This is a genomic window from Pseudomonas sp. M20, from assembly GCF_045037865.1.
GTDB lineage: Bacteria > Pseudomonadota > Gammaproteobacteria > Pseudomonadales > Pseudomonadaceae > Aquipseudomonas.
This window is the reverse complement of sequence record NZ_CP173611.1, coordinates 5,085,165-5,200,507: the sequence shown is the minus strand read 5'-3', so window position 1 is coordinate 5,200,507 and position 115,343 is coordinate 5,085,165. Positions and strand designations below refer to the sequence as shown.

At 60.0% G+C, this 115,343-nt stretch carries 86 protein-coding genes, 2 tRNA genes, 1 pseudogene and 1 riboswitch (2 of these 90 cut by a window edge); of the genes and pseudogenes, 60 read left to right on the top strand and 29 right to left on the bottom strand.

What is annotated here, in order from left to right:
- Positions 1-26, top strand: partial view of a 23S rRNA (adenine(2030)-N(6))-methyltransferase RlmJ gene (locus tag ACI514_RS23015; protein WP_007915674.1) — the 3' portion only. It extends 814 nt beyond the left edge of the window; 26 of the gene's 840 nt are visible here — the last part of the coding sequence; its start codon lies off the left edge, out of view; the stop codon is at positions 24-26.
- Positions 27-155: 129 nt separating this feature from the next.
- Here the strand turns inward: ACI514_RS23015 and msrA are convergent, their stop codons facing one another.
- The 5 genes from msrA to aceE form a co-directional block, all read right to left on the bottom strand.
- The gene (gene msrA / locus ACI514_RS23010; RefSeq protein ID WP_160055211.1) at positions 156-821 is read right to left on the bottom strand and encodes a peptide-methionine (S)-S-oxide reductase MsrA; all 666 of its coding nucleotides are present in this window, start codon (positions 819-821) and stop codon (positions 156-158) included.
- A 208-nt stretch (positions 822-1,029) separates the two neighbouring features.
- On the bottom strand, positions 1,030-3,726 hold the full coding sequence (locus ACI514_RS23005; RefSeq protein WP_405122442.1) for a putative bifunctional diguanylate cyclase/phosphodiesterase: 2,697 nt from the start codon (positions 3,724-3,726) through the stop codon (positions 1,030-1,032).
- 252 nt (positions 3,727-3,978) lie between these two features.
- Positions 3,979-5,376 (bottom strand): alkaline phosphatase D family protein, encoded by a 1,398-nt coding sequence (locus ACI514_RS23000; RefSeq protein WP_405122441.1) that lies wholly within the window; start codon positions 5,374-5,376, stop codon positions 3,979-3,981.
- Positions 5,377-5,654: 278 nt separating this feature from the next.
- The gene (gene aceF / locus ACI514_RS22995; protein ID WP_405122440.1) at positions 5,655-7,628 is read right to left on the bottom strand and encodes a dihydrolipoyllysine-residue acetyltransferase; all 1,974 of its coding nucleotides are present in this window, start codon (positions 7,626-7,628) and stop codon (positions 5,655-5,657) included.
- A gap of 11 nt (positions 7,629-7,639) precedes the next feature.
- Complete coding sequence (aceE, locus tag ACI514_RS22990) at positions 7,640-10,285, bottom strand: pyruvate dehydrogenase (acetyl-transferring), homodimeric type (protein WP_007915682.1); 2,646 nt, start codon at positions 10,283-10,285, stop codon at positions 7,640-7,642.
- A gap of 384 nt (positions 10,286-10,669) precedes the next feature.
- Between aceE and glnE the strand changes: the two genes are divergently transcribed.
- The 12 genes from glnE (at position 10,670) to ACI514_RS22930 (ending at position 25,546) form a co-directional block, all read left to right on the top strand.
- Entirely contained in the window at positions 10,670-13,609 is a 2,940-nt protein-coding gene (glnE, locus tag ACI514_RS22985; RefSeq protein WP_405122439.1) for a bifunctional [glutamate--ammonia ligase]-adenylyl-L-tyrosine phosphorylase/[glutamate--ammonia-ligase] adenylyltransferase, read from the top strand.
- A gap of 177 nt (positions 13,610-13,786) precedes the next feature.
- The gene (gene waaF / locus ACI514_RS22980) at positions 13,787-14,821 is read left to right on the top strand and encodes a lipopolysaccharide heptosyltransferase II (RefSeq protein ID WP_405122438.1); all 1,035 of its coding nucleotides are present in this window, start codon (positions 13,787-13,789) and stop codon (positions 14,819-14,821) included.
- 1 nt (position 14,822) lies between these two features.
- Positions 14,823-15,884, top strand: a complete 1,062-nt coding sequence (gene waaC / locus ACI514_RS22975; RefSeq protein WP_016985658.1) for a lipopolysaccharide heptosyltransferase I — start codon at positions 14,823-14,825, stop codon at positions 15,882-15,884.
- Positions 15,884-17,005 carry a glycosyltransferase family 4 protein gene (locus tag ACI514_RS22970; protein ID WP_405122437.1) on the top strand — a complete coding sequence of 374 codons (1,122 nt, stop codon included), beginning with the start codon at positions 15,884-15,886 and terminating at the stop codon, positions 17,003-17,005. The genes waaC and ACI514_RS22970 overlap by 1 nt, the downstream gene beginning before the upstream one ends.
- Positions 17,005-17,811 (top strand): lipopolysaccharide core heptose(I) kinase RfaP, encoded by an 807-nt coding sequence (rfaP, locus tag ACI514_RS22965; protein WP_160055231.1) that lies wholly within the window; start codon positions 17,005-17,007, stop codon positions 17,809-17,811. Before ACI514_RS22970 ends, rfaP begins: the two co-directional genes overlap by 1 nt.
- Positions 17,811-18,545 (top strand): lipopolysaccharide kinase InaA family protein, encoded by a 735-nt coding sequence (locus tag ACI514_RS22960; protein ID WP_405122436.1) that lies wholly within the window; start codon positions 17,811-17,813, stop codon positions 18,543-18,545. Before rfaP ends, ACI514_RS22960 begins: the two co-directional genes overlap by 1 nt.
- Positions 18,542-19,294, top strand: coding sequence for a lipopolysaccharide kinase InaA family protein (locus ACI514_RS22955; RefSeq protein ID WP_160055237.1), 753 nt, complete (start codon positions 18,542-18,544; stop codon positions 19,292-19,294). Before ACI514_RS22960 ends, ACI514_RS22955 begins: the two co-directional genes overlap by 4 nt.
- On the top strand, positions 19,294-20,745 hold the full coding sequence (locus ACI514_RS22950; protein ID WP_160055239.1) for a lipopolysaccharide kinase InaA family protein: 1,452 nt from the start codon (positions 19,294-19,296) through the stop codon (positions 20,743-20,745). Before ACI514_RS22955 ends, ACI514_RS22950 begins: the two co-directional genes overlap by 1 nt.
- A 127-nt stretch (positions 20,746-20,872) precedes the next feature.
- The gene (locus ACI514_RS22945; protein WP_160055241.1) at positions 20,873-21,205 is read left to right on the top strand and encodes a YceK/YidQ family lipoprotein; all 333 of its coding nucleotides are present in this window, start codon (positions 20,873-20,875) and stop codon (positions 21,203-21,205) included.
- A gap of 171 nt (positions 21,206-21,376) precedes the next feature.
- Complete coding sequence (locus ACI514_RS22940) at positions 21,377-23,131, top strand: carbamoyltransferase (protein ID WP_123448351.1); 1,755 nt, start codon at positions 21,377-21,379, stop codon at positions 23,129-23,131.
- Positions 23,124-24,032 carry a glycosyltransferase family A protein gene (locus ACI514_RS22935; RefSeq protein WP_160055244.1) on the top strand — a complete coding sequence of 303 codons (909 nt, stop codon included), beginning with the start codon at positions 23,124-23,126 and terminating at the stop codon, positions 24,030-24,032. Before ACI514_RS22940 ends, ACI514_RS22935 begins: the two co-directional genes overlap by 8 nt.
- A 74-nt stretch (positions 24,033-24,106) precedes the next feature.
- Positions 24,107-25,546, top strand: coding sequence for a hypothetical protein (locus tag ACI514_RS22930; RefSeq protein WP_405122435.1), 1,440 nt, complete (start codon positions 24,107-24,109; stop codon positions 25,544-25,546).
- 3 nt (positions 25,547-25,549) lie between these two features.
- Here the strand turns inward: ACI514_RS22930 and ACI514_RS22925 are convergent, their stop codons facing one another.
- Positions 25,550-26,203 carry a toluene tolerance protein gene (locus ACI514_RS22925; protein ID WP_405122434.1) on the bottom strand — a complete coding sequence of 218 codons (654 nt, stop codon included), beginning with the start codon at positions 26,201-26,203 and terminating at the stop codon, positions 25,550-25,552.
- 125 nt (positions 26,204-26,328) lie between these two features.
- On the opposite strand from ACI514_RS22925, the gene msbA reads away from it, so the two are divergent.
- From msbA to ACI514_RS22890, 7 genes are all read left to right on the top strand, one after another.
- Complete coding sequence (gene msbA / locus ACI514_RS22920) at positions 26,329-28,155, top strand: lipid A export permease/ATP-binding protein MsbA (protein ID WP_160055252.1); 1,827 nt, start codon at positions 26,329-26,331, stop codon at positions 28,153-28,155.
- Positions 28,149-29,045: a GNAT family N-acetyltransferase gene (locus tag ACI514_RS22915; protein WP_160055255.1), complete on the top strand. Its 897-nt coding sequence runs from the start codon at positions 28,149-28,151 to the stop codon at positions 29,043-29,045. The genes msbA and ACI514_RS22915 overlap by 7 nt, the downstream gene beginning before the upstream one ends.
- A gap of 4 nt (positions 29,046-29,049) precedes the next feature.
- Positions 29,050-30,450, top strand: coding sequence for a PIG-L deacetylase family protein (locus tag ACI514_RS22910; RefSeq protein WP_405122433.1), 1,401 nt, complete (start codon positions 29,050-29,052; stop codon positions 30,448-30,450).
- A gap of 64 nt (positions 30,451-30,514) precedes the next feature.
- Positions 30,515-31,936, top strand: a complete 1,422-nt coding sequence (gene hldE / locus ACI514_RS22905) for a bifunctional D-glycero-beta-D-manno-heptose-7-phosphate kinase/D-glycero-beta-D-manno-heptose 1-phosphate adenylyltransferase HldE (protein WP_160055261.1) — start codon at positions 30,515-30,517, stop codon at positions 31,934-31,936.
- A 130-nt stretch (positions 31,937-32,066) separates the two neighbouring features.
- The gene (locus ACI514_RS22900; RefSeq protein WP_160055264.1) at positions 32,067-33,041 is read left to right on the top strand and encodes a glycosyltransferase; all 975 of its coding nucleotides are present in this window, start codon (positions 32,067-32,069) and stop codon (positions 33,039-33,041) included.
- The gene (locus tag ACI514_RS22895) at positions 33,042-33,728 is read left to right on the top strand and encodes a hypothetical protein (protein WP_160055266.1); all 687 of its coding nucleotides are present in this window, start codon (positions 33,042-33,044) and stop codon (positions 33,726-33,728) included. It begins immediately after the preceding gene.
- A gap of 58 nt (positions 33,729-33,786) precedes the next feature.
- Positions 33,787-34,587, top strand: a complete 801-nt coding sequence (locus ACI514_RS22890) for a hypothetical protein (RefSeq protein ID WP_405122432.1) — start codon at positions 33,787-33,789, stop codon at positions 34,585-34,587.
- A gap of 4 nt (positions 34,588-34,591) precedes the next feature.
- Here the strand turns inward: ACI514_RS22890 and ACI514_RS22885 are convergent, their stop codons facing one another.
- From ACI514_RS22885 to ACI514_RS22870, 4 genes are all read right to left on the bottom strand, one after another.
- Complete coding sequence (locus tag ACI514_RS22885) at positions 34,592-35,554, bottom strand: metal ABC transporter ATPase (protein ID WP_160055272.1); 963 nt, start codon at positions 35,552-35,554, stop codon at positions 34,592-34,594.
- A gap of 31 nt (positions 35,555-35,585) precedes the next feature.
- Complete coding sequence (locus tag ACI514_RS22880) at positions 35,586-36,398, bottom strand: aldo/keto reductase (protein WP_405122431.1); 813 nt, start codon at positions 36,396-36,398, stop codon at positions 35,586-35,588.
- Positions 36,395-37,570, bottom strand: a complete 1,176-nt coding sequence (locus ACI514_RS22875; protein WP_160055278.1) for an FAD-binding oxidoreductase — start codon at positions 37,568-37,570, stop codon at positions 36,395-36,397. The genes ACI514_RS22880 and ACI514_RS22875 overlap by 4 nt, the downstream gene beginning before the upstream one ends.
- Before the next feature lie 197 nt (positions 37,571-37,767).
- Entirely contained in the window at positions 37,768-38,100 is a 333-nt protein-coding gene (locus ACI514_RS22870) for a multidrug efflux SMR transporter (RefSeq protein ID WP_099757821.1), read from the bottom strand.
- Positions 38,101-38,209: 109 nt separating this feature from the next.
- Here ACI514_RS22870 and ACI514_RS22865 point away from each other — a divergent pair, with 109 nt between their 5' ends.
- Entirely contained in the window at positions 38,210-39,106 is an 897-nt protein-coding gene (locus tag ACI514_RS22865; protein ID WP_160055280.1) for a LysR family transcriptional regulator, read from the top strand.
- An 11-nt stretch (positions 39,107-39,117) separates the two neighbouring features.
- The gene (waaA, locus tag ACI514_RS22860; RefSeq protein ID WP_160055283.1) at positions 39,118-40,392 is read left to right on the top strand and encodes a lipid IV(A) 3-deoxy-D-manno-octulosonic acid transferase; all 1,275 of its coding nucleotides are present in this window, start codon (positions 39,118-39,120) and stop codon (positions 40,390-40,392) included.
- A gap of 91 nt (positions 40,393-40,483) precedes the next feature.
- Here waaA and ACI514_RS22855 read toward each other — a convergent pair whose 3' ends face one another.
- Entirely contained in the window at positions 40,484-41,917 is a 1,434-nt protein-coding gene (locus ACI514_RS22855; RefSeq protein ID WP_160055286.1) for a TolC family outer membrane protein, read from the bottom strand.
- Positions 41,918-42,123: 206 nt separating this feature from the next.
- Positions 42,124-42,229, top strand: a riboswitch (TPP riboswitch).
- Positions 42,230-42,375: 146 nt separating this feature from the next.
- Here ACI514_RS22855 and thiC point away from each other — a divergent pair.
- Together thiC and cytX are read left to right on the top strand one after the other, a co-directional pair.
- Positions 42,376-44,265 carry a phosphomethylpyrimidine synthase ThiC gene (gene thiC, locus ACI514_RS22850; protein ID WP_160055289.1) on the top strand — a complete coding sequence of 630 codons (1,890 nt, stop codon included), beginning with the start codon at positions 42,376-42,378 and terminating at the stop codon, positions 44,263-44,265.
- A 190-nt stretch (positions 44,266-44,455) separates the two neighbouring features.
- Positions 44,456-45,748: a putative hydroxymethylpyrimidine transporter CytX gene (cytX, locus tag ACI514_RS22845; RefSeq protein ID WP_311885287.1), complete on the top strand. Its 1,293-nt coding sequence runs from the start codon at positions 44,456-44,458 to the stop codon at positions 45,746-45,748.
- Here the strand turns inward: cytX and ACI514_RS22840 are convergent.
- Entirely contained in the window at positions 45,717-46,463 is a 747-nt protein-coding gene (locus tag ACI514_RS22840) for an RsiV family protein (protein WP_405122430.1), read from the bottom strand. The two genes, cytX and ACI514_RS22840, sit on opposite strands and share 32 nt — an antisense overlap.
- Positions 46,464-46,690: 227 nt before the next feature.
- On the opposite strand from ACI514_RS22840, the gene ACI514_RS22835 reads away from it, so the two are divergent.
- From ACI514_RS22835 to ACI514_RS22795, 9 genes are all read left to right on the top strand, one after another.
- Positions 46,691-47,308 carry an NUDIX domain-containing protein gene (locus ACI514_RS22835; protein ID WP_034151670.1) on the top strand — a complete coding sequence of 206 codons (618 nt, stop codon included), beginning with the start codon at positions 46,691-46,693 and terminating at the stop codon, positions 47,306-47,308.
- On the top strand, positions 47,299-47,751 hold the full coding sequence (locus ACI514_RS22830) for a DUF1249 domain-containing protein (protein ID WP_034151669.1): 453 nt from the start codon (positions 47,299-47,301) through the stop codon (positions 47,749-47,751). The genes ACI514_RS22835 and ACI514_RS22830 overlap by 10 nt, the downstream gene beginning before the upstream one ends.
- Positions 47,752-47,850: 99 nt before the next feature.
- Positions 47,851-48,666 carry a 3',5'-cyclic-AMP phosphodiesterase gene (cpdA, locus tag ACI514_RS22825; protein ID WP_405122429.1) on the top strand — a complete coding sequence of 272 codons (816 nt, stop codon included), beginning with the start codon at positions 47,851-47,853 and terminating at the stop codon, positions 48,664-48,666.
- A gap of 302 nt (positions 48,667-48,968) precedes the next feature.
- Positions 48,969-49,577 (top strand): YqiA/YcfP family alpha/beta fold hydrolase, encoded by a 609-nt coding sequence (locus tag ACI514_RS22820; RefSeq protein ID WP_405122428.1) that lies wholly within the window; start codon positions 48,969-48,971, stop codon positions 49,575-49,577.
- A 41-nt stretch (positions 49,578-49,618) separates the two neighbouring features.
- Positions 49,619-51,526, top strand: coding sequence for a DNA topoisomerase IV subunit B (gene parE, locus ACI514_RS22815; protein WP_103304642.1), 1,908 nt, complete (start codon positions 49,619-49,621; stop codon positions 51,524-51,526).
- Positions 51,526-52,515 (top strand): esterase-like activity of phytase family protein, encoded by a 990-nt coding sequence (locus tag ACI514_RS22810; RefSeq protein ID WP_034151666.1) that lies wholly within the window; start codon positions 51,526-51,528, stop codon positions 52,513-52,515. The genes parE and ACI514_RS22810 overlap by 1 nt, the downstream gene beginning before the upstream one ends.
- Positions 52,512-53,036, top strand: a complete 525-nt coding sequence (locus ACI514_RS22805; protein ID WP_034151665.1) for a TIGR02281 family clan AA aspartic protease — start codon at positions 52,512-52,514, stop codon at positions 53,034-53,036. Before ACI514_RS22810 ends, ACI514_RS22805 begins: the two co-directional genes overlap by 4 nt.
- 7 nt (positions 53,037-53,043) lie before the next feature.
- Positions 53,044-55,308 carry a DNA topoisomerase IV subunit A gene (gene parC, locus ACI514_RS22800; protein WP_034151664.1) on the top strand — a complete coding sequence of 755 codons (2,265 nt, stop codon included), beginning with the start codon at positions 53,044-53,046 and terminating at the stop codon, positions 55,306-55,308.
- A 177-nt stretch (positions 55,309-55,485) separates the two neighbouring features.
- Positions 55,486-56,196 (top strand): membrane integrity-associated transporter subunit PqiC, encoded by a 711-nt coding sequence (locus tag ACI514_RS22795; RefSeq protein WP_007915780.1) that lies wholly within the window; start codon positions 55,486-55,488, stop codon positions 56,194-56,196.
- Between the two features lie 147 nt (positions 56,197-56,343).
- Here the strand turns inward: ACI514_RS22795 and ACI514_RS22790 are convergent, their stop codons facing one another.
- On the bottom strand, positions 56,344-57,849 hold the full coding sequence (locus ACI514_RS22790; RefSeq protein WP_108224384.1) for an AhpA/YtjB family protein: 1,506 nt from the start codon (positions 57,847-57,849) through the stop codon (positions 56,344-56,346).
- 134 nt (positions 57,850-57,983) lie between these two features.
- Here ACI514_RS22790 and serB point away from each other — a divergent pair, with 134 nt between their 5' ends.
- Positions 57,984-59,198, top strand: a complete 1,215-nt coding sequence (serB, locus tag ACI514_RS22785) for a phosphoserine phosphatase SerB (RefSeq protein WP_008079219.1) — start codon at positions 57,984-57,986, stop codon at positions 59,196-59,198.
- A 90-nt stretch (positions 59,199-59,288) separates the two neighbouring features.
- Here the strand turns inward: serB and ACI514_RS22780 are convergent, their stop codons facing one another.
- The 4 genes from ACI514_RS22780 to ACI514_RS22765 form a co-directional block, all read right to left on the bottom strand.
- Entirely contained in the window at positions 59,289-61,043 is a 1,755-nt protein-coding gene (locus tag ACI514_RS22780; protein WP_405122427.1) for a molecular chaperone, read from the bottom strand.
- A gap of 150 nt (positions 61,044-61,193) precedes the next feature.
- On the bottom strand, positions 61,194-62,054 hold the full coding sequence (asd, locus tag ACI514_RS22775; protein ID WP_077570589.1) for an archaetidylserine decarboxylase: 861 nt from the start codon (positions 62,052-62,054) through the stop codon (positions 61,194-61,196).
- 19 nt (positions 62,055-62,073) lie between these two features.
- Positions 62,074-62,889 (bottom strand): thiosulfate sulfurtransferase, encoded by an 816-nt coding sequence (gene rhdA / locus ACI514_RS22770; RefSeq protein ID WP_160055321.1) that lies wholly within the window; start codon positions 62,887-62,889, stop codon positions 62,074-62,076.
- 42 nt (positions 62,890-62,931) lie between these two features.
- Positions 62,932-64,470, bottom strand: coding sequence for an HDOD domain-containing protein (locus ACI514_RS22765; protein WP_160055324.1), 1,539 nt, complete (start codon positions 64,468-64,470; stop codon positions 62,932-62,934).
- A 166-nt stretch (positions 64,471-64,636) separates the two neighbouring features.
- On the opposite strand from ACI514_RS22765, the gene motA reads away from it, so the two are divergent.
- The 3 genes from motA (at position 64,637) to ACI514_RS22750 (ending at position 67,823) form a co-directional block, all read left to right on the top strand.
- A complete protein-coding gene (motA, locus tag ACI514_RS22760; protein ID WP_007952169.1) occupies positions 64,637-65,488 on the top strand; it encodes a flagellar motor stator protein MotA in 852 nt (283 codons plus the stop codon).
- A gap of 3 nt (positions 65,489-65,491) precedes the next feature.
- Positions 65,492-66,568 carry a flagellar motor protein MotB gene (motB, locus tag ACI514_RS22755; protein ID WP_160055327.1) on the top strand — a complete coding sequence of 359 codons (1,077 nt, stop codon included), beginning with the start codon at positions 65,492-65,494 and terminating at the stop codon, positions 66,566-66,568.
- A gap of 91 nt (positions 66,569-66,659) precedes the next feature.
- Entirely contained in the window at positions 66,660-67,823 is a 1,164-nt protein-coding gene (locus ACI514_RS22750) for a sterol desaturase family protein (RefSeq protein WP_160055330.1), read from the top strand.
- Between the two features lie 48 nt (positions 67,824-67,871).
- Here ACI514_RS22750 and rsgA read toward each other — a convergent pair whose 3' ends face one another.
- Entirely contained in the window at positions 67,872-68,903 is a 1,032-nt protein-coding gene (gene rsgA, locus ACI514_RS22745; protein WP_038360332.1) for a small ribosomal subunit biogenesis GTPase RsgA, read from the bottom strand.
- 107 nt (positions 68,904-69,010) lie between these two features.
- On the opposite strand from rsgA, the gene orn reads away from it, so the two are divergent.
- Positions 69,011-69,553 carry an oligoribonuclease gene (gene orn / locus ACI514_RS22740; protein ID WP_077570608.1) on the top strand — a complete coding sequence of 181 codons (543 nt, stop codon included), beginning with the start codon at positions 69,011-69,013 and terminating at the stop codon, positions 69,551-69,553.
- Between the two features lie 92 nt (positions 69,554-69,645).
- Positions 69,646-70,257: a trimeric intracellular cation channel family protein gene (locus ACI514_RS22735; protein WP_095120635.1), complete on the top strand. Its 612-nt coding sequence runs from the start codon at positions 69,646-69,648 to the stop codon at positions 70,255-70,257.
- On the opposite strand, the gene queG is transcribed toward ACI514_RS22735, so the two are convergent.
- On the bottom strand, positions 70,239-71,318 hold the full coding sequence (queG, locus tag ACI514_RS22730) for a tRNA epoxyqueuosine(34) reductase QueG (protein WP_160055333.1): 1,080 nt from the start codon (positions 71,316-71,318) through the stop codon (positions 70,239-70,241). The two genes, ACI514_RS22735 and queG, sit on opposite strands and share 19 nt — an antisense overlap.
- Before the next feature lie 63 nt (positions 71,319-71,381).
- Between queG and ACI514_RS22725 the strand changes: the two genes are divergently transcribed.
- From ACI514_RS22725 to ACI514_RS22670, 12 genes are all read left to right on the top strand, one after another.
- Positions 71,382-72,881, top strand: coding sequence for an NAD(P)H-hydrate dehydratase (locus ACI514_RS22725; protein WP_160055336.1), 1,500 nt, complete (start codon positions 71,382-71,384; stop codon positions 72,879-72,881).
- Positions 72,869-73,339 carry a tRNA (adenosine(37)-N6)-threonylcarbamoyltransferase complex ATPase subunit type 1 TsaE gene (gene tsaE / locus ACI514_RS22720; protein WP_160055339.1) on the top strand — a complete coding sequence of 157 codons (471 nt, stop codon included), beginning with the start codon at positions 72,869-72,871 and terminating at the stop codon, positions 73,337-73,339. Before ACI514_RS22725 ends, tsaE begins: the two co-directional genes overlap by 13 nt.
- Positions 73,340-73,396: 57 nt before the next feature.
- Positions 73,397-74,770 carry an N-acetylmuramoyl-L-alanine amidase gene (locus ACI514_RS22715; RefSeq protein WP_371748301.1) on the top strand — a complete coding sequence of 458 codons (1,374 nt, stop codon included), beginning with the start codon at positions 73,397-73,399 and terminating at the stop codon, positions 74,768-74,770.
- A gap of 8 nt (positions 74,771-74,778) precedes the next feature.
- On the top strand, positions 74,779-76,680 hold the full coding sequence (gene mutL, locus ACI514_RS22710) for a DNA mismatch repair endonuclease MutL (RefSeq protein ID WP_174244491.1): 1,902 nt from the start codon (positions 74,779-74,781) through the stop codon (positions 76,678-76,680).
- Positions 76,680-77,651: a tRNA (adenosine(37)-N6)-dimethylallyltransferase MiaA gene (gene miaA / locus ACI514_RS22705; RefSeq protein ID WP_160055345.1), complete on the top strand. Its 972-nt coding sequence runs from the start codon at positions 76,680-76,682 to the stop codon at positions 77,649-77,651. Before mutL ends, miaA begins: the two co-directional genes overlap by 1 nt.
- A 95-nt stretch (positions 77,652-77,746) precedes the next feature.
- Positions 77,747-78,007, top strand: coding sequence for an RNA chaperone Hfq (gene hfq / locus ACI514_RS22700; protein WP_007902656.1), 261 nt, complete (start codon positions 77,747-77,749; stop codon positions 78,005-78,007).
- Positions 78,008-78,019: 12 nt separating this feature from the next.
- Positions 78,020-79,321: a ribosome rescue GTPase HflX gene (hflX, locus tag ACI514_RS22695; RefSeq protein WP_122593812.1), complete on the top strand. Its 1,302-nt coding sequence runs from the start codon at positions 78,020-78,022 to the stop codon at positions 79,319-79,321.
- Between the two features lie 96 nt (positions 79,322-79,417).
- Complete coding sequence (gene hflK, locus ACI514_RS22690; RefSeq protein WP_160055348.1) at positions 79,418-80,590, top strand: FtsH protease activity modulator HflK; 1,173 nt, start codon at positions 79,418-79,420, stop codon at positions 80,588-80,590.
- A complete protein-coding gene (gene hflC / locus ACI514_RS22685; protein ID WP_007915830.1) occupies positions 80,590-81,459 on the top strand; it encodes a protease modulator HflC in 870 nt (289 codons plus the stop codon). Before hflK ends, hflC begins: the two co-directional genes overlap by 1 nt.
- 313 nt (positions 81,460-81,772) lie before the next feature.
- A complete protein-coding gene (locus ACI514_RS22680; RefSeq protein ID WP_007915833.1) occupies positions 81,773-82,960 on the top strand; it encodes an ATP phosphoribosyltransferase regulatory subunit in 1,188 nt (395 codons plus the stop codon).
- A 54-nt stretch (positions 82,961-83,014) separates the two neighbouring features.
- Positions 83,015-84,304 (top strand): adenylosuccinate synthase, encoded by a 1,290-nt coding sequence (locus ACI514_RS22675; RefSeq protein ID WP_007915835.1) that lies wholly within the window; start codon positions 83,015-83,017, stop codon positions 84,302-84,304.
- 140 nt (positions 84,305-84,444) lie between these two features.
- Positions 84,445-86,379 carry a methyl-accepting chemotaxis protein gene (locus tag ACI514_RS22670; protein ID WP_405122426.1) on the top strand — a complete coding sequence of 645 codons (1,935 nt, stop codon included), beginning with the start codon at positions 84,445-84,447 and terminating at the stop codon, positions 86,377-86,379.
- Positions 86,380-86,459: 80 nt separating this feature from the next.
- Here ACI514_RS22670 and ACI514_RS22665 read toward each other — a convergent pair whose 3' ends face one another.
- The 4 genes from ACI514_RS22665 to ACI514_RS22650 all read right to left on the bottom strand — a co-directional run bounded on the left by ACI514_RS22665 (position 86,460) and on the right by ACI514_RS22650 (position 89,650).
- Entirely contained in the window at positions 86,460-88,025 is a 1,566-nt protein-coding gene (locus tag ACI514_RS22665) for an iron ABC transporter permease (RefSeq protein ID WP_160055354.1), read from the bottom strand.
- Positions 88,025-89,035, bottom strand: a complete 1,011-nt coding sequence (locus tag ACI514_RS22660; RefSeq protein WP_038360376.1) for an extracellular solute-binding protein — start codon at positions 89,033-89,035, stop codon at positions 88,025-88,027. Before ACI514_RS22660 ends, ACI514_RS22665 begins: the two co-directional genes overlap by 1 nt.
- 261 nt (positions 89,036-89,296) lie before the next feature.
- Positions 89,297-89,383 (bottom strand) — tRNA-Leu (locus ACI514_RS22655).
- Positions 89,384-89,563: 180 nt separating this feature from the next.
- A tRNA-Leu gene (locus tag ACI514_RS22650) sits at positions 89,564-89,650 on the bottom strand.
- A 226-nt stretch (positions 89,651-89,876) separates the two neighbouring features.
- Between ACI514_RS22650 and rnr the strand changes: the two genes are divergently transcribed.
- The 7 genes from rnr (at position 89,877) to dnaB (ending at position 97,105) form a co-directional block, all read left to right on the top strand.
- Positions 89,877-92,507, top strand: coding sequence for a ribonuclease R (gene rnr / locus ACI514_RS22645; protein WP_160055357.1), 2,631 nt, complete (start codon positions 89,877-89,879; stop codon positions 92,505-92,507).
- Positions 92,504-93,274 carry a 23S rRNA (guanosine(2251)-2'-O)-methyltransferase RlmB gene (rlmB, locus tag ACI514_RS22640; RefSeq protein ID WP_405122425.1) on the top strand — a complete coding sequence of 257 codons (771 nt, stop codon included), beginning with the start codon at positions 92,504-92,506 and terminating at the stop codon, positions 93,272-93,274. The genes rnr and rlmB overlap by 4 nt, the downstream gene beginning before the upstream one ends.
- A gap of 239 nt (positions 93,275-93,513) precedes the next feature.
- On the top strand, positions 93,514-93,933 hold the full coding sequence (rpsF, locus tag ACI514_RS22635; protein WP_007915844.1) for a 30S ribosomal protein S6: 420 nt from the start codon (positions 93,514-93,516) through the stop codon (positions 93,931-93,933).
- 29 nt (positions 93,934-93,962) lie between these two features.
- Positions 93,963-94,193, top strand: a complete 231-nt coding sequence (gene rpsR / locus ACI514_RS22630) for a 30S ribosomal protein S18 (protein ID WP_002551829.1) — start codon at positions 93,963-93,965, stop codon at positions 94,191-94,193.
- 36 nt (positions 94,194-94,229) lie between these two features.
- Complete coding sequence (locus tag ACI514_RS22625) at positions 94,230-95,123, top strand: hypothetical protein (RefSeq protein WP_016771937.1); 894 nt, start codon at positions 94,230-94,232, stop codon at positions 95,121-95,123.
- A gap of 18 nt (positions 95,124-95,141) precedes the next feature.
- A complete protein-coding gene (rplI, locus tag ACI514_RS22620) occupies positions 95,142-95,588 on the top strand; it encodes a 50S ribosomal protein L9 (RefSeq protein ID WP_008078307.1) in 447 nt (148 codons plus the stop codon).
- A 119-nt stretch (positions 95,589-95,707) separates the two neighbouring features.
- Positions 95,708-97,105, top strand: a complete 1,398-nt coding sequence (gene dnaB, locus ACI514_RS22615; protein ID WP_008078305.1) for a replicative DNA helicase — start codon at positions 95,708-95,710, stop codon at positions 97,103-97,105.
- Positions 97,106-97,142: 37 nt separating this feature from the next.
- On the opposite strand, the gene ACI514_RS22610 is transcribed toward dnaB, so the two are convergent.
- From ACI514_RS22610 to ACI514_RS22585, 6 genes and pseudogenes are all read right to left on the bottom strand, one after another.
- Complete coding sequence (locus ACI514_RS22610; protein ID WP_405122424.1) at positions 97,143-99,932, bottom strand: NEL-type E3 ubiquitin ligase domain-containing protein; 2,790 nt, start codon at positions 99,930-99,932, stop codon at positions 97,143-97,145.
- 335 nt (positions 99,933-100,267) lie between these two features.
- A pseudogene (locus tag ACI514_RS22605) lies at positions 100,268-100,366 on the bottom strand (leucine-rich repeat domain-containing protein); the annotation flags it as partial.
- A gap of 300 nt (positions 100,367-100,666) precedes the next feature.
- Entirely contained in the window at positions 100,667-101,221 is a 555-nt protein-coding gene (locus tag ACI514_RS22600) for a hypothetical protein (protein ID WP_160055368.1), read from the bottom strand.
- A gap of 313 nt (positions 101,222-101,534) precedes the next feature.
- Complete coding sequence (locus ACI514_RS22595) at positions 101,535-104,132, bottom strand: hypothetical protein (protein ID WP_405122423.1); 2,598 nt, start codon at positions 104,130-104,132, stop codon at positions 101,535-101,537.
- Positions 104,133-104,214: 82 nt separating this feature from the next.
- A complete protein-coding gene (locus ACI514_RS22590) occupies positions 104,215-106,827 on the bottom strand; it encodes a hypothetical protein (RefSeq protein WP_405122422.1) in 2,613 nt (870 codons plus the stop codon).
- A 117-nt stretch (positions 106,828-106,944) separates the two neighbouring features.
- Positions 106,945-109,518 carry a hypothetical protein gene (locus ACI514_RS22585; protein ID WP_405122421.1) on the bottom strand — a complete coding sequence of 858 codons (2,574 nt, stop codon included), beginning with the start codon at positions 109,516-109,518 and terminating at the stop codon, positions 106,945-106,947.
- 208 nt (positions 109,519-109,726) lie between these two features.
- On the opposite strand from ACI514_RS22585, the gene ACI514_RS22580 reads away from it, so the two are divergent.
- Positions 109,727-112,039, top strand: a complete 2,313-nt coding sequence (locus tag ACI514_RS22580) for a YgiQ family radical SAM protein (protein WP_007915855.1) — start codon at positions 109,727-109,729, stop codon at positions 112,037-112,039.
- Between the two features lie 535 nt (positions 112,040-112,574).
- On the top strand, positions 112,575-115,343 hold the 5' portion of the coding sequence (locus tag ACI514_RS22575; protein WP_405122420.1) for a DUF2126 domain-containing protein. The gene runs 507 nt beyond the window's last position; only the first 2,769 of its 3,276 coding nucleotides appear in the window; it begins with the start codon at positions 112,575-112,577; the stop codon falls past the right edge of the window.

The window sequence follows — 115,343 nt, the reverse complement described above, 5'->3', positions numbered from 1 at the left end:
TGGATTGGTTGATTGCCGAGAGCTGATCAACGGCAAGATCAAAAGATCGCAGCCTGCGGCAGCTCCTACACGGTTCGGCGGCGTCCACCAATGTGCGGACGATCACTGGTCTCCTGTAGGAGCTGCCGAAGGCTGCGATCTTTTGCTTTCAGGATTTAATTGCCTGCCAGGCTCGCTGGCATGCACACGCCGGTGCCGCCAATCCCGCAGTAACCCTCTGGATTCTTCGCCAGATACTGCTGGTGATACGCCTCGGCGAAGTACACGGTCGGCGCCTGTTCGATCTCAGTGCTGATTTCCCCCAGACCTGCCTTCGACAGCTCGGCCTGATAGGTCGCCTTGCTTTTCAGCGCCGCATCCAGATGCTCAGGCGAGGTCGCGTAGATCACCGAGCGGTACTGCGTACCGATGTCGTTGCCCTGACGCATGCCCTGTGTCGGGTTGTGCAGTTCCCAGAACATCGTCAGCAGCTCTTCGTAGCTGACTTTGGCCTTGTCATACACCACCAGCACCACTTCAGCGTGGCCGGTCAGGCCCGAGCAGACTTCTTCGTAGGTCGGATTCGGCGTGAAACCGCCGGCATAACCGACGACCGTGCTGACCACGCCTTCGCGCTGCCAGAAGCGCCGCTCGGCGCCCCAGAAGCAACCCAGACCGAAAATTGCAAAATCGACGTCCTGGAAAAACGGGCCAAGCAGCGGGGTTTCTTCGAAAACGAAGTGCTTTTCAGGCAGGGTCATCGCGGTTTCGCGGCCGGGCAGAGCTTGTTCTTTAGTCGGGAGCACGTTTTTGTTCACCAGAATTTCCGAGCGCAGAACCATGATCGTTCCTCTCAGTCAGGTTGGATGTAAAAAGTCAGACCGCCAGTGTGCCCAATGATGCCCGGTTAATCACTACCCAAAATGTGCTGGTACTCGCACAACATTGTAGGAGTGAGCCTGCTCGCGATAGCGGTGGGTCAGTCAGAGGGTTTGTTGCTGACACACCGCTATCGCGAGCAGGCTCACTCCTACAAGGGATTTGCGGTGTTTATAGGCACAACGGGCCGCGCGGGTAGCGCTTCAGCGCCTGGATCAGTTCGCCGCCCGGGATCGGCCGGTCGAACAGGTAACCCTGGCCGACGTCGCAACGGTGGCGACGCAGGAACGCCAGTTGTTCGGCGGTCTCGATGCCTTCGGCCACGACCTTGAGTTTCAGGTTGTGCGCCATGGCGATCACCGCCGAGGTGATTTCCATGTCGTCCTGGTTGTCGGGGATTTCATGGATGAAGCTGCGATCGATCTTGATGATGTCGATCGGGAATTTCTTCAAATAGCTCAGCGACGAGTAACCGGTGCCGAAGTCGTCCATGGCCAGCGTCAGCCCGAGGCGTTTGAGCTGGTCGAGTTGCAAGTGCGTGTCTTCGGTGGCTTCCAGCAGCAGGCCTTCGGTCAGCTCCAGTTCGAGCAGATAGGCCGGCAGCGCTTCTTCCTTGAGGATGTTGGCGATGGAGGCAACCAGATCCGGGTCGGAAAACTGTTTCGGCGACAGGTTGATCGCCACTTGCAGATTGCCCATCCCCGCAGCGGTCAGCGCTTTGCTCATGCGGCAGGCCTGGCGGGCGATCCACTTGCCGATCGGAATGATCAGCCCCGTCTCTTCGGCGACGCTGATGAACTGGTCCGGACGGATCATGCCGCGTTCCGGGTGGTTCCAGCGCAACAGCGCTTCCATGCCCAGCAGGCGCCCGCTGCGCAGGCACAGCTTGGGCTGGTAGAACACGTCCAGCTCGTTCTGAGTCAGAGCGCGGCGCAGGTTGTTTTCAACGAACAGTTTGTAACTGGCCTCGGCGTTCAGCGCCTCGGTAAAGACTTGCACCTGATGTTTGCCGTTGGCCTTGGCTTTGTGCAGCGCCAGACCGGCGTTACGCATCAGCGTTTGCGGGTCGCGACCGTGAAGTGGCGCGCACGCAAGGCCGACCGAGCCGGTAACGCTGATCAACTGGTTGTCAACGAACATCGGTTTATCCAGCGTCGCCAGCAACTGGTTGGCGATCTGCTGGCCGGTGGCAAGGTCGGTGTCGTCGAGCAGCACGGCAAATTCGTTACTGGCGAACCGCGCGAGGCTGCCGCTCGGGCTCAGGCTGTTGCGCAGCCGCCGGGCCAGACTGATCAGCAGCTTGTCGCCGGTCTGATGGCCGAGGCTGTCGTTGATCCGCTTGAAGTTGTCGATGTCCACCAGCAGCAGGCTGATCGGGGTATCGCTATCGCGGGCGAAGCGTTCGTCCAGATTGCGGATAAACGCCGGGCGGTTACCGAGGTTGGTCAAGTTGTCGGTGTAGGCCAGGCGCTCGATGCGCTGCTGCGCGAGCTTGGTCTGGGTGATGTCTTCGTAGATACCAATGTAATGAGTCAGCTCACGGTTATCGCCATACACCTTGGAAATCGACAACTGGCCCCAGTACGGTTCGAGGTTTTTCCGGCGACTCTTGAATTCGCCCTGCCAACTGTTGCTCTTGGCCAGCGCCGAGGGCGCGTCGAACAACAGTTCACTGAGGTTTTCCAGCGCCGGCAACTCGGACAGACGCTGGCCGTGGACCTCTTCGGTGGTGTACTGGGTGATCGCGGTAAAACTTGGATTGACGTACTCGACCACGCCGTCGCAATTGACCAGCAAAAAGGCGTTGGCGCTTTGCTCGACCGCACGCTGAAACAAGTGCAGGGCGCTGGTGGCGGTGCGGCGATTGTGGTTGTTGATAACTTGTGCGAACTGGTCGGCCAGCTCGCCGGCAAAAGCGATTTCGTCGGACTGCCAGGCGCGAGTGACGCCAGTCTGTTCCAGGCACAGCACGCCGACCACTTGGCCATCGACGCGAATGCTCGCATCAAGCATGGCGTTGACATCGCGCGGGCGCAGGGCTTCGGCCATCTCCCGGGTGCGTGGGTCGCGCATCGCGTTGTGTGCATCGATGGCGCGGCTGCCGTGCAGGGCGTCCATGTAATCCGGGAAGCTGCTGATGTCGATCACGTCCGGGAGGATGTACTCCTGGGTCGCGCGGTGGTACGCGGAGATCGGCACCAGTTGCTGGCCTTCGAGGTTCCACAGGCTGGCGCAGTCGATTTCATAGATATCACAGGCGCAGCGGGTGATCAGTTCGGCGGCTTCCTGCAATGAGTTGTGCGTGCTGTAGCGCTGACGGGCGAGTAGCAGAATCAAGTCTTGCTGGGCGCGCACCCGTTCCAGGTGCTGCAACTGTTCCTGCTGGGCGCGTTGATTGAGTTCAAGGGCGATTTGCAGGCGTGAATTCTGCGTTTCGAGGTCAACGGAGGGTGGCAGCGGTACTTCATCGAAAACGTGATCGACCGCCAGCAGGTAGCCGCGCAGCAGATGTCGATTGTGTTGTTTGTAGGCTTCGCCCAGCTCAAGGATGTTCAGCGCACCAGCAGCCGTGTGCAGGGTGTATCGCACCAGATAATGCGGGCTGGCGGTCAGCTGTTGCTGGATCGCATCGTGCAGCTGATAACGCGCTTCCGGTTCCATCAGGCTGGCGTAGGGTGAGCCGACCAACGCGCAAAGTTCGACAGCCGGCTGACCGAACTGGCGTTCGCAGTTGGGATCGAGAAACAGCATGGCCCAACTGGCTTCATTCAAGCGCTCGAAACGCAGCATGCCGAGCCGCGAGGGCACAGGCAACTGCGTCACTACCTCGGCCGCCATACGGCTGGCGGCATCGGGTTGGCTCTTCATGAAGGGAACTCGCTTGGAAATATGCTGAACGCGCCGGGCTCGCGCCCTCTTTACTGTTGCCTGCGGCAAGGTTGCATCATTGCGGCACCGACTGACAAGAGAGATGAAGGCCAAGTGCTATAAGAATATGTCGGCTGCGCTGAACATTTCTCCAGCATGTCATTGAAAAGAGCAAAAGATCGCCGCCTTCGTCAATGTCTACGGGGGAATGCGCCCTCTGTAGGAGTTGTCGAAGGCTGCGATTTTTAAGGCTTAACGCAGTTTTATGGCGACCGACTGCAACTGTTTGCCATCGCGGTCGTGGTAATTGACCTGAATCTGCCCGCCCTCTACCACCATGTGAGCGAAATTGTCTTCGCTGACCACCGTGCTGGTCAGCTCATGTCGATAATCGCCGGCCGCCGTACGCACCAGTGGCTGATCGAGAATGAACGTGGACGCTTTGGCATATGGCAGCAGTTTGCTGTTGCACAGCGGCGAGGACACCACGGTGTGGACTTCGAAGTCCGGGTCTTCGCTGTGACTGAGGCGAGCAGTCAGTGAGCCATGCACGTCCCCCGAAATGAACACGACATTCTTGATTCGCCGGGTGCGGATGGTTTCCAGCAAGCGCAAGCGTTGTTCGGGGAAGGCTTTCCAGGCGTCATCGCCGTGAAGTTTTCGATCCGGATAGAACATCACGCTGGTGACCACGAACTTGACCCGCGCCGTGCTGTTGCTCAGCCATTTGAGCAGCGCCTGTTCCTGTGCCTCGTCGAGGATGCGTCGATCATCGGCGGACAAGTTGCGGCGGGTGCGACTGTCAGTGACAAACCATTCGATATCGCCGTCGCTGAATTGATACCAGTAATGCTCAAGTGATGAGTGATCTATTTCACCGTTAGTTGTCAGCGGATGTACCGGGCTGTGACTGGCCTGATACAGTTCATAAGCCGCCATTGCATTGCGGTATAAGTCGGCGTCGGACTTGCTCGCATTGGCGGGCCAGTTGTCTTCGATTTCGTGATCATCGAGAATCATGTAAGTCGAAGTGCCGGACATCAAACGTTTGATATTCGGTTGGGAAAACGCAGCGCGGTATTTACTGAGGATGTCTTTGTATTCGCGGTCCGGTGCGATCAAGTTCAAGTCATCCACATAAATTTGATCGCCAGTCATCAATACCGCACTGATCGGTGGCTGAATGCCTTCGATGATCTGATTGATGGATGCAAAGATCCGGTCGCCCAATTGTGGCAGGGAGGCGATGCCGGCGGTCATGCGCAGGTATCGGCAGGAGCCGATGATATACGCTCTGGCCTGCAGGGGCTTGCTGGACCGGGTGCGCAGGCGATAGATCTCGCGCGGCCATTGCAGCGGCAGTTCGGCGACGCTGTCCGGCGTGTGCACCGGATTCATCGGACTGAACCAGCCGGCCTGATATTCATATTCGGTATCTTCGCTCAAGTTATTGAGGGCGAAAACTTTCGACATGTCACGCAGCTCACTCAGCTGCGCGAAGTTGCCGGTAGACCATTGTTCTGTGCCGGATGGGCGGTAACGTATTCCGGCAAATACCAATGCATTGTTCTGTCGATCGCCACGCATGAATATGCGTGCATGACGAGTTGTAACGTGGCCGACAATCGGGCCGATAGTTGGTTTTAACATGTCGAATCCATTCGAATGAATTTGAATAAATAGGAAGGTTTTTTAAGTTTGCTTAGTTGTTTTTGCTGTGCCTAGGTTAGTTGTGTATCGAATAAAAAAGATCGGGGCCAAGTCGACCAGGGTTGTGGCCGAAATCAGCACGGCTTGTGGGAAAAAGACGAGAAGAGAGTTTTTTCAGGCAAAAAAAAGCCCCGCCAAACTGACGGGGTTGAGGTACGAGCGTGTGGCGCTCGAAAGGGTGCAGCAATCGGCCCTCCGTTGCCGGAGGGCCGATCGAGTTACAGCAGGATCGTGCGGATGTCCGCCAGCAGGCTGCCCAGACGCTGGGTGAAGCGTGCGGCAGCGGCGCCGTTGATCACACGGTGATCGTAGGACAGCGACAGCGGCAGCATCAGTTTCGGCTGGAAGGCTTTGCCGTCCCAGACTGGCTGGATGGTTGCCTTGGAAACACCGAGGATCGCCACTTCCGGCGCGTTGACGATCGGCGTGAAGCCGGTGCCGCCAATGTGGCCGAGGCTGGAAATGGTGAAGCAGGCGCCTTGCATGTCGTCAGCGGTAAGCTTCTTGTCGCGGGCCTTGGCGGCCAGCGCAGCGGCTTCGGCTGCCAGTTGCAGCAGGCTCTTCTGGTCGACGTTCTTGATGACCGGTACCAGCAGGCCATCCGGGGTGTCGACGGCGAAGCCGATGTTCACGTATTTCTTGCGGATGATCGCCTTGCCGCTTGGTGCCAGCGAACTGTTGAAGTCCGGCAGTTCCTTGAGCATGTGCGCGCAGGACTTGAGCAGCAGCGGCAGGATGGTCAGCTTGACGCCAGCCTTCTCTGCAACGGCTTTCTGCGCGACGCGGAACGCTTCCAGCTCGGTGATATCGGCCGAATCGAACTGAGTCACGTGCGGGATGTTCAGCCAGCTGCGGTGCAGGCTCGACGCGCCGATCTGCATCAGGCGAGTCATCGGCACTTCTTCGATTTCGCCGAAACGGCTGAAGTCGACGACCGGAATCGGCGGGATGCCCGCGCCACCGGTTGCGCCAGCAGCAGCGGCCGGTGCTTCCTTGGCCTTCTGCATCATCGCTTTGACGTAAACCTGCACGTCTTCTTTCAAGATACGACCGTGCGGGCCGCTGGCGCCGACAGCGTTGAGCTCGACGCCGAACTCGCGGGCCAGTTGACGCACGGCAGGGCCGGCGTGAACTTTCGCGCCCGGTTTCGCTGGCGTAGCAGCCGGTGCGGCGGCTGGAGCGGCAGCAGGTGCAGCGGCAGCCGGAGCAGCAGCGGCAGGTGCCGGAGCGCTCGGAGCAGCAGCTGGAGCCGGGGCAGCAGCAGGGGCTGCGCCTTTGACTTTCAGCTTCAGAATCAGGTCGCCGGTACCGACTTCGTCATCCAGCTTGATGGAAACGCTTTCCACCACGCCAGCGGCAGGCGATGGAATTTCCATGCTCGCCTTGTCGGATTCCAGGGTGATCAGCGACTGGTCGGCTTCAACGCTGTCGCCAGCCTTGACCAACACTTCGATGATCTTGGCTTTGCCAGCCGAACCGATGTCCGGAACGTGGATGTCCTGAACGCTGTCGGCAACCGGAGCTGCTGGCGCGGCTGCCGGAGCAGGCGCAGCGGCAGCGGCAGCGGCCGGAGCAGCAGCCTGAGCCGGAGCGGCAGCCGCAGGGGCCGCAGCACCCGCCACTTCCAGATCCAGAATCAGGTCGCCAGTGCCGACTTCGTCGTTGAGCTTGACGCTGATGGCCTTGACCACGCCAGCGGCAGGCGACGGGATTTCCATGCTCGCCTTGTCGGATTCCAGGGTGATCAGCGATTGATCAGCCTCGACTTTGTCGCCGACCTTGACCTGGATCTCGATGATCTGCGCCTTGCCCGACGAACCGATGTCCGGCACGTGCACTTGCTGAACCGAAGCGGCAGCAGGGGCAGCAGTTGGCGCGGCAGCAGCTGGCGCGGCAGCCGGTTTGGCCTCCGCTTTTGCAGCTGGCGCAGCAGCCGGAGCAGGGGCCGCTTCAGCGGCGCCCTCGACTTCCAGCTCAAGCAGTTCGTCGCCTTCTTTCAGACGGTCGCCCAGCTTTACTTTCAGGCTCTTGATGACGCCGGCTTTCGGGGCCGGCACTTCCATGCTGGCCTTGTCCGATTCCAGGGTCAGGATGCTCTGGTCGGCTTCGATACGGTCGCCGACCTTCACAAACAGTTCAATTACTTCACCTTCACCGCTGCCGATGTCAGGTACGCGAATGAGTTCGCTCACAAAATGTCTCCTCAGCAGTCCAGTGGGTTGCGTTTTTCCGGGTCGATGCCGAACTTGACGATGGCCTCAGCCACGACTTTAGGTTCGATATCACCGCGGTCAGCCAGTGCTTCCAGGGCTGCCAACACCACGAAATGACGGTCAACTTCGAAGAAATGACGCAGTTTCTTGCGGCTGTCGCTGCGGCCGAAACCGTCGGTGCCGAGGACTTTGAATTCCTTGGACGGTACCCACTGACGGATCTGCTCGGCGAACAGCTTCATGTAGTCGGTAGAGGCGATGACCGGACCCTTACGGCCGTTCAGGCACTCTTCGACGTAGCTCAGCTTAGGCTTTTGGCCCGGCTTCAGACGGTTGCTGCGCTCGACAGCGAGGCCGTCGCGACGCAGTTCGTTGAAGCTGGTAACGCTCCACACGTCAGCGCCGACGTTGAACTCTTCACGCAGAATCTTCGCCGCTTCACGGACTTCACGCAGGATGGTGCCGGAGCCCATCAGCTGGACGTGGTGCGCCGCATCGCGAGTGTCTTCTTCGAGCAGGTACATGCCTTTCTTGATGCCTTCTTCGGCACCGGCCGGCATGGCTGGCTGCTGGTACGACTCGTTCATCACGGTGATGTAGTAGAAGATGTCCTGTTGCTCTTCGGTCATCTTCTTCATGCCGTCCTGAATGATCACCGCCAGCTCGTAGCCGTAGGTTGGATCGTAGGTGCGGCAGTTCGGGATGGTTGCAGCCAACAGGTGGCTGTGACCGTCTTCGTGTTGCAGGCCTTCACCGTTCAGGGTGGTCCGGCCGGCGGTGCCGCCGATCAGGAAGCCACGGGTACGGCTGTCGCCGGCAGCCCAGGCCAGGTCGCCAATACGCTGGAAGCCGAACATCGAGTAGAAGATGTAGAACGGCAGCATCGGCTGGTTGTGGCTGGAGTACGAAGTACCGGCAGCGATGAACGAGCTCATGGCGCCTGCTTCGTTGATGCCTTCTTCAAGGATCTGACCTTTCTGGTCTTCCTTGTAGAACATCACCTGGTCTTTATCGACTGGCTCGTAGAGCTGGCCGACGGACGAGTAGATACCGAGCTGACGGAACATACCTTCCATACCGAAGGTACGGGCTTCGTCCGGGATGATCGGAACGATGCGCGGGCCGATTTCCTTGTCCTTGACCAGTTGCGCGAGGATCCGCACGAAAGCCATGGTGGTGGAAATTTCACGGTCGCCGGAACCGTCAAGGATGGCCTTGAGGGTGTCCAGGTCCGGCGTCGGCACGCTGAAGCTTTGTGCGCGGCGCTGAGGCACGAAACCGCCCAGTGCAGTGCGACGCTCGCTGAGGTAGCGGGCTTCGGCGCTGTTTGGCTCTGGCTTGAAGAACGGCAGGTTCTCCAGCTCTTCGTCCTTGACCGGGATGTCGAAACGATCGCGGAACAACTTCAGGCTGTCGACGTCGACTTTCTTGGTGTTGTGCGCAGTGTTTTTCGCTTCGCCGGCACCGGTGCCATAACCCTTGATGGTCTTGGCGAGGATGACGGTTGGTTGTTCTTTGTGGTTGACCGCTTCGTGGTAAGCCGCATAGACCTTGTACGGGTCGTGGCCGCCACGGTTGAGTTTCCAGATCTCGTCGTCGGACAGATCAGCAACCATCGCCTTGAGTTCTGGCGTGTTGAAGAAGTGTTCACGGACGAACGCGCCGTCTTTGGCTTTGTAGTTCTGGTACTCGCCGTCGATGACTTCGTCCATGCGACGTTGCAGGATACCGTCGACGTCTTTGGCCAGCAGTGGGTCCCAGAAACGGCCCCAGATGACTTTGGTCACGTTCCACTGAGCACCGCGGAACACGCCTTCGAGTTCCTGGATGATCTTGCCGTTGCCGCGAACCGGGCCGTCGAGGCGCTGCAGGTTGCAGTTGATGACGAAGATCAGGTTGTCCAGCTTCTCGCGGCCGGCCAGGGAGATTGCGCCCAGGGATTCCGGCTCGTCGCACTCGCCGTCGCCCAGGAAGCACCAGACTTTCTGTTTGCCCGGCTGGATGAAGCCGCGGTGTTCCAGGTACTTCATGAAACGTGCCTGGTAGATCGCTTGAATCGGACCCAGACCCATCGATACGGTCGGGAACTGCCAGAAGTCAGGCATCAGCCAAGGGTGCGGATAGGACGACAGGCCCTGACCGTCGACTTCCTGGCGGAAGTTGTTCATCTGGTCTTCGGTGATGCGGCCTTCCATGAACGCACGGGCGTAAACGCCTGGCGAGGTGTGGCCCTGGAAGTAGATCAGGTCGCCGCCGTGTTCGTCGGTCGGGGCCTGGAAGAAGTAGTTGAAGCCGATGTCATACAGGGTCGCACTGGAAGCGAAGCTGGAGATGTGACCACCCAGGTCAGAATCTTTCAGGTTCGTACGCATTACCATGGCCATCGCGTTCCAGCGCACCAGCGAGCGAATGCGGCGTTCCATGAACAGGTCGCCAGGCATGCGTGCTTCGTGGGTTACCGGGATGGTGTTGCGGTAAGGCGTGGTGATGGCGTAAGGGAGCTGCGAGCCACTGCGGGTCGCGAGTTCGCCCATACGGGTCATCAGATAGTGAGCACGGTCTTCGCCTTCTTTGTCGAGAACCGATTCCAGGGCGTCCAGCCATTCCTGGGTTTCGACGGGATCGAGGTCTTGCATGGCTTGCTCCAGGGCGGAAAGGCTTCCAGAATCGGTTGCCTGAGTTTGCGACTGGCCTTGTGGGCAGACGATTTAAAATTCTTGGATTGCCGATAGGTTGTTCCGGCGGCGTGTAGTTTTACTACAAATCTTCCGGCATTTCAGCCTTTCGAATGTATAGACGAGTAGTAAAACTACAGAAGAATGGCTTGTGGCCTCCGGCTGCGTTGTGAGAATAATCGTTAAGGTTGGTCTTTTGCCATCCGAAAAAGGTGAAACTTTGATGTTCGCTGCCAAAGAGAAAGAAATTTCAGCTATTTCTAACTTTTGTTCGACAGTCCTCCGGGTAGCGGGTTTTCACCAATCACTACAAGCGGCCATTTACACGCCGATCAAGGATAGACCATGACCCTGCCCGTGCTTGCCGAACTGCCCGCCATTCTCCTGCCGTTGGTCACTCGATCCGAGCAGTCGTTCCGTACGGCCGTCGCCACGCTGGAGGACGATCACGGCTTCGCGAGCTGGACGCCAGAGCGCTGGGCGCAGTTCGCCCGCGTCACCGCTGCCAGCGAATTCGTCATTGAACAGAGCGTTCGTGACCCTTTGATGTTGCTTGCGCTGGTGCAGTCTGGCGAACTCGACCGGGCTTTCGCGCCGGGTGAATTGTGTGCGCAGATTGCCGCCGCGGTGAACGCTGCCCAGACTGAAGATGAACTCGGTCGCGCCCTGCGTCGTCAGCGCGCTCGCCATCAAGTGCGGATCATCTGGCGCGATCTCACCCGTCAGGCAGATCTGGTGCAAACCTGCCGCGATCTCTCGGACATGGCGGACGCCAGCATCGACCAGGCTTATCAATGGTTGTACAGCCGCCATTGCGAACAGTTCGGTACGCCGACCGGCCGCCGCAGCGGTGAGCCGCAGCAAATGGTCATCCTCGGCATGGGCAAGCTCGGCGCCGTCGAGTTGAACCTGTCTTCGGATATCGATCTGATCTTCGCCTACCCCGAGGGCGGTGAAACGGTGGGCGTGAAGCGCTCGCTGGATAATCAGGAATTTTTCATTCGCCTCGGCCAGCGCCTGATCAAGGCGCTGGATCCGATGACCGTTGACGGCTTTGTATTTCGCGTCGACATGCGCCTGCGTCCGTACGGTTCGTCCGGCGCACTGGTGCTGAGCTTCAACGCGTTGGAGCAGTATTACCAGGATCAGGGCCGTGACTGGGAACGCTACGCGATGATCAAGGCGCGGGTGGTCGCTGGCGATCAGGTCGCGGGCGCGCAGTTGCTCGACATGCTGCGGCCGTTCGTTTATCGGCGTTATCTGGACTTCTCGGCAATCGAAGCGCTGCGCACCATGAAGCAGCTGATCCAGCAGGAAGTGCGGCGCAAGGGCATGGCCGACAACATCAAGCTGGGCTCCGGCGGGATTCGTGAGGTCGAGTTTATTGCTCAGGCCTTTCAGCTGATCCACGGTGGCCGCGACTTGAGCCTGCAGCAGCGTCCTCTATTAAAGGTATTGAGCACGCTGGAGGGGCAGGGCTATCTGCCGCCGGCAGTGATCAGCGAGTTGCGCGAGGGCTACGAGTTTCTGCGCTACACCGAACACGCGATTCAGGCGATTGCCGACCGCCAGACCCAGATGCTGCCGGATGGCGCACAGGATCAGGCGCGCATTGCCTTCATGCTCGGTTTCGCCGACTGGGACGCCTTCCACGAAAAACTGATGTTCTGGCGTGGCCGCGTCGCCTGGCACTTCGCCCAGGTGATTGCCGATCCCGACGAGGAAGAAGGCACCGAGAGCGAAGTGATGGTCGGCGGTGAATGGCTGCCGCTGTGGGAAGAGGCGCAGGACGAAGAGGCGGCGTGCCGGCAGTTGGAGGAGGGCGGTTTTGCCGATGCCAGCAAAGCTCTGAAGGCGCTGGCCGGATTGCGCAGCAGTCCGCAGTTGCGCGCGATGCAGCGGCTGGGGCGTGAGCGTCTTGATGCGTTTATTCCGCGCCTGTTGGCGCAGGCCGTCGAGCATGCCAATCCGGATCTGGTGCTTGAGCGGGTGTTGCCGCTGGTCGAAGCGGTCGCTCGGCGTTCGGCTTATCTGGTCTTGCTGACGGAAAACCCCGGTGCGCTGCGACGCTTGCTGACGCTGTGCGCGGCGAGCCCGTGGATCGCAGAGCAGATCACGCGCTTCCCGCTGCTGATGGATGAATTGCTTAACGAAGGGCGTTTGTTCAAACCGCCCTTGGCGCCGGAACTGGCGGCTGAATTGCGCGAGCGGCTGACGCGGATTCCCGAAGATGACCTCGAACAACAAATGGAAGCCTTGCGCCATTTCAAACTGGCGCACCGCTTGCGCGTCGCCGCCTCGGAAATTGCCGGCAGCCTGCCGCTGATGAAAGTCAGCGATTACCTGACCTGGCTGGCCGAGGCGATTCTCGAGCAAGTGCTGGCCCTGGCCTGGCGCCAGACTGTGGCCAAGTACGGCACGCCACTGCGTACCGACGGCACCTTGTGCGATCCCGGTTTCATCATTGTCGGTTATGGCAAAGTCGGCGGCCTGGAACTGGGGCATGGTTCGGATCTGGATCTGGTGTTTATCCATGACGGCGATCCGCAGGCTGAAACCGACGGACCGAAGTCGATCGATGGCGCGCAGTTCTTCACGCGGCTCGGACAACGGATCATTCACCTGCTAACGGCGCAGACCAACTCCGGTCAGCTCTATGAAGTGGACATGCGTCTGCGGCCATCCGGGGCCTCGGGGCTGTTGGTCAGCTCGCTGGGTGCGTTTGCCCGCTATCAGGAAAATGAAGCCTGGACGTGGGAACATCAGGCCTTGGTGCGTGCGCGAGTGCTGGTCGGCAGTCAGGATGTCGGTCACGCGTTCGAGAAGGTTCGCGCCCAGGTGCTGGGCAAGGCACGTGATCTGGCGAAGTTGCAACAGGAAGTCAGCGAGATGCGCGCGAAGATGCGCGATAACCTCGGCACCAAGAGCACCGCAGCTGGTACGGCAGCAAATGCCTTCGATGCCACTGCGCCGTTCGACCTCAAGCAGGACGCCGGTGGTATCGTCGATATTGAATTTATGGTGCAATACGCGGCTCTGGCGTGGTCGCAAAGCCACCCGCCACTGCTGCGCTGGACCGATAACATCCGCATTCTGGAAGAGCTGGAGCACGAAGGGCTGATGCCTGCCGAAGATGCCAGCCTGCTGCGCGAGGCCTATAAAGCCTACCGCTCCGCCGCCCACCGGCAGGCCTTGCAGAAGGACGCCGGGGTGATTGCAGGAGACCAGTTTGTTGAAGAGCGGCGACAGGTTTTGCGGATATGGAAAGAGATGGGGCTAAGCTGATAGCGCGCCGATGAAGGCAATGAGATTCAAAAGGTGGGAGCGAGCCTGCTCGCGATAGCGGAGTGACAGTCGACAGTCATGTTGAAGGTAATGACCCATCGCCAGCAATGCCGCTCCCACAGTGATTATCGAGGCGGGGAGGCGTAAATGCCTCCCCGGTTCGTTTATGGAAACCACATGAATATTCTGATCGTTGGGCCCAGTTGGGTCGGTGACATGGTGATGGCGCAGACACTGTTTCAGTGTCTCAAGCAGCGCCACCCGCAATGCGAAATCGACGTGCTGGCCCCCGAGTGGAGCCGGCCGATCCTTGAACGCATGCCTGAAGTGCGCAAGGCCTTGAGCTTTCCGCTCGGTCACGGCGCGCTGGAATTGGCAACGCGTCGGCGCATCGGTAAGTCCCTGCGCGGCCAGTACGACCAGGCGATCCTACTGCCCAACTCATTGAAGTCGGCGCTGGTGCCGTTTTTCGCCGGCATCCCGAAGCGCACCGGCTGGCGTGGTGAGTTCCGCTACGGCTTGCTCAATGATGTGCGCGCCCTCGATAAACAACGCTATCCACTGATGATCGAGCGTTTCATGGCGTTGGCCTATGAAGCGAGTGCCGAGCTGCCGAAACCCTATCCACGTCCGAGTCTGCAAATCGACCCGGTGACCCGCGACGCCGCACTGGCCAAGTTTGGCCTGACGCTCGACCGCCCAGTGTTGGCCTTGTGCCCCGGCGCCGAGTTCGGCGAATCGAAGCGCTGGCCGTCCGAGCACTACGCGAAAGTCGCCGAAGCACGTATCCGCGAAGGCTGGCAGGTGTGGTTGTTCGGTTCGAAAAACGATCACTCGGTCGGTGAAGACATTCGCGCACGGCTGATCCCGGGCCTGCGAGAAGAATCGGTCAACCTCAGCGGCGGCACGTCGCTGGCTGAAGCCATCGACCTGATGTCCTGTGCCGACTCGGTGGTCTCCAACGATTCCGGTCTGATGCACGTCGCCGCTGCGCTGAACCGCCCATTGGTGGCAGTCTACGGCTCGACCTCGCCGGGCTTCACCCCGCCGTTGGCCGAACACGTCGAAGTGGTGCGTCTGGGCCTCGATTGCAGCCCGTGCTTCGACCGTACCTGCCGCTTCGGCCATTACAACTGCCTGCGCCAGCTGATGCCGGACGCGGTCAACGATGCCTTGCAGAAGTTGCAGGGCTCTGTGGTCGAGGTTCATTAAGTTGCGGGTACTGCTGATCAAGACTTCATCGCTGGGCGACGTGATTCATGCGTTGCCGGCGCTGACCGACGCCGCCCGGGCCATCCCCGGGATCAAATTCGACTGGGTCGTCGAGGAAGGCTTCGCCGAGATTCCGACCTGGCACCCGGCCGTTGGCAAAGTGATTCCGGTGGCGATCCGCCGCTGGCGCAAGAACATCTGGAAGACCATCACCAGCGGTGAGTGGAAACGCTTCAAGCAAAGCGTGCGCGCGAATAAATACGATTTGGTGATCGACGCCCAAGGCCTGCTGAAAAGTGCCTGGCTGACCCGTTACGTCAAAGCGCCGGTGGCGGGCCTCGATAAAGGTTCGGCCCGCGAACCGATGGCGTCGCGGTTCTACGATCGCAAGTTGGCCGTGGCCCGTGGTCAGCACGCTGTCGAGCGTGTGCGGCAGTTGTTCGCCATCGCCCTCGGTTACGACTTGCCCAAAGGTTTGGGCGACTACGGCCTCAACGTCGAACGTCTGGTCGAGTTACCGCGCAAAAATGCTTTTGTGGTGTTCCTGCACGGCACCACGTGGGACACCAAACACTGGCCGGAAAGCTACTGGCGCGAACTGACCGAACGCGTCGGTTACCTCGGCGTCGGCGTCAAGTTGCCGTGGGGCAACCCGCAGGAAAAGGCTCGTGCCGAACGCATCGCTGCCGGTTTCAAGCACGCCGAAGTGCTGCCGAAGCTGAATCTGGCCGGCGTCGGCAAAGTCCTTGCCGGTGCGCAAGCGTGCGTCGCGGTGGACACCGGTCTCGGCCATTTGGCCGCTGCACTGGACGTGCCGACCATCTCGCTGTTCGGCCCGACCAACCCGGGCCTGACCGGCGCCTACGGCAAACTGCAGATTCACCTGGCCAGCGACTTCCCGTGCGCGCCGTGCCTGCAAAAGAAATGTACCTATCAACCGACCGCGCAAGATGCCCGTCAGTTTGACCTGAAGCGTGAACAGCCTCTGTGCTTCACGCGTCTGAACCCCGAGCGTGTCGCCAGCCGACTGAGCACGTTGTTAATGGCTGAGGAGCTGCGCTGATGCAATTGGCATTCGTCCTGTACAAATATTTCCCGTTCGGTGGCTTGCAGCGCGACTTCATGCGCATCGCCCTCGAATGCCAGAAGCGCGGTCATCAGATTCGCGTTTATACGCTGATCTGGGAAGGCGACGTGCCGCCCGGCTTCGAAGTACTGGTGGCGCCGGTCAAGGCGTTCTTCAACCACCGTCGCAACGAAAAACTCAGCGCGTGGATGGCAGCGGACCTGGCCAAGCGCCCGGTCGATCGCCTGATCGGGTTCAACAAGATGCCGGGGCTGGACGTCTACTACGCCGCCGATGGCTGCTTCGAAGACAAGGCGCAGAACTTGCGCAATTCGCTGTACCGCCGCTGGGGCCGTTATCGCCACTTTGCCGAGTACGAGCGCGCAGTGTTCGCCAAGGATGCGAAGACCGAAGTGCTGATGATTTCCGAAGTGCAGCAGCCGCTGTTCATCAAACATTACGACACGCCGCTTGAGCGTTTCCATCTGCTGCCGCCAGGCATCGCCCAGGATCGTCGCCGCCCGGCGGATGCCGATGAGATTCGCGCCGGTTTCCGTGCTGAATTCAATCTGAAGGACGACGAGCTGCTGCTGGTGCAGATCGGCTCCGGGTTCAAGACCAAGGGCGTTGATCGCAGCCTGAAAGCGCTGGCGGCATTGCCCGCTGAGCTGAAGACGCGTACCCGGCTGTTTGTAATCGGCCAGGATGACCCCAAATTGTTCCAGATGCAGAGCGCGACTTTGGGTCTGGGCGACAATGTGACGTTCCTCAAGGGGCGCAGCGATATCCCGCGTTTCCTGCTCGGCGCCGACCTGTTGATCCACCCGGCGTACAACGAGAACACCGGTACGGTGTTGCTGGAAGCGCTGGTCGCCGGTTTGCCGGTGCTGGTCAGCGCGGTCTGCGGTTACGCCCATTACATTGCCGAGGCAGACGCCGGGCGAGTGCTGGACGATCCATTCGATCAGGCACAGCTGACGCAATACCTGACCGACATGTTGAATGACGACGCTGCACGGGCGGCCTGGAGCCGCAATGGTCTGGCCTTCGCCGACACGGCCGACCTCTACAGCATGCCGCAGCACGCGGCCGATGTGATTCTGGCGGAGCACGCTTAATGAAGTTGATGCTGGCTGAACCGTTCAAAAGCCTTTGGGCCGGACGCGATCCGTTCGCCGAAGTCGAAGGCTTGCAGGGCGAGGTATACCGCGAGCTGGAAGCACGCCGGACACTGCGCACGGAAGTCGACGGTAACGGATTCTTCGTGAAGATCCACCGTGGCATTGGTTGGGGCGAGATCTTCAAGAACCTGCTGACCGCCAAGCTGCCGGTACTCGGCGCAGGTCAGGAGTGGACAGCCATTCAGCGTCTGCAGGAAGTCGGCGTGCCGACCATGACCGCCGTCGCTTACGGCGAGAAGGGCAGCAATCCGGCGGATCAGCACTCGTTCATCGTCACCGAAGAGCTGGCGCCGACCATCAGCCTCGAAGACTTCAGCATCGACTGGGGCAAGCAGCCGCCCGAGCCGAAACTCAAGCGCGCGCTGATTGCCGAAGTCGCGCGCATGACTGGCATGATGCATCGCGCCGGCGTCAACCATCGCGACTGCTACATCTGCCATTTCCTGTTGCACACCGATAAACCGGTGACACCGCAAGACTTCAAACTCTCGGTGATCGACCTGCACCGCGCCCAGACTCGCGCGAAGATTACTCAGCGCTGGCGCAACAAGGATCTGGCCGCACTGTACTTTTCCGCGCTGGACATCGGCCTGACCCGCCGCGACAAGCTGCGCTTTCTCAAGGGCTATTTCCAGCAGCCGCTGCGCCAGATCCTGGCGCAAGAAGCGCCGCTGCTGAACTGGCTGGAAGGCAAAGCCAATAAACTCTACGCACGCAAGCAGCGTTACGGGGATGCGCTCTGATGGCGGGTTGGACTCTCGAGCCGCAATACGGCGAGCTCGCCGAAGACTTCGGCAGCCTCGAAGCGGTATTTGCGTTGCAGGGCGAACGCCTGACCCGTGACCCGCTGTCGGAAGTGATTCGCGTGCAGCGCAACGGCGTCAACTATTACGTCAAACGCTATGTCGGCGCCGGTAAAGGTCTACGCCGCTACCTCGGCAAGCCGCGGGTAAAGATGGAATGGCAGAACCTCAAGCGCTTCGCCAAGTGGGGCATTCCTACCGCTGAAGTGATCGCTTGGGGGCTGGAACGACGTGGCGCGGCGTATGACCGTGGCGCGATGATCACCCGCGAACTGCCGCACACCGAAGACCTCTCGGCGCTCGCCGAGCGCAAGGATCCGAAGCTCAAGGATCGCGTCTGGGTCGACGCTGTCAGTCGGCAACTGGCCGGTTATACCCGGACGATGCATGATCACCGATTTACCCATAACGATCTGAAATGGCGCAACCTGTTGATCGATGACCAGGCGCGTATATTTCTGATCGATTGCCCTAACGGCGAGTTCTGGCGCGGCTTCTGGCTCAAGTATCGGATCACCAAGGATCTGGCCTGTCTCGATAAACTCGCCAAATACCACCTGTCCAATACCCAACGCCTGCGCTTCTATAAGCAATACCGCCAGTGCGATCGGCTTGATAGCGCCGACAAGAAACGGATTCGGCACGTGGTGAGATTTTTCGAGGGACGCGAATGACTGATTTTCTCGCCGCTGAAGACCGCGCGCTGCTTGAGCGCCATGGTCTCGGCAGTTTCGACGCATTGTGGGCCAAGCAGCTTGAAGCTGTGGATGAACCCAATACCGCCCGTGGTGGCTGGAGTAGCGTCTTCCGTCTGGACCTGGAAGGGCAGGGCTATTACCTCAAGCGCCAGAGCAATTACCTGACGCGCACTTTGCACGCGCCTTTCGGTGAACCCAGTTTTGCCCGTGAGTTTCGCAATATCAGTCGCTATCGCAAGCTCGGCATACCCGCGCTGCAGGCGGCGTTCTTCGGTGAACGCAAGGTCAATGGCGAAGTTCGCGCGATCCTGCTGACCCGCGCTCTGGACGGCTGGAGCGATCTGGAATCGCTGTTGCAGCGTTGGGCGCAGCTCAGTGCCGCGCAACAGTCGGCCATCCTCAAGGCTTGCGGATTGCTGGCTCGGCATCTGCACGGTGTGCGTCAGGTGCACGGCTGCTTCTATCCCAAACATATTTTTCTGCGAGCCAGCGGTGACGGGTATCAGGCGCAATTGATCGACCTGGAAAAAACCCGTCCTTTATTGTTCGGCATGCGTGACCGGATCAAGGATCTGGAGCCGCTGCAACGCCGCGCGCCGGAATGGAACGAGGCGCAACTGCGTGAATTGCTCGCGGCTTATCTCGATCAGCCCACCGATAGCTCGCTGCTCGACAGCTGGCTGGCCCGGCTGACCGCGCGCCGCAGTCACAAGGAGACGCGCTGATGCAATTGTCCGAGCTGGCCGGTGTCGGGCGAACCCCGCAACTGCCGCTGACCGTGACCCTGGCCGATGCCGCCGGAAATGCGGATCTGCAATTGCTTAGTTTGCTGCGGGTTCTGCCAGGGCAACGCTACGTCGGCGCCGGTGTCTGGCGTGGCCGTCCGGTACTGGCCAAATTGCTGGTCGGCGGCAAGGCTGCCCGGCATTTTCAGCGTGAGCTGGAAGGCGTGCGCTTGTTGGCCGCGCAAGGCATGACGACACCGTTGTTGCTAGCCGACGGTTTGAACAGTGACGAAGGTGGCTGGCTGCTGTTCGATTTCCTTGAAGGCGCCGAAAGCCTTGGCGATGCCTGGGCAAAGGTCGAGTCGCTGCCGTTGCTCGCAGATGAACAGTCGGCGGTATTGGCCGAGGCGCTCGGCGCCATTGGCCAATTGCACGGCAAAGGCCTCTGGCAGGAGGATCTGCACCTGGATAATCTGCTGCGTCACGGCGGCCAGTTGTACTTGATTGACGGCGCCGGAGTATGCGCAGAGACCGCTGGTCAGCCGTTGTCGCGACAAAAAGTCCTGGAAAATCTCGGGGTATTTTTCGCCCAGTTACCCAAGGCGCTTGAGCCGTTCACTGAAGAATTGCTGGTGTATTACCTGTTGAGCAACAGCGAGCACGCGCTCCCGCTGGAAGCCTTGCAGAAACAGATCGACAAAGTACGCCGGTGGCGTCTGAAAGACTTTCTGCTCAAGGTCGGTCGCGAGTGCACGCTGTTCAGTGTGCAGCGTGGAGCGTTCGGTCTGCGCGCAATTCGTCGTGAAGAAGAGCCGGCCATGCTGCCGGTGCTTGCGCAGGCGGATGCGCTGCTTGATCAGGGCCATATGTACAAGACCGGTGGTGCGGCGAGCGTCGGCAAGGTTCAGGCCGGTGTGCGCACTCTGGTGATCAAACGCTACAACATCAAGGGCTTTGCGCATTGGCTCAAGCGTTTCTGGCGTCCGAGTCGCGCCTGGCATTCGTGGCGTGAAGGCAATCGCCTGGCGTTCCTCGGCATCGCTACGCCCAAGCCGCTGGCGGTGCTGGAGAAGCGCTTTTTTTGGCTGCGCAGCCGTGCGTATCTGGTGACCGAGTTCCTGCCGGGGCCGGATATCATCGAGCGCTTTGCGCCCTATGTTGAAAGTGGCGAAGCACCGGAGGCAGAATTGCAGGCGCTGGACCTGTTGTTCGCGCGATTGATTGACGAGCGCATCAGCCATGGCGACTTCAAGGGGCACAACCTGTTCTGGCAGCAGGATCGCTGGGCACTGATCGATCTGGATTCGATGTGTCAGCATGGAACTATCGGCAGTTTCGCGCCGGCCTATGCCCGTGACCGTGCGCGATTCATGCGTAACTGGCCTGAAAGCAGCGCGCTGTATCAGATTATTGATCATCGTTTGCCCAAGGACATTTCCAGCGCGGCCTGAGTCAAACCACTACAGCAGTGGAGGACAAGATTCAGCGACTTGTCCTACAGCCTCTCCAGAAGCCATGAACTGTGCCCCGTTCAGCCCCGATGCTAATTTGCCCAACGACCTTGGAGGGCGAATTTTAATGATCAGACAGGCTGTAACAGTGAGTGCATTTTCATGGGTTCTGGCCGGCTGTGGCAGCGTCATGACCGTATTGCAGGACGATGCCGACGTCGCCCGGGACATGCGCAAACAAAACACCTACTGCCAATCGATTCCGCGGATTTACAGCGGGCTGGCATTCGATTTCTGCGTGCTTAACGCGCCCCCTGATCCCAGCGGATTTCTGGTGCCGTTCGTGCTGCTGGATCTGCCATTGTCCGGTGTATTCGATACGGTAGCGTTGCCTTATACGGTTTTTCGTCAGGTCACCGACGGCAACCTCGGTATTTACTGGCGCAAGGGCGGTTATTGAGGCACAGGGCAAGGTTTCTCCAATCCATTCACCCTGGGGCAATCGCGCAGGGTAATTCCCCTCTCGTTTACGCTATAATCCCGCCCTTTAGCTGTCACTCGCCCTGTGCGAGGGCACATCAATTTTCAAGGCGCATCGCGCCTGCACGCAGACTAAAGAGGCTAGACCCCTGTGGCATTGACGATTCTTGGCCTGTCCGGCGCCCTTAGCCATGATCCTTCAGCGGCCTTGTACATCGACGGCAAGCTGGTGGCGGCGGCTGAAGAAGAGCGCTTCGTACGCGATAAACATGCAAAGAACCGCATGCCCTACGAATCGGCGAAGTTCTGTCTGGAACAGGCCGGCATCAAGCCGTCCGATGTTGACGTGGTCGCGATTCCATTTGCCCCGATCAGCCTGTTCGGCAAGGCGCGCTGGCACTACGCCAAGCGTTATTGGTATGCGCCGGACCGCGCGCTTGATGCGATCCTGATGGGCAATCGCCGTTACAAGCGCTATCGCAACAAGATTGTCTGGTGCCTGGAACAACTGGGTTTCGATCCGAAAAAAATCAAGATCGAGCCGGTCGAGCACCACCTGGCTCACGCCTCCAGCGCCTACCACTGCTCGGGTTTCAAAGAAAAAACCGCGATCCTCGGTATTGACGGCAAGGGCGAGTACGCCACAACCTTTTTCGGCTATGGCGAAAACGGCAAGATCCACAAGATCAAGGAATTCTTCGATCCTGACTCCCTCGGCGGCCTGTATGGCGCGATCACCGAGTTCCTCGGTTTCGAGATGCTTGATGGTGAGTTCAAGGTCATGGGCATGGCGCCGTACGGCGACGCCAGCAAATACGACTTCTCGCGTCTGGCCTCGTTCGAGAACGGCGAGTTGGTGATCAACACCGACTACGCCAACGTGATCGGCCTGCGTCGCTACAAAGAGAAGGGCAAAGGTTTCTACTTCTCGCCGAAGCTGATCGAGTGGCTGGGTCCGAAACGCGAAGGCGACATCGCTGACGAGCCATACATCCACTACGCCGCGAGCATGCAAGCGCTGTTCGAGAAACTGGCGTTGCAGATGATCGACCACTACCTGGGCGATGTGCTCAAGGAAACCGGCAAGCTGGCATTCGCCGGTGGCTGTGCGTTGAACGTCAAACTGAACCAGAAAATCATCGCTCGCGACGACATCAAAGAGCTGTTCGTTCAGCCGGCGTCCGGCGATGCCGGCACTGCAGTCGGCGCCGCTGCCTACGTGTCGCACGCTCGTGGCGTACCGGTCGAGAAGATGGAGCACGTCTATCTCGGCCCGTCGTACAGCAACGAAGACGTGATTGCCGCCTGCGCGCGTCACGAGAACAAGCCGACCTGGCGCAAGCTCGACAACATGCCTGAGCAGATCGCCAAGATCATGGTCGATGGCAACCCGGTGGCCTGGTTCCAGGGACGTATGGAGTTCGGTCCACGCGCACTCGGCGGCCGCTCGATCATCGGTTGCCCGAGCGTGGCTGGTGTGGCTGACCGCATCAACCACCAGATCAAGTTCCGCGAGCGCTGGAGGCCTTTCTGCCCGTCGATGCTCGACACCGTTGCGCCACAGATGATCAAGATCGATCACCCGGCACCGTTCATGACCTTCACGTTCGAAGTGGCGGAAGAGTGGAAGACCCGCGTACCGGAAGTTGTCCACGAAGATGGCACCTCCCGTGCCCAGGTGCTCAAGCGTGAATACAACCCACGCTACTACGACATGATGAAGGCGCTGGAAAACCTGACCGGCAACGGCGTATCGCTGAACACCTCGCTCAACCGTCGTGGCGAACCGATGATCTGCTCGCCGACTGACGCACTGAACATGTTTTTCGGCTCTGATCTGGAATACCTGATCATGGAAGATATTCTGGTCGTAAAAGAGGGTGTAAAAGGATACGAACTTGACTGAAACACTGATCAGCGTCGTCATTCCGGTTTACAACTATGCGCGAACGCTTCCACGTGCAGTGGAATCGGTGTTGGCGCAGTTGGATGAGGCGACCGCGGATCTGCTGGTCATCGACGACGGGTCAACGGACGATACCCCCGAGGTAGTCGAAAACCTCCTGCTCAAGCATGGCGGGCGCTTCCGTGCGCTGCGCAAAGCCAATGGCGGCTTGTCGTCGGTGCGCAATCGTGGGCTTGAGGAGACGACCGGGCGGTATCTGGTATTCCTCGACTCCGATGACGAAATGGCTCCCGGCGCACTGGCTGCGCTTTCTGAGCATATCGCCAGTCATCCGCACAGCCTGATGGTGATCGGTGCACATTGGTCGGTGTTCGCCGACGGGCGACGCAGCTTGCAGGCGGCCAAGCCGTTGCCTGTGACGCCGCGGCAGCGCTTGCAGGGTTACCTGTTGAGCAAGACGGTATCGATTTCCAACGGTGCCTGCGCGATGCATCGCGATGTGTTCGTTATGGGTAATTACCCGGAACACTTGCGCAACGTCGAGGATTTGCCAGTGTTTGCCCAGGTGCTGGCGCGCTATCCCTGCACCGTTCTGGACAAGCCTTTGGCGTTGATCTACAAGCATGCCGACAGCATGCGCCATGATTTGCGGCAAAGCCTTGCCGCCGGTACGGAGCAGGTCGTCAGCGAAGTCTTTTCCAGTCGACGAATGCCCGACGAAATGAGTGATTTACGCCAGGCCTTTCTTGCGCAGCGCTGCTTGTCGTTGTTTCGTGACTGTTATTCCCATGGCGAGTACAAGCTGGCCAAGGCATTCTATTTTCAGGCCTTGCGTGCGGACTGGCGGACGTTTTCGCGCTGGTCCTACACGCGTAAGGCGTTGCGGTTGCTGTTTCGGTAAACGGGTCGCGGAGACTACGCGGGCCTTGTAACGGATGTCGGTGAGGTGGCTGGGTGAAAGGTACGGGCGGTAGCGTGGCAACTCGAGTCTCCAGAGTCATCGACGAATACCCGGTTTGGCTGGCGTTTCTGGGCAGTGCGCTGTTATCGCTGATTGCGGTTCTGGGCACCGCGACAGTGGGGCGTGATGCCGCGCTGTATATCGATATCGCGCAACAGGTCACCGAGCACGGGCCTAATGTGGCCTGGGCCACTTTCGACTGGCCATGGTTTTCCTTTCTTCTGGCCGGTACGCATACCGTCCTGCATTTGCCGCTCGAGCTGAGCGCCTATCTTTGGTGCGCGCTGTTTTTTGCCGGCACCAGCGCGCTGATGGTGGACTGCGTACGTCAACGGTCTGCGCAACTCGCCGGTTGGGCGTGTCTGGTGGTATTGGCAATGCCGGCGGTGAATGCCTTCCGAAACGACATCATCCGTGAATGCGGTTTCTGGTTCTTCTGCACCCTGACACTCTGGCTCGCGCTGCGCTGGCAAGCCCGTGGCGGTTGGCTGCGGGCTGCACTCATCCATCTCGCCATTGTTGCGGCTGCCTTGTTTCGACTGGAAGCCCTGCTCCTGGTGCCGGCCTTGGCGCTGTGGCAGTTGCCTAATCTGTGGTCGTCGAGCCGACGGATGCAATTCGCTCAGTTTTCGCTGCTACCGGTTTTGGGATTGGTGGCTGTTTCAGTTACCGGTGTGCTCATGTCGGCGCGCGTGATGCTGTATCTGGACATGATCGAGCCGCACGGTGTGTTTGCATCCTTTCAGATGCTGTGCGAGCAGTTTGCCAACTCGCTCATCAACAAGTATTCCCAGGATGAAGCCGGTCGGATCATTTTCTTTGGCATCCTGGCGACCATGGCGATCAGCTTCGTGAAGTTGATGGGGCCTTTCGCCGTCCCTTTCGTGCTGCGACGTAACTGGGGATTTCTGGGTGTTTACTGGCGCGAGTACCGTCCCTTCGCCTGGACGGCGTTGTTGTATCTGATCGTGCTGGTGCTGTTTTTCATCAAACAACAGTTCATGAACGCGCGCTACCTGAGCTTTCTGAATCTGTTGTTTGTGCCCGTGCTGGCGATGGGGCTGGCGGCGTTTGTTCGCGATTTCCCGCGCTGGGGCAAGTGGCTGGTGGTGCTGGGGTTGTTGGTTATGCTGTCGAACGTCATTTCCACCGGTGCGGGTAAAACGCATTACGTCGAGGCCGGTCGCTGGTTGTCCGCGCATGTCGAGCCGGGTGCGAAGACGTATTTCGAGGATGGGCGGATCAGCTATTACGCCGGTCGCGGCTACGTGATGCCGGTACTGACCGCTGAGGAAGCGATGTCGGCAGCTCACGCTGGCGACTATCAGTACTTCCTCATCGAGGCCAAAGGTGACGAGCCTTGGTTGAATGATTGGCTGGTGGCGCACAAGCTGCGCATCATCGAGCATTTCGCCAATCGCAAAGGTGCCACCGTGGTGATTATAGGTCGCTAAGGCTTAACCGAGCAGCGGACGCAGGCGTGAGATCAGCGGCGCTTGTCGGTGGCTCGGCAACGCCTGGCGATAGCCTTCGACAAAAGTTTCGCCGGCGTCCTGACCGAGCAACCATTGGCGGTCCTCCTTGTAGCGCAGCAAGTGAGCGAAGTTGCGCAGCCGTTTACTGTCACTGAGTGCGCGCTTCTGGCAGCGCAAGTCGGCGATATCGATCAGGCCCAAATGCTTGTCCGGGGTCTGCACGACATTGCCGAAGTGCAGCGACCGAAAGTACACACCTTTTTCGTGTAGCAGAGCGAAGTAGCCGCCCAGCTGGAATCGCAGTGAGTCAGCTTCTTCGCCAGTGCTTTGTAACTGACGCACTGTATTGCCTTGCAGCGGGCTGTAATACACAGCGTCGCGTTCGATGCTCGGAATGCGGTACACCGCGATCACTTTCGGGCAGAGGATGCCACGCTGTTCGAGTGCCCGGGTGTTGTCGGCAAAGCGTTGTGCATAGGGGTAGAACAGCGCCGAACTGAGCAACCGCTTGCGGCGGAACAGCTTGAGCATGCGTCCATCGGCCAATCTGAGCACCTTGTCGCCGGAACCGTCGGCCTCCAGTACGTGTGCACCTTTGCGCAGTGCCTCGTAAGTGCTGTGATCAATCGATTGCATATCGGGCTCCCCATCATTAGCGGGGTATCTTAACCGACTTGGTCGAAGGCTGGCTTGAAGTCATGTTTATCGGGGCAAAAACGCGTGTGATATCATCGGCACCTCACTGAATTGCGCGGATCACCATGAGCAGTCCTGAACCGAAAGCCCAGTCCACGCTGGCGATCTATTTCCGCCTTTTGGCTTACGTGCGGCCTTATGCCGGCCTTTTCCTTCTCAGCATCGTCGGGTTTCTGATCTTCGCATCGACTCAACCGATGCTCGCTTACATCCTCAAATACTTTGTCGACGGTCTGGCCAATCCTGAAGCCAGTCTGTTCCCGGGCAACCCATATCTGGGCAAGCTGCAGTTGCTCGAAACCGTGCCATTGATGATTGTCTTCATCGCGCTGTGGCAGGGCGTGGGGTCGTACCTGGGTAACTTCTTCCTGGCGCGGGTTTCGCTGGGGCTGGTGCATGACCTGCGGGTGGTGCTGTTCAACAAGTTGCTGGAGTTGCCCAATCGCTTCTTCGACAAGAACAATTCCGGCCATCTGATTTCCCGAATCACCTTCAACGTGACGATGGTCACCGGTGCAGCAACGGATGCGATCAAAGTCGTCATCCGTGAAGGTATGACCGTGATTTTCCTGTTCTGCACGCTGTTGTGGATGAACTGGAAGCTGACTCTGGTGATGGTCGCCATCCTGCCGTTGATCGGTTTGATGGTGAACAGCACCAGCAAGAAATTCCGCAAGCAAAGCAAGAAGATTCAAGTCTCTATGGGCAACGTCACGCACGTCGCCTCCGAGACCATTCATGGCTACCGCGTTGTGCGCAGCTTCGGTGGCGAGCAGTACGAAAAGGATCGCTTTCGCGATGCCAGCCAGAGCAACACTGACAAGCAGTTGACGATGACCAAGACCGGCGCGGTTTACACGCCGATGCTGCAACTGGTGACTTACAGCGCCATGGCCGTGGTCATGTTCCTCGTGCTGTATCTGCGCGGCGATGCTTCGCCGGGCGATCTGGTGGCTTACATCACCATGGCCGGCCTGCTGCCGAAACCGATCCGTCAGTTGTCGGAAGTCAGCTCGACCATCCAGAAGGGTGTGGCCGGTGCCGAGAGTATTTTCGAGCAACTGGATGAGCCGGCGGAGGTGGATCGGGGCACGGTCGAGCAGGATCGTCTCGAAGGTCGTCTGGAAGTGCGCAATCTCAGCTTCCACTACCCCGACACCGACAAAGCGGTGCTCAACGACATCAGTTTTGTTGTCGAACCGGGGCAAATGGTCGCGCTGGTTGGCCGCTCAGGCAGTGGCAAATCGACCTTGGCCAGTCTGATTCCGCGCTTTTATCAGCATGATCATGCGCAGGGCCAGATTCTGCTCGATGGCGTGCAGGTGCAGGACTTCACCCTGCGCAGCCTGCGTCGGCAGATTGCTCTGGTGACCCAGCAGGTGACCCTGTTCAACGATACGGTGACCAACAACATCGCTTACGGCGATCTGGCCGGCGCGCCGTTCGATGAAGTAAAGCGCGCGGCTACAGAGGCCTATGCCGACGAGTTCATCATCAAGATGCCGCAAGGTTATGAAACCATGGTCGGCGAAAACGGCGTGCTGCTGTCCGGCGGCCAGCGTCAGCGCATCGCCATCGCCCGGGCGCTGCTCAAGGATGCCCCGCTGCTGATTCTCGACGAGGCCACTTCTGCTCTCGATACCGAGTCGGAGCGGCATATTCAGGCTGCACTGGATCATGTGGTGAAAAACCGCACGACCCTGGTGATCGCTCACCGCTTGAGCACGATTGAAAAGGCCGACCTGATTCTGGTCATGGACGAAGGCCGTATCGTCGAGCGCGGCTCTCACGCGCAATTGCTCGAGCAGAACGGCTATTACGCCCGTCTGCATGCCAAAGAGTTTGAAGAGGGTGACGAGCCTCAGCCGGCACACGCGACCAACGTATGCTGACGATGTTTCGCAGCTTTCGCGAGCGTGGCTGGAGCGAAATCGACCGCGACAGCTACGCCCGGGCCTGGCAGCGTTTCGGTGGCAGCTTTGCCACGCACCCCGAAGTCGTCGAGCGTTTGTCGACATTCCTGGGCATCGAGTTGCGCTACCTGGGCTGGGTGATTGGCGGTGAAGTGCTTGCCGCCGTTCCCTGCTGGGGCCGGCATGTCGCCTTGTCCAAGGAAGTGCTCAAGCGCGAGGGCAAGCGTGGATTGCTGGACATGGGCAATGCGGAAATCATTCTGCCGATCGCGCCAGATGTCAGCGTACCGGTGCGCCAGCGTATGGCTTATGTCTCCCAGCTCAATGCCGATCAGATCAGCACATTGAAGCCACAGCCTGAGGGTTTGGCTCTGGCTCGGCTCCCGGAAGAGTATTCGAAGAAATTCCGCTACAACCAGCGTCGTGAGCAGCGCCTGCTGGAAGAGGCGGGCGGATCGCTGGTGCCGATGTCCGACTTTACCCCGCAGGAACAGGCTGCCGCTTACGGTGATTTGTTCCAGCGTCGCTGGGGCTTCGAGGTGCCGGGCAAGGCCGGGCTGGTTGACGTATTTACCTTGCTGCGCGAGTTCATGACCGGTTCGGTGGCGATGCTCGATTCGGCACCCGTGGCCATTCAGGTGCTGTACCGCGTCGAGGCCCCGCAATGGGTTTCGCTGGAATACATCAACGGTGGCGTTGACCCGCAGAGCCGCGAGTTCAGTCCCGGCAGTGTGCTGAGCTTCGTCAACACCCAAGAGGCCTGGGCGCACGCGCAAGCTCTGGACAAGCCTTTGCGCTATTCATTCGGTCGTGCCGACCGTGAGTACAAGGATCGCTGGTGCCACACGGTGCCGGTCTACAAGGTCTGAATTCATGAGCGCTCGCAAGCAACAGCTTCTCAAGGCCCATCGGCGCAACAAGCGTCTGTTCCTGATTGCCTTCCTGGTGGGGTTGTTGCTGATCGGATGGCTGGTTGCGTGGTGGGTGGTGCCAGTGTTGCTGGTGCTGGCCTGGGTCGCGCACGAGGCCTGGTTCGCCGATCATCTGTTCTATCGGCCTTCTGACGACTATCAATACGACTTTCCGTCACGCACGGCCCGGCAGGCCGTGAGCCTTGAGGGCGGCCTGGTGCGCCTGGGTGAGCCGCTGGCGCAAGGCGAGACATTGGTGCTCGAGCTTGAAGTGAAATCCACTTGGCTGGGGCGCTGGCTAGACCCCTATATTGAAGTGGGCGCAGATCGCCAGGACTTCGAGCGCGGGGTCAACGGCCGGCGTTTCCTCAATCTTTCCGGGCAGGCCGCTGCGCTGGCGCAAGGTTCGTTGACGTTGCGCGGCCGCTATTGTGCGCCGAGTGCCACGGGCACGCTGTGGGTCATGCTCAACGCTGACTATGCCCACCAGCGAGTGATGGTCATCGCTCCTCACGCCGATGATGCCGAGCTTGCGGCATTCGGTCTTTACAGCCGCTGCGAAGACGTCAGCATCGTCACGCTGACCCAAGGCGAGATCGAAGCTGAAAACTTCCAGCGACTGGGTCTGGACCAAGCCGCAGCCGCGCGGTTAAAGGGGCGTTTGCGCAGTTGGGACAGCCTGACGATTCCGCTGTGGGGCGGAGTGCCCGCCGAGCGTTGCGTGCAACTGGGTTATTACTGCCTGCAACTGCCCTCGATGGCCGAAAAACCGACCCAGGCGTTCGGCTCCCGGGAATCGCAGGAAAACGACATCCGCAGTGTGCGCCGGCACAACCCGTTGACCTTGCCTGCAGACGTCGATGGGCAGCCCACCTGGCAAAATCTGCTGGGCGACCTGACTGCACTGCTTGAGCACTATCGTCCAGACGTGATTGTCACACCGCATCCTGAGCTTGATCCTCACAGCGATCATGTGGCCTCTACCCGGGCGTTGCTTGAGGCTATCGAGCTGAGTCACTGGAAACCGACAACCCTGCTGATGTACGCCAATCACCTGCACGACAACGATCGCTGGCCGATGGGGCCTGCCGGTGCCGGTATTGCGCTGCCGCCGGCCATCGAGCCATTGCCGGCTGACCGGCTGTGGAGTCCGCTGTTGTCAGCGGATGTGCAACTGGACAAAGCCATGGCACTGGCCATGGAACACGATCTGCAGGGCGGGCAAGTGTTCAAACGGCAATTGCGCCGCTGGATCCAGCAGGCTCTGGCCGGCCGTCGCTGGCCTGAAACGGGCAGTAACGAGTTTTTCCGCAAGGCGGTCCGGCGTCACGAGTTGTTCTGGGTGCGCGACCTTTCAGATTGAGGCGGACGGCGCTTTACCCTGTGTTAATATCGCGCCCCTGTTCATTTTGTATGTGGGTTGCTCCATGAAGTTGTCCATGCCGCGTTTCGATCAAGCCCCGGTCTTGGTAGTCGGCGATGTCATGCTCGACCGTTACTGGCATGGCGGAACCTCACGGATTTCCCCTGAGGCGCCGGTGCCGGTCGTTAAGGTCGAGCAGATCGAAGACCGTCCAGGTGGCGCCGCGAACGTTGCCTTGAACATTGCCGCGCTGGGTGCGCCGGCGTCGCTGGTCGGTGTGACCGGCGACGACGAAGCTGCCGACAGCCTGAGCAACAGTCTCAAAGGCGCGGGCGTTCGTGCCCTGTTCCAGCGCATCGCGCACCAGCCAACCATCGTCAAGCTGCGGGTCATGAGCCGGCACCAGCAACTGCTGCGTATCGACTTTGAAGAACCGTTCGCCACCGACGCCCTGGCCCTCGGTTCGCAGGTCGACGACCTGCTCGAAGGCATCAAGGTGCTGGTACTTTCCGACTACGGCAAAGGCGCTCTGAAAAACCATCAGGCGTTGATCCAGGCCGCCCGCGCGAAGAACATCCCGGTGCTGGCCGACCCGAAGGGCAAGGATTTCTCGATCTATCGTGGCGCCAGCCTGATTACCCCGAACCTCAGCGAATTCGAAGCCATCGTCGGCGGTTGCGTCGATGAGCATGAGCTGGTGAGCAAGGGCGCCGGCCTCATGCACGACCTCGAACTCGGCGCGCTGCTGGTGACACGCGGCGAACACGGCATGACCCTGCTGCGTCCCGACCAGCCGGCACTGCACCTGCCAGCCCGTGCCCGTGAAGTGTTCGACGTCACTGGTGCCGGTGACACGGTAATTTCGACCCTGGCCGCAGCGATTGCCGCCGGTGAAGACCTGCCCCACGCTGTTGCGCTGGCCAATCTGGCCGCAGGTATCGTCGTCGGCAAGCTGGGTACGGCGGCCATCAGCGCCCCGGAACTGCGTCGCGCCATTCAGCGTGAAGAGGGTTCCGAGCGTGGTGTGCTCGGTCTTGAGCAGTTGCTGCTCGCCGTGGCCGATGCCCGCGCGCACAACGAAAGGATCGTCTTCACCAACGGCTGCTTCGACATCCTGCATGCCGGGCATGTCACCTACCTGGAGCAGGCGCGAGCACAGGGCGATCGTCTGATTGTCGCGGTCAACGATGATGCTTCGGTCAGCCGCCTCAAAGGCCCGGGCCGTCCGATCAACAGCGTTGATCGACGCATGGCGGTTCTCGCCGGCCTCGGCGCTGTGGACTGGGTGATCAGCTTCCCTGAAGGCACCCCGGAAAACCTGTTGCGCGAGGTCAAGCCGGATGTGCTGGTCAAGGGCGGCGATTACGGCATCGATCAGGTGGTCGGCGCTGATATCGTTACCGCTTATGGCGGCACCGTGAAGGTCTTGGGGCTTGTGGAAAACAGCTCGACAACTGCGATTGTCGAGAAGATTCGCAGTCGTTGATCAGATGAATTTTTACCGTTGTGTACTGCGTGTGAACGGATTTTGCCTTGGGGATTTTGCCGTTTCCGTTGATGTAGGCAGCTTTGAATCCGATGCGCTTGCCTGTCTACGTCGCGTGGTCAATTAACCTATGAAAGTCATGCTCCTGGTGATGGACGAGCAGCGGGTCATTCTCGACCGGCTCTACGACATCGTGCAGCAGAACTGTGATGAATGTTTCATCTATCGTTTGAGCAAACAGCAGCAGTTGCATCTGGGGACGTTTCTGGCCTCGGTCGATTACCAGACCTTTGATCGCGTGGTGATTTTCTCCCGGGTCAAGCGTCTGGCGACGCAACTGCAAGTGCTCAAATGCATACCCGGGCTGGTTTTCCTTGAGCACGATGCCTATCAGAACTACATGCCGGCGAGTAAGTACCGTGGCGTGTATTCCCGTCTGTACAGCCGCCTGCCGAGCTGTCGGGCGTTGGTGTCCGGTGCCGTGGTCGCGCGCAAGATGTTGGCCGAAGGCATCGACACGGTGTTCGTCTCCAAAGGTTACGACGAGCAGATGCTGCACAACACCGGTGTTGAGCGGGACATTCCCGTCGGCTTTCTTGGCAGCCTGAAAAGCACCGAGTACGCCGAGCGCAAAGCCATGCTCGAGTCGCTTTCGCAACGTACCGGGATGCTGGTGACCCGCACCAAGTCGGGTGAGGAATACCTGCAGACACTCAATCGCATCAGGATTTTCGTCAGCGCCGACATCGGCATGAACGAGTTCATGATCAAGAACTACGAAGCCATGGCTTGCGGCTGTGTGCTGCTGGCCTGGAGCCAGGGCGAAGAAGACCGCTTGCTCGGCTTTGAAGACATGCACAACACCGTGTTCTACCGCAGCGAAGAAGAGGCGGTGGAGAAGATCAAACTGCTGCAAAGCGATCCGGAACTGGCAGAGCGTATTGCCCGCAACGGCCAGGAGTTTGCGCAAAGTCGTTATTCCTTTGCCCGTGTCGGTCAGGCGCTGGCCACGGAAATCCAGCGTGAGATGCGCCCATGGCAGCCGCCTTCAGCGTTTACACGGTTCTGGGTGAAGCTGCGTTACGGAATGAAGGTGCCGGTCTGAATGAAGGACGATTACATGGCGCTGGATGCGCTGCCCGGTGGTGATCAATCCGTTCTGGAGGCTTTGCCTGCTGAGCTTCTCGACTGTCTGGGCCGTACGCCCCGGGTCGTGTTGATTGCCAACAATCCGGCTATCACGGCGGCAGATTTTCAGGCACTGAACATTGGCGTTGATGACGTCGTCGTCAGCTTCAATACCTGCATCAAGGCGGGGCTGCTCAACGAGCACAGCGTCAATGTCTTCGTACATGGCTACAACGCGCCGGACGCGTATTTTTTTGGTCTGCCTTACGCGCCCCCGGTACAGCGGATGTTTGAACAGGCGAGTGAGCGCTGTTTCAGCATGCTGGTGGGCTGCGCCGCGCCGATGTGTCCACTGCCACGTGTGGCCATGTATTGGGATCGCATTCCATTGCCGCCGCTGTGGAACTACCCGGTCGATCGCCCGGGTGGCAAGCGCTACGTTGGGCCTTCTACCGGTTTCAACACGCTGGTGTTGTTCGACTGGTTGCGCGCTCATGCCGGTTATAACTATCAGCTCATGACCCTGGGGTTTTCCAACGAAGCCGGAAAACTCTGGGGCGGCCATGCCTGGGACTATGAGCGTGACTGGCTGCAGAAGTCGGACATCATTGTGGTGCCTCTGCAACCCCTTCGCTGGTGGCAGAAGCTGTTTCGGCAGAAGTAAGCGATATCGTCTATCCGGTTGCCAGCAGGCCCGACCTACTTTCAAAAGGTGCTGTCGAGTGTTGAAAATTGCCGTGGCTTTTTTCGGGATCCCGAGAAATTCGCCGATCTGTTTCCCTTCCATCGAACAGAACGTGCTGGCGCAGCTGCCTGCGGGCAGCGACGTAAAATGCTTCTACCATCTGTACAAGATCGATGAGGTGCAGAACACGCGTTCCGGCGAAAAAGGCGAATTGAAGGCTGACAATTATCAGCCCTTCGAGTCGATGATCGGCACGCTCACCTCGACCGAAGGCGTGCTGGATCGCTGGGACTTCGAGCAGGTCAAGGCACAGGGCGACACTTGGGCCGATGACTATGCGTCATTGCGCAACCTGATCTATCAGCTCAACTCACTGCACACCGTGACCAGCATGATCGAGCCGTTCAATCCGGATTTCGTCGTGTTCGTGCGCCCGGACAATTTCTTTCACAGCGCATTGCCTGCCTATGTCTTCGCTCACCCTGAGGCTCGCAAGCACAACGCTTATATTCCGGACTGGCAGTGGTGGGGCGGTTTGAACGACCGTTTTGCCGTGTGTGGGCGCGATACCTATGTCGCGTACGGCAAGCGCATCGAGCGCATTGTCGAATTCTGCAAGGTGACAGGTCGCAAGCTGCATTCAGAACGCTTGCTCAAATATGCACTGCAGCAGGTGGATGCCAAAATCTGCACGCTGCCGACCCAGGCATCACGGGTGCGCATTACCGGTGTATTTGCCGATGAATCGTTCTCGCCCAAGCGCGGCATGGGCAAGCGCGAAAACCGCTACTTCCATTTCTTCGCCGGGTTGCGCACGTGGTGGGATCGCCGCCGCTAAACCGCTATTTGGCGGTTTTTTTGCCTAGCCCGACTAATCGCAGCGCCTTGATACTCAACTGCTTGAGCCCCTGACGCGGGGCTTTTGCCGGTTGCAGGCCCTGTTGCACCAGCCAGTCCTTCCAGCGAATCCGCTCCTCGCGCACGACCCAGCCGGTTTGTGTCGCAAAGCTTTCGGCCAAATATAGACCTCGGGTGCTGGCGGCAACGAGTTTGTCGCGCTTGAGCGTGTACAACTCGGCCAGTGGTGCGCCGTCCTTGAGTGGCATCAAGTACAGGTCGGGGCGCTTGCGGTCGAGTCGGGCCACTAGTTGATCACCCTCCAGACGCTCGTCGACGTGGAACAGGCTCAGGGACTTGGCTTCCTTGGGCACATCCAGGCGCAAGTCGTAAATCAATTGCAGCGAGGCGGTTGGAAGGTGCACATAGGCCCGGGGCCGTTCGAGCAATTGCAGATTGGCGCTGCGTATGGGGCGCGCGGAGCCGGACAATGGCGTCAGGCGAAACGGCAGGGCTTCGCGATAATGCAGGGCCGCAGAGTAGGGTGCTGGCAGCCAGGTGTCGTTGAAACGCCCGCCGAGCCAGCCTTCCGGTGTCTCGAGCAAGCACTCTTCGGCAATTTCCTGAATCGCCGTGTGCAGCGGAATATTCAGCTCATGCGCCGGCACGTAACCGGAAATCAATTTGAGCACGACGTCGCCACGGTCCTGTCGGCGCTGGCGCACCAGCACCCAATAATCGCGATTCTGCCAATGCAGGGTCAGACGTACCGAAACGCCGAGATTGGCCAACTCCAGCGAGAAACGCTCAGTGTCGGCCACGCTCACCGGTTTGCGTCGCTGCAAGGTCTGCGCAAAGTTCAGCGGCATGCCGACGCTCTGATAGGTCAGGCCTTCGGGGGTAGCTTCGACGAACAGCGGCAGGGTCTTGAAGTTGCTCGGGTTCTTTCTGATGAGCGTGCGCGGCATATCGGCTCCTGCTTAAGGCCGCGAAGCGGCGTCAGTGACCACGTAGGACCTGGGCAACGGTCGCAACGTTGTGGGCGAGGTGCAGCGGATTGATCGTGCCGACAATAGCACTGGCTACGCCAGGTTGCGCGAACAGCAATTCGAAGCTGGCGCGCACCGGATCGACGCCCGGGCTCAGGCAAACATGACCGCTGGCCAAGGCTTTTTTCACCAGAATGGCTTTGCCGTGGGCAGCAGCATAGTCAATGACAGCTTTCTCGTTTTGTTCGTTCAGATTGTAGGTGACCATCGCGCAGTCGCCTTGCTCCAGTGCTTTCAAGCCACCTTCGACGGTTTTGCCGGAGAAGCCGAAGCCGCGAATCTTGCCTTCGGCCTTGAGCGCTGCGAGTGTCGCGTAAACATCTTCATGCTCGAGGATGGCCATGTCGTTGCCGTCGGAGTGCACCAGCACCAGGTCGATAAAATCGGTTTCAAGACGTTGCAGACTGCGTTCCACCGACATCCGTGTGTGTGCTGCACTGAAATCGTGGCGCGACAGGCCATCGGCAAACTCCTCGCCGACCTTGCTGACGATTACCCAGTCTTGCCGCTGGCCGCGTAGCAATGGGCCAAGGCGTTCTTCGCTGCGTCCATAAGCCGGAGCGGTGTCGATCAGATTGATGCCCAGATCGCGAGCCTGACGCAGCAGCATGCGCGCTTCGTCGTCGCCGGGAATCTGAAAGCCGTTGGGGTATTTCACCCCTTGGTCACGGCCGAGTTTGACCGTGCCCAGGCCCAGTGGCGAAACCGTCAGGCCGGTGCTGCCCAAAGGGCGATGAAGGTTGTGCAGGGTGGCGATAGTCATGGCAGCAATTGCTCCCAGGCGGGAACGCCCATGGGTGGTTTTGGCAGCGCCGGCAAAGGTTCGGCGGCTTGCGGCTGGATGCCGTCGCGCTCAAGAGAGGCGATCACGCGATCGGCGAAGTCCGGCGCCAGCGCCAGTTTGGTCGGCCAGCCGACCAGCAAACGGCCCTGTTCGGCGAGGAAGGCGTTGTCCGGACGCGTGAGGCCGGTTTGCAGCGGTTCGGCACGGTCGACACGCAAGGTCGCCCATTGCGTGGTGCTGAGGTCGATCCACGGTAACAACTGCGCAATCTCTTTCTGCGCGGTGGCGATCTGCTCGGCTGGCTCGCGGTGCACGCCTTCGCTTTCGGCGATGTCGCCGCCCATGTACCAGACCCACTGGCCGTCAGCGGCCGGGTGCGTGGTCACGGTGATGCGCGGTTTGGTGCCGCCACCCAGGCAGTGGGCGTATAGCGGTTTCAGCCCCGGCCCTTTGGCGATGATCATGTGCAGCGGGCGGCGTTGCATGGCCGGCTGAGTCAGGCCAAGGTCTTCGAGCAGTTGGGCCGTACCAGCGCCGGCGCTGAGGACAATACGCTGTGCGTGAATCTCGCGACCGTCGACTCTCAAGCCGACCAGTACACCCGCTTCCAGCAGTGGCTCGATGGTTTGCCCGGCGAGCAGGCCATCGCCGGCCAGATCGGCCAGACGCTGAATCAGGCTCGGCACGTCGACCACCAGTTCGGCGAGGCGATAGACTTTGCCCTTGAAGCGTTTGTCTTGCAGGGCCGGCGGCAGTTGCTCGCCCTTGACCTGATCGACGCGGCCGCGCACGGCTTTGCTGGCGAAGAAACTGGTGAGGTTGCCGGCCAGAGTGCCCGGCGACCACAAATAGTGAGCTTCGGACAGCAGGCGCACACCGGAAAGATCCAGTTCGCCATTGCCGGCCAGCGCTTCACGCCAGCGCCGCGGCATGTCGGCGATGGCTTCCGAAGCGCCGGTCAGGGCACCGTGCAGCGCGTACTTGGCGCCGCCGTGGATGATGCCCTGGGACTTCACGCTCTGCCCGCCGCCGAGACTGGCACTTTCCACCAGTACGGTCGAAAAACCCTGGCGGCGCAGACGCGCGTTCAACCAGAGGCCGGCGACACCAGCGCCGACAATCAGAACGTCGGTGGAAATAACGGATGGCATGCAGCGACCTCAGTGTTCAAGACGAGGGCGCAGTATACAGACTCGGGAAAGGGGCGGATTTGTCGATGATCAACACGTGGAATACAAAACCTGTAGGAGTGAGCCTGCTCGCGATAACGGTCTTTCATTCAACAGTTATGTTGTCTGATACATAGCTATCGCGAGCAGGCTCACTCCTACAGGGGATGTGGTTGGATTTAGTGGCCGGCGGTCTTGGAGAACAGCTGGATCACGACGACGCCGAGCACGATCAACGCCATCCCCAGCATCGCCGGGATATCCAGTTTCTGCCCGTAGATGAACAGCGCCGCTACGCTGACCATGACAATGCCCATGCCCGCCCAGACCGCGTAGGCCACGCCGACCGGTACGGTACGCACCACCAGCGTCAGCATCCAGAACGCAATCGCGTAGCCGACGATGACCAGCACCAATGGCAGCGGCGTACTCAAGCCTTTGACCGCTTTCATCGAAACGGTGGCGATCACTTCGGCGCAGATGGCAATGGCCAGGTAGGCGTAGGCGTTCATGTTCAAATCCTCAATGTGAAACGTTGCTTGCTGAGGCGGCATTCTAGTGATTCGCCAGATGGGGTAAAGTCATTACCTATCTGTTACAGAGATGGGTTGGTGAGTCAGCATGCAGTGGAATCTGGATCAACTTCGGGTGTTTGTCGACGTCGCCGAGCACCGCTCGTTTTCCGCCGTGGCGCGCCAGCAGCGCAAAGCGCAGTCGGCGATCAGCAGTGCGATTGCCATGCTCGAAGATGACTTGGGCGTCAGCCTGTTCGAGCGTAGCAGTGGCCGTCAGCCAACGCTCACCGAAGCGGGCGAAGCTTTGCTCGAAGAAGCGCGGGAAGTTCTGCGTCAATGTGAACGCCTTAATGGCCGGGCGATGGCAATGATGCGGGGACAGGAAGCACAGTTGCGCGTGGCGCAAGACGAGGCGATGCCCTATCAGGCGCTGGTGGAAAGTTTCGGTGAACTGGCCGAGCAGTTCCCCAGCCTGGAAGTGCAACTGACCAGCGCCGCTCAAGGTGAGGTTGCACGCAAACTGGTCGAGCGCCGCGCCGATCTTGGCCTGTTGTTCTATCACGATGAAATCCCCGAAGCGCTGGAGCGCCGCGTGCTCGGCAGCGTGGAGATGGTCACGGTCTGCGGGATCAATCATCCGTTGGCGGCACAGTCCTACGTGACCTGCCAGCAACTGGCGCAGCACCGGCAATTGCTGATGTCGACGCAAACCAGCGTTTATCCCGGCAACGAGCCGGCCAGCCCACAGGTGTGGCGCGCCGACAGTTTCTACGTCATGTCCGAATGGCTGGTGCGCGATCTCGGCTGGGCCTGGTTGCCGCGCCATGTGGTGCAGTACTCGGCGTATCAGGGCTTGATGGTCGAACTCGACAGCGAATGGACGCCACCGGCGCTGGTGGTGGAACTGGTCTGGCGCCGCGACGAACCCCTCGGCCCGGCCGCGCGATGGCTGGCCGAACGTTTTGCCGTGCACTTGCGCGCGATCGGCGACAAAAGTCGATAAACTCCGCCGCCATGAATAGAACTCTCTACACCGCGCTGTTTTACCTGGGGCTGCCATTGGTGGCGATTCGGCTGTGGCTGCGCGCACGCAAGGCGCCGGCGTATGCCAAGCGGATCGGCGAACGCTTCTCCTACGGCATGCCGAAACTGCAACCCGGCGGCATCTGGGTGCACGCGGTGTCGGTGGGCGAAAGCATTGCTGCGGCACCGATGATCCGCGCCTTGCTGCAACGTTATCCGACGCTTCCGATCACCGTGACCTGCATGACCCCGACCGGATCGGAGCGGATTCAGGCGCTGTTCGCCAACGAGCCGCGCATCCAGCATTGCTATCTGCCCTACGATTTGCCGTGTGCGGCGGCGCGCTTTCTTGATCGCGCTCAGCCCAAGCTTGCGGTGATCATGGAAACCGAACTGTGGCCCAATCACATTCACCAGTGCGCCAAGCGCGGGATTCCGGTGGCGCTGGCCAATGGACGTTTGTCCGAGCGTTCGGCACGCGGCTATGGCCGCTTCAGCAAACTGACCGAGCCGATGCTCGCCGAAATGAGTCTGTTCGCTGTACAGACCGAAACCGAAGCCCAGCGCTTCCGTGATCTGGGCGCGCGTGCGGAGACAGTCGAAGTCACCGGTTCGATCAAGTTCGACCTGACCATCGACCCGCAACTGTTGCAACGCGCCGTCGAACTGCGCGGGCAGTGGCAGGCGCTGGAGCGCCCAGTGTGGATCGCCGCCAGCACCCACGAAGGCGAGGACGAAGTGGTGCTCGATGCCCACCGCCGCTTGTTGGCCAATCACCCGGATGCGCTGCTGATCCTGGTGCCGCGGCATCCGGAACGCTTCAACTCAGTGTTCGAGTTGTGCCAGCGCGAAGGCTTTGCCACGGTGCGGCGTTCGACTGCCGCCAATGTCGATGCGCAGACGTCGGTGCTGCTCGGCGACACCATGGGTGAATTGCTGTTTCTTTATGCACTGGCAGACAGCGCGTTTGTTGGCGGCAGTCTGGTGCCTAACGGCGGGCACAACCTGCTGGAGCCGGCAGCACTGGCCAAACCGGTGATCAGCGGCCCGCACCTGTTCAACTTCCTCGACATCGCGGCGCAATTGCGCGAAGCCGGAGCGTTGGCCGAAGTCGATGATGCCGAAGGGCTGGCGGTGGAAGTACAGCGCCTGTTTGAACTGCCGCGTGATGCGCAGCGCATGGCGGAGGCCGGGCTGGCGGTGATGCGCCGCAATCAGGGCGCGTTGCAGCGTTTGCTCGATGGTTTGGGCAGATTGATCAAGTAAAGCAAAAAGATCGCAGCGTGCCGCAGCTCCTACAGGGAAACGTATTCCGATGTAGGAGCTGCCGAAGGCTGCGATCTTTTGTTTTTAAGGCTTAAGGCCGGGCCTTGAGCTGCGCCTCGGCCGCCTTGGCCAGATCCGGTGGCAGGAAGTCCTTGTCCGGGTTGTAGTCAGCCTTCAAATACCGCCGCAGATCTTCCAGATCCCCCGGGTTCAACGTCCCCGCCGCCTGCTTCAAGCGCAGGTTGTCGAGGATGTAGTCGTAGCGGGTGTTGTTGTAGTTGCGCACCGAGGTGTACAGCTGACGCTGCGCATCGAGCACGTCAACGATGTTGCGCGTGCCGACCTGATAACCGATTTCCGTGGCTTCCACAGCGCTCTGGTTGGAGATGATCGACTGGCGGCGCGCCTGCACTTGCTCGACATCGGTGTTCACTGCGCGGTGCAGGTTGCGGGTGTTCTCGACGATTTGCCGACGCAGCGATTCGCGCTGTTGTTCGCTCTGATTCAGTTGCTCATACGACTGGCGCACTTGCGAGCTGGTCAGTCCGCCGCTGTAGATCGGGATATTCAGTTGCAGGCCGACCGTGCTCTGTTCGACGTTGCCACCGTAGGGCGCACCGAACGAGTTCGGGTTGGCGAAACCGAGGGCGTCGTTGTCGCCTTTCTCGTATTTCGCTACCGCGTCGAGGGTCGGCAAGTGGCCGGCCTTGCGTTGCTTGAGCGTTTGCTCGGCAGAGCTGACCGCGTAGTTGCTGGCGAGCAGATTGAGGTTCTGCCGCGCCGCCGTGTCGACCCAGGATTTCGCATCGTTCGGCGCCGGCGGCAGGATCGGCAACGTGTGGACGATGCCCTGAATCGAATTGTACTGACGGTTGGTCAGGGTGATCAGCGCTTCGAACGCATCATCGACCTGACGCTGCGCAACGATACGGTTAGCCCGGGCGGTGTCGTAACTGGCTTGCGATTGCAGCACGTCGGTCTTGTCCGAAAGGCCGACATCGAAACGTTCGTTGGACTGGTCGAGCTGGCGCTTGAACGCCGCTTCTTCCGCCTTGGTCGAGGCGAGGTTGTCCTGACTGCGCAGCACGTTGAAATAGCTTTCGGCCGATTGCAGGATCAGGTTCTGTTCGGTCGCCGACAGTTGCAGCGCGGCTTGCTCGTTGACGTCTTTCGCGGCCTGGTACTGGAACCAGCGATCGGCGCGGAACAATGGTTGGGCGAGGGTTGCCTGATACGAGTGAGCGCTGCGATTGGCCGTGGCCGAAGGCTGATCGATCGATGTACGCACATTGGCCACTTCGGCACCGCCGGACAAATTCGGCAGCAGCCCGGCGCGGGCCTGCGGCACCACTTCTTTCTGTGCGCCGTACTGAGCGCGGGCGGCGGCCAGATCGGCGTTGTTGTCGACAGCTTCCTGGTAGACGCTGACCAGATCGGTTTTGGTCGACAAGGGCGCTTCTGCTGCCCAGGCCATTGCGTTGGACGCACAAGACACGGCAACAGCCAGTGAGAGTTTGCGCAGCATGAGGCGATCCCTAGCATTAATATTATGGAAGTAATCCGGGCGCCAACGTTAAGGCGCAGGCCCCGCAGCGTCAAGGCGTGGCGGGGCAAAGCGAGTGTAGTTGTGCATTTGCCTCACAACAATCGGCCAAGCCCCTGTATTTATGCCATTCATCATGGTGTTTGCTGCGGTGTTGGCGTTCTTTGCCGGTTGTGTCTAGACTGGCCGGGTTCTTGTCGGGGTGCCTTGCTATGAGGCTGAGATCGAATAATTTCGGATCCCGTTGAACCTGATCAGGTTAGCGCCTGCGTAGGGAACAAGATTTCTCGTCACCCGGCGAGTCCTCTTGTGCTTCGTCCGGGAAATTGTTCGACAATCGAACGCTCGACGACGATGCACAGCACCGGTCCTGGTGCGTCCGTGCCTTTCAGGTTCTGCTCCGACAATCCACTGCCTGGATGCTGTCTGGAGAGCCCGTGATGACTACAAAATCAAAAAACGCGATCAACCTGAGTGACTCGGCCAAGGTCGATGAGCAATCGGTCAAGCCGTTCACCCGTTCGCAAAAAGTCTACGTTCAGGGCTCGCGCCCGGACATCCTCGTGCCGATGCGCGAAATCACCCTCGACGTGACGCCGACCGATTTCGGCGGCGAAATCAACGCGCCGGTGACCGTCTACGACACCTCGGGCCCGTACACCGATCCGAACGTGGTGATCGACGTGCGCAAAGGCCTCGCCGATGTGCGTTCGGCGTGGATCGACGACCGTGGCGACACTGAGCGCCTGGCGGGCCTGAGTTCCAACTTCGGCCGCGAACGCCTTGCCGATCCGGAACTGACCAAGCTGCGCTTTGCCCACGTCAACAATCCGCGCCGCGCCAAGGCCGGTGGCAATGTCACGCAGATGCACTACGCGCGTCAGGGCATCATCACGCCCGAGATGGAATTCGTTGCCATCCGCGAAAACATGAAACTTGAAGTGGCCCGCGCCGCTGGCCTGCTGGATCAGCAACACCCGGGCCACAGCTTCGGCGCCAGCGTGCCGAAAATCATCACCCCGGAATTCGTGCGTGACGAGATCGCCCGTGGCCGCGCAATCATTCCGGCCAACATCAACCACACCGAACTGGAACCGATGATCATCGGCCGTAACTTCCTGGTGAAGATCAACGGCAACATCGGCAACAGTGCTTTGGGTTCGTCCATCGAAGAAGAAGTGGCGAAACTGACCTGGGGTATTCGCTGGGGCGCGGACAACATCATGGACTTGTCCACCGGCAAGCACATTCACGAAACGCGCGAGTGGATCATCCGCAACTCGCCGGTGCCGATCGGCACGGTGCCGATCTATCAGGCGCTGGAAAAAGTCGGCGGCGCGGCCGAAGACCTGACCTGGGAGCTGTTCCGCGACACGCTGATCGAGCAGGCCGAGCAGGGCGTCGACTATTTCACCATTCACGCCGGTGTGCTGCTGCGTTACGTGCCGCTGACCGCCAAACGCGTGACCGGTATCGTGTCCCGTGGCGGTTCGATCATGGCCAAGTGGTGCCTGGCGCATCACAAGGAAAACTTCGCATACACGCATTTCGAAGAAATCTGCGAAATCATGAAAGCCTATGACGTCAGCTTCTCGCTGGGCGATGGCTTGCGTCCGGGTTCGATTGCCGACGCCAACGACGCTGCCCAGTTCGGCGAACTGGAAACCCTCGGCGAACTGACCAAGATCGCCTGGAAGCACGACGTGCAAACCATGATCGAAGGCCCGGGCCACGTGCCGATGCAGTTGATCAAAGAGAACATGGACAAGCAGCTGGAGTGCTGCGATGAGGCGCCGTTCTACACCCTCGGCCCGCTGACCACCGACATTGCGCCGGGCTACGACCACATCACCTCGGGTATCGGTGCGGCGATGATCGGCTGGTTCGGTTGCGCGATGCTCTGCTACGTGACGCCGAAGGAACACTTGGGTCTGCCGAACAAGGATGACGTGAAGACCGGGATCATCACTTACAAGATCGCCGCGCACGCAGCGGACTTGGCCAAAGGGCATCCGGGCGCACAGATTCGCGACAACGCCTTGAGCAAGGCGCGTTTCGAATTCCGTTGGGAAGACCAGTTCAACCTCGGTCTGGATCCGGACACCGCGCGTTCGTATCACGATGAAACCCTGCCGAAGGACTCGGCCAAGGTCGCGCACTTCTGTTCGATGTGCGGGCCGAAATTCTGCTCGATGAAGATCACTCAGGAAGTCCGCGAATACGCGGCCAACCAGCGGATCGACGCGGTCGACGTGGACGTCGCCAAAGGCCTGGCGGAACAGGCCGAGCGGTTCAAAAAGGAAGGCAGTCAGCTGTACAAGAAAGTTTGACCCCGTACTGATCGTTCCCACGCTCCGCGTGGGAATGCAGCCCGTGACGCTCCGCGTCACTGGACGCGGAGCGTCCCTAGAGGCATTCCCACGCAGAGCGTGGGAACGATCACAAGCAGTCCGCGCACTGCTTCTAACTTGTAGCTCGCAGCTTGCAGCTTTTTCTCTGCTCCTTTTTGAGATAACACCCTTGAGCATTCAACCCAGCACCTATTCTCCCGACCTCGCCGTACCCGCTGACAAGCGTGTGTTCGGCGGTCGTGATCTGTTTTCCCTGTGGTTCTCCCTCGGCATCGGCCTGATGGTTTTGCAGACCGGTGCATTGCTCGCGCCTGGCCTCGGCCTGTCCGGTTCGCTGCTGGCGATTTTGCTTGGCACGCTGGTCGGCGTACTGTTGCTGGCCGCCGTCGGCGTGATCGGCAGCGATACCGGCCTGTCGTCGATGGCCGCCCTCAAACTGAGCCTCGGCAGCAAAGGCGCGAGCCTGCCGGCGCTGCTTAATCTGCTGCAACTGATCGGTTGGGGCTCGTTCGAAATCATCGTCATGCGCGACGCCGCCAGCCTGCTCGGCACCCGCGCGTTCAGCGAAGGTTCGCTGTGGTCGAACCCGATGTTGTGGACACTGTTTTTCGGTGCGTTGGCGACGTTGCTCGCCGTTAGCGGACCGCTGACTTTCGTCCGGCAGATCCTGCGCAAGTGGGGCATCTGGCTGCTGCTGGCGGCGTGCCTCTGGCTGACCTGGAACCTGTTCGCCAAAGCCGATCTGGCCGATCTCTGGTCGCGTGCCGGTGACGGTTCGATGCCATTTGCCGTGGGCTTCGACATTGCCATTGCGATGCCGCTGTCGTGGCTGCCGCTGATCGCCGACTACTCGCGTTTCGGCAAACGTGCGAAGAATGTCTTCGGTGGGACGGCTGTTGGTTTCTTCATCGGCAATTTCTGGCTGATGAGCCTCGGCGTTGCCTACACATTGGCCTTCGCGCCGAGCGGTGAAGTCAACGCGCTGCTGCTGGCACTGGCCGGTGCCGGGCTGGGCATTCCGTTGCTGCTGATTCTGCTCGATGAGTCGGAAAACGCCTTCGCCGATATTCACTCGGCGGCGGTTTCGAGCGGGATTCTGTTGCGCCTGAAAGTCGAGCATCTGGCCTTGGCCATCGGCGTGATCTGCACGCTGATCGCACTGCTGGCGCCGTTGGCGCAGTACCAGAACTTCCTGCTGTTGATCGGTTCAGTGTTTGCGCCGCTGTTCGGCGTGGTGCTGGTGGATCACTTCATCCTGCGCAAGCGCAGTGCTCAGGTCGCATCGGCTGCATTGCGCTGGCCGGCGTTGTTGGCGTGGCTGGGGGGCGTGAGCACCTACCATTTGCTGGCGAATCTGTATCCGGATGTCGGCGCAACCCTGCCGGCGCTGGTGCTGGCAGGGCTGTTGCAGCTAGTGCTCGGTCGGGCCTTCAGTTACGGCCGGGAAACAGCTCAGGCTTGAGAATGCCGTTCAGGCGCGGGTAAGGAATCTTCAGTTCGACGTGGCCCAGCGCGTAAGGCGCAATGGTGCTCACGTCGTACTTGAGGATCACGCCGCCATAGGTCAGCGCCACGTTCGGGGTTTTCACGAACGGCCAGCTCTTCACAAAGTCCGCTTCCTGATCGAGCTTGGTGCTGATCAACCAACTGTTGTGCGCGATCTGCGCTGCCTTCCAGAACGCCTCTTCCTGACCCGGCACAAGCATGTCGGACAGGTTCAGTACTTTGTGCTGCTGGCGCGAATAGTTGATGAAACCGCGACCCGGTGTGCCATGGGCGCCGCCGGTGTCGAGGTAGCTCGACACCTCGATGATCACCAAGCCGTCATGCTGCTCGCGTACTTTCGCTTGCAGGTAGCTGCTGTTGCGTGGGCCGGCACTGGCCAGAAACTGCTCGCGGTAGGCCGCCAGGGTTGGCGCTACCGGTGCGTTTTTCTCGGTGCGGGTCATTTGCAGCAGGCGTTTTTCGATGATGCCGTCCAGCGCAGGTTCGGCCGGGAAGCGCAGGGTGTCGATGTTCACCAGCGGGCAATCCGGGTTGGAACAGCCCGGTTTCAGTTGTTCCGACGCATCGCGGGTGGTCTCCAGCGGCGTGCGGTAGTTGGGCTGGAACAGGCTTGCGCACGCGCCGAGGGTCAGGGCGATGGCGGCCACGGAGGCAATTTTGAAAAGCGACATGGGCGTCCTTTCGAAAGCAGGGGAAGGCAAAAAGATATCCGCTTCGACTCTCGCAGAAGCAGTCAGTTCGCCACTAAGCTAATTAGAGTGGGTTTCGCCTCCACCGTCCATCCCGCTGACGGTAAAGGGGCTGCATCAAACGGTGCGGGCGCGTTAGGATGGCGCGAAGTCGAGGTTGCCAGTAACAAGCGGCAACTCGTAATGGATCTGCAGTAAAGAGGATGCTCATGACTGATTTTGCCAACGCCATTCCGACCACCGTCGACGTCGTGCGACGCGAACGCTGCTACGAGGGTTTTTACAAACTCGACCGTTTGCACCTGCGCCATGAATTGTTCGCCGGTGGCATGAGCCGCGAGATCAACCGTGAAGTGTTTGTGCGCCACGACGCGGTGTGCATGCTGCCCTACGATCCGCAGCGCGACGAAGTAGTGTTGATCGAGCAGTTCCGCGTCGGTGCCATGGGCAAGACCGACAATCCGTGGCTGGTCGAGCTGGTCGCTGGTCTGATCGACAAGGATGAACAACCGGAAGAAGTTGCTCACCGCGAGGCGCAGGAGGAAGCTGGGCTGGACATCAAGGCCTTGTGGCCGATGACCAAATATTTCCCGTCGCCGGGCGGCAGCAACGAGTTCGTGCATTTGTATCTGGGGCGTTGCAGCACTGACGGCGTTGGCGGCCTGCATGGCCTGGAAGAAGAGGCAGAAGATATCCGCGTCACGGTCTGGGCCTTTGAAGATGCCTTGCAGGCCGTCCGTGACGGTCGCATTGCCAACGCGGCGAGCATCATCGCTTTGCAGTGGCTGGCGCTGAACCGCGCCGAAGTGAGGGGGTTATGGTCGTAAACAAGTTGCGCGATCGTTATCGAGTCGACCTCGTGGGGCTGCAAGCCGCCTGCGAGGCCAACTATGCGCGCCTGATGCGACTGGTGCCGGACATGCGCAACGAGCCTGAGGCGCGGCGCATCGCCGTGACCCAGGGCGAGCAGATGCTCGGCGTGCTGGCCCTCGAAGTGCTGCAAACCTGCCCGTACACCACCACCTTGCAAGTGCGCCAGGAACACAGCCTGCCATGGCTACCGGTCCCGCAACTGGAAGTGCAGGTCTATCACGACGCGCGCATGGCCGAAGTGGTCAGCGCCGAACATGCACGACGCTTTCGTGGCATCTACCCTTACCCGAACGCGGCCATGCATCAACCTGATGAAAAGGCCCAGCTCAATCTGTTCCTGGGGGAATGGTTGAGTCATTGCCTGGCGCTGGGGCACGAGTACGAAGTCGTTCGTTAGTTGTGAACTGCGTCCGGTTCGGCGGTTTCCTCTTTTACTGATCCCCCAGCATAATTGCCGCACTTGATCGATTCCGTGCTTTTGCCTTGGGAGAACGCCTTGCCGAGCGTATCCACGTTGACCACCGCCGATACGGCGCTGCTGGTGCAGTTGTCCGACAGCCATCTGTTCGCTGAAACGGATGGCACGCTGCTGGGCATGAACACCCGCGACAGCCTGCAAAAGGTCATTGAGTTGGTGCTGGGGCAGCAGCCGCAGATCGATCTGATTCTGGCCACCGGCGATATCTCCCAGGACGGCACGCTGGAGTCGTATCAGCAATTTCGCCAGATGAGCGCGCAGATCGCTGCGCCGGCGCGCTGGATTCCTGGTAATCACGACGAACCACAGATCATGGCGGTCGCCGCCGTTCAAAGCGCGTTGCTGGAACCGATTGTGGATATCGGCAACTGGCGGGTGACGATGCTGGATTCAGCGGTGCCGGGCTCGGTGCCGGGGTTTCTGCAGGACGATCAACTGCAACTGCTGGCCCGCTCGTTGAGCGAAGCGCCGGAGCGCCATCATCTGGTGTGTTTTCACCATCATCCGGTGTCGATCGGTTGCGCGTGGATGGAGCCGATTGGCTTGCGCAATCCTGAAGCGTTTTTCGACGTGCTGGATCGTTTTCCACAGGCCCGGGCAGTGTTGTGGGGGCATGTGCATCAGGAGATCGATCGCCAGCGCAATGGCGTGCGCTTGATGGCTTCGCCTTCGACGTGCATTCAGTTTGAGCCGGGGAGTGAGGATTTCAAGGTGGGGGAGCAGGCGCCTGGGTATCGGTGGTTGCGGTTGTTGCCGGATGGGCGGTTGGAAACCGGCGTGGAGCGCGTCACCGGTTTTGCTTTTACCGTTGATTACGGCTCCAACGGCTATTGAGCGACAAATCAAAACCCTCATCGGAACGCCGCCCGCCCAGCCCTCTCCCGGAGGGAGAGGGGGCCGACCGAGGTGTCTGGCGTCATCCATCGACCTGAAAGAATGTGTCGATTATGGATTCGCTGAAGCTCGCTCAAGTCGGTGTAGCATTTGAATATCCCCCAATCAGTCCCCTCTCCCTTTGGGAGAGGGCTAGGGTGAGGGCAGCTCCTGCTGAATGACCAATTTCTCGAAACCACCCCCAATCCGCTCTTCTCTCCCTGTAAACTCCGCAAACCCAAACCGACACCCAGGGAGCTCAAATGTCCGGTTCGATCCTCTATATCCACGGTTTCAACAGCGCCCCAGCCTCGAAAAAGGCCTGTCAGCTGGTGACGGTGATGGAGCAACTGGGTTTGAGCGACAAGCTGCGTGTCCCGGCACTGCATCACCATCCGCGCGAAGCCATCGGTCAGTTGGAGCAGGCAATCGCCGAGCTGGGCAGCCCGCTGCTGGTGGGAAGCTCACTCGGCGGCTACTATGCGACTCACCTGGCCGAGCGCCATGGCCTGAAAGCCTTGCTGGTCAACCCGGCGGTCAGCCCGCACCGGATGTTCGACGGCTATCTGGGCACGCAGAAAAACCTGTATACCGATGAATCCTGGGAATTGACCCACGACCACGTCACGGCCCTGGCCGAACTGGAAGTGCCGGCGCCTCAGGATACCCAGCGCTATCAGGTCTGGTTGCAGACCGGCGATGAAACACTGGATTATCGCCTCGCCCAGCAGTATTACCGGGCCTGTGCCTTGCGCATTCAGGCCGGCGGCGATCACAGTTTCCAGGGTTTTGCCGGGCAATTGCCGGCGTTGCTGAGTTTTGCCGGCATTGGCGCCGATGTGTATCAGGCAATCGATTTCACCGCATTGTGAAGTCTTGCCCCTATTTCATGAATGACTGACGACGAGACCCTATGGCCACTCCCAGCGCTAGCTCTTATAACGCCGACGCCATCGAAGTCCTCTCGGGCCTCGACCCGGTGCGCAAACGCCCCGGTATGTACACCGACACCAGTCGGCCGAACCACCTCGCCCAGGAAGTCATCGACAACAGTGTCGACGAAGCCCTGGCCGGCCACGCCAAATCGGTACAGGTCATCCTGCACGCCGACCACTCGCTGGAAGTCAGCGACGACGGCCGTGGCATGCCGGTCGACATTCACCCGGAAGAGGGCGTGTCGGGCGTCGAGCTGATCCTCACCAAGCTGCATGCCGGTGGCAAGTTTTCCAACAAGAACTACCAGTTCTCCGGCGGTCTGCACGGCGTGGGTATTTCCGTGGTCAACGCCTTGTCGACCGAAGTCCGAGTGCGCGTAAAGCGTGACGGCAACGAATACCAGATGACCTTCAACGACGGCTTCAAAGCCTCGGAACTGGAAATCGTTGGCACCGTCGGCAAGCGCAACACCGGCACCAGCGTGTACTTCGCGCCGGATCCGAAATACTTCGATTCACCAAAATTCTCCATCAGCCGCCTCAAGCACGTGCTCAAGGCCAAGGCCGTTTTGTGCCCGGGGCTGCTGGTCAGCTTTGAAGACAAAGGCACCGGCGAGAAAGTCGAGTGGCATTACGAAGACGGCCTGCGCTCCTATCTGGTCGACGCCGTCAGCGAATTCGAACGCCTGCCGAACGAGCCGTTCTGCGGCGCTTTCGCCGGTAACAAAGAAGCGGTCGACTGGGCGCTGCTGTGGTTGCCGGAAGGTGGCGACGCGGTGCAGGAAAGCTACGTCAACCTGATCCCGACCGCGCAGGGCGGTACCCACGTCAACGGTTTGCGTCAGGGCCTGCTCGATGCCATGCGCGAGTTCTGCGAATTCCGCAGCCTGTTGCCGCGCGGCGTGAAGCTGGCGCCGGAAGACGTCTGGGAGCGCATCGCGTTCGTCCTGTCGATGAAAATGCAGGAGCCGCAATTCTCCGGCCAGACCAAAGAACGTTTGTCGTCCCGTGAAGCGGCGGCATTTGTCTCCGGCGTGGTCAAGGATGCGTTCAGCCTGTGGCTCAACGCCAACCCGGAAACCGGTCTGGCCCTGGCCGAACTGGCGATCAACAACGCCGGTCGTCGTCTCAAGGCCAGCAAGAAAGTCGAGCGCAAACGCGTCACTCAGGGCCCTGCGTTGCCGGGCAAACTGGCCGACTGCGCCGGGCAGGACCCGATGCGTTCCGAGCTGTTCCTGGTCGAAGGTGATTCCGCCGGTGGTTCCGCCAAGCAAGCGCGGGACAAGGAATTCCAGGCGATCCTGCCGTTGCGCGGCAAGATCCTCAACACCTGGGAAGTCGACGGCAGCGAAGTGCTGGCCAGCCAGGAAGTGCACAACATCGCTGTGGCCATCGGTGTCGATCCGGGCGCGGCGGACATGAGCCAGTTGCGCTACGGCAAGATCTGCATCCTCGCCGACGCCGACTCCGACGGTCTGCACATTGCCACGCTGCTCTGCGCTTTGTTCGTCCAGCATTTCCGCCCGCTGGTGGATGCCGGTCACGTCTATGTGGCGATGCCGCCGCTGTACCGCATCGACCTGGGCAAAGAGATCTACTACGCCCTCGACGAAGCCGAGCGCGACGGTATCCTCGACCGCTTGGTTGCCGAGAAGAAACGCGGCAAACCACAGGTCACCCGATTCAAAGGTCTGGGTGAAATGAACCCGCCGCAGTTGCGTGAAACCACCATGGACCCGAACACTCGGCGTCTGGTGCAACTGACGCTGGGTGAAGACTTCGCCGAAACCTCGGAAATGATGGACATGCTGCTGGCGAAGAAACGCGCCGGTGACCGCAAGACCTGGCTCGAATCCAAAGGCAACCTCGCCGAGGTGCTGGCCTGATGCGGTTTGGCTGGGCCTTGGCGGGTGCGTTGCTGCTGAGTGCGATGAGCGTGTCGGCCGAGCCGTTGCAGGAATTGCGCGTGCTCTCCGAGCACCCGGTCGACGGCATGCGCGGCGGCAACCTGTCGGGGCTGGCCATGTGTGGCGGCGAGTTGTGGACGGTGTCGGACCGCGATGACGATCAGATCTATCGGCTCAATACCGCCGATAAGGTCTGGCAGGCCGAAGCCTTGCACATCGACGTGCCGCTGGTGCCGGACACCGGTTTGCCGTGGGGGTTGCGCTCGCGCAATTGGGCCGCGTCGTTCGTGCGCGGTGGCGATCTGGATTTCGAGGGCATCAGCTGCGACAGCGCCGGCAATCGCTACATTGTCAGCGAAGGTCATGCGGCGGTCTTGCAGGTGCCCGTCAGCGGCCCGGTCAACTGGCTGAAGATCTCGCCGATGATGGTTCGCGAAGCGCGGGCCAGCGGCATGCTCCTGCATTTCAATGCGATCTTCGAAGGCCTGGCGATCAGCCCGGCGGGCGATCAGATGTGGCTTGCCGCCGAGCGGCAAAGCCGTGGCTTGCTGCTGATCAAGCGCCAGCAGACGGTGTGGGATTGCGACGGTCGTTGCGTGCTGCTCAGCGAGGGCGGCAAGGAAATGCAGCCGCCGCAGTTCCCGAAGGCCAGAGCGGTCGACCGAGACTTTTCCGACCTTTCGTTGTTTAACGGCAAATTGTTTACCCTTGAGCGCAACGCCTTCCAGATTTGTCGGCGCGATGCGCAGACCGCCAAGGTCGAGCGTTGCTGGTCGTACGCCGCTGAACTGTTGCAGGCCAACCGCCGTTATTCGCAGAACTTCGGGTTGGAAGAGGCGCTGATCGTTGACGCTGATGGTGCATGGGTCGGCGTCGACAATAATTTCGGCCCGCGCGCCGACGGTGAGGTTCGCCCGATCGTCTGGCGCTTCGCCGCACCTGACGGTGGCTGGAGCGCCAAGCCATGAGCCAGCAACCGCCGGGCAAGCGCGCCGGTCGGGTGCTGATGATTCTGGCGTGGTGCGCGGCTCTGTTTCTGGCCACACGGTTTTTCGGCCAGTGGGAGCAGCGTCAGCAGAATCCGAACGTGGTGGTTACGTCGGAGCAGGGCGAAGGTTTTATCGAGGTGAAACTGGCCGGCAACGCCCAAGGGCATTTTGTCGCCAGTGGTCAGATCAACGGTGAGCCGGTGGAGTTCATGCTCGACACCGGCGCAACCGACGTGGCGATCCCGGCGGATCTGGCCAAGCGTTTGAAACTGGAAGAAGGTTTCGGTGTGACCCTGAGCACGGCCAATGGCTTGAGCCAGGGCTATCGAACCAAAATCGACCGCCTGCAACTGGGCGACATCGTGCTGCGGGATGTTCGCGCACTGGTGGCGCCGGGGCTGCATGGCGATCAGGTACTGCTCGGCATGAGCGCCCTGAACAAACTTGAATTTACTCAGCGCGGTGGCACCATGCTGCTGCGCCAGACAACAAACCGATGAGGCCTGCATGAGCAACCCCCTTGATCTCAGCCTGGACGGTGTAGAACGCCGCTCGCTGGCCGACTTCACCGAAAGTGCCTACCTCAACTACTCCATGTACGTGATCATGGACCGTGCCTTGCCGCATATCGGCGACGGCCTGAAACCGGTACAGCGTCGCATCATTTATGCGATGAGCGAGTTGGGTCTGGACGCCGATTCCAAGCACAAGAAGTCGGCGCGTACCGTCGGTGACGTGCTCGGTAAATTCCACCCGCACGGCGACTCGGCGTGCTACGAAGCGATGGTGCTGATGGCCCAGCCGTTCAGCTATCGCTACACGCTGGTCGACGGCCAGGGTAACTGGGGTGCGCCGGACGATCCGAAGTCCTTCGCCGCCATGCGTTACACCGAAGCACGCTTGTCGCGGTATTCCGAAGTACTGCTCAGCGAACTGGGCCAGGGCACTGCCGACTGGGGTCCGAACTTCGACGGCACCCTGCAAGAGCCGCTGGTGCTGCCGGCGCGTCTGCCGAACATCCTGCTCAACGGCACCACTGGTATTGCCGTGGGCATGGCCACCGACGTGCCGCCGCACAACCTGCGTGAAGTCGCCACCGCTTGCGTGCGTCTGCTCGATGAGCCGAAAGCCACGGTCGAACAGCTCTGCGAACACATTCAAGGCCCGGACTATCCGACCGAAGCGGAAATCATCACGCCGCGCGCCGACCTGCTGAAGATGTACGAAACCGGCAAGGGTTCGGTGCGCATGCGCGCCGTGTACCACGTCGAAGACGGCGACATCATCGTCACCGCGTTGCCGCATCAGGTCTCCGGTGCCAAGGTGCTGGAGCAGATCGCCGCGCTGATGCAGGCGAAACCGTCGAAAGCCCCGCAGATCGCTGACCTGCGCGATGAATCCGACCACGAAAACCCGTGCCGCATCGTGATCATTCCGGTCAACAGCCGCGTCGATCACGAAGCGCTGATGCAGCACCTGTTCGCCAGCACCGAGCTGGAGTCGACCTATCGGGTCAACGTCAACATCATCGGTCTGGACGGCAAACCGCAGTTGAAAAACCTGCGCGCGCTGCTGGTCGAATGGCTGGAATTCCGCGTGCTGACCGTGCGTCGCCGGCTGCAATTCCGCCTCGACAAGGTCGAGCGACGTCTGCACCTGTTGGACGGTTTGTTGATTGCCTACCTCAACCTGGATGAAGTGATCCACATCATCCGTACCGAGGAACACCCGAAAGCCAAGCTGATCGAGCGTTTTGCCCTCAGCGAGATTCAGGCCGACTACATCCTCGATACCCGTCTGCGTCAGTTGGCGCGCCTGGAAGAGATGAAGCTGCGCGACGAGCAGGACGAACTGCTCAAGGAACAAGCCAAGCTGCAAGCCCTGCTGGGCAGCGAAGCCAAGTTGAAGAAGCTGGTGCGTACCGAGCTGATCAAAGACGCCGAAACCTATGGCGACGACCGCCGTTCGCCAATCGTCGAGCGCACCGAAGCCAAAGCGTTGACCGAACACGATCTGCTGCCGAACGAGAAAGTTACCGTCGTGCTGTCGGAAAAAGGCTGGATCCGTTCCGCCAAAGGTCACGACATCGACGCCACCGGCCTGTCGTACAAGGCTGGCGACGGCTTCAAGACCTCGGCGGCGGGGCGTTCCAACCAGTCTGCCGTGGTAATCGACTCCACCGGCCGCAGCTATTCGGTCGCCGCGCATACGCTGCCGTCGGCGCGTGGCCAAGGCGAACCGTTGACCGGTCGTCTGACGCCGCCGCCGGGTGCCTCGTTCGAATGTGTGCTGATGCCGGAAGACGACGCGCTGTACGTGATCGCTTCCGACGCCGGCTACGGTTTCGTGGTCAAAGGCGAAGACCTGCAAGCCAAGAACAAGGCCGGTAAAGCCCTGTTGAGCCTGCCAAACAACGCCAAAGTGATCGCGCCGCGTCCGGTGGCCGATCGTGAGCACAACTGGCTGGCCTCGGTCACGACCGAAGGTCGCCTGCTGATCTTCAAAATCAGCGATCTGCCACAATTAGGGAAGGGCAAAGGCAACAAGATCATCGGTATTTCCGGTGAGCGTGTGGCCAGTCGCGAAGAATATGTCACGGACATCGCCGTGCTTCCGGAAGGCGCCACCTTGGTGCTGCAGGCCGGAAAACGGACCCTGTCGCTGAAGGCCGATGACCTCGAACACTACAAAGGTGAGCGAGGACGTCGTGGTAATAAGCTTCCAAGGGGCTTCCAGAGAGTGGATGCACTGCTCGTCGAAAACCTCAATTAGGCGCCCTAGAGCGTTGGATCTACGATTTAACGCGTAGATCGACGCTTTGGCGCTGGAGTCGGAACGCATATTCACGGATGATATGGCCTTTCCAAGCGCCGGCGTGGCCGAGCGTTCTTCATATTTATTGAGTATTTTCACTGTGGTCAGCCTTGTGGCGGCCACCTGGACGGGATGATGACAGCTCTGCGCCCCCTTATTTTCCTGCTCGCCGGCGTTTTGGGCCTGGCGGGTTGCAGCGTTCACCAGCCGGTGTCGCTGTATCAACTGGACAGCGGAAGTCCGGTTCAGCCTGCGCAAAGCGCAGGCATGGCGGTTTTGTTAGGCCCGGTAGTCGTAGCCGATTACCTGCAACGTGAGACATTGCTGCAACGTCAACCCGATGGCAGCCTGCAAGCGGCGACCGACGGTCGTTGGGCGGGTAGCCTTTCGTCGGATATCGATCAGTTGTTGATGCGCCAGGTCGCGGGCCATCTGGACAGCCAGCGTGTGGTGCTGGCACCGGCCACAACCGGATTTACTCCGGATGTGCAGGTGCTGCTAACCATTACGCGTCTGGACTCCGGTCAGAAACAACCGGCGATCCTCGATGCGCAATGGCGTCTGATCGACCGCCGTGGTCAAGTGCGCGATAACCGCATCGTGCATCTGCAAGAGCTGCATGCCGGCAGTACCGCTTCGCAGGTTCAGGCCCAGGGCATTTTGCTGCAGCGTCTGGCCGAGCAATTGTCGGTAGCGCTCAAGCCATTGGCCAACCAGCCTCCGGTGGCTGAGGCGCCGCGTAAGTCGGCACCGAAACCGGCAGCACCGGCGGCGGAAGCCGAGAAGCAGCCGAAGATACCGATGGCTTCGCCAATTCGTACGGATATGGAAGTGTTCCGCTTCTAAGCCTGAACCGAGTCAGAACAGAGCCCGCCTTGTGCGGGCTTTGTTGTGTCTGGGGTTCTGCGTGAAAGATCAAAAGCCAGCCACAAAAAAGCCCGCAGACAATCACTCGTCGGCGGGCTTCTGTGTTTCTGGCCTAAGGTCTAAGGCTTACGCCCGACGCTCATGCATCCGCGCCAGCTGCCGCTCGAGCATCGACGGATAAGGCTCCATCAACCGCTCCACACAGCAAGCACCCTCAGGGCTGGCGATCGGCCGGATCCGCGCGCGCTGTCGGATCAACGCATCGTCACTGATCTTGCGTTCAACCAGCAGCAGGTTGCGGCTGTGCTGCGACAGAGCCAATGCATCCTGCGCCGAATCGGTCAGCAACAGATCAATCTGGCTCAGACCAAACAGCTCATCACCCAAAGTCAGGCCCAACTGCAATTGCAAGGTAATGCCACTGTCCGCGACTTCAATCTGCAACTGATGACCCAATGCCCGCAGCAGTTCACCGCAGCAGATCGCGTTGGTCAGGTAATCGTCGCCGCTGTCTTCGGTGTGGAACAGCATCAGCGTGCTGCCGTCGTTCAGGGTTTCGATTTCGCCCTGATACAACGAAGCGGCCTGATCGAGGCAGTCGCGATAACGCTCCTGCAACTCTTCCAGACGAGCCCGCGGCAAGCGGCGCAGTTGCTCCTGCGAGCCCAGTTGCACGGCCAGCACGGCGGTGTGCTGCGGCACGCTTGGCGACGGCTGGCGAACGACGGGTTGCGGCGCGACATTGAGCGACTCGTCGCGCAGGTCGGCGAATGCGTCATCGTCATCATCGTCTTCGACGGTGCTGACCAGATGTCGCGGTGCAGGCTTCTGCGCGGCCATCGGACGGGTTTCGTCGAAACTCGGATCACGCAAGTTGCGCACTTCGAATTCCGGCTCGTCCTCTTCGTCCTCGAACTCAGGCTCCGGTTCAGGTGCAGGCTCCGGCGCGTAGTTGGCGTGCAGCTGACGCGCCAGATCGCCGATTTCATCCTGACGATCGATGCCCGGCGTGTGCTCGTCGATACGGCGCAACCAGACGCGCAATTGCAGCAACGGCGTCGACAGGTAGCGACCCATGCGCAGGCTCAAGGCCAGCGACAGCGCCAAAAGAATCCCACTGAGAATGCCCATGCTTTGCAGGCTGATGGTCATTGGCTGCTGGAACTGATCCATGTCCAGGCTGATGCGCAGTTGCCCTGCAGTCACGTCCTGGAAGGTGATCTTGCTCTCGTACATGCCTTCGGCTTCGCCCAGCAGGCTGTGCTTGGGCCGCTGACCGGACTCGGCGAGGATGCGGTTATCCACGCTGTAGATCGCCGCGTGGGCCACCAGTTTGTTCTTGGTCAGGTTGTTGAGCAGCACGTTGAGGCTGAGGATGTCGTTGGACACCAACAGCTCGGTGGCCGAGGTCGCGGTCTGCGTGGTCAGGCTTTCGCCCAGCGCATCGGCCTGCTGGTGCATGGCCTGCTTGAATTGCAAACCCATCACGCCGGCATAGATCACCAGGGCCAGAGCGACCAGGATCACGTTATGGCTGGCAATGCGCAATGCAATCGGTACACGGCGGTGGCGCAGTGCACGGAAGATCAGCAGGAAGAAGTTATCGGTTTTAACTGGCGTGGGCCGGTTCACTGAGCTCGGCTCTTTTGTCCGTGAAGTTGACGCGCAGTATAGCGACAGGCCCTAGACCGGCAAAGCGCTCGCGGTGCCCGATGGTCACTGAAAGTGGGTAGAATGCGGTTTTTTTCCAGTTGCGGGGGTGCGCGTTGCGCGAAATCGTCCTGATTAACATCACGGGAGTCGACCGTCCGGGTCTGACGGCAGCCATTACCGGTGTTCTGGCACAAGGTGGTGTGAACATTCTCGACATCGGTCAGGCGGTGATCCACGACACCCTGTCGTTCGGCATCCTGGTTGAAATTCCCGATTCCGAGCAGGGTAAATCCGTGCTCAAGGACATCCTGTTCAAGGGCTACGAGCTCGACCAGCAGGTGCGTTTCACGCCGGTGTCCGAAGAGGATTACCAGCAATGGGTGGGCAATCAGGGCAAGAAGCGTCACATCGTCACCCTGCTGACCCGCAAAGTGACCGCCGGCCAATTGCAGGCGGTCAGTTCGATTACTGCCAAATACGGCTTGAACATCGATCACATCGACCGTCTGTCGGGTCGCATGCCGCTGGACACGCCAGCCGACAAAGGCAAGGGCTGCATCGAGTTCTCCGTACGTGGCGAAGCGGCTGATCCGCAGGCCTTGCGCGCCGAATTCCTCAGCGTTGCCCAAGAGCTGAATGTGGACATCGCCTTTCAGGAAGATTCGCTGTTCCGTCGCAACCGTCGTCTGGCGGTGTTCGACATGGATTCGACGCTGATCGAGGCCGAGGTTATCGATGAACTGGCCAAGGCTGCCGGGGTTGGCGAGCAAGTCTCCGAAATCACTGAGCGGGCCATGGCCGGCGAACTGGATTTCCGCGCCAGCTTCAAAGAACGTCTGGCCCTGCTTAAAGGTCTGGATGTCAGCGTGCTGGATTCGATCGGTGCCTCGCTGCGTCTGACCGAGGGCGCCGAAACGCTGTTCGCCGAACTCAAGCGTCTGGGCTACAAGACCGCGATCCTCTCCGGCGGCTTCACCTACTTTGCCAAGCAATTGCAGGCCAAACTCGGCATCGACTACGTGTTCGCCAACGAGCTGGAAGTGGTCGACGGCAAGTGTACTGGCGTGGCGATCGAGCCGATCGTCGATGCCCAGCGCAAGGCTGATTTGCTGAAAGAGCTGGCGCACAAGGAAGGTTTGCGTCTGGAGCAGACCATCGCGGTCGGCGACGGCGCGAATGACCTGCCGATGCTGGCAATTGCCGGGTTGGGTGTGGCGTTCCGCGCCAAACCACTGGTCAAACAGTCGGCGAAGCAGGCGATTTCGACGTTGGGGCTGGATGGCGTGCTGTATCTGCTGGGCTTCCGTGATCGCGACGGGCAGTTGTAATTAAAGATCAAAAGATCGCAGCCTTCGGCAGCTCCTACAGAGGAATATGCATTTTCCTGTAGGAGCTGCCGAAGGCTGCGATCTTTTGCTTTAAAGCGACTTCCACAACGAATCAAAATCCTCCTCACTCCCGCCATTTTTCGCAGCCTCCAGCGAGCGATAGGCAAACTGATTGAAGCTGTGCGTGCTCGCCACCCGGCGATCCAGCCCGGCGCGGTGTTCTTCGCCCTGGGTGTTGATCAGCACTTTACTGCCTTCCTGAAACGGCAAACGCGGTGCCAGCAAGGTCGCCGGCAAGTCGATCGCACTGATTTCCGGTAGCAATAATCCGCGCAAATACTGACTGTGATCGTCCCGTGAGCGCACCAGTTGCAGGCCGCAAGGCTGGGCATGTGGCGCCACCAGCTCAATGCCCATTTGCGTGCCGCCGCCGCGCACCTGGCGGATCCAGCGAATGACCGCGATGCTCCAGCCCAGACTAACACTGTCCTGAATGCCGAGCATTTCCCCGGCCTGCAGCTCGGCGGGCACTTCATTCGGCCACGCCAGGCAATATCCGCCGGGGCTGTGATTGATTACTGGCAGAGCGTGGGTCGGGTAGTGCGGCGTACTGTCGGTGCCGCTTTCATCCTCGAGCAAATGGTCGTACTGGATTTCCTCGTAAGGCAAAAATTCATCAGTTTTGCTCTGCGGTGCAGCGTCGAAGGCTTGGCTCCAACTGTCCCTTTCACCTTTGGCGACGGCACTGCTGAAATTCGCCGAGCGCGTTCCGGGGTGCTTGAGCAGCTCGCTGAAACTGCGCTCGCCACCCAGATAAAAGTGCAGGGCGCTCATGCCCACGCACACGGTCAGATGGCCCTGGCCGACGGTGCGCTGAAAGCTGCGCTCGGCGGCTTGTCCCCAGGTGGCGTGCAGGTGTTGCAGGGTGTCGAAGCTCAGCCCGGGCGGAACGGGCAGCGGCGTCGATGTGGGTTGATGCTGCAAATGCGCTTCGATGGCGTTCACCAGCGGCTGCGGATCGAAGCCGAGCAATCCGGCCTGTTCTTCGCTGCGAAACATGTTGCGATAGCGCGGGCCGGCATCGATTGCCGGGCTGATCGCAAACAGGCCTTCGCTTGAGCGACCGGGATGTAATTTGAGCAGGGCGCTCCACGGTTCGAGCACTTCGGCCAATCGGGCGATCTGGTTCTGCCGCAATTGATTGCAGCGGGCACTGCCCAGGAGCAGGGCAGCGATGTAAGTCTGTTCCAGCGTGAGTTCGGTGGTAAGGCTGGCGAGATCGTCGTGGACCCGGCGCTGTTGCAGTTGCAGTTCGCAGGTGATGCGATACAACTGATGCAGTTCGAACCACACGTGCTCCGGCGGCGAGCTATACAGCTGGGTGGCCCGCAGCACCTGGCCTTTGAGTGCATGGGCCGCCCGTTGCAGGGCGGTGCTGACCAACGCCGCACGATCCTTGCTGTACTTCGGCGCAATTCGCAGCACGATTTGCTTGTAGCCGATGGCCAGATGGCTTTGCAGTGCCTGGCACAGATTGCTGATCTTGCGCGAACGCTCGTCGAGCATGATCGCCTGATGCAGGAAGTGCCGCTCCAGATGCTGGCAGACGAAATAAACCTCGGGGCGCAGCAGCTCCAGCAGGTTGAGGCGGTTGTCGCTGGGCGTGAGCAACTGGTTGAGTTCGCCCAGGCCTTGATACAGCAGGCGGGCGGTTTCGCCGATGTTGGCTTTGGGCAGGCCGGCGATCCAGCGCTTGAGGTCGCGCGGGGTGGCTTCGCAAAACGACAGGCGCGTTTGCGTCGGGATCGGGGCGCTCAGCGGTGGGGCGGAGATGGTCTGGCTCATGCCAAAAACCATAGCAGCAAATGGACGAACCGGCCTTGAACCTGTAGGAGCTGCCGAGGCTGCGATCTTTTGATGTTGATTTTAGAAACCAGGATCAAAGGATCGCAGCCTTCGGCAGCTCCTACAAGGGGGCGACCGTCAGTTCAGGGATCAGGCGTTTGGCAGCGCCAGGCCTTGGCCCATCTGCACTGGCGAACCGGCGACCAGTTCTTCAGCCCATTTGACCTGATCCGGCCCGAACAGCACGATCGCGGTCGAACCCAGTTTGAAGCGGCCCAGTTCGGCACCTTTTTCCAGATGGATCGGGGCACGGGCGGCTTCGTCGTAGCGGAAGGTTTTCAGTTCACGCTTCGGCGGCGTGACCAGACCGGCCCATACGGTTTCGATCGAAGCGACGATCATCGCGCCGACCAGCACTACAGCCATCGGGCCGCGCTCGGTGTCGAAGATGCACGCCACGCGCTCGTTGCGAGCGAACAGTTCCGGTACGTTTTCAGCGGTGGTCTGATTCACCGAGAAGATCCGGCCCGGGATGTAGACCATTTCGCGCAGGGTGCCGGCCAGCGGCATGTGCACGCGGTGGTAGTCTTTCGGCGACAGGTAGATGGTGGCGAAGTCGCCGCCCATGAACGGCGCTGCGTTGGCCGCATCTCCGCCGAGCAGTTCCAGCACGCTGAAGCTGTGGCCCTTGGCCTGGAACACGCGACCGTGCTCGATCGGGCCGAGCTGGCTGACCGCACCGTCGGCCGGGCTGAGGATCGCACCCGGAGTTTCGTCCAGTGGACGCGCGCCGTCTTTCAGGGCGCGGGTGAAGAAGGCGTTGAAGTGCTCGTAAGCGGTCAGGTCTTCGACCAGCGCTTGCGACATGTCCACCTGATAACGCTTGGCGAACCATTGGGTAAAGGCATTCTTGAACCAGCGCACGCGGCACTCGGCAATGCAGCCAGCCAGGCGGGACAGCAGGTGATGAGGCAGCAGGTACTGGCTGAGGATAAACAGACGCTCTTTCATTGGTTGTCCTTAAAAAACCTTAAATCTCGACTGGCGTGTCAGGGTGGTTGCCCCATTCGCCCCAGGAACCGGCGTAGCCCTTGACCCGCGGATAACCGAGGGACTTGGCCACCAGATAAGTGAAGCCCGACCGGTGGTGGGTCTGGCAGTGGGTAATGATTTCTTTGTCCTTGGTGATCCCGAGGTCTTCGAGAATCTGCGGCATGTCCGTACGGATGCGCAGCTGACGCGCCTTGTCCATGCCGGCAGTCCATTCGAAATTGACCGCGCCGGGAATGTGCCCGGCCTTGGCGGCCAGCACTTTCTCGCCGGAATACTCCAGCGGCCCGCGCGCATCCCAGATCGCCAGATCGGCAGCGCCGAGACGGCTTTGCAGGTATTCGCGCGTGGCAGTCGGTGCTTCGTCCAGGGTCAATGCCAGCGGCCCACCGACAATCGGCGGAACCTGGATCGACATCGGCATACCATCCGCCAGCCACGCCGGCAGACCACCGTCTATATAGTGGTACTTGTCGTGACCGATGACGTCGAGCAGCCAGATGAAGCGCCCGGCCCAGCCGCCGCCTTCGTCGTCATAGACCACGTAGACCGCGTCTTTGCGATGGCCCAGTTCACCGAACAACGCCTCCAGATCAGCTTTCGCCGGCAGCAGGCCCGGCGCCGGCGGTTGACCGAGCTGGGTGCGTTTCGGATCGACAAAGCGTGCGCCGGGCAGATGACCTTCGGTGTAACGGGCAGCGCTGGTCAGATCCACCAGAATCAGTTCAGGGGAATCGAGGCGCGGGAGCAGGTCGCTCGGCTCGATGACGAGCGGCAAGCCAGAGAAGTCAGACATGTGAGGTCTCCAGGGCACAAAGGGGGGAATTGTAGCGCAGCCTCATCGGCCACGGCTGCTAAAGCTGTGCAGGGCTTTTTCGATGCACTGCGCGGTTTTGCCAAAAGCTTGCACGGTGATGTCGGCAAACGGCCCGCCGCCCTGATCGGCGACCACAATCATGATTACCCGGCCGTTATTCACCAGTGAGCGCAGGAACAGATGCTCGCCGCGAAACAGTGTGCGCAGGCCCGGCGGCAGCAGCGCGGAGAACTGCGCGTTGTTGTCCGGGGTAATCCGCACCTGTGCCTGTTGCGCCAGCAGCCGTTGCAGCACGCTGCTCTGGCTGACGACAAAATTCAGCGCCGCTGCTTCTTTCGGTAGCCCGGCGGTTTGATTCACGCGCAGATTCGACTGCGTGCGATCGGCCATCAGGATCATCACCCGGCGCATGCCGCTGGCGACCAGCGCATCGCGAGCGGCGACGGTCAGGCTCATCGCATTGGTGAAGCGGCTCGGTTCGGCGAGCAGTTCGGCGCATTGGCGGCGCCATTGGCCAAGGTCTTCAGCGCTCGGCGCAGCAGCCGGCAACATGCCTGCCGGCAAACGGTGCGTGCCCCATGGCCACAGTAGCGAAACCGCCGGGTGCCACAGATCGGGCATTGCATGCTGGCGTGCACTGTTGGCAGCCTGCTGGTGCAGTTGCTGCTGCACCTCGTCCATCGAGATTTGCAGATAAAGGCTGGTCAGGTACTGCCAGCGTTCGCTGTGCGGACTGTCCCAGGCTTGTTGCGCCGACAGCGCCAGACCATTGGCAAGCAGCACGGTGTTGGCTGGCTGGTTGAGCCAGCGGCGCAACGTCGGGTCATCGTCAAGGCGATTTTGCTGGCGCAGCGGATGTTCGCTGTCGCGGGCAATGCGCAGCACCTTCACCAGCTCGCGTTGTTCACTGAGCAGCAGTTTATAACCCTGCTGCACCCAGATCGGCAGGTGCCAGGCCTGCACCAACGCTTCTGCGATTTTCAGCAGGCGTACACCAAACAATTGTTTTTCGACTACGCGGGCCGATTCGCCCTTGTGAATAACCCGCAGTTCCCACTCTTCGAGCAATTGCGGATACGTCAGCGCCATCGGCCACAGCGGCGACAGAAACAGCAGGCTGCCCCAGTGAATGTCCTGCCACAGCCGCGCCAGGCGACTGGCGAAAAAACCGTTGGCCTGTTGCGTCGCGTGCTGGCTGATCATCTGCAATTGGCGCAGCGCCTTGGGGATTTGCATCAGCGGTTCGGCGGGCAGGCGCGCCAGCAATTCTTCGGTGCGGGCGAGGCCAAGGCGATTGATCGCCACCTCAAGGTTTTCCGCTGGGGTGGCCATGGTCCCGTGGGTGTGACGATTCGCCTCACGGATGATGCTCAAGGCCAGCGCCGGGCTGTCCTGCATCAGGTCGGCGATGTCGCGCAACGAACTGCGATTGTCACGGATCGCTCGGCAGACCTTGTCGTGAGCGTCTTGCGGTACGGGCAGCCGGACGCTGTCGAGCAACTTTACCCAGCCGTCAATGGTGGTCGGTTTTGCGTGTGGGACGTTCGTTTCATTAGCCATGTCTGGACGGGATCTTCACTGACTGTAGACGCGCCCGGCATGGGCTAAATTGGCTTTTCGCCTGAACTGGCTATAGTCTGGCGCAGTTTTGCCGATAAGTAGAAGAAGAGATTTTTTAACTTCCGAATATGACCTTGAACCCGACTTAAATAAGTACTTTCTACCTATGGCTAAAATTATCGGCATCATCGTCGTATTCGCGAGCGTGCTCGGCGGATACGTGCTCTCCCACGGCAAGATTGCCGCCCTGATCCAGCCTTTCGAGGTGATGATCATCGGTGGTGCTGCACTCGGTGCATTCCTGCAGGCCAACCCCGGCTACATGACGATGCACGTGCTCAAGAAATCCCTGAGCATGTTCAGTTCACGCTTCAGCCACACGTTCTATCTGGAAGTGCTCGGGCTGATCTACGAGATCCTCAACAAGAGCCGCCGCGAAGGCATGATGGCCATCGAAGGCGACATCGAAGATGCCGCCGCGAGCCCGATCTTCGCCAAGTACCCGGCAGTGCTCAAAGACGAACGCATGACCGCGTTCATCTGCGATTACCTGCGCATCATGTCGTCCGGCAACATGGCGCCGCACGAGCTGGAAGGCTTGTTCGACATGGAACTGTACAGCCTCAAAGAAGACCTTGAGCATCCATCTCATGCGGTGAACGGCATCGCCGATGCCATGCCCGGTTTCGGTATCGTCGCGGCGGTACTCGGTATCGTGGTGACCATGGCCTCGCTGGGTGAGGGCGATCAGAAGTCGATCGGTCTGCACGTCGGTGCGGCACTGGTCGGTACCTTCTTCGGTATTCTCGCGGCGTACGGTTTTTTCGGCCCGCTGGCGCACTCGCTGGCCCACGATGCCAAGGAAGAGCTGAACGTCTACGAAGCCATCAAGGCCTCGCTGGTGGCTTCTGCTTCCGGCATGCCGCCGTCGCTGGCGGTCGAGTTCGGTCGCAAGGTGCTGTACCCGGCCCACCGTCCAAGCTTTGCCGAGCTGGAACAAGCCGTTCGCGGTCGCTAAGAAATGGAAAATAATCAGCCGATTATCATCAAGCGCGTCAAGCGCATAGCCGGCGGGCATCACGGCGGGGCGTGGAAAATCGCTTTCGCCGACTTCGCCACGGCGATGATGGCGTTCTTCCTGGTGTTGTGGCTGTTGTCCACGGCAACGCCGGAGCAGAAGATCGCCATCGCCGGTTACTTCAAAGACCCGGTCGGCTTCTCCGAAAGCGGTACGCCGTACATCATCGATCTGGGCGGCACGCCGACCCTGGCGCCGGAAAACACCCTTAACCCGGAAGTGAAATCGCAGCCGCAACCCGACAAGGTCACGGTCGACACCGAACAGGTTGAAGGCATGGCCGAGCAGGTCGAGAAGGAACGTCTGGAGCTGCTCCTGCAAGAACTGCAGAACAAGGTCGACGAGAACCCGCAACTGCAGAAGTTCAAGGACCAGATCCTCTTCGAGATCACGCCGAACGGCTTGCGCATCCAGATCATGGACGCCGAGAACCGGCCGATGTTCGACTCCGGTTCTGCTCGCCTGAAGCCGTACTTCGAAGACATCCTGCTGGCCATGGCCGACACCATCAAAGCGGTGCCGAACAAGATCAGCATCAGCGGCCACACCGACGCCAAGCCGTACACCGGCACCGGTGATTTCGGTAACTGGGAATTGTCGGCCAACCGTGCCAACGCCGCTCGTCGTGCCTTGATCGCCGGCAGCTATCCGGATGCGCAAGTGGCGCGGGTCGTCGGTTATGCCTCGTCGGCGCTGTTCGACAAGGAAAACCCGTTCAACCCGGTCAACCGCCGCATCGATATTGTCGTACTGACCAAGAAAGCCCAGGCGGCCATCGAAGGTGCGCAAGGTGCCGATCCAGCGAAACCTGCAGATCAAGGTCAGAACGGCGCCGCTCCGGCAACACCGGTTGACCCGAATGCACTGCCGGCGGATCAGCAACCGGTGCCTGCACACGAGCTGCGCGAACGCTTGAACCTGTTCGACGACGCTGCGCCGAAACCGCCTGAGCCGGGGAGTGCGGCGCCCGCGCCTGCTGCCCCTCCAGCCACTGTGCCGGCCCCCACGCCGAAACAGTGACCGACAAAAAGCCACGGTTACCGTGGCTTTTTTGTATCTGCCTGCGTCGCAATGACCAGTCGCAGTTTTCGCAATCACGGAAGATCAGTAAATGGAAAGACTCAAAGCCTATTTTCAACGGCATGGCAACGCACCCTTCAAATTTGGCGAGGGGCGGGTCAGTGGCTATATATCAGCCACCCTCGGGCTGTTGAGCCTGTTGGCGGTGTTTTGTTTTCTCTTCCCGGAATGGCTGACCACGGCCGAACTGCGCAAGGTCTATGACGAGCAGTTTGCGCGCACCACGCTGTTGCTTGGTCTGGTGCTGTCATTCAGCCTCGGCACCCTGAATATCCTCCTTAACAAGCGTAAACGCCTAGGAATCACCGGTCTGGTCGCATCGGGCCTGGCGGTATTCCTCGGTGGCACCAATGTTCAGGTCAGTTCGATCGGACAGACCCCGTACTCGCTGGGCCTGGACTGGTTTGTGCTGGCGCTGCTGGTGTCGGCGATCGTGTTCATTCCTCTGGAGAAGCTTTATTCCAAGGATCCCGAGCAAAACATCCTGCGCCCGCACTGGCGCACCGACCTGACCTACTTTTTCGTCAGCCACATGCTGGTGCAATTCATCCTGATCTTCATCACCGCCTCCTCGAGTTACATCGCCGGTTGGGCGATGTCGCCAAGCTTGCAGACCAGCGTGCAAAGCCTGCCGCTAGTTGTGCAGTTTCTGCTGGCGATCCTGGTTGCCGATCTAGGTCAATATTGGCTGCACCGGCTCTACCATGTGGTGCCATGGCTGTGGCGTATCCACGCGGTGCATCACTCCAGTACGCACATGGACTGGCTCGCCGGTTCGCGTGTGCACTTCATCGAAATCCTGCTGACCCGAACCGGTGTGCTGGTGCCGTTGATGCTGCTGGGCTTCGCGCCGCAAGCATTGAATGCCTATGTGATTCTGGTCGGTGTTCAGGCAGTACTCGCCCACGCCAACGTGCGGATCAACGGCGGCTGGCTGAATTACCTGATCGTGCTGCCGCGCTATCACCATTGGCACCATGCTCGGCACAAGGATTACATCTACAAGAACTACGCCATCCACACGCCGCTGGTGGACATGCTGTTCGGCACCTTCAAGTTGCCGCCCAAAGAATGGCCGGTACGTTACGGCGTGTTCGGCAAGGAGTTGCCGGGCGGGATTGTGCGTCAGCATCTGTATGCGTTTCAGAAACCTGAGCCGAAAATGGTCGTGCCAAAACCGCCCGCCAGCGTTTGAGGCAAAAAAAAGCCGCGAGATGATCGCGGCTTTTTTGTGTCCGGCTACTTAATAGCCGTTTTCCGGCAGGCTGGCGATGATCGAGCGGTAGCTGTTCATCCGCTGCTGCTGGATGCGTCCGTCTTCGAGTGCCTTGAGCAGCGCACAACCCGGTTCGCGGTCATGTTTGCAATCGCGGAAGCGGCAGGTGCCGAGCAGATCATCGAACTCGATGAAGCCTGCTTCGACATCGGCGCGGCTGACGTGGCCGAGGCCGAACTCACGGATACCCGGGGAATCGATCAGTTCACCGCCGCCAGGGAAGTGAAACAGCCGTGCGGTGGTTGTCGTGTGCGTGCCCTGGCCGGACAGTTCGGACAGCGGCCCGACACGGGTTTCAACCTCAGGCAGCAAGCTGTTGACCAATGACGACTTGCCGACACCGGACTGGCCGACGAACACGCTGATGCGCCCGTCGAGTTGCTGTTGCAGTTGTTCCATGCCGTTGCCGTGGTGCGCCGAGACTTCCAGCACCGGATAACCCAGCGTGCGATACACCGCCAGCAGCGCATTGAGCGCCGGGGCGTTCTGCTCGTCGATCAGGTCGAACTTGTTCAGCAGCAGCAATGGACGGATGCCGGCGTGTTCGGCAGCAACCAGATAACGGTCGATCAGGTTGGCGTGAGGCTCGGGCAGCGGCGCGAAGACGATGACGATCATGTCGACGTTGGCGGCTACCGGTTTGAGCTGACCACGGCTGTCCGGGCGGCACAGTTCGGTGGTGCGCGGCAGTTGCGCGACGATCACACCAATGCCCTGATTGCCGGCACGCCAGACGACGGTATCACCGGTCACCAGTGCGGGCAGGTTGGCGCGCAAGTGGCAGCGGAAGACCTGGCCGGCCTGATCGCCGTCAACAGCTTCGACCTCGACCTGCACACCGAAGTGGGCGATCACCAGACCTGTTTGCTCCGGGCCCAGATCGCCGCCCTCAAGGGCTTCGACCGCCGAGGACTCGCGTTTGGCGGCGCGTGCGGCGCGTTCGCCCTGAATCTTTTCGATGCGCCAGTTTTGACGACGATTGAGTTGGCGTTTGGCCATGGGTGTTCCGTCTGAAGAATGCAGCGATTAGGTAAAACGGCCGCGAGTTTAGCACGCCCGGCCACCGGCCTAGGCTAAACTGCGCAGCATTGCCTAGGAGCCGAAATATGCCAAACCCGCAGAACCTGATCTGGATCGACCTGGAAATGACCGGTCTGGATCCGGAAAACGACGTCATCATCGAGATGGCCACTATCGTCACCGATAGCGATCTGAACACGTTGGCCGAAGGGCCGGTGATCGCCATCCACCACAGTGACGAAGTGCTGGCCCGCATGGACGAGTGGAACACTCGTACCCACGGCAACTCCGGCCTGACCCAGCGCGTGCGCGACAGCCGCATCAGCATGGCCGAGGCAGAAGCCGAAACCATCGCCTTCCTGGAAAAATGGGTGCCGAAGGGCAAATCGCCGATCTGTGGCAACAGCATCTGCCAGGATCGCCGCTTCCTTTATACGCATATGAAGTCGCTGGAAAGCTACTTCCACTACCGCAACCTCGACGTTTCCACGCTCAAGGAACTGGCCGCGCGCTGGGCGCCGGACGTGCGCGACAGCTTCAAGAAAGGCAGCACGCACCTGGCGCTGGACGACATCCGCGAATCGATCGCCGAGTTGCAGCACTACCGCAAGCATTTCATCAAGTTCTAATGCCTGGCGATGGGGGCGGGCATTGCGATTGCCCCCTTTTGGTGCCGCACTGAAATGGCTAGACTGCGCGCCTTCCTGCCTGGATCGCCACCATGTTGCTGATGCTCTATCTGATCGCCATTACTGCTGAAGCCATGACTGGCGCCCTCTCTGCCGGGCGGCGCGGCATGGACTGGTTTGGCGTGGTGCTGATCGCCTGCGTGACAGCCTTGGGCGGTGGCTCGGTGCGCGATGTACTGCTCGGGCATTATCCTCTGACCTGGGTAAAACACCCGGAATACCTGGTGCTGACCTCGGTCGCTGCAATGTTCACCGTGTTCACCGCGCGCTGGATGCGCCATCTGCGTTCGCTGTTCCTGGTGCTCGACGCCGTCGGCCTGGTGGCGTTCACCCTGATTGGCTGCATGACCGCGCTGGAAATGGGCCACGGCATGCTGGTCGCGTCGGTCAGCGGTGTGATCACTGGCGTCTTCGGCGGCATCCTGCGCGATATCTTCTGCAATGACATACCGCTGATTTTCCGCCGAGAGCTATACGCCAGCGTCTCGTTTGCGGCGGCGTGGTGTTACATGCTTTGCCTGTATCTGAACGTGCCGAGCGAGCAGGCGATTTTGATTACGCTGTTTGGCGGCTTTCTATTGCGTTTGTTGGCGATTCGCTTTCATTGGGAAATGCCCAAGTTCGTTTACAACGACGCGCCTTGACGTTTGGCGTGTTGCTTCAGCGCCCATTCGACGTGCTCTTGTACCAGCGCTGACGGGTATTCACGGCGCGCCTTCAATGCTTCCAGAACCGGAATGCTCGAGGGGGCGTTGCCCAGTCCCACGGCCAGATTGCGCAGCCAGCGTTCATACCCGGCCCGACGCAGCGGTGAGCCTTCGGTACTGCTGAGAAATTTGTCTTCGTCCCACATGAACAGTTCAGCCAGTTCAGCGTTGTCCAGATTGTGCCGTGGCTTGAAGTCGCTTTCCCCGGAGTGCTTGGCGAACCGGTTCCACGGGCAGACGATCTGGCAGTCATCGCAACCGAACACACGGTTGCCGATCAGCGGTCGCAAATCTTCGGGGATCGCGTTTTTCAGTTCGATGGTCAGGTAGGAAATGCAGCGGCGCGCGTCCAGCACGTAAGGGCCGACGAATGCGTTGGTCGGGCAGATATCGAGGCACGCAGTACAGCGGCCGCAGTGTTCGTTGCTGTGCGGCTCATCCACCGGCAACGGTAGATCGACGAACAGTTCGCTCAAGAAAAAATAGCTGCCGGCCTTGCGATTCAGCACCAGGGTGTTTTTGCCGATCCAGCCCAGCCCGGCCTGTTCGGCAATGGCTTTTTCCAGCACGGGCGCGCTGTCGACAAACGCGCGGAAACCGAACGGGCCAATCTCCGATTGAATCTTGTCGGCCAATTGCTGCACACGTTTACGGATCAATTTGTGGTAATCGCGGCCCAAGGCATAACGCGACACGTAAGCTTTTTCCGGTTGCGCCAGCATTTGCGCCATTTGCGTATCGCCCGGCAGGTAGTCCATGCGCAGCGAGACCACGCGCAACGTGCCCGGCACCAGCTCTTCCGGGTGCGAGCGTTTGCTGCCATGGGCGCCCATGTAGTCCATTTCGCCGTGGTAGCCGGCCTCGAGCCAGCGCGCGAGATGCTGCTCATGCTCGGCCAGATCCAGGCCGCTGATGCCGACTTGCTGAAAGCCCAGCTCGCGACCCCAATCCTTGATCGATTGGGCGAGGGCGGGCAGGTCTGTGGTGATGGCGGACATGAGGCGAGAGAAACCGGAGCTGAGGTGCGTATAATTCTGCCAGACATCGGAGCCCGAAGACGCATGCCGCACACGAAAGATCAATTACCCGACGCGCTGTATGGCGCCGCACAGGTGCGCGAACTCGATGCACGGCTGATTGCCGCCGGTACGCCGGGCTTCGAATTGATGCAGCGCGCGGCCCATTCGACGTGGCGAGCACTGGTGCGGCAATGGCCGTCGGCGACTGAACTGACGGTGCTGGCCGGGCATGGCAACAATGCCGGTGACGGTTATCTGGTCGCGGCCTTGGCGCAGCGAGCCGGCTGGCAGGTGCGGGTGTTGGCGGTCGGCGATCCGCAGCGTTTGCAGGGCGATGCCGCGCAGGCCCATGCCGAAGCGTTGGCGGAAGGTGTTGCGGTGCAGGCCTGGCAGGCTGAAAGCGAATTACGCGGCGTCATTCTCGATGCATTGCTCGGCACGGGTCTGAGCGGGGACGTGCGCGAGCCTTATCTCTCGGCGATCAAGGCAATCAACGCCAGCGGTTTGCCGGTGACCGCCGTCGATATTCCTTCTGGTCTGAGCGCCGACACCGGGCATGTTCTGGGCGCCGCTGTGCAGGCTGATCTTACGGTGACCTTTATCGGGCTGAAAATCGGTCTGTTCACCGGCGACGCAGCGGATCATGTCGGCCAATTGGTATTTAACGATTTGCAGGCCCGCGCCGACATCTATCGTGACATTCCATTTATCGCCCGAAGGCTCAACACGGCTAATCTTCCGAGGTTGGCGGCGCGTGCCCCGACTTCGCACAAGGGCCGTTTCGGCCATGTGCTGTTGATCGGCGGCGATCACGGTTTTGGCGGGGCGATTCTGCTCAGCACCGAAACGGCCCTGCGCAGTGGCGCGGGCATGGTGTCGCTGGCGACCCGTCCTGAACACATCCCCGCAGCACTGAGTCGAGTGCCGGAAGCCATGGCGCTCGGCGCGTCTTCTGCCAATCAGTTGATGGGTTTGCTGGAGAAAGTTTCTGTGCTGGTGGTCGGCCCGGGACTTGGGCAGGCCAGTTGGGGCCGCGCACTGTTGTCGGCGGCCGCCAACGCAGCACTGCCGCAAGTATGGGACGCCGACGCATTGAACCTGCTGGCGAGCGGTTTCGTTGAGTTGCCCAAGGATTGCGTGATCACCCCGCATCCGGGCGAAGCCGCGCGCTTGCTGGGAATCAGCACCGCCGAAGTGCAAGCGGATCGTCCGGCGGCGGCGCTGGCATTGAGCAAAAAATATACAGCGGTTGTGGTGTTGAAAGGCGCCGGCAGCCTGATCGCTCACCCCGATGGCCGTCTGGCGTTGTGTCACCAAGGTCATCCGGCCATGGCCACCGCCGGACTCGGCGACGTGCTGGCCGGTTTGACCGGTGCGCTGCTGGCACAAGGCATGGACGGCTTCGATGCTGCCTGCCTGGCCGTCTGGCTGCACGCCAATGCCGGTAGGCAACAAGGAAAATTCGGCCGTGGGCTGGCGGCCAGTGATCTGATTCCAGCCATTCGTCAGTTGTTGGAGGAGCAAGCACCGTGTCTGAAGTAACCCTGTACCTGGCCGATGAACAGGCCATGAGCGACTTTGGCGCACGGATTGCCCGCGTGACTCAAGGCCACGGGCTGATTTTTCTCGAAGGCAACCTGGGCATGGGCAAAACCACGCTATCGCGGGGCATCATTCGTGGCTTGGGCCACGTTGGCTCGGTAAAAAGTCCGACCTTCACCTTGGTCGAACCCTACGAAATCGGTGACATCCGCGCCTTCCACTTCGACCTGTATCGCCTGGTCGATCCGGAAGAACTGGAGTTTCTCGGCATCCGCGACTACTTCGAAGACGACGCCCTTTGCCTGATCGAGTGGCCCGATAAAGGTGCAGGCTTTTTGCCAAAGCCTGACCTGACCATTACCATTAGCCCGCAAGACAGCGGGCGTTCGCTGAAAATTTTATCCCAGGGCTCGCGTGGCGAGGCCTGGTGTGCCGCTTTGGCATTGGAATCCAATTAAATGATGGGGTTAGGTATGCGCTTTCGCGCGTTGGTGGCTGCCGCTGGACTGTTGTTGATGGCAGTAACCGTCAACGCTGTGGCCGATTCGAAGGTCAACAGCGTGCGCCTGTGGCGGGCGCCGGACAACACGCGACTGGTCTTCGACCTCAGCGGTCCGGTGCAGCACAGCGTGTTTACCCTGACCGCTCCGGATCGACTGGTCATCGACATCAACGGCGCCACCCTCGGTGCGCCACTGAATGTGCAGACTGCGAACACGCCGATCACCGCAATGCGTTCGGCCCAGCGTACGCCGACCGATTTGCGCGTGGTCATCGACCTGAAGAAAGCCGTCACCCCGAAAAGCTTCTCGCTGGCGCCGAACGCGCAGTACGGCAACCGTCTGGTGGTAGACCTGTTCGATAACCCGGCCGACGCCGCCCCGCCGCCTGCGCCAACGCCGCAGGTGGCGACAGTGCCAGCGGTCCCGGTAACCCCGACCGAGCCGGCAATCAAGTTGCCACCAGCCCCAGCCGGCAAACGCGACATTATTGTCGTGATCGATGCCGGCCACGGCGGCGAAGACCCGGGTGCGTCCGGCTCGCGCGGTCAGCGTGAGAAAGACGTGGTATTGCAGATCGCCCGCGAGTTGCAGCGTCAGGTCAACGGCATGAAAGGCTTCCGCGCCGAATTGACCCGTACCGGCGACTACTTCATCCCGCTGCGCGGCCGTACCGAAATCGCCCGCAAGAAGGGCGCCGACCTGTTCGTCTCGATTCACGCCGACGCTGCGCCGTCTGCGGCCGCCTTCGGCGCCTCGGTGTTTGCCCTGTCTGATCGCGGTGCAACTTCCGAGACAGCGCGTTGGCTGGCCGACAGCGAAAACCGTTCCGACTTGATCGGTGGTGCCGGCAACGTCAGCCTCGACGACAAGGACCGCATGCTCGCGGGCGTGTTGCTCGACCTGTCGATGACCGCCTCGCTGACCTCCAGCCTCAACGTCGGGCAGAAAGTCCTGACCAACATCGGCCGTGTCACGCCACTGCACAAACAGCGTGTGGAGCAGGCCGGGTTCATGGTGCTGAAGTCGCCGGACATCCCGTCGATCCTGGTCGAAACCGGCTTCATCTCCAACGCCAACGAAGCGAACAAACTCTCGGCGTCGAGCCACCAGCAAGCGCTGGCGCGTTCGATCAGCAGCGGCGTGCGTCAGTTCTTCCAGCAGAACCCGCCGCCGGGCACGTACATCGCCTGGCTGCGTGATTCCGGCAAGATCGCCCAAGGCCCGCGCGATCACCGCGTCGGCCCGGGTGAGACGCTGGCGATGATCGGCGTGCGTTATCAGGTGTCGCCGGCCACGCTGCGTGCCGCCAACAACCTGAAAAGCGATGAGCTGAAAGTCGGTCAGCACTTGACCATTCCAGGCACCGAACTGGCGTCCAAAGAATGAACGAAGTGCTGAACGCGGCTGCCCGCATCGAACTGCTCAGCCCACGGCTGGCGAACCAGATTGCCGCCGGTGAAGTGGTTGAACGCCCGGCTTCGGTGATCAAGGAACTGCTGGAAAACAGCCTCGACTCCGGTGCCAAACGTATTGATGTCGACGTCGAGCAGGGCGGGGTCAAGCTGCTGCGCGTACGTGATGACGGCAGCGGGATTTCCGCCGATGACTTGCCGTTGGCGCTGGCCCGTCACGCCACCAGCAAGATCCGCAACCTCGAAGACCTTGAACAGGTAATGAGCCTGGGTTTCCGTGGTGAGGCGCTGGCCTCGATCAGCTCCGTGGCGCGTCTGACCCTGACCTCGCGCACCCGTGGTGCCGATCAAGCCTGGCAAGTCGAAACCGAAGGTCGCGACATGGCGCCTCGTGTTCAGCCGGCGGCGCATCCGGTCGGCACTTCGGTGGAAGTCCGCGATCTGTTCTTCAACACCCCGGCGCGGCGCAAATTCCTCAAGACCGAAAAAACCGAATTCGATCATCTGCAAGAAGTGATCAAGCGTCTGGCGCTGGCGCGTTTCGACGTCGCGTTTCATCTGCGCCACAACGGCAAGACCATTCTCAGTCTGCATGAGGCCCACGATGACGCGGCCCGTGCCCGGCGTGTGGCGGCAATCTGCGGCTCGGGCTTCCTTGAGCAGGCGCTGCCGATCGAGATCGAACGCAATGGCTTGCATCTTTGGGGCTGGGTCGGTTTGCCGACCTTCAACCGTAGTCAGGCGGATTTGCAGTATTTCTTTGTGAATGGCCGGGCGGTGCGCGACAAACTGGTGGCCCATGCGGTGCGTCAGGCTTATCGCGATGTGTTGTTCAACGGCCGCCATCCGACCTTTGCGCTGTTCTTCGAGGTCGATCCGGCAGCCGTCGACGTCAACGTTCACCCGACCAAACACGAAGTGCGCTTCCGAGACGGTCGGATGGTGCATGACTTCCTTTATGGCACCTTGCACCGCGCGTTGGGCGATGTGCGTCCGGAAGATCAGCTTGCCGGTTCTGTCACCACTGCGATCGTCCGCCCAAGCGGCCTCGATGCCGGTGAGTTCGGCCCACAGGGCGAAATGCGTCTGGCGGCCAATGCGCTGCTGGAGCAGCCGCAGGCGCAACCGGCGTTCAATACCTCGTCCGGTGCCGGTGCTGGCGGCGCTTACCAGTATCAATACACGCCGCGCCCGCAATCGGCGGTGCCGCCGGCTGCCGAGGCGCAGGCCGCATACCGCGAGTTTTTCGCGCCGCTGCCTGAGGCCAATGCCAACGCACTGCCGGCTGGTCAGGAAGATATTCCGCCGCTCGGTTACGCACTGGCGCAGCTCAAGGGCATCTACATTCTGTCCGAGAACGCTCAAGGTCTGGTGTTGGTGGATATGCATGCCGCCCATGAACGGATCATGTATGAGCGTCTGAAAATCGCCATGGCCAGCGAAGGCCTCAGTGGCCAGCCATTGCTGGTGCCGGAATCGCTGGCGGTCAGTCAGCGCGAGGCCGATTGTGCTGAAGAGCACGCCGCATGGTTCCAGCGACTGGGCTTTGAATTGCAGCGTCTGGGCCCGGAAACCCTGGCGATCCGCCAGATCCCGGCTTTGTTGAAGCAGGCCGAAGCCAACCGTCTGGTCGGTGACGTGCTGTCGGATCTGATGGAGTACGGCACCAGCGACAGGATTCAGGCGCACCTCAACGAATTGCTCGGCACCATGGCCTGTCACGGCGCGATTCGCGCCAACCGGCGCCTGGCCCTGCCGGAAATGAACGGCCTGCTGCGTGACATGGAAAACACCGAGCGCAGCGGTCAATGCAACCATGGCCGACCGACCTGGACCCAATTGGGCCTGGACGATCTGGACAAACTGTTCCTGCGCGGTCGTTGATGAGCCAGCTACCTCCAGCGATTTTCCTGATGGGCCCGACCGCTGCGGGCAAGACCGATCTGGCCATCGAGCTGACCAAGGTGCTGCCGTGCGAGTTGATCAGTGTCGATTCGGCGCTGGTCTATCGCGGCATGGACATCGGCACCGCCAAGCCTTCGAGAGAACTGCTGGCCGAATATCCGCACCGTTTGATCGATATCCTTGATCCGGCTGAAGCCTATTCGGCTGCGGATTTTCGTCGTGACGCCCTGCAAGCCATGGCCGAGATCACCTCGCGCGGAAAAATTCCGCTGTTGGTGGGCGGTACGATGCTCTATTACAAGGCTTTGGTCGAAGGTCTGGCGGATATGCCAGCGGCCGATGCCGAGGTTCGCGCGCAGATCGAAGAAGAGGCTGCACGCCTTGGCTGGCAAGCCCTGCACGACCAATTGGCGGTCATCGATCCGGTGTCCGCGGCGCGGATTCACCCGAACGATCCGCAGCGCCTGAGTCGCGCGCTGGAAGTTTACCGAGTCAGCGGTCAGAGCATGACTGCGCTGCGCCAGCAACAATCTGCGCAAAGTACTGAAGCAGCCGCTTCGGGACTGCAACAATTGCCCTATACTGTCGCGAACTTGGCCATTGCCCCGGCAAACCGCCAGGTACTGCACGAGCGCATTAAACAAAGATTCACAATTATGTTGGAACAGGGATTCATCGACGAGGTCGTAGCCCTGCGTAAAAGAAGTGACCTGCATTCAGGGTTGCCGTCTATACGTGCGGTAGGCTACCGCCAAGTCTGGGATTACCTGGATGGCAAGCTGACGTTGGCCGACATGCAGGAGCGCGGCATCATCGCCACGCGCCAATTGGCCAAACGCCAGTTCACCTGGCTGCGCAGCTGGGAAGATCTACACTGGCTGGACAGTCTTGATTGCGACAATCTGCCACGCGCCTTGAAATACCTTGGGACCATCTCCATATTGAGCTGAGTCCTTGCAATTGCCGTCTATCCTTGGGGGTGTGGCGGCCAAAGCCATCTGAATTACCTATTTTTTATTATTGAATCCTTAAAGGAGTGCGGCACATGTCAAAAGGGCATTCGCTACAAGACCCTTACTTGAATACTTTACGTAAAGAGAAAGTTGGGGTTTCCATCTATCTGGTCAACGGTATCAAACTGCAAGGCACGATCGAGTCGTTCGACCAGTTCGTGATCCTGCTGAAAAACACCGTGAGCCAAATGGTTTACAAACACGCTATCTCGACAGTAGTGCCGGTTCGTCCAATTCGTCTGCCTAGCGCAACCGAATCCGAAGCAGGTGACGCTGAGCCAGGTAACGCCTGATAGGAGTCTCCTTTGTTCTTTGAGCGCCACGGTGGTGGTGAGCGAGTGATCCTCGTTCACTTGGATGGACAGGACCCTGAGGCGCGCGAAGATCCGCAGGAGTTTCAGGAATTGGCTAATTCGGCCGGCGCCGAGACCGTTGCGTTTTTTAACGTGCCGCGTCATCGGCCAACCGCCAAATTTCTGATCGGCAGCGGCAAGGTCGAGGAACTGCGCGACCTGGTCAAGGCTGAAGAAGCCGATCTGGTGATTTTCAATCACATCCTCACGCCCAGTCAGGAACGTAACCTCGAACGTGTTTTCGAGTGTCGCGTGATCGACCGTACCGGTCTGATTCTCGATATTTTTGCCCAGCGCGCCCGCACCCATGAAGGCAAGCTCCAGGTTGAACTGGCCCAGCTTGACCACATGAGCACGCGGTTGGTTCGCGGCTGGACTCACCTTGAACGTCAGGGTGGCGGTATCGGCATGCGCGGTCCAGGTGAAACCCAACTGGAAACCGACCGCCGTTTGCTGCGGGTTCGCCTACGCCAGATCAAGGGCCGGCTCGAGAAGGTGCGCAGCCAGCGCGAGCAATCGCGACGCGGCCGCTCCCGTGCGGATATCCCTACCGTGTCTCTGGTGGGATATACCAACGCCGGCAAATCCACGCTCTTCAACAACGTGACGAAATCCGATGTCTACGCGGCCGACCAATTGTTCGCCACGCTGGACCCGACCCTGCGCCGTCTCGACATTGACGACCTGGGGCCGATCGTTCTAGCGGACACGGTGGGCTTCATTCGTCACTTGCCGCACAAGCTGGTCGAAGCATTTCGGTCTACCCTCGAAGAGTCGAGCAATTCCGATCTGCTGTTGCACGTGATCGATGCGGCCGAACCGGATCGCATGTTGCAGATCGAGCAGGTGATGGTGGTGCTGGGCGAGATTGGTGCCCAGGACTTGCCGATCCTCGAGGTCTATAACAAACTCGATTTGCTTGAAGGTGTTGAGCCACAAATCCAGCGCGACGAAAACGGCAAGCCCCAGCGGGTCTGGCTGTCGGCGCGTGATGGCAGTGGTCTGGAATTGCTTGAACAAGCCATCGCCGAATTGCTTGGCAGTGATTTGTTTATCGGTACCTTGCGCTTGCCGCAACGATTCGCGCGACTGCGTGCGCAGTTTTTCGAACTCGGTGCGGTGCAGAAAGAAGAGCACGACGAAGAAGGCATCAGTTTGCTGGCCGTTCGTTTGCCCCGTGTCGAGTTGAATCGACTGGTAAGCCGCGAAGGATTGCAGCCGATGGAATTCATCGAGCAACACACTTTGCAATAAAAGCCTGACAAAGCGGTTGTGCCGCAACGGCAGGCATTCTGTAGCATTGGTCGGCGCGCCGTGGGTGCGTCTTTGCTTTATCAGATGGAGAGCGCTATGGCTTGGAATGAGCCGGGTGGCAACTCGAATAATCAGGATCCTTGGGGTGGCAAACGCCGCAATAACGGCGACCGCAAGGGGCCACCGGATCTCGACGAGGCCTTCCGAAAGCTGCAGGAAAGCCTGAACGGGTTGTTCGGTGGTGGTAAGAAACGTGGTGATGACGGCGGTGGTTCGGGCAAGAGCAGAGGCGGCTTCGGCGGTCTGCTCGGGATCGGCCTCGTTGTGCTGGCGGCTGTCTGGCTGTACAGCGCGGTTTACGTAGTGGACGAGCAGGAGCAAGCCGTGGTGCTGCGCTTCGGCAAGTACTACGAGACTGTCGGCCCGGGCCTGAACATCTACTTCCCGCCGATCGATAAAAAGTACATGGAAAACGTCACGCGTGAGCGTGCCTACACCAAGCAGGGCCAGATGCTGACCGAAGACGAGAACATCGTCGAAGTGCCGCTGACCGTGCAGTACAAGATCAGCAACCTGCAGGACTTCGTGCTGAACGTCGATCAGCCGGAAATCAGCCTGCAACATGCGACCGACAGCGCCCTGCGCCACGTGGTGGGTTCCACCGCCATGGACCAGGTGCTGACCGAAGGTCGTGAATTGATGGCCAGCGAAATCAAGGAGCGTCTGCAACGTTTCCTCGATACCTATCGCACCGGTATCACCGTCACTCAGGTCAACGTACAGAGCGCAGCGGCACCGCGTGAAGTGCAGGAAGCCTTTGACGATGTGATCCGCGCCCGTGAAGACGAGCAGCGTTCGCGCAACCAGGCTGAAACCTACGCCAACGGCGTCGTGCCGGAAGCCCGTGGTCAGGCCCAGCGTATCCTTGAGGATGCCAACGGTTACCGTGACGAGACGGTCTCGCGTGCCAAGGGTGAAGCTGATCGCTTTACCAAACTGGTCGCCGAGTATCGCAAGGCACCTGAAGTCACCCGCCAGCGTCTGTACCTGGACACCATGCAGGAAGTCTTCAGCAACACCAGCAAGGTACTCGTGACCGGCAACAAGAACGGCCAGAGCAACCTGCTTTACCTGCCGTTGGACAAAATGATTCAGAACAGTTCGGGCAGCAATGCACCGGTCACCGGTTCGGCTGCCGCCAGCAACAACACGGACGTCACGCCGCATGTCACTGACCTGCCGCAGTCGCGCACAAGGGAGACCCGCTGATGAGCAATAAATCGCTGATCGCCCTTATTGTTGGCGTCGTTGTCGTGCTGGTGGGCTGGAACTGCTTCTACATCGTCGCTCAGACCGAGCGTGCGGTGCTGCTGCAATTCGGTCGTGTGGTTCAGGCCGATGTTCAGCCGGGTCTGCATGTGAAAGTGCCTTACGTTAACCAGGTGCGTAAATTCGACGCACGTCTGATGACGCTGGATGCACCGACACAGCGTTTCCTGACCCTGGAAAAGAAAGCCGTGATGGTCGACGCTTATGCCAAGTGGCGCGTGAAAGATGCCGAGCGCTTCTACACCGCAACTTCCGGCCTCAAGCAAATCGCCGACGAGCGTCTGTCCCGTCGTCTGGAATCCGGTCTGCGTGACCAGTTCGGTAAGCGCACCCTGCACGAAGTGGTGTCGGGTGAGCGTGACGCACTGATGGCTGACATCACTGCTTCGCTGAACAAGATGGCGGAAAAAGAGCTGGGTATCGAAGTGGTCGATGTCCGGGTCAAGACCATCGATCTGCCTAAAGAAGTAAACCGCAGCGTGTTCGAACGTATGAGCACCGAGCGTGAGCGTGAAGCTCGCGAGCACCGCGCCAAGGGTAACGAGCTGGCTGAAGGCATCCGTGCCGACGCCGATCGTCAGCGCCGCGTGTTGCTGGCAGAAGCCTATCGTGAATCCGAAGAGGTTCGCGGTGACGGTGATGCCCAGGCCGCTGCGATTTATTCCAAGGCCTATGGTCAGGATCAGGAGTTCTACAGTTTCTACCGTAGCCTGCGCGCCTACCGTGAAAGCTTCGCGAACAAATCCGACGTATTGGTCCTCGACCCAAGCAGCGACTTTTTCCACTACCTGGAAAAGGCCAAGCCTTGATACGCCGTTGACCTGAATCATTCCGCCCGGCGGCTAAAACCTCGGGCGGGGTGATCCTTTGGGAAAACGTGTGTATGATGCGGCAGCCGGGAAATTCCCGGCTTTTTTGCGTCTGCACGTTTGATTGCTGTGTTTTGTTGCAGGCATCGGGTTGAATGGCCCGAGAGTATTTCGAGGAAAGTGATGGGCGAAGCCGCTAACAGGCCTTTCGCCGCGTCGTTCATGCGCGTGCGTTTTGAACGGTTCAGTCATTTTCTGCTTCACTCAAGGCTCGCCCGCAGGCTGGCCGCCCGGATCAAAGGGGAATGGCGTAATGGCAACGGTAGACCGCTGGCTGCTGCCAGATGGCATCGAAGAAGTACTGCCACCGGAAGCGGCGCGCATTGAAGTTGCGCGTCGTCAGGTGTTGGATCTGTTCCAGAGCTGGGGTTACGAGTTTGTCGTGACTCCCCATATCGAGTACCTGGAATCCCTGCTGACCGGCGCGGGCCAGGACCTGGATCTGCGTACCTTCAAGGTCATCGACCCGCAATCGGGCCGGCAGATGGGTTTCCGTGCCGACATCACGCCGCAAGTGGCGCGTATCGATGCGCACACCCTGCGTCGCGAAGGCCCGAGCCGTCTGTGCTACGCCGGCAGCGTGCTGCATGCGCAGCCGCGTGCACTGTCGTCCTCGCGCAGCCCGATCCAGTTGGGCGCCGAGTTGTACGGCGACGCCAGCCCGAGCAGCGACGTTGAAGTGATCAGCTTGATGCTGGCCATGCTGCAACTGGCCGACGTGCCGGATGTGCACATGGATCTCGGTCATGTCGGCATCTACCGTGGTCTGGCGCGTGCCGCCGGTCTGTCCGGTGAAGTAGAGCAACAGCTGTTCGATGCGTTGCAACGCAAGGCCATCGACGAGGTCATTACCTTGACCGAAGGCTTGCCGGCCGACCTGTCCGGCATGCTGCGGGCGCTGGTTGACCTGTGTGGCGGTCGTGAGGTGTTGAGCGCTGCCCGCGAACGACTGGCCAATGCGCCGGCGCCGGTTTTGGCGGCACTGGAAGACTTGCTGGCGATCGCCGAGCGGCTGTCGGCACGCTTCCCGGAGCTGCCGCTGTACTTCGACCTGGGTGAGCTGCGCGGCTACCACTATCACACCGGTGTGGTGTTCGCAGTGTTCGTGCCGGGCGTTGGCCAGTCCATCGCTCAGGGCGGTCGCTACGACGACATCGGCGCGGATTTTGGTCGCGCGCGTCCGGCGACTGGTTTTTCCACCGATTTGAAAACCCTGGTGACCCTGGGGCGTGCTGAGATCGAGCTACCGTCTGGCGGTATCTGGATGCCTGACAGTACGGATGCGGCACTCTGGCAGCAGGTTTGCCAGTTGCGCAGTGAGGGTCAGCGTGTCGTTCAGGCGTTGCCTGGACAACCTTTGGCCGCCGCCCGTGATGCGGACTGCGACCGGCAATTGATTCAGCAGAACGGGCTTTGGCAAGTATCGCCATTGGCTTCTTGAGTTTTCCTGCCGGCCATCGCCGGCACCAAGTTTGCGCGAATGAGGACAAGTGTTATGGGTAAGAATGTCGTAGTCCTGGGCACCCAATGGGGTGATGAGGGCAAAGGCAAGATCGTTGATCTGCTGACCGAACATGCTGCCGCCGTAGTGCGCTACCAAGGTGGCCACAACGCTGGCCACACACTGGTGATCGACGGCGAAAAAACCGTCCTGCACCTGATCCCGTCGGGCGTGCTGCGCGAAGGCGTGCAGTGCCTGATCGGCAACGGCGTGGTGGTTGCACCTGACGCCCTGCTGCGCGAGATCACCAAGCTGGAAGAGAAAGGCGTACCGGTGCGTGAGCGCCTGCGTATCAGCCCGTCCTGCCCGCTGATCCTGTCCTTCCACGTGGCGCTGGACCAGGCCCGTGAAAAGGCTCGTGGCGAGCTGAAGATCGGTACCACCGGTCGCGGCATCGGCCCGGCGTACGAAGACAAGGTTGCTCGTCGTGGCCTGCGTGTTGGCGACCTGCTGAACATGCCGCGCTTCGAAGACAAGCTGCGTGAACTGGTGGATTACCACAACTTCATGCTGGTCGGTTACTACAAAGAGCCTGCCATCGAGTTCGAGAAAACCCTGGCCGAGTGCAAGGAGTACGCTGAGCTGCTCAAGCCGCTGATGCTCGACGTCACCGCTGAGCTGCACGACCTGCGTCGCGCAGGCAAAGACATCATGTTCGAAGGCGCTCAGGGTTCGTTGCTCGACATCGACCACGGTACCTACCCGTACGTGACCAGCTCCAACACCACCGCCGGTGGCGTGGCGACCGGTTCCGGCGTTGGCCCGATGTTCCTGGATTACATCCTGGGCATCACCAAGGCTTACACCACTCGCGTTGGTTCGGGTCCATTCCCGACTGAGCTGTTCGACGATGTCGGTGCACACCTGGCCAAGCAAGGTCACGAGTTCGGCGCGACCACCGGCCGTGCCCGTCGTTGCGGCTGGTTCGATGCCGTTATCCTGCGTCGCGCTATCGATGTGAACAGCATCTCGGGAATCTGCCTGACCAAGCTGGACGTGCTCGACGGTCTGGAAACCATCAACATCTGCGTCGGCTACAAAGATGCCGAAGGCAACGCTGTTGCTCCGACCGATGCTGACAGCTACGTAGGCCTGCAGCCTGTGTACGAAGAAGTGCCGGGCTGGACCGAATCGACCGTGGGTGCCAAAACCCTGGAAGAGCTGCCGGCTAACGCTCGTGCCTACATCAAGCGCGTTGAAGAGTTGATCGGCGCGCCGATCGACATTATTTCGACGGGCCCGGACCGTAACGAAACCATCGTTCTGCGTCATCCGTTTGCTTGATAAGTCGTTGATGTAAAAAAACAAAGGCCCCTTCATCGGGGCCTTTGTCGTTTATGCCTGTTGGACGGCATGACCTTTGCTGTGAATCTGTCTACAAGAGTGCCATCAAATTAATGGCGTCAGAAGTAGAGGTATTCACAGTGTCGGCCGTTCTCTCACTGTTACAAAGCCGTTTGTTGCGCCCCGTGTTCGTTACCCTTGGTATCGCCCTTTTGGTGCAGGTGCTGGTGGCGGTTGCCCTGACGCGGAGCACCGTCACGGCGCTGGAAGCAGATTTGGCGGTGCGCCTCGGCGCCGACAGCCAGAAACTCTCCGGCGAGCTGGAGCAGGCCGGGCGTGAAGTCACGTCGAGTCTTGATGCCTTATCCGCCAGTACCCGTCAGCGGCTGACCGCTGGCCTGTCTTTGCGACTGAAAGACGAGCAGGCGCAGTTGCGTGCGACGCTGGAAAAAGATCTGAAGGATTCGGCCAATGACATGGCGCAGTTGCTCGCCTCGGTGGCGCCGCGTGCCATGTGGGACAGCGACGTGCCGACCCTGTCCGAGTTCGCCCGCCGGGCCCAGCGCAATCCCAATGTGTTGTTCGTCGTCTACGACGACGCCACCGGCCAGCACCTGACCCGCTATCTCAATCGCGAAAACCCGATCAACAAGGCCTTGCTGGAAAAAGGCCAAGGCGAACGCGCGCTGGATAAAGTGCTGGATGCGGCCAAGAACGATCCGTCGGTTTACTACCTTGAAGCCTCGATCAATCCCAACGGCGTGGAAATCGGCAAGGTGCTGATGGGGGTGTCCACGGCCTCGATGGAAACCGATCTGGCGGCGCTGGACAAGCGCTTCTCGGCGTTGATCGCCAGCAGTGATCAGTTGGTCGGCGACAGTCTCAAGGGCGCTGCCGCAGACAGTGCCAAAGCCATGCAGTCGCGCCTGCAGTCGGCGCAGTCCACTGCGACCGAGATGAAATCCAATACTGCCAATACCGTTCAGGAAGCAGCGGCAACCTTGCGCTGGCGCATTGGCCTGGGTCTGGCGCTGGTCGGTTGTGGTGTGCTGCTGTTGCTGGCGGTAGTGTTGGGCCATCGTGTGGTCAATCGCCTGAAGATGCTCAACGCAGCCATGGATGACCTGGCGGCGGGCGAGGGCGACCTGACCAAGCGAGTACAGATCAACAGCAAGGACGAAATCGGCGACATGGCTTCGGCGGTCAATCGCTTTGTGGATAAGTTACAGCCGATCGTGCGCGAGGCGGGCGATGTTGCGCAGCGCACCGGCGTCGAGATTGGCGCGATGACCCTGCGCAATGCCGGTGCGGATGCGGCGGCGGGCATGCAGCGTGATGAAGTGGCGGAGAGTCTGCGCGCACTGTCGCAAATGGCTGATGAGGCGCAGTCGGAAAGCCATGCCATGCAGGCCGCGTTGAAGCAGGTTGTGGATATTCGCCAGGCGACTGACGAAAACACTCGTACGTCCGCCAAGGTCGGCAGTCTGATCGAGGCGCTGGCGGGGCAGGTCGATACCGGGGCGAAAGTGATCGAGCGACTGGCGCAGCAGAGCGAGCAGATTGAAGTGGTGTTGACGGTGATTCACGGAATTGCCGAGCAGACCAACCTGCTGGCGCTCAACGCTGCCATTGAAGCAGCGCGCGCGGGCGAGACCGGGCGTGGTTTTGCGGTGGTGGCCGACGAAGTACGTGCGCTGGCGAGCAAGACACAAAGCTCTACCGGCGACATTCAGGCGCACATCGTCGCTCTACAGCAGGGCGCACGTGAGGCGGTCGAGGCGATCGGTCAGGCCGGGCGCCAGGCCAGCGAAGGTTTGCTGGTGTTGCGCGACAGTGCGCGATTGCAGCAGTCGGTGCAGGCGTCGGTCGAGCAGGTGCATGCGGCGATTGGCCTGGCAACGCAGGCTGCGGCCCATCAAGCGCAAGGTGCGCAGGCAGTGCGCGGGCGCGTCGAGACGATTCATGCGCAGGCCGAGAAAGCGGCGCAGGCGGTGGTGGAGACCACGGCGAGTGGCAAGGTGCTGGATGGTCTGGCGGCGCAACTGAAGGCAAGCCTGGGACAGTTCAGGGCTTAAGATCAAAAGATCGCAGCCTGCGGCAGCTCCTACATTGAAACGCGAAATCCCATGTAGGAGCTGCCGCAGGCTGCGATCTTTTAGCGGCTCAGATACATCCGCGTCGTCAGCAGATAGACCGGCAACCCGGACACCAGAATCAACAACGCCGCATAAGGCGCCGCCGCCGCAAACTCGACATTCGCGGTATGCGCCCATACCTCGGTCGCCAACGTGTTAAGCCCGGTCGGACTCAACAGCAACGTCGCCGTCAGCTCTTTCATCGCATCCAGAAACACCAGCGCAAAAGCCGCACCCAATGCCGGGAAGATGATCGGCAACGTCACCCGGCAAAACGCCGTGAACGACGAAGCGCCCAGCGTGCGTGCAGCCTCTTCCAGCTGCGGTGCAGCCTTGTTCAGGGCTGTGCGGATCGGCGCCTGTGCCAGCGGCAGGAACAGTAGCGCATAGGCAATCAGCAGCAGTCCCGAAGTCTGGTACAGCGCCGGCACGTAATGCAGGGCGAAATACACCAGCGTCAACGCAATCACCAATCCTGGCAGCGCGTGCAGCAGATAAGGCAGGCGTTCGGCCCAGATCGCCAGTTGGCCTTTGTAACGCACCACCAACAACCCGACCGGCACCGCCAGTACCAGACACAATGCTGCACCGCCGAGAGAAAGCGCCAAAGACGAGAGCAGGGCTTCAGTAATCGCGGCCACCGGAAAAGCCGCCGACGAACCGACCGCCAGCCAATACGCCAGCATGCCCAGTGGAATCCCGCTGCCGACAATCGCCAGCATCAGGCAATACAACTGACCGACTGCTGCCCATGGCCCCAGCCGAACCTGCTCAGCCTGACGCGCCGCGCCTTGCCCGGTGCGTACATGTCGGCCCTTGCCGCGCACCCGTAATTCCAGCCACAACAGCACCAGACACAGCGCCAGCAGCACGGCGGAGAGCATCGCCGCGTTGGCGTTGCTGAACTCCAGTTCGAACTGCTGATAGATCGCCGTGGTGAAGGTTTGCAGGCCGATGATCGACAGTGCACCGAACTCGACCAGCATGTGCAGGGCGATCAGCAAGGAGCCTGCCAGTAGCGAAGGCCAGAGCAGCGGCAGGGTGACTCGGAAAAACACGCCCCAGCGATTTTGCCCGAGGGTGCGGGCCGATTCTTCAAGGGAGGGATCGAGATTGCGCAGCGTCGCCGCCACCGGCAGGAAGATCAGCGGGTACTTCGACAGGCTCATCACCAGAATCGCCCCGCCAAGCCCTTCGAACTGCGCGCTCAAAGAGACCCAGGTGAAACTGCTGACAAATGCTGGTACCGCGAACGGCAAGCACAGAATCACGCCCCACAAGCGTCGCCCCGGCAAGTTACTGCGCTCCAGCAGCCAAGCCAGCGACAGACCAATGACGCCGCAGGTGAGGGTTACGCCAACCATCAATGCCAAGGTGTTGCGCAGCAGGCCGAACACATACGGACGCCACAACAAGTGCAGCGCTTCGGCCCAACCGGCCTGCCAGGCTTTCAGTCCGACGTAGGCCAGCGGCAACAGGCTCATCACCACCAAAAGCAATACCGGCAGCACCAGCCAGATCGATGGCCGCTTGCGCTTTGGTACGTAACCCCCGCGCGCGGCGGGGGCGGATAACGATGCGGTCATCAGTTCAAGCCAACTTCGCGTTCCAGTTCCAGTGCTTCTTCGGCATTGCCCAGATCGGCTGGCGTGACGTTCGGCGCTTCCAGCTCACTGAACGGCTTGAGCCCGCGATCCGATTCCATGCCTTTGTGCAGCGGGTATTCCGCGGTGGTCTGAGTGATCACGCGCTGACCTTCTTCGCTGGCCATGTAGGCAAGAAATTGCTGGGCTTCTTTTGGATGCTTGCTGGATTTCAACACGGCTGCGCTGGATACGGTGATCAAGCCGCCGACGTCGCCGCCGGTGAAGTAATGCAGTTTCGAATCCAGTTTGCCTTTCTCGCGTTGCAGGGCGAACCAGTAGTAATTGTTCACCAGCACCGTGGCGACCTCGCCGTTTTCCACGGCTTTGAGGGCAACCATGTTGTTGCTGTAGGTCTTGCCGAACGCGCGCAGGCCGGTCAGCCATTCTTCGGCGGCATCGCGACCGTGCATCTTGATAATGGCGACGGCTTGTTCCTGGAAGGCACCGCTGGTTGGTACGAAACCGACTTTGCCTTGCCATTGCGGATCGGAGAACTCCATCACCGATTTCGGCAGGTCTTTTTCATCGACCAGTTTCGGGTTGTAGGCGACCACGCGAACGCGGGCAGTGACGCCGATCCAGGTGCCGTTACCGGCGACATATTTTTCCGGAAGCACAGCCAAAGTGGCGTCGTCGGTCTTGGCCAGCAAGCCCAGTTCGCCAAGATTGTTCAGCGGTGGCGATTCTTCGGTGTAGATCACATCGGCGGGGGAGCGGTCGCCTTCTTCGATGATCTGGCTGGCGAGCTGATTGCTGCTGCCTTTGCGCACATTGACGTGAATGCCGGTCTTGGCTTCGAAGGCTTTGGCGATCGCGTCGCCGACTTCCTTGTGCTGGCCGTTATAAAGCGTCAGGGAAACCGCATCGGCAGCCTGGGTGAGGGGAGTGGCGAGCGCCAGGCCGAGAAGGGTGAAGGTCAGGCCTCGGCGCAGGGTATTTCGAAACGTCATTCGCAGGGTTCCTCACTGTCGCATTGCAAAAACTTGCAACAATGATAAACGATATTGTTTCTCAAGTGCGCCTTGCGAGAGGCTCTGCGTTCCTGTAGGAGCTGCCGAAGGCTGCGATCTTTTGATTTTGCTCTTTGAAAAACAAGATCAAAAGATCGCAGCCTTCGGCAGCTCCTACGGGGGGATTCAGGAAGCCAGAAACGCAAAAACCCGCTTTCGCGGGTTTCTGTGACATTCAAGGCCGTAACCTTGAATTTGAATTGGTGCCCAGAAGAAGACTCGAACTTCCACGACCGTAAGGTCACCAGCACCTGAAGCTGGCGTGTCTACCAATTTCACCATCTGGGCAATCATCGCAAGCGTTGCCGCTGTTGATGTGGCGCACTATACGGAGCGCCTTTTGATCTGTAAACCCCTGATTTAATTTTAATAAATCAGTTTTAAGAAAACCCGGGCTTAGAATGCAAAAAACCCGCTTTCGCGGGTTTTGTGTGAGTCTTGAAACTGATCTAGTCTCAAACTCGAAATTGGTGCCCAGAAGAAGACTCGAACTTCCACGACCGTAAGGTCACCAGCACCTGAAGCTGGCGTGTCTACCAATTTCACCATCTGGGCAGTATCGTCAACGCTTGTACGTCGTCGATGGCGCGCACTATACGGAGCGTCTTTTTAACTGTAAACCCCTGTCAGCAAAAAATATGATTTTTTTTACCGGTGGTGGTCGAAACGGCTTTCCAGCGTCGCTACAGGGCCTCTGTTGGGCCTTATAGAGTCGGAAATTTCCCGTTTCATGGCGCCTATGCCAAACTAACCCGCATATAGACAAGGTGAAAACTCTCTAATGGCCGATTGGCAGTCCCTCGATCCCGAGGCCGCTCGTGAAGCGGAAAAATACGAAAACCCTATTCCTAGCCGCGAACTGATCCTGGCGCACCTCGCTGATCGGGGTTCGCCTGCTGCCCGCGAGCAACTGGTCGAAGAGTTTGGTCTGACCACAGAAGACCAGATCGAAGCCCTGCGCCGTCGCCTGCGCGCCATGGAGCGCGACGCTCAACTGATCTACACCCGTCGTGGCACGTATGCGCCGGTGGATAAACTTGATCTGATCCTCGGCCGCATCAGTGGTCACCGTGACGGCTTCGGTTTCCTCGTGCCGGACGACGGCAGCGACGACCTGTTCATGAGCCCGGCGCAAATGCGTCTGGTATTCGACGGTGACCGTGCGCTGGCCCGTGTTTCCGGTCTCGACCGTCGCGGTCGCCGCGAAGGCGTGATCGTTGAAGTGGTCTCGCGTGCTCACGAAACCATCGTCGGCCGCTACTTTGAAGAAGGTGGGATCGGCTTCGTCGTCGCGGACAACCCGAAGATTCAGCAAGAAGTGCTGGTGACGCCGGGCCGCAACGCCAACGCGCAGATTGGTCAGTTCGTCGAGGTGAAAATCACCCACTGGCCGACGCCGCGCTTCCAGCCGCAAGGCGATGTGGTCGAAGTGGTCGGCAACTACATGGCGCCGGGTATGGAAATCGATGTGGCCCTGCGCACTTACGATATTCCGCACGTCTGGCCTGAAGCCGTTCTGAAAGAAGCCGCCAAGCTCAAGCCGGAAGTCGAAGAAAAAGACAAAGAGAAGCGCGTCGACCTGCGCCATCTGCCGTTCGTCACCATCGATGGCGAAGATGCCCGCGACTTCGACGATGCTGTTTATTGCGAAGCCAAACCGGGCAAACTGCGCCTGTTCTCCGGTGGCTGGAAGTTGTACGTGGCGATTGCCGACGTTTCCAGCTACGTGAAGATCGGCTCGGCGCTGGACAACGAAGCGCAAGTGCGCGGCAACTCGGTGTACTTCCCCGAGCGCGTGGTGCCGATGCTGCCTGAGCAGCTGTCCAACGGCCTGTGCTCGCTGAACCCGCACGTCGATCGTCTGGCCATGGTTTGCGAGATGACCATCTCCAAGTCCGGCGAAATGACCGACTACTGCTTCTATGAAGCGGTGATCCATTCCCACGCTCGTCTGACTTACAACAAAGTCAGCGCGATGCTGGAAACACCGAAAATCACCGAGGCGCGTCAGCTTCGCGGTGAGTACAACGACGTTCTGCCGCACCTCAAGCAGCTTTATGCGCTGTACAAGGTGCTGCTGGCCGCTCGTCACGTGCGTGGCGCGATCGATTTCGAAACGCAGGAAACCCGGATCATCTTCGGTACCGAGCGCAAGATTGCCGAAATCCGTCCGACCACCCGCAACGACGCGCACAAGCTGATCGAAGAATGCATGCTGGCAGCCAACGTGGCCACCGCCGAATTCCTCAAAAAGCACGAAATTCCTGCGCTGTACCGTGTCCACGACGGTCCGCCACCGGAGCGTCTGGAAAAACTCCGTGCCTTCCTCGGGGAGCTCGGTCTGTCCCTGCATAAAGGCAAGGACGGCCCGTCGCCGAAGGACTATCAGGCCTTGCTCGCGAGCATCAAGGATCGCCCGGATTTCCACCTGATCCAGACCGTGATGCTGCGCTCGCTCAGTCAGGCGGTGTACAGCGCTGACAATCAGGGCCACTTCGGCCTGAATTACGAAGCCTATACCCACTTCACCTCGCCGATCCGTCGTTACCCGGACCTGCTGACGCACCGTGCGATCCGCAGCGTGATCCATTCGAAACAGGACACCCCGCACGTTCGTCGTGCCGGTGCGATGACCATTCCGAAGGCGCGTATCTATCCGTACGACGAAGCGGCACTGGAGCAACTCGGCGAGCAGTGCTCGATGAGCGAGCGCCGTGCCGATGAAGCGACCCGCGACGTGGTGAACTGGCTCAAGTGCGAGTTCATGAAAGATCGCGTGGGCGAATCGTTCCCGGGCGTGATCACCGCGGTAACCGGTTTTGGCCTGTTCGTCGAGCTGACCGATATCTACGTCGAAGGCCTGGTGCACGTCACCGCGCTGCCGGGCGATTACTACCACTTCGATCCTGTGCATCACCGCCTGGCGGGCGAGCGCACCGGTCGCAGCTTCCGCTTGGGCGATACCGTTGAAGTGCGCGTCATGCGCGTTGACCTCGACGAGCGCAAGATCGACTTCGAGATGGCTGAAAAAACCATCAGCGCGCCGATCGGTCGCAAAAAGCGTGGTGTTGAAACTGCCGCACCCGCTGCGAAGGAAAAAGCCGAGGCGGCTCCAGCGAAAACCGCTGGTCGTCGTCCGGCCAAAGAAAAGGCTGCTGAAGCCTATCGCCCAAGCGACGCCGTGGCGAAGAACGCCGAGCTGCGCAAAAGCCGTGAAATGAAGAAAGCTCTGCTTTCCGATGCCAAAAACGGTGGTAAAGCGGCGTCCGGGGGAAAGACCGGGCGGTCGGCGCCTGAAAAGGCCTCCGGCGGCAAGCCAGCCAAACCGAGCAAACATCGTAAAGGCCCGCCAAAAGCGGGTTCTGCTCCAGCCAAAAGTGGCGGGGCACGTAAACCGAAGGCGAAGTCATGAGTCAGTTGGAAAAAATCTACGGCGTTCACGCGGTAGAAGCGTTGCTGCGTCACCACCCGAAACGCGTCAAGCAGATCTGGTTGGCGGAAAGCCGCAACGATCCGCGCGTGCAGACGCTGGTTGAGCTGGCCAACGAAAATCGTGTCCAGGTCGGTCAGGCCGAGCGCCGCGAAATGGACGCCTGGGTTGAAGGTGTCCACCAAGGCGTGGTCGCGGAAGTCAGCCCGAGCCAGGTGTGGGGCGAAGCGATGCTCGACGAGCTGCTCGATCGCACTGACGGCGCACCGTTGCTGCTGGTGCTTGACGGCGTGACCGATCCACACAACCTCGGCGCCTGCCTGCGTTCGGCCGATGCGGCCGGTGCGCTGGCGGTGATCGTGCCGAAAGACAAGTCGGCAACCTTGACCCCGGTCGTGCGTAAAGTCGCTTGCGGCGCGGCGGAAGTGATTCCGCTGGTGGCGGTAACCAACCTCGCTCGTACGCTGGAAAAACTTCAGCAGCGCGGTCTGTGGATTGTCGGCACGGCAGGCGAAGCTGAAGTCAGCATTTACGACCAGGATCTGACTGGCCCGACCATTCTGATCATGGGCGCCGAAGGCAAAGGCATGCGTCGCCTGACCCGTGAACACTGCGACTATCTGGTGAAACTGCCGATGGCCGGTAGCGTCAGCAGTCTCAACGTGTCCGTGGCAACTGGCGTGTGCCTGTTCGAAGCGCAGCGTCAGCGCGGTGCCAAAGCCAAGGCGAGCGCTTCGCGCAAGCCATAAGCTCATAGCTGCAAGCCTCAAGCTAAAAGCGGACCCGCTTGCAGCTTGAGGCTCGATGCTTACAGCTGCTGTTCAAATAATCACCAATTACCTTGCACCTCTTCTGCCCCTTCTCTACAATTGCGCCCCTTGCTGTGACGGCAGGCACGCATGTGCCCCGCGCCAGCAAGTCCATAAGTGTCATTCACTCCTTGTCTGACCGTTTTTGAGCGGCAGGCTACAACCCGTAAGGAGCATTCATGCGTCATTACGAAATCATCTTTTTGGTCCACCCGGATCAAAGCGAGCAAGTCGGCGGCATGGTTGAGCGTTACACCAAGCTGATCGAAGAAGACGGCGGCAAAATCCACCGTCTGGAAGATTGGGGCCGTCGTCAACTGGCCTACGCAATCAACAATGTTCACAAGGCTCACTACGTGATGCTGAACGTTGAGTGCACTGGCAAGGCCCTGGCCGAGCTGGAAGACAACTTCCGCTACAACGATGCAGTGATCCGTAACCTGGTCATCCGTCGCGACGAAGCCGTTACCGGCCAGTCCGAGATGCTCAAGGCTGAAGAAAACCGCAGTGAGCGCCGTGAGCGTCGCGATCGTCCTGAGCACGAAGGCGCTGAAAGCGCTGAAGGCGAAGAGAACGACAGCGATAACGCTGACGAGTAATCCACGGACCTTATTAAGGAGCCTATCAAATGGCACGTTTCTTCCGTCGTCGTAAATTCTGCCGTTTCACCGCTGAAGACGTGAAAGAGATCGATTACAAAGATCTCAACACTCTGAAAGCCTACGTATCCGAGACCGGCAAAATCGTTCCAAGCCGCATCACCGGTACTAAAGCTCGTTATCAGCGTCAGCTGGCCACCGCTATCAAGCGCGCCCGCTTCCTGGCCCTGCTGGCCTACACCGACAGCCACGGCCGCTGAGACCGGGCAGTCGACAAGTAGCAAAGGATTGAATGCATGCGTGCCTTAGCTGAGTTCATCATGCGAGGCCGTATGCAGGCCACTCTCGTGGTGGCCGGATGTGCAACATTGCCGTTGTTGTATTGGTTGGGTGCTGCCGCGGGGAGCCTTGTGCTGCTGCGGCGCGGACTGACGGACGCCTTGGGTGTTCTGTCTCTGGGGCTGCTGCCAGCGTTGATCTGGTGGCTGTACGCCGATGACCCACGGGCACTTCTGGTGCTGCTGGGGTCTTCGGGACTTGCGTTGGTTTTGCGCGCAAGTGAGTCCTGGGTTCGCACGCTGCTGGTCAGCGTAGTGATTGGAGTGGTGTTTTCGGTGGTGCTCGGGGTAGCGTTTGCGGCCCAGATCGAGATGCTCGCGCAGGCCTTGATAAAGGTCATGCCGGCGCTTCTCGGTGAGACCTACAAGCAATTGTCGGTTGATGAGCAAGCGCGTTTCGCGTCCCTGATCGCACCAGTCCTGACCGGACTGATTGCGGCGCTGTTGCAGATCGTCAGCGTGCTGAGCCTGATTGTCGGGCGGCATTGGCAGGCGTTGTTGTACAACCCGGGTGGTTTTGGTCGCGAGTTTCGCGCCATCCGGATCCCGCTGGGGCCGGCGATGTTGCTGCTGGCGTTGATGCTTCTGGGCCCGAATCTCGGTGCACAGATGGCCATGTTGACGCCGTTGTGCAGTGTACCGCTGGTGTTCGCCGGACTTGCCCTGATTCACGGGCTGGTCGGGCAAAAGCGACTGGCCGGTTTCTGGCTGGTGGGGTTGTACGTCACGCTGCTGTTGTTCATGCAGCTGATCTATCCGTTGCTCGTGGTCCTGGCCATTGTCGACAGCCTGATTGATTTTCGCGGTCGTCACGTGTCGAAAGACACCGACAGCGCGAACGGTGAAGGTTAAAAGTTAGAGGATTTTCACATGCAACTGATCCTTCTGGAAAAAGTCACCAACCTGGGCAACCTGGGTGACAAAGTAAACGTTAAGGCCGGTTACGGTCGTAACTACCTGCTGCCTTACGGCAAAGCTACCGCCGCAACCCCAGCGAACATCGCTGCGTTCGAAGAGCGTCGTGCTGAGCTGGAAAAAGCTGCTGCAGACCGTAAAGCATCGGCTGAAAGCCGTGCTGCCCAACTGGCCGAGCTGGAAGTGACCATCACTGCCACCGCTGGCGACGAAGGCAAGCTGTTCGGTTCGATCGGTACTCACGACATCGCTGACGCACTGACCGCCTCCGGCGTTGAAGTTGCGAAAAGCGAAGTTCGTCTGCCGAACGGCACCATCCGCAACGTGGGTGAATTCGACGTGGCTGTGCACTTGCACGCCGAAGTTGAAGCCACCGTACGCGTTGTCGTGGTAGCAGCTTAAGCAACACTGATCGGCTGGCGGCTTGTCCGTCAGACGGTTAACATCGGGCACGATCCTGTTTACAGGTCGTGCCCTTTGTCTTTCTGAATTCCCTGTTTTTCCAAACAACACAAGTGGCCATGAACGATATCTCCGCTCCCGAGCAATACGATCTGCAAACCGCTGCCCTGAAGGTGCCACCGCATTCCATCGAGGCCGAACAGGCTGTACTCGGTGGTCTGATGCTGGACAACAACGCCTGGGAACGCGTGCTCGATCAAGTCTCCGACGGCGATTTCTATCGACATGACCACCGCCTGATCTTCCGTGCGATCGCCAAGCTGGCCGATCAGAACTCGCCGATCGACGTCGTGACCCTTGCCGAGCAATTGGACAAGGAAGGTCAGACCTCGCAAGTCGGCGGCCTCGGTTACCTCGGCGAGCTGGCGAAAAACACGCCATCCGTCGCCAACATCAAGGCCTATGCGCAGATCGTCCGCCAGCGTGCGACGTTGCGCCAACTGATCGGCATCAGCACCGAGATCGCCGACAGCGCTTTCAACCCGGAAGGGCGCACCGCCGAGGAGATCCTCGATGAAGCCGAGCGGCAGATCTTCGCGATTGCCGAGGCCCGGCCGAAAACCGGTGGACCTGTTGGTGTGAATGACTTGCTGACCAAGGCCATCGACCGCATCGACACCTTGTTCAACACCGACAACGCCATCACCGGCCTGTCTACCGGTTACACCGACCTCGACGAGAAAACCAGCGGCCTGCAACCGGCTGACTTGATCATCGTCGCCGGTCGTCCGTCGATGGGTAAGACCACCTTCGCGATGAACCTGGTGGAGAACGCCGTACTGCGCAGCGACAAGGCCGTTCTGGTGTATTCCCTCGAGATGCCAGGTGAATCGCTGGTCATGCGTATGCTCTCCTCGTTAGGCCGGATCGACCAGACCAAGGTGCGTTCCGGCCAACTGGAAGACGATGACTGGCCGCGCCTGACCTCGGCGGTCAACCTGCTCAATGACCGCAAGCTGTTCATCGACGACACCGCCGGTATCAGCCCTTCGGAAATGCGTGCGCGTACCCGGCGTCTGGCGCGTGAACACGGTGAGATCGGCCTGATCATGATCGACTACCTGCAGTTGATGCAGATTCCAGGTTCCGGCGGCGACAACCGAACTAACGAGATTTCTGAAATCTCGCGTTCCTTGAAAGCCTTGGCCAAGGAATTCAACTGCCCGGTGGTGGCGCTGTCCCAGCTCAACCGTTCCCTCGAGCAACGGCCGAACAAACGTCCAATCAACTCCGACCTCCGGGAATCCGGAGCGATCGAGCAGGACGCCGACGTGATCATGTTCGTCTACCGCGACGAGGTGTATCACCCGGAAACCGAACACAAGGGCATCGCCGAAATCATCATCGGCAAGCAGCGTAACGGCCCGATCGGTTTTATCCGCCTGGCGTTCATCGGCAAATACACCCGCTTCGAAAACCTCGCGCCGGGCAGCTACAACTTCGACGACGACGAATAAAGGCTGGCCGAAAATCCTCGGCCAGCACTCGCCTCATTCAGCTGGCACTTGTGCCGGCGGCTTCCTCATCAGTGCCGCTGGCCTTGTACTGCGCCAGTTCCTCGCGGCTCAGTTTGTCGATCAGGGCCGCTTCCTCGATGATCCACTCGGCCTGCATCGTTTTCGATTGCGCGTCGTAATCGGCGAACGACATTTCGTTTGCCTCGAATGACTCACCCAAGGCTGCTTGCCGGTCCTGAAACGGCTGACGCTGGGTTTCGAAGGTTTCCTGATATTTACTGGTCAGGTATTTTTGCCAGAACTCCCTCGACACCAATGCCTGAAACTCCTCAGCCGAGTTATCCCGCGCAATGACCGTCTGGTAAGCGTTTTCCAGCTGCGTGTCGGAGACTTTGACCAGGCGTGAGAAGCCCATTTTTTCCGGTTGCCCAGGCAGCTGCAGGCGGTCTTTCAGGCCGTGGCGATAGTACAACCTGATTTCGACTTCTTCTCCTACATGAGGTGGGGGCAGGATCGCGGCCTCATCGGGCGTTCTGGCAGCGACAATTGCGGCTTCGCGTTGCGCGATGTCTGCCGAGGCGACTTTGTCGACTTCGTGCAAGCGGAACAACGCCCTGGACAGCTTGAACAGTTCTGGCCCCTGAGTCTTGTCGCTGGCTCGGGCCACAGCGTTGTGCGTCATTGATATGACTTCGAGGTTGGTAAAGGTAAACGCCGCCCGAACACAGCAGGTCGCTTCGCCCGCGCGATCGAACACTTCGTTGCGCAAGCGTTCGGACTGCGGCGTGTTTTCGGTGATGCTGTCGATCAGCTTCCAGACTCGTCCCTGCAGTTCGTGGTGACCGGTGGCACTGTCCAGCAGGAGTTCAAGCGTGTCGAACAAACCGCCGGAACGCGGCTGGTCGCGCAAGGTTTGCCATTGACGCCTGCGGTTAGCCACTTGATCGTCGGAGAGTCCTGCTGTCCAGCGCTTCATCGGATCATTCCTGATCCAGCGCAAGGGCGTAGGACGTACTATGGCTGTACTGGAGATGTTCCTTGCGCCTGTCAGCGGTGTTCCGGCGGCTGTCAGGCGATTGTTGTACTGGAGCAGACGGGTGTACGTCGCGTCCGACAGTGGATTGTTCGAAATGTCGGTGATGTTGTTGATGCGCACCGTGTTGGCCAATTGATCATTCGGCGGCGCGATAATGGCGTCGGGAATTTCCGTGATGCGGTTGCCGTTCAGCGCGATGGTATCCAGCAGCGGCTGATGGATGAGGCCAGTGGGAAAGGTGTCGATCCCTGTGTGGGCCAGACTGACAGTCCGCATGTCGACGATCTGGCTCATGTCCGGGGCGATGCCCAGTTGCCGGTTTCCCTGCAGCTCCAGTCCACGCAAGGTAGTGCGGCTCGCGAGAACGCGGGCAGTGTCGGTGGTCAGGGTGATATTATTGCTATCCAGGGACAACAACGTCAGCCCATTCATTTCGCCAATGGCCGGTGGCAGTTCGCGCAGTTGATTGCGCGACAGTTGCAACCAGCGTATATGGCGGAAACGCGTCAAAAAACCTTCCGGAGACGTGCTCAGGTGCATATTGACCAGTTTGAGTGAGCCGACGTGAGTGAAGTCAGCGTCTATGTCCGGCAGGCTTGGCAGCCGCAGATTGCTGAGATCGAGCTCCAGGCCGATGGGAGTACCGTCATGGGCGTGAGCTTGCGGCCCCTCTCGGCGCCAGCAACTGATGATTCTGTTGCTGGCCGTGACCCGATCAGTCCGGATCTGCGCATTGAGTGCCAGTTGATCCGCGCGAATGTAGCCGCCCCGATTGCCCCCGCCGGAAAAAACCCAATCGTCGAGCTGGCGTTTCAGTACTTTGAATTCTCGTTCGAGACTGCGCACCTTGATAACGACGGTGTCCGCGTCGAGGCTCCACAGGTATTCCCTGCACTGCTTCATGTTCTTGCCTGGAAACAGCCGTTGGTAACGCCGGGCAACGGAGTTGTCGCTATCGAAGTTGGTGTGAGTCAGCAGCTCGGGAGCGACTGCGCTGACGCGCCGCCAAAAGTCATCGAACTTCTTCCCGTAACCGGCCGCAAAGCGGTTGCCATCGAGTTGGGTCACGGCGTTGATCCGGGCGATCGCCAGCAGTTGCTTCGGCGGTGGATCTAGAAAGGTCGGCGGTACTTCCTTCAAGCGATTGTTGCTTAGATCCACAATGATCAGATCGGGCTTGTCCTGCAATCCGCTCGGCCATTGATCGATGCCTGTGTTATTGAGCTGCACCTGCCTCAGCCTGGACATGCCGCTGAAATCAGGCATCGAACCAAGGGCCGGATTGTCGCCCAGATTGATCGCCTCAAGCTGATTCATGGCACTGAGTATTGCCGCTCTGTCCTCTGTCATTTGCAGACGATTACCCGACAGGTCCAGGTTGACCAGGTCATGCATGGCAACGATGGGGCCGGGCAAACTTTCCAGCCTGCAGTGATTGATCACCAGCCGTTCCAGATTCGGGAAGCCGGACAGGAAAGTATCGGCGTCGCCCGACCAGGTAGCGGCATTGATTAACAGCGATTTGACATGACTGAAGTCGGCGCTGAGCGGGGGCAGTGGCGCTTTGATCTCCGGCAGCCTCAGCGTGTGCGTCGAATCCAGCCAACAGGCCTTGATGATATCCGCGATATGGCGCGCCTGTATTTTGGCCGGGGTATCAGCGCCGAACGAGTCGGTCTGGCTGCGGTTGACGTAGGTGTCGAGCTGGGATTCCAGTAAGTCCAGTGCTGCGACACGGCGTGCCAGTTGCGCTTTGCCGTCTTCATCCAGAGCCAGGAGAAACGCGCGCAACTGCTTTGGGTTTTATTGGGGTAGACCCGCTGCACGCTGACAGTTTCAGGCATGTCGCTGGGAAGTCTGAACGCATCAGCCACGGCGTTGTTGCCCAGTTCCGGTTGTTCGGTTGTCACCCGTTGCCAAAAGTCTTCCAGTTTTGTCCAGTAGCCGGTCGGGAACGGATTGCCTTCAAGCAGGGTGACGCTGTTGATACGGGCGAGCGCTTCGAACTGCTCGGCTGGCGGATTGAGGTTTGCCTCTGGGACCGCGTTCAGGCGGTTGTTGCGCAAGTCCAGATGCGTCAGCCGGGTCTGGTTGAGCAGACCGGCTGGCCACTGATCCAGCTCTGCGTTGCTCAGGTTCAGGGTCTTGAGGTTCGGCATTCCGGAGAAATCAGGTGTTTTACCCAACGGGTTGCCTGACAGGTCTAGGTGCTTGAGATTGTCCAGCGAGCTCAGGCCGGCGGCTGCTCGTTCATCGAGGGGCGATACGGTTCGTGCTCAGGTCCAGGCTGTGCAATCCGGGCATCTGTGCAATGGCTGTCGGCAGGGTACTTAGGGTTGATCCGCTGATATGCAGACCTTCCAGACCGGAGAAGTTGCCGAGCAATGTACTGGCGGAGTCTGACCAGGCCACCGATTGCAGGGTCAGATGCCGAACGTGGCTGAAATCCGCTTTCAGCGCCGGCAGTGGGCCGTTCCCGGCTTCGAGCCAGAGAATGCTGCCGCTCTGATGACGCCAGCAGCGCTTCAGACTTTGGGCGATCTGTTGCGCGTGGGTTGGCGAAACGCCGGGGGGCGAGTGGCGACATACACATTGGCGCTGTCGCTGGCGATGGGGTCGTCACTGCGTACGATGCGCATCACGGTGGCCAATGGCGTCGAGGCGTCCGGGTCGTGCAGCACCTGATAGGCATGGTTGTCGATCGATGCATACAGTTTGCCGTCGAAGCGATGAAGTCCGTCGCTGTCGGGGTCTATGTGGTTGAAAGCGAGCGGTGTGCGAAACGGTGCCAGACGGCTATCGCTCAGGGGAAAGGTGATCGGTTCGAATTCGTCCAGCCTATGCCACCGCCCACTGTCTGGATCGCGCAGCAGAGCGGGGCCGGAAGGCTTCGATTCGCTGGACAGCCTGGCGCGGAACAGACCGCTGTCGGCATCCTTGGCGACCTGCACGATCCCGACGTCGACCACGTCGACATAGGGGCGCCCTCTGTAGATCCTGAAACCTTCGGCATTGGCCGCCGGCAAGCCAACAGGTGCCATGATCCGGTATTGCTCCAGCGGCAGATCGACAGGTCGCACCGTTTGGGCTGGTGACGGGGAAGGGTGGACCGTGACCGTGGGCGCCGGGCTGATTGCATTGAGGTCAGCGTCGCCTGTTGGTGTGAGAGGGCGCGCCGGCAGTCCATTCGTGTTGAAACTGTCAAAGCCCGGACGCGGTGTTGTATCGACGCGCGGCGTGGTCACGTCCGGTGCCGGTCGAATAGAGGTGTTGCCCGAGGCGGTGCTTTTGGGCGGTGACTTTATTGGCATTTCCTGCTTTCCTTGTAGTGGCCAGCAACTCTTGCAGAGCGGAGCTGCTGGCGTGTTCGGCGTCATTGCCTGATTGACTGTGTCAGCGGACCGCCGCTGTCGCCTCGCTCGCCAGAGCAAAAATCTTGCGTGCGGTCTTGCCATCGAAAGTCTGGCGCCAGATGGCAACGTGGGGCAGACCGGCCTGTTCGTCGCGGCGCTGGGACTCGATGCCGCGCTTGCTCTGTTCGAGGGTTTTCAGATGGCTGCCCCTGATGGTGAAATTCAGCGGCTCGCTGTTTTCTTTGTCGTAGTGAAAGTGCGCTTCCCATAACGGCGCATTGTCGACGCGATCGCGGATCGAGTAGACGTCGAGAAACGACTTGTCCCGGCCTTTGCCCTGCTGTTTGCGATCAACGGTTTTGACGGCGTTCAGCTCAGCGTGATCGATCAGATAATTCAGGCGCAGAATGTCCAGCACGTCCTTGTTCTTGTACATCCGCACCAGCACGCTTTGGCCATGTGCGGACAATGTGTCTGCGGCCGTTTGCAAGCGTTCGGCCAAGCTCTGGATCTCGCTATCCTCGGCCGCGTTTTCGTGGTTTTGCAGGCGGCGTGCCTGCTCGTTGAGCGGTTCGATGGCTTTTTCCAGGTCTTCAATGATTTCCGTCGGATTGTCTTTCGCGGTTTCTTTGGCCCGTGCTGCGGCAATGTGCTTTTCAACATCAGCCAATAAGCGGTTGGCCTCGGCTATCAGTTCCGGTCGCGGAGTGCTGACGATGGGTGGACGAACGGGCAGCCATTCACCCTGCCTTTTCTCGTATCGTTCGACCGGGCCATTGGGCTGGAACGGGTTGGAAACCTTGACGATTACGCTGCCGTCTGCAGCAGTTTCCGTGTCGCCAACCATCACTCTGGAAGTGCCGTGCCGTCGGGTGCGGAACACTTTCCTCATCGACGGCGGTCGGGCTGACACGCTATCGCTAGGCTGGGGCGGAATGAAGTCGAAGTCGATGTTCTGATCCAGGCTGGGCAGTTCGGTATTGCGGTTGAACGAGGCAAAGATGTCTTTCAAACGGGTTTCGATGCCGGTCTCGAACTGATCGGTCAGCGCGAGGATCTCCCTGGCGTACTCGGCTGTGACGCTGCCTGCCGATACCTCTGCTTCAAAAAGGCCCCTGTCGCCTCTGATTTGATCGAGGGTCAGCATCAGCGACAATGGCTGCGCCGCTTCGGGAATGTTCTGCAGATCGCCGGTGATGAGGTCGATGGAGTAAAGCGAGCGCATGGTCACTTCTGGAGAGTAGTCAGGCGTGCCTGCGAACAAGTGGACGTACAGGTTCAACTTGTTGAAGTTGATGCGCTCGGCCGTGGCCACTTTATTACGGAGCTTGGCAAGTATGGGGGCCGCGCCTCGGTCTGCTTTCAGGATCTGCCCCATCACCACCTCCCGGTCTTCGAGAAGCTTCAGCTTTTTGTTCATAAGACTGATGACTTTTATACAGTTGTCGGCAGTCAGCGTGGTGAATACAGACTCGCCCCTCAGGTTCATGGCTTTCATCAACAGGTTCAGGTATTTCACCTGATCGAGGCGAAGGGCGTGCAGCTCTTCGGCGTAAACCCCGTTGGCTTTGAGGTGCATCAACCAGGATTTGTGGTCGAGTATTGCCTGCAAATTGTCAGCCTGTTTTTTGATGTGCCTGAGCAGGTGAACTTCAACGGCAATCAACGCCGCCGTCCGCCCTGCACTGCCGTTCGCCAGGGCATTAGCCTGACCCGCGAGCACGTCATACCGCGCAGCTGATTCGTTAAGCTCGTTTATCCTTGCGAGGAAGGGCTCATATCGTTGCAGCAGAATCGGGATGGCCTCATGGCGGCGCATGCCTCCCAGCAACCCGGTGGAAACAGCAACCCAGGTATTGCGGACGCTGAGTGCGATGGCCCGAGATTCTCCACTGCGGCTGGCGTGATAGATGTTTTCGCTGTCACTAGCCACAGGGTCTTTGGCGTTGACGATGCGCCATACCTTCTGCCCAGACGTAGAGGCATCCTTATCAAGCATGACCTGATAAGCATGATCGTGGATGAGTGCAAAGCGTTTGCCGTCGTGTCGAAACACGCCGTCGCTGTCAGGCTCGCTGGTGCTGAAGTCCAGATCCGTGCGAAACGCTTGCAGGCCAGAATCGGTAAGAGGGGCAGTAGTCACTTCGCCGTCATCGGCCAACCGCCAGCGCCCGCTATCGCCATCGCGCAGCAAGACAGGGCCTGAAGGTCTGGACTCGCTTGCCAGTCTGGCCCGGAACAGGCCCGTGTCCGGATCTCTGCCGATTTGTATGATGCCTGCGTCAGCCACCTCGACGTACTGGCGTCCTTTGTACATTCTGAAACCCTCGGCATTCGCCGCTGGCAAGCCAGCAGCGGTCATGACTCGGTAATGCTCCAGTGGTGGGTCGACGGGATGTGGGATTTCGGCCTGCGTGGGGGAAGGATGAACCGTGACCGTTGGCACCGGCGTAATCGCATCGAGGTCAGCGTCGTCCGTCGGCCGGAAGGGCCGAGTCGGTGGACCGATCTCGCTGAAGGTTTCAAAGCCCGGGCGCACGGTCGTATCGGCGCGTACAGTGCTCACGTCTGGCGAGGGCAGGGGGCGAACGAGTGTGCTGCTGGAGGTAGTGCCTTTGGCTGGCAACTTGATTGGCATTTCCTGCTTTCCTTGTAGTGGCCAGCAACTCTTGCAGAGCGGAGTTGCTGGCGTATTCGGCGTCATTGCCTGATTGACTGTGTCAGCGGACCGCCGCTGTCGCCTCGCTCGCCAGAGCAAAAATCTTGCGTGCGGTCTTGCCATCGAAAGTCTGCCGCCAGATGGCAACGTGGGGCAGACCGGCCTGTTCGTCGCGGCGCTGGGACTCGATGCCGCGCTTGCTCTGTTCGAGGGTTTTCAGATGGCTGCCCCTGATGGTGAAATTCAGCGGCTCGCTGTTGTCTTTGTCGTAGTGAAAGTGCGCTTCCCATAACGGCGCATTGTCGACGCGATCGCGGATCGAGTAGACGTCGAGAAACGACTTGTCCCGGCCTTTGCCCTGCTGTTTGCGATCAACGGTTTTGACGGCGTTCAGCTCAGCGTGATCGATCAGATAATTCAGGCGCAGAATGTCCAGCACGTCCTTGTTCTTGTACATCCGCACCAGCACGCTTTGGCCATGTGCGGACAATGTGTCTGCGGCCGTTTGCAAGCGTTCGGCCAAGCTCTGGATCTCGCTATCCTCGGCCGCGTTTTCGTGGTTTTGCAGGCGGCGTGCCTGCTCGTTGAGCGGTTCGATGGCTTTTTCCAGGTCTTCAATGATTTCCGTCGGATTGTCTTTCGCGGTTTCTTTGGCCCGTGCTGCGGCAATGTGCTTTTCAACATCAGCCAATAAGCGGTTGGCCTCGGCTATCAGTTCCGGTCGCGGAGTGCTGACGATGGGTGGACGAACGGGCAGCCATTCACCCTGCCTTTTCTCGTATCGTTCAGTCGGGCCATCCGGCTGGAGCGGGTTGGAAACCTTGATGATGACACTGCCGTCTGCGGCGGTTTCCGTCTCGCCGACGAGGATTCTTGAAGTACCGTGCCGGCGCGTGCTGAACACCTTTCTGGGCGTTGCCGGGCGTGTGGTTCCGCTATTGCCCGGTTGTACTGGAAGGAAGTCGAAGTCGATGTCCTGATCCCGGCTGGGCAGTTCGGTATTGCGGTCAAACGTAGCCAGGAGTTCGTTCAGTCGTGTCTCGATTCTGTTCTCGACGGTGTCAGTCAGCGCGAGGATTTCCCTGGCGTACTCGGCCTTGACGCTGTCCGTCGACAGCCATGCTTCAAAACGGCTTTTGTCGCGTCTGATTTGATCAAGCGTCAGCATCAACGCCAATGGCTGCGAGCCTTCGGGAATGTTGTGCAGATCGCCGTTGAACAGATTGATGGAGGGCAGCGAGTGCATGGTCGCGTTTGGCGTGTGATCAGGTGTGCCTGCGAACAAGTGGACGTACAAACTCAACTTGTTGAAGGTGACACGCTCGGCCGTGGGCACTTCCTGACTCAGTTCGACGAGATCGGGTTCCGCCCCCGGGGAGGCTTTTCTGATCTGCCCCATCAGCACTTCCCGGTCTTCGAGAATCTTCAGTTTTTTGTTCAGGTTAGCGATCATTTTTTTGCAGTTGTCGCTGTTCAGCGTTGCGAAGGTCGGTGCGAGCTTCAAGTCCATGACCGTCATGAGCCGATTCAGGTAACTCACTCGATCCATCCGGAAGGTGTGCAGCTCCTTTTTGAATTCCCCGCGGGCTTTTAACCGCACCAGCCAATCCTTGTTGTCGACGAGTGACTGGATAAAGTCCGCCTGCTTCTTGATGTGCTTGAGCAGATGGACCTCAACGGCGATCAGGGCTGCGGTCTGTGCTGAACTGTCCGTGGGCAAAGCACGCGCCTCGCGGTAAAGGCTGTTGTACCGCTCAGACGATTCGACGAGTTCCTTGTGGACCGCTGCGAAGGGTGCATAGTCGTGCAGCAGGGTCGCCAGGCTTGCTTGTGTCCCGGCTCCAGGCCTTTCCCCACGGCGCATGCCGCCCCGTAAACCTGAGGCGGCAAACGCCCAGGTGTCTTGCCCGTCGCGCGTGATGGCGTGCGATTCGCCGCTACGGCTGGCGTGATAGATATTTTCGCTGTCTGTCGCCACGGAGTCTTTGGCGTTGACGATGCGCCATACCTTCTGCACAGGCGTGGAGGCATCCGTATCGAGCATGACCTGATACGCATGGCCGTCGATCAGCGCGTAGCGTTTGCCATCATGTCGAAACACGCCGTCGCTGTCGGGTTCGCTGGTGCTGAAATCCAGATCCGAGCGAAAGGTTCGCAGGTCGGGATCGGTCAGCGGCACGCTGATAACGTGGTGATCCTCGGCGACACGCCAAAGTCCGCTGTCGGCGTCGCGCAGCAGCACCGGGCCGGAAGGCAATCGCTCGCTGGCCAGTCTGGCCCGATACCGGCCCGTGTCAGCGTCCACTGTGACGAGCACAATGCCACCATCGGCCATATCGACATAGCGGCGACCCTTGTACGTTCTGAATCCGCTGGCGTCGATAGCAGGCAACGTGGCCGACGCAGCCATTCGGTAATGTTCGATCGGCTGCTGCACGGATATCTGGTTTTCAGCGTGAGGCGTTGCCGGTTGAATCTTGATGGCCGGGGCCGGGCTGATAGCGTCGAGGTCGTTATCCGGGGCGACGTTGCCCGATCGCGCTGGCTGTCCGTCCCGGCTTGTGCCGACGCTGATCGTGCTGTCGAGGTGCGGCGTCCGGGTCTCCGGTGTTTGATTCGGACGCGTATGGACGTCGACCGAAACGGTGCCTCTGACGGGCGTTTTAGTAGCCATGGTTATCATCCTTGAGTGGTTGTCCCCAGGCATTGGCTCAGGGACAGATGTCGTTGGGCTTCCTGCCTTCGGACAAGTTTGCTTGTTCAGTCACGCACGGTATGGGGCGTTCCTGTTTCAGGAGGCCAGTTCGAAGATTCTCTGTGCGGTCCTGCTGTCGATATCTTCACGCCAGATCTTCACGTGCGCCCGGCCGGCCTGCTCGTCCCTGCGTTGAGACGACGTACCGAGCCGGTTTTGCTGGCGAGTCTTGAGGTGGCCGCGCTTTACCTGAAAGTCCGCTAAAGGACTGTCCTTCTGTGTGTAGTGGAAGTGCGCGTACCACAGCACCGTACCGGCCTGACTGTCGTTCAGCGTGTAGACGTCGAGAAATTCCTTTTTGTTGCCCTTGCCCAGCGGTATCCGGCTCTGCGTGCGAGTGGCGCTCAAATGCCCGTGGCGGATCAGATACGCCACGCGGTCGTTGCTCAGGTAGTCGGGGTCTTTGTAGAGCCGCACACGAATGTTTTCACCTTCCTGGAGCAGGCGCTGACTGTCGTGGTGCAGGCGTTGTACCAGCGCGGAAATGTCACTGGCGGCGGGATTGGGCGCTTGTCCGATTTGCCGGGCGAGATCATCCAGTTCGTCGGCCCGGCCAGTCAGAAATTCGACGATACCGCTGGCATTGCGTTTGGCTTTCTCATCGCGCCACGCGGTATGCAAATGCGCTTCGGATTGTTCCAGGTGCTGCCGCGCCTGAGCAGTCAGCGTCGACAGGTTTCTTTCTTGCCTGGCCATCTGCCGACGCCATTCGCCTTCCCGGCGTTCGTAGGTTTGCAGGACCTCTGTCGGGTCATGCGGATTCATCACATCGATCAAGTCTTCACCCGCCGCCGTGCGACGTGGCCGTCCGACCCGGATCTTGTAGACCCCATGGTGCTTGCTGCGGAACATCTTCCTCGGTGCCGCTGCTTGCGGGCTCTGGCCCTGTGCCGGGATGAAATCGAAATCGATCGGTTGTTCGTGGGGTGGCAGCGCAGGGGTTGTGTCCTGCTCCTGATGGTAGCGACCCAGATGCTGTTCCAGCGTGTGCTCGAAATGTTCTATGGCTTCGATGATTTCACTGCGTGAGCTGGCATGTTGCGGGCCGGGGGGCAGCGGCAGATGTTCGTACGAGGCTTTGATGGCTGACGTCTGATCCAGCAAGTCACTGAGCACGGAAATACGCGCATGCTGAGGAATTTCCTTGAGCGCACGAAAAGCAAAGGTCACCTCACCGAAACAGAACGCAAGGTATCTGGCATTGGCATTGCTGATGTCGACAGGCGCATCCTCATCGACGAACAGGCGGCTTTTGGCGTAGATCCAGAAGGCAACGTTTTCGTGCAGATCGATCGGATCATAGACCGTGCCTTTCAAATCGTCGGGTGACAGGCGCCACTTGTTCAACAGTTCATCGGCGATATCCTGACGCTTCTTGAGGATCTCCAGTTTGTTCGACAAATGGGCTGCCACGGCCGCATGGTCAGCAACCGGGCCGCCGAAAATCGGCCCGTCCAGCAACTTTCGCGAATCGCTGGCGATCATCAGCTGGTTGTAGGTCAGCATGCGGCCCTTGTGCAGCACGATGATCTTTTCCCGGTAGGCGACACGTCCCATGATCGAGACGATGCGCTCCTTTTCATCGGTGTGCAGGTCGAGGGTTTTTTCCAGTATCGACAGTTCCCACCGATGATGTTCTTCGAGGCGCTGCAAATGGGCGCGCTCGGCTTCGCTGCCCTTCAACGCCTGCCAGCGGTAGTGCAGCTGTTCGCCCGTGGTCATGGCCTGGTTGAATTGCAGTTCCAGCGTCTGTAACTCGAACGTCAGGTCAGCCGCGCGCAAGGCATCTGCCGGATTCGCTCGTCGGCGCATGCCTGCCGTGCCGCCCACCAGCGTCCCCACCCAGCCGCGCTGCTCATCAAAGACAATCGGCTCCGATCTTCCCGCACGCGTACCGATGTAAACATTGGCAGGGTCGCTAGCCACGGGATCTTCAGGGCGAACGATGCGCATGACCGGCAATGCTGGCGAGGAGGCGTCAAGGTCATGCAGCGCCTGGTAACTCTGTTCGGCGATCACTGCGTAGAGTTTGCCGCCGTAGCGATACAGACGGTCCCGGCCGACCTGGACGCCGGTAAAGTCCAGATCGGTCGCGAAATCCTGCAGGCGTGTGTCGGACAAGGGGAAAGTGATGCTTTTGCCGTCCTCCAGCGGATGCCACAGCCCGCTTTCGCGATCGCGTATCAGCAGCGGCCCGGCAGGCGTCAGCTCGCTCGCCAGCCGTGCCCGGTAGAGACCGGATGGCGCATCAGTGACGACCTGCACAATGCCGCCATCCGGCACATCCACGTAACGACGGCCCTTGAAGGTTCTGACGCCGTGCCCATCGGGCGCCGGCAGGGAGGCGGGCGCATTGATCAGGTAATGTTCCAGCGAGGGTTCCCGGGCTGGGGGGCGGATGGGCGGATCCGGTGGCGATGGGCTGACCCTGATCGACGGTGCCGACCTGATCGCCTGCAGATCGGCGCCTGTCGTGAGGGTTTCCGGCATCCGTAGCGTGCCTGCCGACAGAGGAATCGTCGGGTGCGGCACGTGGCCGCCCCTCGGACTGCCGGGGCGTGGATGAACATCAACGGTGGTGGTGCCTCTGATGGGCGATTTCGGTGACATTTCTTCATCCTTGAAGGGTTGTCACATCAGCTGGCGCAGGTGCCGGGCTGATGAATGTTGGGTTGAATCGATGTTTTTCTGCCTGTGACGGGTCGACGGGCATGCGCAACACTGGCTGTAAGAGAAACCGACCATTGCCGTCGGAATTGGTCAAAATTTGTGCTATATTCCGCGCCCGCGATTTTTCACTTCAACACCGGTCGTCGACATGCAAGCAGCCAAGCCGTTATTTGACTATCCAAAATATTGGGCCGAATGTTTCGGGCCAGCGCCATTCCTGCCGATGAGCAGGGAGGAGATGGATCAGCTTGGCTGGGATTCCTGTGACATCATCATTGTTACCGGAGATGCCTACGTCGATCACCCGTCGTTCGGCATGGCGATCATTGGCCGGCTGCTGGAGTCGCAAGGCTTCCGCGTCGGGATCATTGCGCAGCCGAACTGGCAGTCCAAAGACGACTTCATGAAGCTCGGCGAGCCGAATCTGTTCTTCGGGGTTGCGGCGGGCAACATGGACTCGATGATCAACCGCTACACCGCGGACAAGAAAATCCGTTCCGACGACGCCTATACGCCAGGCGGCATGGCCGGCAAGCGTCCGGATCGCGCGAGCCTGGTTTACAGCCAGCGCTGCAAAGAAGCGTACAAGCATGTGCCGATCGTCCTTGGCGGCATCGAAGCCTCGCTGCGTCGCATCGCTCACTACGACTACTGGCAGGATCGCGTGCGTAACTCGATCCTGATCGACGCCAGCGCCGACATTCTGCTGTACGGCAACGCCGAGCGCGCGATCGTCGAAGTTGCCCAGCGTCTGTCCTACGGGCACAAGATCGAAGACATCACCGACGTGCGCGGCACCGCGTTCATTCGTCGTGATACGCCGAAAGACTGGTACGAAGTCGACTCGACGCGTATCGACCGTCCGGGCAAGGTCGACAAGATCATCAACCCGTACGTGAACACTCAGGACACCCAGGCCTGCGCCATCGAACAGGAAAAGGGTCCGGTCGAAGATCCGCAGGAAGCCAAGGTCGTACAGATCCTGGCCAGCCCGCGCATGACCCGTGACAAGACCGTAATTCGCCTGCCATCGGTTGAAAAGGTCCGTGGCGACGCCGTTCTGTATGCCCACGCCAACCGCGTGCTGCACCTCGAGACCAACCCGGGCAACGCCCGCGCACTGGTGCAGAAGCATGGCGAAGTCGATGTCTGGTTCAACCCGCCGCCGATTCCGATGACCACTGAAGAAATGGACTACGTGTTCGGCATGCCTTACGCACGTGTTCCGCACCCTGCGTATGGCAAGGAGAAGATCCCGGCCTACGACATGATCCGTTTCTCGGTGAACATCATGCGTGGCTGCTTCGGTGGCTGCACCTTCTGCTCGATCACCGAGCACGAAGGCCGGATCATCCAGAACCGTTCCGAAGAGTCGATCATTCGCGAAATCGAAGAGATCCGCGACAAGGTCCCGGGTTTCACCGGCGTCATTTCCGACCTCGGCGGCCCGACCGCGAACATGTACCGCATTGCCTGCAAAACGCCGGAAATCGAATCCGCGTGCCGCAAGCCGTCCTGCGTGTTCCCAGGCATCTGCCCGAACCTGAACACCGACCACTCGTCGCTGATTCAGCTGTACCGCAGCGCCCGTGCCTTGCCGGGTGTGAAGAAGATTCTGATTGCCTCTGGCCTGCGTTACGACCTCGCGGTTGAATCGCCGGAGTACGTCAAAGAGCTGGTCACTCACCACGTTGGTGGTTACCTGAAGATCGCCCCGGAACACACCGAGGAAGGTCCGCTCAACCAGATGATGAAACCGGGCATTGGCAGCTATGACAAGTTCAAGCGCATGTTCGAGAAGTACACCAAGGAAGCGGGCAAGGAGCAGTACCTGATTCCGTACTTCATCGCCGCCCACCCGGGCACCACCGACGAAGACATGATGAACCTCGCTCTGTGGCTCAAGGGCAATGGCTTCCGCGCTGACCAGGTGCAAGCGTTCTACCCGTCGCCGATGGCCACCGCCACCGCGATGTACCACTCGGGCAAGAACCCGCTGCGCAAAGTCACCTACAAAAGCGACGGCGTGACCATCGTCAAGAGCGAAGAGCAGCGTCGTCTGCACAAGGCATTCTTGCGGTATCACGACCCGAAAGGCTGGCCAATGCTGCGTGAAGCGCTGATCCGCATGGGCCGTGGCGACCTGATCGGTTCGGGCAAGGATCAACTGATCCCGACGCACCAGCCGGCTACCGACAGCTACCAGAGCGCCCGTCGCAAGAACTCGACGCCAGCCGGCAGCCATAAAGTCGCGAAGGAAGGCAAAGAGAAGACCACCAAGATCCTCACCCAGCACACCGGTCTGCCGCCGCGTGCCAGTGATGGTGGTAATCCTTGGGACAAGCGTGAGCAGGCCAAGGCGGCGGCGTTTGCCCGCAACCAGCAGGCGGCCAAGGAGCGCAAGGACGCCGCGAAAGGCAAAGGGCCGAAGCCGACACGCAAGCCGGTCGTGCCGCGCTAAACATCGCTTGAGCTGAACAGAACGCCAACCTTCGGGTTGGCGTTTTGCATTTCTGGGGATGGGTTTTTGTCGTCTGCAAGATCCATCCCCCCTCACCCCAGCCCTCTCCCCCAATGGGGGCGAGGGGGAAGGGAGCAGATCTCCATGCTTTTCAAAACTTGAGTTCGACTCGAGACTTTCAAGTCGGTGTATCTCCAACATCCAACGCGGTCGGTCCCCTCTCCCCCCGGGAGAGGGCTAGGGTGAGGGGCTCTTCGCAGCAGATCTCACTACTTTTCAAAAAATGGATTCGACTCAATACTTTCAAGTCGGTGTATCTCCAACATCCAACGCGGTCAGTCCCCTCTCCCTCCGGGAGAGGGCTAGGGTGAGGGCGCTCTTCGCAACATTTACGTGCAATCAGCCCAAACCATTTCCCCGCATCGCCCGATTTTGGTGCTGTACTGCCTTAAGCATTCCGGGAAAGCGCCCAAGCCTCTGCATGGCATAAGTCTTGCGCGCTTTCGAATACGCTTAGGCTCGCAGGAGGCACGCCGTGTCGATTCATGTCGCATTGCATCACGTCACGCATTACCGCTACGACCGCGCTGTCGAACTCGGCCCGCAGATCGTTCGCCTGCGCCCGGCCGCCCACAGCCGCACGCGGATTCTGTCGTATGCGCTGAAAGTCTCGCCCGAGCAGCATTTCATCAACTGGCAGCAGGATCCGCAGGGCAATTACCTCGCGCGGCTGGTGTTCCCCGAGAAAACCAATGAGTTGCGCATCGAAGTCGATCTGCTCGCCGAGATGGCGGTGTTCAATCCGTTCGACTTCTTCCTCGAGCCCTACGCCGAGAAAATCCCCTTCGCCTACGCCGCCGATGAGCGTAAGGAATTGGCGCCGTACCTCGAAACCCTGCCGCTGACCCCCAAATTCAAAGCCTATCTGGACGCCATCGACCGCACACCGCTGCCAGCGGTGGATTTTCTGGTGGCGCTCAACCAGCGCCTGAGCGAAGACATCGGTTACCTGATCCGCATGGAGCCGGGCGTGCAAACCCCGGAGCACACCCTCGAACATGCCTCCGGCTCCTGCCGGGATTCGGCGTGGCTGCTGGTGCAACTACTGCGCAACCTTGGATTGGCCGCGCGGTTTGTCTCCGGGTATCTGATTCAACTGACCGCCGATGTGAAAAGCCTCGACGGCCCATCCGGCACTGACGTCGATTTCACTGACCTGCACGCCTGGTGCGAGGTGTATTTGCCGGGCGCGGGCTGGATCGGCCTGGATGCGACTTCCGGGCTGTTTGCCGGTGAAGGGCATATCCCGTTGGCGTGTAGTCCAGATCCGTCCTCGGCGGCACCGATCAGTGGCTTGGTCGAACCTTGCGAATGTGTGTTCAGCCACGAAATGTCGGTGGAGCGGATCTGGGAGGCGCCGCGCGTCACCAAGCCTTACAGCGATGAGCAATGGCTGGCGATTCAGGCGCTGGGCCGACAGATCGATGCCGACCTGCTGGCGGATGACGTACGCCTGACCATGGGCGGCGAGCCGACCTTCGTCTCAATCGATGATCCGGATGGTGCCGAGTGGAACACCGCCGCGTTGGGTGCGGATAAACGTAGGCTTTCCGCCGAACTGTTCCAGCGCATGCGCAAACACTACGCACCGAAAGGCCTGGTGCATTTCGGTCAGGGCAAGTGGTATCCCGGCGAGCAATTGCCGCGCTGGTCGCTCAATTGCTACTGGCGCCGCGACGGCGTGCCGATCTGGCACAACGACGCTTTGATCGCCGACGAGCAACAGGATTACGGCGCCAATGGCGAATTGGCGGGGCGCTTCCTCGCCAGTGTCGCCGAACGCCTGAAATTGCCTACACGTTTTGTGTTCCCGGCCTACGAAGACAACTTCTATTACCTCTGGCGCGAGGGCACATTACCCAGCAACGTCAGCGCCGAAGATTCGCGTCTGGAGGAGCCGCTGGAGCGCGCACGCCTGCGCAAAGTCTTCAGTCAGGGCCTGAACAAGGTGATCGGCCAGGTGCTGCCGCTGGCGCGCACCGCCAAGGGTGATCAATGGCAGAGCGGGCGCTGGTACCTGCGTGACGAGCATTGCCGACTGGTGCCGGGGGATTCGCCGTTGGGCTATCGCCTGCCGTTGGGGTCGCAGCCGTGGGTGAAGGCCGCCGAGTATCCGTTCATTCATCCTCAGGATCCGAATCAAGACTTCCCTGAGTTGCCGGAAACCGCGCAGCTCAACAGTCATGGCGAACCTGCCACGACAGACGAACGCGTGCCGAAAATCGACGAATCCGCCGACTGGCTGACCCGCACCGCGTTTTGCGCCGAGGCCCGCGAGGGGCGTTTGTACCTGTTCATGCCGCCGCTGGAGCGGCTCGAGGATTATCTGGAACTGGTCGCGGCGATCGAAGCCACCGCCGAAGAACTGCATTGCCCGGTGCTGCTGGAAGGCTATGAGCCGCCGAGCGATCCGCGCCTGAGCAACTTCCGTATCACCCCTGATCCGGGCGTGATCGAAGTCAACGTGCAACCCTCGGCCACGTGGGACGAATTGGTCGAGCGCACCGAGTTTCTGTATGAAGAGGCGCGCCAGACCCGCCTGACCACCGAGAAATTCATGATCGATGGCCGTCACACCGGTACCGGCGGCGGCAATCACTTTGTGCTCGGGGGCGCGACGCCAGCAGATTCGCCGTTCCTGCGTCGCCCGGATCTGTTGCGCAGCCTGATCAGTTACTGGCACAACCATCCTTCGCTGTCCTACCTGTTTTCCGGTTTGTTCATTGGCCCGACGTCCCAAGCGCCACGGGTTGACGAGGCGCGCAATGACGCGCTGTACGAACTGGAAATCGCTTTCGCGCAGATGCCCGAGCCGGGCGAGGAATGTGCACCGTGGCTGGTTGATCGACTGCTGCGCAATTTGCTGATCGACGTCACCGGCAACACTCACCGTGCCGAGTTCTGCATCGACAAACTGTATTCGCCGGACGGCGCCACCGGGCGTCTCGGCTTGCTGGAGTTGCGCGCCTTTGAAATGCCGCCCCATGCGTGCATGAGCCTGGCTCAGCAGTTGTTACTGCGAGCACTGGTCGCACGTTTCTGGCGTGAGCCTTATGCGCCGGCGAAACTTGCGCGTTGGGGCACTGAACTGCACGACCGTTTCCTGCTGCCGCACTTTATCGAACAGGACTTCGCCGACGTCATCGTTGAACTCAACAACGCCGGTTATCCACTGCGCGCGGAATGGTTCGCCGCGCATCTGGAATTTCGTTTTCCCAAGGTTGGCGATTACGCCGTTAACGGT

What these genes read in the sequence shown, in the direction of transcription:
- msrA (WP_160055211.1), bottom strand. Translation starts at nt 821, where the DNA reads ATGGTTCTGCGCTCGGAAATTCTGGTGAACAAAAACGTGCTCCCGACT.
- ACI514_RS23005 (WP_405122442.1), bottom strand. Translation starts at nt 3,726, where the DNA reads ATGAAGAGCCAACCCGATGCCGCCAGCCGTATGGCGGCCGAGGTAGTG.
- ACI514_RS23000 (WP_405122441.1), bottom strand. Translation starts at nt 5,376, where the DNA reads ATGTTAAAACCAACTATCGGCCCGATTGTCGGCCACGTTACAACTCGT.
- aceE (WP_007915682.1), bottom strand. Translation starts at nt 10,285, where the DNA reads ATGCAAGACCTCGATCCCGTCGAAACCCAGGAATGGCTGGACGCCCTG.
- glnE (WP_405122439.1), top strand. Translation starts at nt 10,670, where the DNA reads ATGACCCTGCCCGTGCTTGCCGAACTGCCCGCCATTCTCCTGCCGTTG.
- waaF (WP_405122438.1), top strand. Translation starts at nt 13,787, where the DNA reads ATGAATATTCTGATCGTTGGGCCCAGTTGGGTCGGTGACATGGTGATG.
- ACI514_RS22970 (WP_405122437.1), top strand. Translation starts at nt 15,884, where the DNA reads ATGCAATTGGCATTCGTCCTGTACAAATATTTCCCGTTCGGTGGCTTG.
- rfaP (WP_160055231.1), top strand. Translation starts at nt 17,005, where the DNA reads ATGAAGTTGATGCTGGCTGAACCGTTCAAAAGCCTTTGGGCCGGACGC.
- ACI514_RS22960 (WP_405122436.1), top strand. Translation starts at nt 17,811, where the DNA reads ATGGCGGGTTGGACTCTCGAGCCGCAATACGGCGAGCTCGCCGAAGAC.
- ACI514_RS22955 (WP_160055237.1), top strand. Translation starts at nt 18,542, where the DNA reads ATGACTGATTTTCTCGCCGCTGAAGACCGCGCGCTGCTTGAGCGCCAT.
- ACI514_RS22950 (WP_160055239.1), top strand. Translation starts at nt 19,294, where the DNA reads ATGCAATTGTCCGAGCTGGCCGGTGTCGGGCGAACCCCGCAACTGCCG.
- ACI514_RS22945 (WP_160055241.1), top strand. Translation starts at nt 20,873, where the DNA reads ATGATCAGACAGGCTGTAACAGTGAGTGCATTTTCATGGGTTCTGGCC.
- ACI514_RS22925 (WP_405122434.1), bottom strand. Translation starts at nt 26,203, where the DNA reads ATGCAATCGATTGATCACAGCACTTACGAGGCACTGCGCAAAGGTGCA.
- msbA (WP_160055252.1), top strand. Translation starts at nt 26,329, where the DNA reads ATGAGCAGTCCTGAACCGAAAGCCCAGTCCACGCTGGCGATCTATTTC.
- ACI514_RS22915 (WP_160055255.1), top strand. Translation starts at nt 28,149, where the DNA reads ATGCTGACGATGTTTCGCAGCTTTCGCGAGCGTGGCTGGAGCGAAATC.
- ACI514_RS22910 (WP_405122433.1), top strand. Translation starts at nt 29,050, where the DNA reads ATGAGCGCTCGCAAGCAACAGCTTCTCAAGGCCCATCGGCGCAACAAG.
- hldE (WP_160055261.1), top strand. Translation starts at nt 30,515, where the DNA reads ATGAAGTTGTCCATGCCGCGTTTCGATCAAGCCCCGGTCTTGGTAGTC.
- ACI514_RS22900 (WP_160055264.1), top strand. Translation starts at nt 32,067, where the DNA reads ATGAAAGTCATGCTCCTGGTGATGGACGAGCAGCGGGTCATTCTCGAC.
- ACI514_RS22895 (WP_160055266.1), top strand. Translation starts at nt 33,042, where the DNA reads ATGAAGGACGATTACATGGCGCTGGATGCGCTGCCCGGTGGTGATCAA.
- ACI514_RS22885 (WP_160055272.1), bottom strand. Translation starts at nt 35,554, where the DNA reads ATGCCGCGCACGCTCATCAGAAAGAACCCGAGCAACTTCAAGACCCTG.
- ACI514_RS22880 (WP_405122431.1), bottom strand. Translation starts at nt 36,398, where the DNA reads ATGACTATCGCCACCCTGCACAACCTTCATCGCCCTTTGGGCAGCACC.
- ACI514_RS22875 (WP_160055278.1), bottom strand. Translation starts at nt 37,570, where the DNA reads ATGCCATCCGTTATTTCCACCGACGTTCTGATTGTCGGCGCTGGTGTC.
- ACI514_RS22870 (WP_099757821.1), bottom strand. Translation starts at nt 38,100, where the DNA reads ATGAACGCCTACGCCTACCTGGCCATTGCCATCTGCGCCGAAGTGATC.
- ACI514_RS22865 (WP_160055280.1), top strand. Translation starts at nt 38,210, where the DNA reads ATGCAGTGGAATCTGGATCAACTTCGGGTGTTTGTCGACGTCGCCGAG.
- waaA (WP_160055283.1), top strand. Translation starts at nt 39,118, where the DNA reads ATGAATAGAACTCTCTACACCGCGCTGTTTTACCTGGGGCTGCCATTG.
- ACI514_RS22855 (WP_160055286.1), bottom strand. Translation starts at nt 41,917, where the DNA reads ATGCTGCGCAAACTCTCACTGGCTGTTGCCGTGTCTTGTGCGTCCAAC.
- thiC (WP_160055289.1), top strand. Translation starts at nt 42,376, where the DNA reads ATGACTACAAAATCAAAAAACGCGATCAACCTGAGTGACTCGGCCAAG.
- ACI514_RS22840 (WP_405122430.1), bottom strand. Translation starts at nt 46,463, where the DNA reads ATGTCGCTTTTCAAAATTGCCTCCGTGGCCGCCATCGCCCTGACCCTC.
- ACI514_RS22835 (WP_034151670.1), top strand. Translation starts at nt 46,691, where the DNA reads ATGACTGATTTTGCCAACGCCATTCCGACCACCGTCGACGTCGTGCGA.
- ACI514_RS22830 (WP_034151669.1), top strand. Translation starts at nt 47,299, where the DNA reads ATGGTCGTAAACAAGTTGCGCGATCGTTATCGAGTCGACCTCGTGGGG.
- ACI514_RS22820 (WP_405122428.1), top strand. Translation starts at nt 48,969, where the DNA reads ATGTCCGGTTCGATCCTCTATATCCACGGTTTCAACAGCGCCCCAGCC.
- parE (WP_103304642.1), top strand. Translation starts at nt 49,619, where the DNA reads ATGGCCACTCCCAGCGCTAGCTCTTATAACGCCGACGCCATCGAAGTC.
- ACI514_RS22810 (WP_034151666.1), top strand. Translation starts at nt 51,526, where the DNA reads ATGCGGTTTGGCTGGGCCTTGGCGGGTGCGTTGCTGCTGAGTGCGATG.
- ACI514_RS22805 (WP_034151665.1), top strand. Translation starts at nt 52,512, where the DNA reads ATGAGCCAGCAACCGCCGGGCAAGCGCGCCGGTCGGGTGCTGATGATT.
- parC (WP_034151664.1), top strand. Translation starts at nt 53,044, where the DNA reads ATGAGCAACCCCCTTGATCTCAGCCTGGACGGTGTAGAACGCCGCTCG.
- ACI514_RS22795 (WP_007915780.1), top strand. Translation starts at nt 55,486, where the DNA reads ATGACAGCTCTGCGCCCCCTTATTTTCCTGCTCGCCGGCGTTTTGGGC.
- ACI514_RS22780 (WP_405122427.1), bottom strand. Translation starts at nt 61,043, where the DNA reads ATGAGCCAGACCATCTCCGCCCCACCGCTGAGCGCCCCGATCCCGACG.
- asd (WP_077570589.1), bottom strand. Translation starts at nt 62,054, where the DNA reads ATGAAAGAGCGTCTGTTTATCCTCAGCCAGTACCTGCTGCCTCATCAC.
- rhdA (WP_160055321.1), bottom strand. Translation starts at nt 62,889, where the DNA reads ATGTCTGACTTCTCTGGCTTGCCGCTCGTCATCGAGCCGAGCGACCTG.
- ACI514_RS22765 (WP_160055324.1), bottom strand. Translation starts at nt 64,470, where the DNA reads ATGGCTAATGAAACGAACGTCCCACACGCAAAACCGACCACCATTGAC.
- motA (WP_007952169.1), top strand. Translation starts at nt 64,637, where the DNA reads ATGGCTAAAATTATCGGCATCATCGTCGTATTCGCGAGCGTGCTCGGC.
- motB (WP_160055327.1), top strand. Translation starts at nt 65,492, where the DNA reads ATGGAAAATAATCAGCCGATTATCATCAAGCGCGTCAAGCGCATAGCC.
- ACI514_RS22750 (WP_160055330.1), top strand. Translation starts at nt 66,660, where the DNA reads ATGGAAAGACTCAAAGCCTATTTTCAACGGCATGGCAACGCACCCTTC.
- rsgA (WP_038360332.1), bottom strand. Translation starts at nt 68,903, where the DNA reads ATGGCCAAACGCCAACTCAATCGTCGTCAAAACTGGCGCATCGAAAAG.
- orn (WP_077570608.1), top strand. Translation starts at nt 69,011, where the DNA reads ATGCCAAACCCGCAGAACCTGATCTGGATCGACCTGGAAATGACCGGT.
- ACI514_RS22735 (WP_095120635.1), top strand. Translation starts at nt 69,646, where the DNA reads ATGTTGCTGATGCTCTATCTGATCGCCATTACTGCTGAAGCCATGACT.
- queG (WP_160055333.1), bottom strand. Translation starts at nt 71,318, where the DNA reads ATGTCCGCCATCACCACAGACCTGCCCGCCCTCGCCCAATCGATCAAG.
- ACI514_RS22725 (WP_160055336.1), top strand. Translation starts at nt 71,382, where the DNA reads ATGCCGCACACGAAAGATCAATTACCCGACGCGCTGTATGGCGCCGCA.
- ACI514_RS22715 (WP_371748301.1), top strand. Translation starts at nt 73,397, where the DNA reads ATGGCAGTAACCGTCAACGCTGTGGCCGATTCGAAGGTCAACAGCGTG.
- miaA (WP_160055345.1), top strand. Translation starts at nt 76,680, where the DNA reads ATGAGCCAGCTACCTCCAGCGATTTTCCTGATGGGCCCGACCGCTGCG.
- hfq (WP_007902656.1), top strand. Translation starts at nt 77,747, where the DNA reads ATGTCAAAAGGGCATTCGCTACAAGACCCTTACTTGAATACTTTACGT.
- hflK (WP_160055348.1), top strand. Translation starts at nt 79,418, where the DNA reads ATGGCTTGGAATGAGCCGGGTGGCAACTCGAATAATCAGGATCCTTGG.
- hflC (WP_007915830.1), top strand. Translation starts at nt 80,590, where the DNA reads ATGAGCAATAAATCGCTGATCGCCCTTATTGTTGGCGTCGTTGTCGTG.
- ACI514_RS22680 (WP_007915833.1), top strand. Translation starts at nt 81,773, where the DNA reads ATGGCAACGGTAGACCGCTGGCTGCTGCCAGATGGCATCGAAGAAGTA.
- ACI514_RS22675 (WP_007915835.1), top strand. Translation starts at nt 83,015, where the DNA reads ATGGGTAAGAATGTCGTAGTCCTGGGCACCCAATGGGGTGATGAGGGC.
- ACI514_RS22665 (WP_160055354.1), bottom strand. Translation starts at nt 88,025, where the DNA reads ATGACCGCATCGTTATCCGCCCCCGCCGCGCGCGGGGGTTACGTACCA.
- ACI514_RS22660 (WP_038360376.1), bottom strand. Translation starts at nt 89,035, where the DNA reads ATGACGTTTCGAAATACCCTGCGCCGAGGCCTGACCTTCACCCTTCTC.
- rnr (WP_160055357.1), top strand. Translation starts at nt 89,877, where the DNA reads ATGGCCGATTGGCAGTCCCTCGATCCCGAGGCCGCTCGTGAAGCGGAA.
- rlmB (WP_405122425.1), top strand. Translation starts at nt 92,504, where the DNA reads ATGAGTCAGTTGGAAAAAATCTACGGCGTTCACGCGGTAGAAGCGTTG.
- rpsF (WP_007915844.1), top strand. Translation starts at nt 93,514, where the DNA reads ATGCGTCATTACGAAATCATCTTTTTGGTCCACCCGGATCAAAGCGAG.
- rpsR (WP_002551829.1), top strand. Translation starts at nt 93,963, where the DNA reads ATGGCACGTTTCTTCCGTCGTCGTAAATTCTGCCGTTTCACCGCTGAA.
- ACI514_RS22625 (WP_016771937.1), top strand. Translation starts at nt 94,230, where the DNA reads ATGCGTGCCTTAGCTGAGTTCATCATGCGAGGCCGTATGCAGGCCACT.
- rplI (WP_008078307.1), top strand. Translation starts at nt 95,142, where the DNA reads ATGCAACTGATCCTTCTGGAAAAAGTCACCAACCTGGGCAACCTGGGT.
- dnaB (WP_008078305.1), top strand. Translation starts at nt 95,708, where the DNA reads ATGAACGATATCTCCGCTCCCGAGCAATACGATCTGCAAACCGCTGCC.
- ACI514_RS22595 (WP_405122423.1), bottom strand. Translation starts at nt 104,132, where the DNA reads ATGCCAATCAAGTTGCCAGCCAAAGGCACTACCTCCAGCAGCACACTC.
- ACI514_RS22590 (WP_405122422.1), bottom strand. Translation starts at nt 106,827, where the DNA reads ATGGCTACTAAAACGCCCGTCAGAGGCACCGTTTCGGTCGACGTCCAT.
- ACI514_RS22585 (WP_405122421.1), bottom strand. Translation starts at nt 109,518, where the DNA reads ATGTCACCGAAATCGCCCATCAGAGGCACCACCACCGTTGATGTTCAT.
- ACI514_RS22580 (WP_007915855.1), top strand. Translation starts at nt 109,727, where the DNA reads ATGCAAGCAGCCAAGCCGTTATTTGACTATCCAAAATATTGGGCCGAA.